Origin of the sequence: Sphingobium sp. D43FB, from assembly GCF_002312805.1 — a bacterium.
In the GTDB taxonomy this organism is placed as follows: Bacteria; Pseudomonadota; Alphaproteobacteria; order Sphingomonadales; family Sphingomonadaceae; genus Sphingobium.
The window spans coordinates 1-112403 of record NZ_NMUA01000005.1 but is presented as its reverse complement, the minus strand read 5'-3'; the positions used below and the strand labels follow the sequence as shown (position 1 = coordinate 112403).

At 65.1% G+C, this 112403-nt stretch carries 109 protein-coding genes and 4 tRNA genes (1 of these 113 running past the window's edge); 59 read left to right on the top strand and 54 right to left on the bottom strand.

Annotation, left to right across the window (positions count from 1 at the left end):
- The 6 genes from SxD43FB_RS06415 to SxD43FB_RS06390 all read right to left on the bottom strand — a co-directional run.
- Window positions 1-637 carry the 5' portion of a DUF2163 domain-containing protein gene (locus SxD43FB_RS06415; RefSeq protein ID WP_096061470.1) on the bottom strand. The gene continues 179 nt to the left of window position 1, outside the view, so only the first 637 of its 816 coding nucleotides appear in the window; the start codon lies at window positions 635-637; its stop codon lies beyond the left edge, outside the window.
- Window positions 634-2964 (bottom strand): DUF2460 domain-containing protein, encoded by a 2331-nt coding sequence (locus tag SxD43FB_RS06410; RefSeq protein ID WP_096061469.1) that lies wholly within the window; start codon window positions 2962-2964, stop codon window positions 634-636. The genes SxD43FB_RS06415 and SxD43FB_RS06410 overlap by 4 nt, the downstream gene beginning before the upstream one ends.
- Complete coding sequence (locus tag SxD43FB_RS06405) at window positions 2964-3518, bottom strand: tail tape measure protein (protein WP_096061543.1); 555 nt, start codon at window positions 3516-3518, stop codon at window positions 2964-2966. The genes SxD43FB_RS06410 and SxD43FB_RS06405 overlap by 1 nt, the downstream gene beginning before the upstream one ends.
- Before the next feature lie 233 nt (window positions 3519-3751).
- On the bottom strand, window positions 3752-3949 hold the full coding sequence (locus SxD43FB_RS06400) for a phage tail assembly chaperone (protein WP_096061468.1): 198 nt from the start codon (window positions 3947-3949) through the stop codon (window positions 3752-3754).
- Window positions 3946-4257 (bottom strand): gene transfer agent family protein, encoded by a 312-nt coding sequence (locus tag SxD43FB_RS06395; protein ID WP_096061467.1) that lies wholly within the window; start codon window positions 4255-4257, stop codon window positions 3946-3948. Before SxD43FB_RS06395 ends, SxD43FB_RS06400 begins: the two co-directional genes overlap by 4 nt.
- On the bottom strand, window positions 4254-4661 hold the full coding sequence (locus SxD43FB_RS06390; RefSeq protein ID WP_096061466.1) for a phage tail protein: 408 nt from the start codon (window positions 4659-4661) through the stop codon (window positions 4254-4256). Before SxD43FB_RS06390 ends, SxD43FB_RS06395 begins: the two co-directional genes overlap by 4 nt.
- A 54-nt stretch (window positions 4662-4715) precedes the next feature.
- Between SxD43FB_RS06390 and SxD43FB_RS06385 the strand changes: the two genes are divergently transcribed.
- Window positions 4716-5039, top strand: coding sequence for a hypothetical protein (locus tag SxD43FB_RS06385; RefSeq protein WP_096061465.1), 324 nt, complete (start codon window positions 4716-4718; stop codon window positions 5037-5039).
- A 99-nt stretch (window positions 5040-5138) separates the two neighbouring features.
- Here the strand turns inward: SxD43FB_RS06385 and SxD43FB_RS06380 are convergent, their stop codons facing one another.
- The 14 genes from SxD43FB_RS06380 to SxD43FB_RS06320 form a co-directional block, all read right to left on the bottom strand.
- Window positions 5139-5546: a DUF3168 domain-containing protein gene (locus tag SxD43FB_RS06380; RefSeq protein ID WP_096061464.1), complete on the bottom strand. Its 408-nt coding sequence runs from the start codon at window positions 5544-5546 to the stop codon at window positions 5139-5141.
- Window positions 5543-5734: a hypothetical protein gene (locus tag SxD43FB_RS06375; RefSeq protein WP_176482686.1), complete on the bottom strand. Its 192-nt coding sequence runs from the start codon at window positions 5732-5734 to the stop codon at window positions 5543-5545. Before SxD43FB_RS06375 ends, SxD43FB_RS06380 begins: the two co-directional genes overlap by 4 nt.
- Window positions 5731-6267, bottom strand: coding sequence for a head-tail connector protein (locus SxD43FB_RS06370; RefSeq protein WP_096061462.1), 537 nt, complete (start codon window positions 6265-6267; stop codon window positions 5731-5733). Before SxD43FB_RS06370 ends, SxD43FB_RS06375 begins: the two co-directional genes overlap by 4 nt.
- A complete protein-coding gene (locus tag SxD43FB_RS06365) occupies window positions 6267-6539 on the bottom strand; it encodes a hypothetical protein (RefSeq protein WP_096061461.1) in 273 nt (90 codons plus the stop codon). Before SxD43FB_RS06365 ends, SxD43FB_RS06370 begins: the two co-directional genes overlap by 1 nt.
- On the bottom strand, window positions 6536-6706 hold the full coding sequence (locus SxD43FB_RS25140; RefSeq protein ID WP_176482685.1) for a hypothetical protein: 171 nt from the start codon (window positions 6704-6706) through the stop codon (window positions 6536-6538). The genes SxD43FB_RS06365 and SxD43FB_RS25140 overlap by 4 nt, the downstream gene beginning before the upstream one ends.
- Window positions 6693-8075 carry a tail fiber domain-containing protein gene (locus tag SxD43FB_RS06360; RefSeq protein WP_096061460.1) on the bottom strand — a complete coding sequence of 461 codons (1383 nt, stop codon included), beginning with the start codon at window positions 8073-8075 and terminating at the stop codon, window positions 6693-6695. Before SxD43FB_RS06360 ends, SxD43FB_RS25140 begins: the two co-directional genes overlap by 14 nt.
- Before the next feature lie 82 nt (window positions 8076-8157).
- The gene (locus SxD43FB_RS06355) at window positions 8158-9276 is read right to left on the bottom strand and encodes a phage major capsid protein (RefSeq protein WP_096061459.1); all 1119 of its coding nucleotides are present in this window, start codon (window positions 9274-9276) and stop codon (window positions 8158-8160) included.
- Between the two features lie 387 nt (window positions 9277-9663).
- Window positions 9664-10161 carry a hypothetical protein gene (locus tag SxD43FB_RS06350; protein WP_096061458.1) on the bottom strand — a complete coding sequence of 166 codons (498 nt, stop codon included), beginning with the start codon at window positions 10159-10161 and terminating at the stop codon, window positions 9664-9666.
- 206 nt (window positions 10162-10367) lie between these two features.
- Window positions 10368-10778: an HK97 family phage prohead protease gene (locus SxD43FB_RS06345; RefSeq protein WP_096061457.1), complete on the bottom strand. Its 411-nt coding sequence runs from the start codon at window positions 10776-10778 to the stop codon at window positions 10368-10370.
- Window positions 10779-10915: 137 nt separating this feature from the next.
- Window positions 10916-11236 (bottom strand): DUF6127 family protein, encoded by a 321-nt coding sequence (locus SxD43FB_RS06340; RefSeq protein WP_096061456.1) that lies wholly within the window; start codon window positions 11234-11236, stop codon window positions 10916-10918.
- Window positions 11237-11335: 99 nt separating this feature from the next.
- Entirely contained in the window at window positions 11336-12460 is a 1125-nt protein-coding gene (locus SxD43FB_RS06335; RefSeq protein WP_096061542.1) for a phage portal protein, read from the bottom strand.
- A gap of 441 nt (window positions 12461-12901) precedes the next feature.
- Window positions 12902-13240 (bottom strand): hypothetical protein, encoded by a 339-nt coding sequence (locus tag SxD43FB_RS06330; protein WP_069064983.1) that lies wholly within the window; start codon window positions 13238-13240, stop codon window positions 12902-12904.
- 68 nt (window positions 13241-13308) lie between these two features.
- Window positions 13309-14631: a terminase family protein gene (locus tag SxD43FB_RS06325; protein ID WP_096061455.1), complete on the bottom strand. Its 1323-nt coding sequence runs from the start codon at window positions 14629-14631 to the stop codon at window positions 13309-13311.
- A 33-nt stretch (window positions 14632-14664) separates the two neighbouring features.
- The gene (locus SxD43FB_RS06320; RefSeq protein ID WP_096061454.1) at window positions 14665-15972 is read right to left on the bottom strand and encodes a M28 family peptidase; all 1308 of its coding nucleotides are present in this window, start codon (window positions 15970-15972) and stop codon (window positions 14665-14667) included.
- 123 nt (window positions 15973-16095) lie between these two features.
- On the opposite strand from SxD43FB_RS06320, the gene SxD43FB_RS06315 reads away from it, so the two are divergent.
- From SxD43FB_RS06315 to SxD43FB_RS06305, 3 genes are all read left to right on the top strand, one after another.
- Entirely contained in the window at window positions 16096-16497 is a 402-nt protein-coding gene (locus SxD43FB_RS06315) for an endonuclease domain-containing protein (protein WP_096061453.1), read from the top strand.
- Between the two features lie 203 nt (window positions 16498-16700).
- Window positions 16701-17303: a hypothetical protein gene (locus SxD43FB_RS06310; RefSeq protein ID WP_255245618.1), complete on the top strand. Its 603-nt coding sequence runs from the start codon at window positions 16701-16703 to the stop codon at window positions 17301-17303.
- Between the two features lie 165 nt (window positions 17304-17468).
- Window positions 17469-17714, top strand: a complete 246-nt coding sequence (locus SxD43FB_RS06305) for a DUF465 domain-containing protein (protein ID WP_069064989.1) — start codon at window positions 17469-17471, stop codon at window positions 17712-17714.
- Between the two features lie 22 nt (window positions 17715-17736).
- Here the strand turns inward: SxD43FB_RS06305 and SxD43FB_RS06300 are convergent, their stop codons facing one another.
- The 3 genes from SxD43FB_RS06300 to SxD43FB_RS06290 all read right to left on the bottom strand — a co-directional run bounded on the left by SxD43FB_RS06300 (window position 17737) and on the right by SxD43FB_RS06290 (window position 19732).
- Window positions 17737-18267 carry a hypothetical protein gene (locus SxD43FB_RS06300; RefSeq protein ID WP_096061451.1) on the bottom strand — a complete coding sequence of 177 codons (531 nt, stop codon included), beginning with the start codon at window positions 18265-18267 and terminating at the stop codon, window positions 17737-17739.
- 139 nt (window positions 18268-18406) lie between these two features.
- The gene (locus tag SxD43FB_RS06295; protein WP_096061450.1) at window positions 18407-19054 is read right to left on the bottom strand and encodes a glutathione S-transferase family protein; all 648 of its coding nucleotides are present in this window, start codon (window positions 19052-19054) and stop codon (window positions 18407-18409) included.
- Window positions 19055-19120: 66 nt separating this feature from the next.
- Window positions 19121-19732 (bottom strand): DJ-1/PfpI family protein, encoded by a 612-nt coding sequence (locus SxD43FB_RS06290; RefSeq protein ID WP_096061449.1) that lies wholly within the window; start codon window positions 19730-19732, stop codon window positions 19121-19123.
- 248 nt (window positions 19733-19980) lie between these two features.
- Here SxD43FB_RS06290 and SxD43FB_RS06285 point away from each other — a divergent pair, with 248 nt between their 5' ends.
- Window positions 19981-20187 (top strand): ParD-like family protein, encoded by a 207-nt coding sequence (locus SxD43FB_RS06285; RefSeq protein ID WP_096061448.1) that lies wholly within the window; start codon window positions 19981-19983, stop codon window positions 20185-20187.
- A gap of 1 nt (window position 20188) precedes the next feature.
- Window positions 20189-20968 carry a type I methionyl aminopeptidase gene (map, locus tag SxD43FB_RS06280; protein WP_096061447.1) on the top strand — a complete coding sequence of 260 codons (780 nt, stop codon included), beginning with the start codon at window positions 20189-20191 and terminating at the stop codon, window positions 20966-20968.
- A gap of 123 nt (window positions 20969-21091) precedes the next feature.
- Here the strand turns inward: map and SxD43FB_RS24655 are convergent, their stop codons facing one another.
- Together SxD43FB_RS24655 and SxD43FB_RS06275 are read right to left on the bottom strand one after the other, a co-directional pair.
- Window positions 21092-21940, bottom strand: a complete 849-nt coding sequence (locus SxD43FB_RS24655) for a DUF5677 domain-containing protein (RefSeq protein ID WP_141249465.1) — start codon at window positions 21938-21940, stop codon at window positions 21092-21094.
- Window positions 21941-22001: 61 nt separating this feature from the next.
- Window positions 22002-22754 (bottom strand): hypothetical protein, encoded by a 753-nt coding sequence (locus SxD43FB_RS06275; protein WP_171899201.1) that lies wholly within the window; start codon window positions 22752-22754, stop codon window positions 22002-22004.
- Between the two features lie 389 nt (window positions 22755-23143).
- Here SxD43FB_RS06275 and SxD43FB_RS06270 point away from each other — a divergent pair, with 389 nt between their 5' ends.
- From SxD43FB_RS06270 to metK, 3 genes are read left to right on the top strand one after another with little or no spacing between them, the layout of a single operon-like run.
- On the top strand, window positions 23144-23779 hold the full coding sequence (locus tag SxD43FB_RS06270; RefSeq protein WP_096061446.1) for a YqaA family protein: 636 nt from the start codon (window positions 23144-23146) through the stop codon (window positions 23777-23779).
- A gap of 8 nt (window positions 23780-23787) precedes the next feature.
- Window positions 23788-25380 carry an apolipoprotein N-acyltransferase gene (gene lnt, locus SxD43FB_RS06265; protein ID WP_096061445.1) on the top strand — a complete coding sequence of 531 codons (1593 nt, stop codon included), beginning with the start codon at window positions 23788-23790 and terminating at the stop codon, window positions 25378-25380.
- Between the two features lie 57 nt (window positions 25381-25437).
- Entirely contained in the window at window positions 25438-26634 is a 1197-nt protein-coding gene (gene metK, locus SxD43FB_RS06260; protein WP_096061444.1) for a methionine adenosyltransferase, read from the top strand.
- Between the two features lie 399 nt (window positions 26635-27033).
- Here metK and SxD43FB_RS06255 read toward each other — a convergent pair whose 3' ends face one another.
- Window positions 27034-29043 (bottom strand): GGDEF domain-containing phosphodiesterase, encoded by a 2010-nt coding sequence (locus SxD43FB_RS06255; protein ID WP_096061443.1) that lies wholly within the window; start codon window positions 29041-29043, stop codon window positions 27034-27036.
- A gap of 119 nt (window positions 29044-29162) precedes the next feature.
- Here SxD43FB_RS06255 and moaA point away from each other — a divergent pair, with 119 nt between their 5' ends.
- From moaA to SxD43FB_RS06240, 3 genes are all read left to right on the top strand, one after another.
- Window positions 29163-30176, top strand: a complete 1014-nt coding sequence (gene moaA / locus SxD43FB_RS06250; protein WP_096061442.1) for a GTP 3',8-cyclase MoaA — start codon at window positions 29163-29165, stop codon at window positions 30174-30176.
- A complete protein-coding gene (locus tag SxD43FB_RS06245; RefSeq protein WP_069064998.1) occupies window positions 30173-30949 on the top strand; it encodes an NAD kinase in 777 nt (258 codons plus the stop codon). Before moaA ends, SxD43FB_RS06245 begins: the two co-directional genes overlap by 4 nt.
- 90 nt (window positions 30950-31039) lie before the next feature.
- Window positions 31040-31114: transfer RNA gene (locus tag SxD43FB_RS06240), tRNA-Asn, on the top strand.
- A gap of 21 nt (window positions 31115-31135) precedes the next feature.
- On the opposite strand, the gene SxD43FB_RS06235 is transcribed toward SxD43FB_RS06240, so the two are convergent.
- Complete coding sequence (locus SxD43FB_RS06235) at window positions 31136-32059, bottom strand: LysR family transcriptional regulator (protein ID WP_096061441.1); 924 nt, start codon at window positions 32057-32059, stop codon at window positions 31136-31138.
- 117 nt (window positions 32060-32176) lie between these two features.
- On the opposite strand from SxD43FB_RS06235, the gene SxD43FB_RS06230 reads away from it, so the two are divergent.
- Genes SxD43FB_RS06230 through SxD43FB_RS06200 form a run of 7 tightly spaced genes read left to right on the top strand, consistent with a single transcriptional unit; the run spans window position 32177 to window position 40006 of the window.
- Window positions 32177-34492: a TonB-dependent receptor gene (locus SxD43FB_RS06230; protein ID WP_096061440.1), complete on the top strand. Its 2316-nt coding sequence runs from the start codon at window positions 32177-32179 to the stop codon at window positions 34490-34492.
- Entirely contained in the window at window positions 34492-35463 is a 972-nt protein-coding gene (locus SxD43FB_RS06225) for an MBL fold metallo-hydrolase (RefSeq protein WP_096061439.1), read from the top strand. The genes SxD43FB_RS06230 and SxD43FB_RS06225 overlap by 1 nt, the downstream gene beginning before the upstream one ends.
- Window positions 35464-35473: 10 nt before the next feature.
- On the top strand, window positions 35474-36589 hold the full coding sequence (locus tag SxD43FB_RS06220) for an FAD-dependent oxidoreductase (protein ID WP_096061438.1): 1116 nt from the start codon (window positions 35474-35476) through the stop codon (window positions 36587-36589).
- A 22-nt stretch (window positions 36590-36611) separates the two neighbouring features.
- Window positions 36612-37787: an MFS transporter gene (locus tag SxD43FB_RS06215; RefSeq protein WP_096061437.1), complete on the top strand. Its 1176-nt coding sequence runs from the start codon at window positions 36612-36614 to the stop codon at window positions 37785-37787.
- Window positions 37784-38353: a cupin domain-containing protein gene (locus SxD43FB_RS06210; protein WP_096061436.1), complete on the top strand. Its 570-nt coding sequence runs from the start codon at window positions 37784-37786 to the stop codon at window positions 38351-38353. The genes SxD43FB_RS06215 and SxD43FB_RS06210 overlap by 4 nt, the downstream gene beginning before the upstream one ends.
- Window positions 38353-39246, top strand: a complete 894-nt coding sequence (locus tag SxD43FB_RS06205; protein WP_096061435.1) for an NAD-dependent epimerase/dehydratase family protein — start codon at window positions 38353-38355, stop codon at window positions 39244-39246. The genes SxD43FB_RS06210 and SxD43FB_RS06205 overlap by 1 nt, the downstream gene beginning before the upstream one ends.
- Window positions 39233-40006 (top strand): SDR family oxidoreductase, encoded by a 774-nt coding sequence (locus SxD43FB_RS06200; protein WP_096061434.1) that lies wholly within the window; start codon window positions 39233-39235, stop codon window positions 40004-40006. The genes SxD43FB_RS06205 and SxD43FB_RS06200 overlap by 14 nt, the downstream gene beginning before the upstream one ends.
- 21 nt (window positions 40007-40027) lie before the next feature.
- Here the strand turns inward: SxD43FB_RS06200 and SxD43FB_RS06195 are convergent, their stop codons facing one another.
- From SxD43FB_RS06195 to SxD43FB_RS06185, 3 genes are all read right to left on the bottom strand, one after another.
- Entirely contained in the window at window positions 40028-41284 is a 1257-nt protein-coding gene (locus SxD43FB_RS06195; RefSeq protein WP_096061433.1) for a Xaa-Pro peptidase family protein, read from the bottom strand.
- Window positions 41271-41897: a glutathione S-transferase gene (locus tag SxD43FB_RS06190; RefSeq protein ID WP_096061432.1), complete on the bottom strand. Its 627-nt coding sequence runs from the start codon at window positions 41895-41897 to the stop codon at window positions 41271-41273. The genes SxD43FB_RS06195 and SxD43FB_RS06190 overlap by 14 nt, the downstream gene beginning before the upstream one ends.
- 166 nt (window positions 41898-42063) lie before the next feature.
- Window positions 42064-44178 (bottom strand): malate synthase G, encoded by a 2115-nt coding sequence (locus SxD43FB_RS06185; RefSeq protein WP_176482684.1) that lies wholly within the window; start codon window positions 44176-44178, stop codon window positions 42064-42066.
- A gap of 196 nt (window positions 44179-44374) precedes the next feature.
- On the opposite strand from SxD43FB_RS06185, the gene SxD43FB_RS06180 reads away from it, so the two are divergent.
- The 3 genes from SxD43FB_RS06180 to SxD43FB_RS06170 all read left to right on the top strand — a co-directional run bounded on the left by SxD43FB_RS06180 (window position 44375) and on the right by SxD43FB_RS06170 (window position 48430).
- On the top strand, window positions 44375-45298 hold the full coding sequence (locus SxD43FB_RS06180; RefSeq protein WP_096061430.1) for a LysR family transcriptional regulator: 924 nt from the start codon (window positions 44375-44377) through the stop codon (window positions 45296-45298).
- Window positions 45299-45308: 10 nt separating this feature from the next.
- Window positions 45309-47576 carry an NADP-dependent malic enzyme gene (locus SxD43FB_RS06175; RefSeq protein WP_037477539.1) on the top strand — a complete coding sequence of 756 codons (2268 nt, stop codon included), beginning with the start codon at window positions 45309-45311 and terminating at the stop codon, window positions 47574-47576.
- Between the two features lie 164 nt (window positions 47577-47740).
- Window positions 47741-48430: a L,D-transpeptidase family protein gene (locus tag SxD43FB_RS06170; protein WP_096061429.1), complete on the top strand. Its 690-nt coding sequence runs from the start codon at window positions 47741-47743 to the stop codon at window positions 48428-48430.
- Between the two features lie 159 nt (window positions 48431-48589).
- Here the strand turns inward: SxD43FB_RS06170 and thiE are convergent, their stop codons facing one another.
- Together thiE and SxD43FB_RS06160 are read right to left on the bottom strand one after the other, a co-directional pair.
- Window positions 48590-49297, bottom strand: coding sequence for a thiamine phosphate synthase (gene thiE / locus SxD43FB_RS06165; RefSeq protein WP_096061428.1), 708 nt, complete (start codon window positions 49295-49297; stop codon window positions 48590-48592).
- Between the two features lie 77 nt (window positions 49298-49374).
- On the bottom strand, window positions 49375-50280 hold the full coding sequence (locus tag SxD43FB_RS06160; protein WP_096061427.1) for a fructose bisphosphate aldolase: 906 nt from the start codon (window positions 50278-50280) through the stop codon (window positions 49375-49377).
- A gap of 303 nt (window positions 50281-50583) precedes the next feature.
- Here SxD43FB_RS06160 and SxD43FB_RS06155 point away from each other — a divergent pair, with 303 nt between their 5' ends.
- Window positions 50584-51027, top strand: coding sequence for a TlpA disulfide reductase family protein (locus tag SxD43FB_RS06155; protein WP_255245617.1), 444 nt, complete (start codon window positions 50584-50586; stop codon window positions 51025-51027).
- A gap of 43 nt (window positions 51028-51070) precedes the next feature.
- Here the strand turns inward: SxD43FB_RS06155 and SxD43FB_RS06150 are convergent, their stop codons facing one another.
- From SxD43FB_RS06150 to tkt, 3 genes are all read right to left on the bottom strand, one after another.
- A complete protein-coding gene (locus SxD43FB_RS06150; protein WP_096061541.1) occupies window positions 51071-52273 on the bottom strand; it encodes a phosphoglycerate kinase in 1203 nt (400 codons plus the stop codon).
- Between the two features lie 137 nt (window positions 52274-52410).
- A complete protein-coding gene (gap, locus tag SxD43FB_RS06145; RefSeq protein ID WP_096061425.1) occupies window positions 52411-53421 on the bottom strand; it encodes a type I glyceraldehyde-3-phosphate dehydrogenase in 1011 nt (336 codons plus the stop codon).
- Between the two features lie 33 nt (window positions 53422-53454).
- On the bottom strand, window positions 53455-55422 hold the full coding sequence (gene tkt, locus SxD43FB_RS06140; protein WP_096061424.1) for a transketolase: 1968 nt from the start codon (window positions 55420-55422) through the stop codon (window positions 53455-53457).
- Between the two features lie 180 nt (window positions 55423-55602).
- On the opposite strand from tkt, the gene SxD43FB_RS06135 reads away from it, so the two are divergent.
- The 4 genes from SxD43FB_RS06135 (at window position 55603) to SxD43FB_RS06120 (ending at window position 57164) form a co-directional block, all read left to right on the top strand.
- A complete protein-coding gene (locus SxD43FB_RS06135; protein WP_237236431.1) occupies window positions 55603-55806 on the top strand; it encodes a hypothetical protein in 204 nt (67 codons plus the stop codon).
- Window positions 55799-56134, top strand: coding sequence for a cell division protein ZapA (locus tag SxD43FB_RS06130; RefSeq protein WP_096061423.1), 336 nt, complete (start codon window positions 55799-55801; stop codon window positions 56132-56134). Before SxD43FB_RS06135 ends, SxD43FB_RS06130 begins: the two co-directional genes overlap by 8 nt.
- Before the next feature lie 203 nt (window positions 56135-56337).
- Window positions 56338-56925: a 5-formyltetrahydrofolate cyclo-ligase gene (locus SxD43FB_RS06125; protein ID WP_096061540.1), complete on the top strand. Its 588-nt coding sequence runs from the start codon at window positions 56338-56340 to the stop codon at window positions 56923-56925.
- Window positions 56922-57164 (top strand): DUF2842 domain-containing protein, encoded by a 243-nt coding sequence (locus SxD43FB_RS06120; RefSeq protein ID WP_037473918.1) that lies wholly within the window; start codon window positions 56922-56924, stop codon window positions 57162-57164. The genes SxD43FB_RS06125 and SxD43FB_RS06120 overlap by 4 nt, the downstream gene beginning before the upstream one ends.
- A 55-nt stretch (window positions 57165-57219) precedes the next feature.
- Here SxD43FB_RS06120 and SxD43FB_RS06115 read toward each other — a convergent pair.
- From SxD43FB_RS06115 to SxD43FB_RS06105, 3 genes are all read right to left on the bottom strand, one after another.
- Window positions 57220-57296 (bottom strand) — tRNA-Asp (locus tag SxD43FB_RS06115).
- Between the two features lie 80 nt (window positions 57297-57376).
- Window positions 57377-57453, bottom strand: a tRNA-Asp gene (locus SxD43FB_RS06110).
- Window positions 57454-57495: 42 nt separating this feature from the next.
- A complete protein-coding gene (locus SxD43FB_RS06105) occupies window positions 57496-58650 on the bottom strand; it encodes an AI-2E family transporter (protein WP_069064744.1) in 1155 nt (384 codons plus the stop codon).
- A gap of 164 nt (window positions 58651-58814) precedes the next feature.
- Between SxD43FB_RS06105 and SxD43FB_RS06100 the strand changes: the two genes are divergently transcribed.
- Both SxD43FB_RS06100 and SxD43FB_RS06095 read left to right on the top strand, forming a co-directional pair.
- Window positions 58815-59288, top strand: coding sequence for a hypothetical protein (locus SxD43FB_RS06100; protein ID WP_096061539.1), 474 nt, complete (start codon window positions 58815-58817; stop codon window positions 59286-59288).
- 82 nt (window positions 59289-59370) lie between these two features.
- Window positions 59371-60114 carry a class I SAM-dependent methyltransferase gene (locus SxD43FB_RS06095; protein WP_176482683.1) on the top strand — a complete coding sequence of 248 codons (744 nt, stop codon included), beginning with the start codon at window positions 59371-59373 and terminating at the stop codon, window positions 60112-60114.
- Window positions 60115-60130: 16 nt separating this feature from the next.
- Here the strand turns inward: SxD43FB_RS06095 and SxD43FB_RS06090 are convergent, their stop codons facing one another.
- The 4 genes from SxD43FB_RS06090 to thyA all read right to left on the bottom strand — a co-directional run bounded on the left by SxD43FB_RS06090 (window position 60131) and on the right by thyA (window position 65082).
- Window positions 60131-61486 (bottom strand): dihydrolipoamide acetyltransferase family protein, encoded by a 1356-nt coding sequence (locus SxD43FB_RS06090; RefSeq protein WP_096061421.1) that lies wholly within the window; start codon window positions 61484-61486, stop codon window positions 60131-60133.
- Between the two features lie 100 nt (window positions 61487-61586).
- A complete protein-coding gene (locus tag SxD43FB_RS06085; protein WP_096061538.1) occupies window positions 61587-62591 on the bottom strand; it encodes an alpha-ketoacid dehydrogenase subunit beta in 1005 nt (334 codons plus the stop codon).
- Between the two features lie 138 nt (window positions 62592-62729).
- The gene (locus tag SxD43FB_RS06080; RefSeq protein ID WP_096061420.1) at window positions 62730-64028 is read right to left on the bottom strand and encodes a 3-methyl-2-oxobutanoate dehydrogenase (2-methylpropanoyl-transferring) subunit alpha; all 1299 of its coding nucleotides are present in this window, start codon (window positions 64026-64028) and stop codon (window positions 62730-62732) included.
- A gap of 121 nt (window positions 64029-64149) precedes the next feature.
- Entirely contained in the window at window positions 64150-65082 is a 933-nt protein-coding gene (gene thyA, locus SxD43FB_RS06075; RefSeq protein WP_096061537.1) for a thymidylate synthase, read from the bottom strand.
- Window positions 65083-65250: 168 nt separating this feature from the next.
- On the opposite strand from thyA, the gene SxD43FB_RS06070 reads away from it, so the two are divergent.
- From SxD43FB_RS06070 to SxD43FB_RS06030, 9 genes are all read left to right on the top strand, one after another.
- Window positions 65251-65327: transfer RNA gene (locus tag SxD43FB_RS06070), tRNA-Pro, on the top strand.
- A 290-nt stretch (window positions 65328-65617) separates the two neighbouring features.
- A complete protein-coding gene (locus SxD43FB_RS06065; protein WP_096061419.1) occupies window positions 65618-67252 on the top strand; it encodes a TldD/PmbA family protein in 1635 nt (544 codons plus the stop codon).
- A 21-nt stretch (window positions 67253-67273) separates the two neighbouring features.
- Window positions 67274-68608: a TldD/PmbA family protein gene (locus SxD43FB_RS06060; protein WP_096061418.1), complete on the top strand. Its 1335-nt coding sequence runs from the start codon at window positions 67274-67276 to the stop codon at window positions 68606-68608.
- A 162-nt stretch (window positions 68609-68770) separates the two neighbouring features.
- Window positions 68771-69466 (top strand): DUF4159 domain-containing protein, encoded by a 696-nt coding sequence (locus SxD43FB_RS06055; RefSeq protein WP_037472263.1) that lies wholly within the window; start codon window positions 68771-68773, stop codon window positions 69464-69466.
- A gap of 131 nt (window positions 69467-69597) precedes the next feature.
- On the top strand, window positions 69598-70587 hold the full coding sequence (locus SxD43FB_RS06050; protein WP_096061417.1) for a MoxR family ATPase: 990 nt from the start codon (window positions 69598-69600) through the stop codon (window positions 70585-70587).
- A gap of 9 nt (window positions 70588-70596) precedes the next feature.
- Window positions 70597-71472 carry a DUF58 domain-containing protein gene (locus tag SxD43FB_RS06045; protein ID WP_096061416.1) on the top strand — a complete coding sequence of 292 codons (876 nt, stop codon included), beginning with the start codon at window positions 70597-70599 and terminating at the stop codon, window positions 71470-71472.
- A 2-nt stretch (window positions 71473-71474) separates the two neighbouring features.
- On the top strand, window positions 71475-72614 hold the full coding sequence (locus SxD43FB_RS06040; RefSeq protein WP_096061415.1) for a BatA domain-containing protein: 1140 nt from the start codon (window positions 71475-71477) through the stop codon (window positions 72612-72614).
- The gene (locus tag SxD43FB_RS06035) at window positions 72611-74737 is read left to right on the top strand and encodes a DUF4175 domain-containing protein (protein WP_096061414.1); all 2127 of its coding nucleotides are present in this window, start codon (window positions 72611-72613) and stop codon (window positions 74735-74737) included. Before SxD43FB_RS06040 ends, SxD43FB_RS06035 begins: the two co-directional genes overlap by 4 nt.
- Window positions 74734-76488 (top strand): hypothetical protein, encoded by a 1755-nt coding sequence (locus SxD43FB_RS06030; protein ID WP_096061413.1) that lies wholly within the window; start codon window positions 74734-74736, stop codon window positions 76486-76488. Before SxD43FB_RS06035 ends, SxD43FB_RS06030 begins: the two co-directional genes overlap by 4 nt.
- Here the strand turns inward: SxD43FB_RS06030 and SxD43FB_RS06025 are convergent.
- Entirely contained in the window at window positions 76473-76925 is a 453-nt protein-coding gene (locus SxD43FB_RS06025; protein WP_037478656.1) for a hypothetical protein, read from the bottom strand. The genes SxD43FB_RS06030 and SxD43FB_RS06025 overlap by 16 nt on opposite strands.
- A gap of 151 nt (window positions 76926-77076) precedes the next feature.
- On the opposite strand from SxD43FB_RS06025, the gene SxD43FB_RS06020 reads away from it, so the two are divergent.
- From SxD43FB_RS06020 to SxD43FB_RS06005, 4 genes are all read left to right on the top strand, one after another.
- A complete protein-coding gene (locus tag SxD43FB_RS06020) occupies window positions 77077-77748 on the top strand; it encodes a spermidine synthase (RefSeq protein ID WP_096061412.1) in 672 nt (223 codons plus the stop codon).
- A 70-nt stretch (window positions 77749-77818) separates the two neighbouring features.
- Window positions 77819-79447, top strand: a complete 1629-nt coding sequence (locus SxD43FB_RS06015) for an alpha-D-glucose phosphate-specific phosphoglucomutase (protein WP_096061411.1) — start codon at window positions 77819-77821, stop codon at window positions 79445-79447.
- Between the two features lie 36 nt (window positions 79448-79483).
- Window positions 79484-80167 (top strand): DUF2490 domain-containing protein, encoded by a 684-nt coding sequence (locus tag SxD43FB_RS06010; protein ID WP_096061410.1) that lies wholly within the window; start codon window positions 79484-79486, stop codon window positions 80165-80167.
- Between the two features lie 67 nt (window positions 80168-80234).
- A complete protein-coding gene (locus SxD43FB_RS06005) occupies window positions 80235-80978 on the top strand; it encodes a 2OG-Fe dioxygenase family protein (RefSeq protein WP_096061409.1) in 744 nt (247 codons plus the stop codon).
- On the opposite strand, the gene SxD43FB_RS06000 is transcribed toward SxD43FB_RS06005, so the two are convergent.
- From SxD43FB_RS06000 to SxD43FB_RS05990, 3 genes are all read right to left on the bottom strand, one after another.
- Window positions 80973-81776, bottom strand: coding sequence for a TIM barrel protein (locus tag SxD43FB_RS06000; protein ID WP_096061408.1), 804 nt, complete (start codon window positions 81774-81776; stop codon window positions 80973-80975). The two genes, SxD43FB_RS06005 and SxD43FB_RS06000, sit on opposite strands and share 6 nt — an antisense overlap.
- The gene (locus tag SxD43FB_RS05995) at window positions 81773-82576 is read right to left on the bottom strand and encodes an SDR family oxidoreductase (RefSeq protein ID WP_096061536.1); all 804 of its coding nucleotides are present in this window, start codon (window positions 82574-82576) and stop codon (window positions 81773-81775) included. Before SxD43FB_RS05995 ends, SxD43FB_RS06000 begins: the two co-directional genes overlap by 4 nt.
- A 74-nt stretch (window positions 82577-82650) precedes the next feature.
- Entirely contained in the window at window positions 82651-83355 is a 705-nt protein-coding gene (locus SxD43FB_RS05990; RefSeq protein ID WP_176482682.1) for a TetR family transcriptional regulator, read from the bottom strand.
- A gap of 104 nt (window positions 83356-83459) precedes the next feature.
- On the opposite strand from SxD43FB_RS05990, the gene SxD43FB_RS05985 reads away from it, so the two are divergent.
- The 3 genes from SxD43FB_RS05985 to SxD43FB_RS05975 are packed head-to-tail and all read left to right on the top strand — an operon-like array spanning window position 83460 to window position 86300.
- Window positions 83460-84773 (top strand): aromatic ring-hydroxylating dioxygenase subunit alpha, encoded by a 1314-nt coding sequence (locus SxD43FB_RS05985; protein WP_096061406.1) that lies wholly within the window; start codon window positions 83460-83462, stop codon window positions 84771-84773.
- Window positions 84766-85290 carry a nuclear transport factor 2 family protein gene (locus SxD43FB_RS05980; protein WP_096061405.1) on the top strand — a complete coding sequence of 175 codons (525 nt, stop codon included), beginning with the start codon at window positions 84766-84768 and terminating at the stop codon, window positions 85288-85290. Before SxD43FB_RS05985 ends, SxD43FB_RS05980 begins: the two co-directional genes overlap by 8 nt.
- Window positions 85287-86300, top strand: a complete 1014-nt coding sequence (locus SxD43FB_RS05975) for an NADP-dependent oxidoreductase (RefSeq protein ID WP_096061404.1) — start codon at window positions 85287-85289, stop codon at window positions 86298-86300. Before SxD43FB_RS05980 ends, SxD43FB_RS05975 begins: the two co-directional genes overlap by 4 nt.
- A gap of 22 nt (window positions 86301-86322) precedes the next feature.
- Here the strand turns inward: SxD43FB_RS05975 and SxD43FB_RS05970 are convergent, their stop codons facing one another.
- Window positions 86323-87660, bottom strand: coding sequence for an aromatic ring-hydroxylating dioxygenase subunit alpha (locus tag SxD43FB_RS05970; RefSeq protein ID WP_096061403.1), 1338 nt, complete (start codon window positions 87658-87660; stop codon window positions 86323-86325).
- 164 nt (window positions 87661-87824) lie between these two features.
- Here SxD43FB_RS05970 and SxD43FB_RS05965 point away from each other — a divergent pair, with 164 nt between their 5' ends.
- A complete protein-coding gene (locus tag SxD43FB_RS05965) occupies window positions 87825-88295 on the top strand; it encodes a nuclear transport factor 2 family protein (RefSeq protein ID WP_096061402.1) in 471 nt (156 codons plus the stop codon).
- Window positions 88296-88299: 4 nt separating this feature from the next.
- Here SxD43FB_RS05965 and putA read toward each other — a convergent pair whose 3' ends face one another.
- Window positions 88300-91899, bottom strand: coding sequence for a trifunctional transcriptional regulator/proline dehydrogenase/L-glutamate gamma-semialdehyde dehydrogenase (gene putA / locus SxD43FB_RS05960; RefSeq protein ID WP_096061401.1), 3600 nt, complete (start codon window positions 91897-91899; stop codon window positions 88300-88302).
- A 99-nt stretch (window positions 91900-91998) separates the two neighbouring features.
- On the opposite strand from putA, the gene SxD43FB_RS05955 reads away from it, so the two are divergent.
- Complete coding sequence (locus tag SxD43FB_RS05955; protein WP_037478016.1) at window positions 91999-92478, top strand: Lrp/AsnC family transcriptional regulator; 480 nt, start codon at window positions 91999-92001, stop codon at window positions 92476-92478.
- 10 nt (window positions 92479-92488) lie between these two features.
- Here the strand turns inward: SxD43FB_RS05955 and SxD43FB_RS05950 are convergent, their stop codons facing one another.
- The 4 genes from SxD43FB_RS05950 to SxD43FB_RS05935 all read right to left on the bottom strand — a co-directional run bounded on the left by SxD43FB_RS05950 (window position 92489) and on the right by SxD43FB_RS05935 (window position 98775).
- Complete coding sequence (locus SxD43FB_RS05950; protein WP_096061400.1) at window positions 92489-93760, bottom strand: SGNH/GDSL hydrolase family protein; 1272 nt, start codon at window positions 93758-93760, stop codon at window positions 92489-92491.
- On the bottom strand, window positions 93757-95040 hold the full coding sequence (locus tag SxD43FB_RS05945; protein WP_096061399.1) for an MFS transporter: 1284 nt from the start codon (window positions 95038-95040) through the stop codon (window positions 93757-93759). The genes SxD43FB_RS05950 and SxD43FB_RS05945 overlap by 4 nt, the downstream gene beginning before the upstream one ends.
- A gap of 133 nt (window positions 95041-95173) precedes the next feature.
- Entirely contained in the window at window positions 95174-96385 is a 1212-nt protein-coding gene (manD, locus tag SxD43FB_RS05940; RefSeq protein WP_096061398.1) for a D-mannonate dehydratase ManD, read from the bottom strand.
- 14 nt (window positions 96386-96399) lie between these two features.
- A complete protein-coding gene (locus SxD43FB_RS05935; protein WP_096061397.1) occupies window positions 96400-98775 on the bottom strand; it encodes a glycoside hydrolase family 3 N-terminal domain-containing protein in 2376 nt (791 codons plus the stop codon).
- Between the two features lie 199 nt (window positions 98776-98974).
- Here SxD43FB_RS05935 and SxD43FB_RS05930 point away from each other — a divergent pair, with 199 nt between their 5' ends.
- Both SxD43FB_RS05930 and SxD43FB_RS05925 read left to right on the top strand, forming a co-directional pair.
- A complete protein-coding gene (locus SxD43FB_RS05930) occupies window positions 98975-101119 on the top strand; it encodes an alpha-glucuronidase family glycosyl hydrolase (protein WP_096061396.1) in 2145 nt (714 codons plus the stop codon).
- A 76-nt stretch (window positions 101120-101195) separates the two neighbouring features.
- Window positions 101196-102266, top strand: a complete 1071-nt coding sequence (locus SxD43FB_RS05925) for a LacI family DNA-binding transcriptional regulator (RefSeq protein WP_069066580.1) — start codon at window positions 101196-101198, stop codon at window positions 102264-102266.
- Between the two features lie 52 nt (window positions 102267-102318).
- Here the strand turns inward: SxD43FB_RS05925 and purB are convergent, their stop codons facing one another.
- The gene (gene purB, locus SxD43FB_RS05920) at window positions 102319-103635 is read right to left on the bottom strand and encodes an adenylosuccinate lyase (protein WP_096061395.1); all 1317 of its coding nucleotides are present in this window, start codon (window positions 103633-103635) and stop codon (window positions 102319-102321) included.
- A gap of 276 nt (window positions 103636-103911) precedes the next feature.
- Here purB and SxD43FB_RS05915 point away from each other — a divergent pair, with 276 nt between their 5' ends.
- On the top strand, window positions 103912-104358 hold the full coding sequence (locus SxD43FB_RS05915; RefSeq protein ID WP_096061394.1) for a calcium-binding protein: 447 nt from the start codon (window positions 103912-103914) through the stop codon (window positions 104356-104358).
- A 105-nt stretch (window positions 104359-104463) separates the two neighbouring features.
- Here SxD43FB_RS05915 and SxD43FB_RS05910 read toward each other — a convergent pair whose 3' ends face one another.
- On the bottom strand, window positions 104464-104667 hold the full coding sequence (locus tag SxD43FB_RS05910; protein WP_096061393.1) for a hypothetical protein: 204 nt from the start codon (window positions 104665-104667) through the stop codon (window positions 104464-104466).
- 208 nt (window positions 104668-104875) lie between these two features.
- Between SxD43FB_RS05910 and SxD43FB_RS05905 the strand changes: the two genes are divergently transcribed.
- The 9 genes from SxD43FB_RS05905 (at window position 104876) to SxD43FB_RS05870 (ending at window position 111827) form a co-directional block, all read left to right on the top strand.
- Window positions 104876-106021: a fumarylacetoacetate hydrolase family protein gene (locus SxD43FB_RS05905; RefSeq protein ID WP_096061535.1), complete on the top strand. Its 1146-nt coding sequence runs from the start codon at window positions 104876-104878 to the stop codon at window positions 106019-106021.
- Window positions 106018-106776: an SDR family oxidoreductase gene (locus SxD43FB_RS05900; protein ID WP_096061392.1), complete on the top strand. Its 759-nt coding sequence runs from the start codon at window positions 106018-106020 to the stop codon at window positions 106774-106776. The genes SxD43FB_RS05905 and SxD43FB_RS05900 overlap by 4 nt, the downstream gene beginning before the upstream one ends.
- Window position 106777: 1 nt before the next feature.
- On the top strand, window positions 106778-107653 hold the full coding sequence (locus tag SxD43FB_RS05895; protein WP_096061391.1) for an SMP-30/gluconolactonase/LRE family protein: 876 nt from the start codon (window positions 106778-106780) through the stop codon (window positions 107651-107653).
- Window positions 107654-107671: 18 nt separating this feature from the next.
- Window positions 107672-109084 carry a sugar porter family MFS transporter gene (locus tag SxD43FB_RS05890; protein ID WP_096061390.1) on the top strand — a complete coding sequence of 471 codons (1413 nt, stop codon included), beginning with the start codon at window positions 107672-107674 and terminating at the stop codon, window positions 109082-109084.
- A 17-nt stretch (window positions 109085-109101) separates the two neighbouring features.
- A complete protein-coding gene (locus SxD43FB_RS05885) occupies window positions 109102-109710 on the top strand; it encodes an aldose 1-epimerase (protein WP_255245610.1) in 609 nt (202 codons plus the stop codon).
- Window positions 109711-109724: 14 nt separating this feature from the next.
- Complete coding sequence (locus tag SxD43FB_RS25820; protein WP_255245609.1) at window positions 109725-109973, top strand: hypothetical protein; 249 nt, start codon at window positions 109725-109727, stop codon at window positions 109971-109973.
- A gap of 33 nt (window positions 109974-110006) precedes the next feature.
- On the top strand, window positions 110007-110393 hold the full coding sequence (locus SxD43FB_RS05880; RefSeq protein ID WP_096061389.1) for a LapA family protein: 387 nt from the start codon (window positions 110007-110009) through the stop codon (window positions 110391-110393).
- Window positions 110390-111064 (top strand): orotidine-5'-phosphate decarboxylase, encoded by a 675-nt coding sequence (pyrF, locus tag SxD43FB_RS05875; RefSeq protein WP_069066573.1) that lies wholly within the window; start codon window positions 110390-110392, stop codon window positions 111062-111064. Before SxD43FB_RS05880 ends, pyrF begins: the two co-directional genes overlap by 4 nt.
- A 457-nt stretch (window positions 111065-111521) precedes the next feature.
- Window positions 111522-111827, top strand: a complete 306-nt coding sequence (locus SxD43FB_RS05870) for a barstar family protein (RefSeq protein WP_096061388.1) — start codon at window positions 111522-111524, stop codon at window positions 111825-111827.
- Window positions 111828-112403 lie beyond the last annotated feature (576 nt).

The following is a 112403-nucleotide window of genomic DNA, read 5'->3' as shown; positions in this document are numbered from 1 at the left end:
CCGCGGCATCATTATCCGCCACCCCCTGCGTCAGTCCCGCATTGGCCCCGCCCAGCCAGCGCAGCGTGCCAAAAGCATAGCCCCCCGCCGTCAGCCCGCCGATCGCCACCACTGCATCCGCGACGCCCGTAACCGTCACCACCCGTCGCCGCCCGGCCATATCCACCCGGCACGCCCGATCACCCAGCCGCGCGCGGCAATCGGGCGCGGTCGATGGCACCACCGCCGCGCCCAGCACCGCCGCCGCACCCACCAGCTCGGCGGTAAAGGCCGCCCCTCTGCGCGCCACCGCACCCATCTCGCCCGACGCCAGCAACAGCCACAGCGCCCCCGGTTCTTCCCATTGCGTCAGCCGCAATTCCAGCGCCGCCCCGTCCCAGCGTCCCGCCATCAGGTCCGCCTCGCTGATCGCCTCGCTCGTCAACGCCCCGCCGACATCGCTATCCTCGCCATCCAGCCCGATGCCGCTGCGGATCGCCGATGGCGTCATCCCCGGCGCGGCGCGGTACAGCAGCCCGCCGATCATCAGATCGCGATCATGGCTGGTCAGCCCGATCGTCACCCCGTCCCGCCGTTCGATCCGCCAGCAAAAGGCCAGGGTGCCAAGCGGCTGGCCCAAACTCTCGGCCGCGCTCATTCGCGTATCTCCACCAGCGGCACCGACGGCGCTTCCCCGGCGGCAAATGTCGCGCGGTTGATGTCGATCCGGTCCTCGGCAAAGCGCACCGGCACGTCGAAGCGGAACCCGGCGGTCAGCAGCACGCCGTCCGCTGGCGCTTCCTCGAACGCGATCACCCCCAACCCGGCATGGCTCCATCCGCTGCTCATCTCGACCCCATCGGCCGCCACCCGGATCGTCCCCGCTACCGGCCGGGTAATGATCCGTCCCTGCGCCTCCGCGCCGACGCCATAATGACGCATCAGTTGGAAGCTGGTCCGCACCCCGTCGCCCATCCCCAGCCTCTGATCCAGCGGCCCCGGCACGCTGCCCGGCAACCCGCTGCGATCATCATAGGGATCGGCAAAGCGGAACCCCCGCGCCGCCCCTCGCCGCGCGCGAAAGAACCCAATCAGCGTGGCAATATCCGCCTCGCTCCGCACCCCCGGCCCCGCATCGAAGGACAGCCGCGCATCGGCCCAATCGCTGCTGCGCCGCTCATGCCCCGACGGGCTTTCCACGATCTGCGTCGAAAAGGCGGGCGACACGCTCGCCTCCCGCCCTATTCCCAAGGGAAAGACCACATCGTCAAAGGCTTGCATCGCATCCTCCCCATCCCGCCTGAAAAGCGTAAGACCATCGCGGCAGACCTGCGGCAGCGCCCAGAGGAAGGTCGCCGCGCTCCCCCGCGCGACCGACGCCTGCGCCGCCGCCACGATCTCCCGCCATTGCCCCGCCTGCTCCGGCAACAGCACGAAGCCCGACAGATAATGTTGCTCGTCCACCGGATAGCCCAACCGCGCCGTCGCCAGCGCCACCCCCTGCGCCGTCCGCGCGGGCCGCCCCTCCGTCACCCAGTCATAATCTTCCAACTGCAGCACATCGAAGGCAGGCGCTGCCCAGCCCACCGGCATGTTCGCCCGCTTGGCCTCCGGCGCCTGCGGGTCGAGGATCGTCGGCAGATAGGCCAGCAAATGCGTGACTGCCTCCGGCACCGCCGCCTTCACCGCCGCGCACAGCGCCGCCGTCGACGCCGCCAGCAGCGCACCCGCCTGATCCAGCAGCGCGCATTGGGCCGCGTCCAATTCCCCGCGCACATCGGGGATCGCCACCGGGCTCCCGCCAAAGGCCGCCCGCGCCGCCGCATCATAGAGGCATATGCGCCCATCGGCGGGCATCACCCACCACCAGGGTTCACCGACCTGAAACCGGATCGGCAATTCCGCCGCCAACCCTATGGAAACAAAGGCCAGCGCCACCGCTTGCAGATAAGCCATCGCCCCGCCATGCGCAGGCGACAGCAAGGTCGACGGCGGCACCCATCCGGTCAGCGCCGGGTCGCCATTGCCCGCCCGCTGCTTCCAGTCGTTCCAGCAATGCGCGTCGAACAATTCATAGGAGAGCGACCAGATCACATCGAAGCCCAGCCGCTTCGCCTGCGCCGCAAAGTCCCGGTGCCACGCCGCGCAGGGCGCATTCAGCGCGCCCCCGCTCAGGCTGACATATAGCCCGTCGCCCACGCGTTCGAGCCGGAAATAATGGCTCATGCCCACATAATGGTTGATTGCCCCACGATAGCCCAGCGCATGGATCGCCTCGACCACCCGCTGCGGCGTCTGGTTGAAACAATCATCATAGCCCGTCGCGATTCCGAGTCCATGTTCGGGCAACATCACATCGCCCACGACAAGCACCGATCCCGCGCCATCGCACCGCATCCCGGTCAGCTCGGCCCAACCCTCCTGCGCCCCGGCAAAGGGCGTCGCGCCCGCATCATAAGCGGACGGCACCAGCGAGATGAACATCCGGTCAATGTCGCCTGCCCAAACCGGATCACTCTCGTCAGGCAACAGATAACCACCCTCCAAGGCCGCAAAATTCAGCAGTATCTCCGCATCTTCCGGCCCGCCGCTCGCATAATTCCACAAGCGCACATACCAGGCCCGCGCCACCCCGCTTGCGTCCCGTCCCTCGATCGTCAGCGTCGGCCCATGCGTCTCGTCCAGCCTGCGCACGCCCCCGCTGCGCCACCGAAACCGCAACACGCAGTCGCGAAAATCCCGTGCCGTCTCATAGGCCAACAGCGGATGGCTCCACCCGTCCACCGCGTCCCAGATCAACCCCGCCAGATCGCCCGACCCATAGAAAACCGCATCCACCCGCACAGCGTCCGGCGCGGTCGTGACGACGCTCGCCATCATCGGGCGCGGAAAATTGACGGTCCAATGCGTCGGCGCGAACCGCTTGAAAAAGCGCGTCTCCTGCCCCCGCCGCGCGTCCGCCAGCCAATAGTCCAGTCCCGCCATCAGCCCAGCGCCCCCTTCACCGCCCGCGCCACCTGCCGCGCACTGCGCGCCAGCAAGCGCGGCTCGCTCTCGCCGCCGCGGCCATTAACCGCGATGCTCACCCGCACGTCACGCGCACCGCCGCCGCCCGCGACCACCTGCCCACTGCTCGTCGGCACGAACATCTCCGGCCCGCGCTCGCCGACCATATAGGCCCGCCCCGGCGCGACCGGCCCGCCCGTCGCCCGCCCCGGCAGTCCCAGCGCCGCCGTCAGCAGCGACGCGCCGAGGCTCACCAGCCCGCCGCCGCTGCTCCCCCCGCCGCCGACCGCGCCGCGCACCGCGCCCGCCGCAATCTCGTCCAGCACCGACAGCGCGATCCGCCGCAAATCCTCGAACCCGAACTTGCCGGTCCTTACCGCCCGCATCAGCCCCTGCTCGATCCGCCGCCCGGCCCGCTCGGCCCCCTCGCCCAACGGCCCCTCCAACCCCGCCCGCATCGCCTCGACATCGCGGCTCAACCCCTGCCTATCCGCCCGAACCCGCACCACCAGCGTCTCGATTTCCTCGTCCACCAGCGCCTCCCGATAAAAGAAAACCTTCTCCCCGGCGGGGAGAAGGATACGAAGCCTTGCCAGCGTGCTGGCTAGGCGCAGTTGGAAGAGGGGGCTCGACGCCCGATCCATAGAACCACGTCATTCCCGCGCAGGCGGGAACCCATCTCCCACCCCATCACCACGAACAGAGGCGGAGAGATGGATTCCCGCCTACGCGGGAATGACGATCCGATTTGTGGCGGCGAGATGCCTCAATCCGGCATCACCCCCATCAACCGCGCCAACTCACTCCCATCCACCCCCTCACCACCCTCATCCTCCCCCAACGCCGCGCCCAGCACCGTCGCCAGCTCCGCCGGCGTCGCGCGCCAAAACTCCTCCGGCCGCCAGCCAAGCAACCACCCGGCCACCCCCGCCAACCGCCGCGCGCCCTCGGCAAAGCGCCTCATTTGCCCGCCAATATCTGCTGCAACAGCGTCTTGAGCACCGGCGTCAACCGCGCCAGCCCAACGACAAGCATCGCCTCGCCCAGAGCCTCCCGGTCCATCCGCTCGCGATCGACCAGGCAATGCCAGAACAAGGCCGCCATATCGCCCAGCGACAATTTCCCGTCCGCCGCCCGCTCGACCAGGTCGAACAACGGCCCCAGTTCGGCTTCCGCCGCCACCAGCGCCCCGAAACTCGGCCGCAACGCCAGCACGTCGCCGCCAATCTCCAACGCCGCCTCGCCCCTTTCCGGGTTCACAACCCCGCTCATTCCGACACCACCGCGCCGGAGCTTTCCAGGCTCAGCGCATAATTGCGCTCGCCATTATAGTCCCCGGCATAGTCGAGCCGCGTCACCAGAAAGCGCCCGCGCATCCGCTCGCCGCTCTCGAAACTCAGCTCATAGTGGTCGATCGTGCCTGACAGCGCATGGTTGCGGATCCGCACTTCCGCCGCCGATCCTGTGAACAGCCCGGCCGCCGACACGCTGACCGATCGCACCCCTGCCCCCGACAATAATTCGCGCCAGCCGCCCGAATCCTTGGACGTAATGTTCACCGCCTCGCCATTTACGGACAATTGCGTAGTCCGCATCCCCGCGACGGTCGCATATGTTGCGGGGATGTTGCCGTCCCCCACTTTCAACAGAAACGCACTTCCTTTTTCGACGCCCATGGCGCATCCTTTCATCAGTCAAAGCGTGCAAAACGCAGGTTCAGGAGAGTCCCGATGTTTCTGATTATGTCGCTGGTCACGATGCTGGCCGCCGCCCCTTCGGCCGACGCGGTCGGCGCAGGCCGCAAAGCCTATTCCCAATGCCTGTCCGCCCAGATCAAACCCGGCCTCGACAAGAAATTGCCGCTCGGCGACTTCCAGTCGGAGATGAAGAAGAGCTGCGCCGACAAGGAAGCCGTCTTCCGCGCCGCGATCGTCGCCACCGACAAGGCCGACGGCATGTCGGAAAAGGCGGCACAAGCCGACGCCGACGACCAGATCGCCGAATATGTCGACAAGATCACCGCCGAATATGAAGACTATAACCGCCCCAGTTGACCACCCCCCTCTCTCCCCAGCGGGGAGAGATACGAAGGCTTGGCAGCTTGCTGCCTAGCCGCAGTTGAGAGGGGGCTCGACGCCAGCCACAAGCGACGCCTAGCCCCCCTCCCAAACCGCCCTTAGCCGATAGTCGATCACCGCCTGCCACCCGCTCGGCGGCTTGCCTCCACTCCGCATCATCCGCGACCGCACCAGCCGCGCCGTAACGATCCGCCACCCCTCGCGCGCCTGCACCGCGCCGATCGCCGGATCGATCCGCCCGATCATCGCCGCCAGCCGCCCCGGCGTCTCGCCCGCATCCTGCAAGCCGATGGTCAGCCGCACTTCGCGCCCCTTGACCTGCTTGCCGCCCCAGTCGGTGCCGATACAGTCGCCGACATGCCCATAGGGCGCACTCGCCCGCACCGGCTCGCCATCATAAAGCGCGTTCAGCCCCGCCATCAGCGCGCCATCCGCCCGCAACGCCGCGATCACCGCACTCCGCACCGCCAGTTCCGCGCTCATGACCCCGTCCTCCCCGCCTCGCGCAGCGCCAGGTCGCGCCACCAGCGCGCCCGCAAACCCCGCCCCGACACCCGCACCGCCTCACCGTCGATCACCACATCAACGCCCGCCTCGACCAGCGCCGCCGCAATCGCCCCCCGCCTGCGCGCCGCCCGCGCCTCGACGCGCCGCATCAACGCCGCCCTCATGCCAGCCGCATCCGCCGGAACGGCCGCCACAGCGCGCTCACCACCGCGGGCGGCGCACTGCCCTCATTGCCGCGCGCCATGAAATGTTCCGCCGCCAGCCGCACGATCCCCTGCCGCAAGGCTTCGGGCAGGCCGTTCATCTCCGCCGCCATGCCCGCGCGATAGCGCCCCGCCAGCCGCCGCCGCTCGTCCGCCCGCGTCGATCGCACCCAGCCATCGCCCGCCGCATCGATGTCGATCGCATAGGCATCGACCGGCAGCGCCTGCGCCACCCCGTCGCCGTCCACCGCCTCGACCGCCTCGATCGCCAGCACCGGCCGCGCGCCGAGCCGCTGCCAGCCCTGGCGCGCCGCCACCATCTCACGCGCGCCGCGCACGATCAGCCACTGGCCGACAAATTGCTCGCACAGCGCCGCCGCGCTGCGCAGCAACCCCGCCAACACCGCATCCTCGTTATCCGTCTCGATCCGCAAATAGGCCTTGAGTTCATCCAGCGACGCCGCCAGCGCCCCGCTCTCCTCCTGCGCCAGCATCAGCGTTCCTCCACCCTGACCGTCACCGACCGCTCATCCACCTGCCCGTCGGACAAAGTGACGCGGTTGGTCAGCCGATAGACGTGCCCCACCGCCCCGCCGCTCACCCGCACGCTGGTCCGCCCCGGCTCGAACGCCGCATCTTCCACCGTCAGCGCCCCCGCCGGGCTGACGGTCCACACACTCGCAATCACGCTCTGCCCCGCCAGATAGGCGGACCAGTCGATGACATGGTCGATCCGCGCCTGCGGATCTTTGGCAATCAGGCTCATCGGATCATCCTCCCCCGTAACGCTTCCGGTCGGTCAGGTGCAGGCCGCGCCGCGACCCGCATGTCCTGCCCCGGCCGCACCCCGCCGCGCCACGCGCCGCCCCAGGGCGCATCGCCACCGCGCAGGTCGCCGATCGCGCCCGCGCCCAGCGGCTCACCCTGCAACATCCTGCGCCTCCAGCAGCGCCAGCCGCGCCTCGATCCGCTCGATCCGCCGCCGCTGCCACGCCGCCTCCAGCGCCAGGCACTCGTCATAGCGCAGCCCCCAGCGGTCGCCCTCGTCCCAGACATCATGACACAGCAGCCCCAGCCGCACCGCCGCACCCGCGCCCAATCGCGCGTCGATCGCGTCGCGCACCTGCTGCGCCACCAGCCCGATATGCCAGCGCGCGCCCGCGCCTTTCGCCGCGACCGCATCGGCAAAGCGAAACTGCCGCCAGTTGACTGCGCCCCAGGCGTCAAGCAGATCGTCCCCGACCGCCGCCACGTCACATTTCATCCGCGCGTCGGACGTATTGATCGCCCCGCTCGCGGCATAGACCACCGACCAGCGCGCCGCCGCGCTCCCCAGCGCAAAGCCATTGTCATTGGACGGTGCGAGTGATCCGAAAGCGGTCAGCGCCTGATGCTCCAGCCGCAACGCCTCCTGCATCGCCGCCGACCCATTGCGCCCGACATGGAAACTCATCCGCGACGCTAAATTGGTCGGCCCCGGCGCAGCAGCGGTCAGCGTCGTGCGGATGCGCGACAGTTCGGCGAACGTCCCGCCGATCATCCCCCAGACATTATAGTCGCCGATCACGTCATTGGTGAGGACATCGCTGCGCGCCGCGAACGTGCCATTGGCGCGATAGAGCCGATTATTGGCCAGCGATCCGAACGACAGCACGCGAAAGCTCGCCTGCCCGCCATCCATGAAGATCGACATCGCCTGCGTCAGCACCGACACCTTGCCGATCGCCCCTTCCAGCGCATAATCCTCGCCGGATTGCGTATTGATATGCAGTTCCGCCCCGCGCATCCGCTGGATGCCACTGACGCCCAGCGCGCCCACATGCCCGCGCACAGCCGCGCCGTCCGCCTGCCCTAGCAAGGCCCGCCCGAACGCCGTCCCGCTCACCGCCGCAATGGCATCCAATTCCCCGCTCGCCGCCTGCCGCCCCGCCAGCGCCTCGCCAAGGCCCGTAATATCGCCAATCCCATGGCCATGGAGGTTCACCGCCTCCAACCAGGCCGCATGCACGGTCAGCGCCACGGACTTCTCGCCCACCGCAAAATCCACCGCCGCCCCGCCCGCCGAAGACGCCACCGGCGTCCGCACCAGCCGCCCCGCACCATCCAGCGTCCCGGTCCCCGCTTCCCATTGCGCAGGATCGACCAGGCTCATGATCACATAGGGAAAGCCCACCCCCCCCCCCACCGCCGCATCAAAACTCCGAAACCCCGCCATCGCCCCACCCAGCAGCAACGGCCCCATGCCCCCATCATGGCAAACCTCCCGCACCAGATCCGCCAGCATCCCATCACTGATCCCCATCCCACCCCCCAGAAAAAAGACCAAAAAAAGCCCCTCCCCTTCAGGGGAGGGGTTGGGGTGGGGGCGTGCCCCACCTCCCGTCTTACGAAGCCGCAAACCGCATCAATTTGATCGCCTCGCTATTCGCCACACCCCCGCCGATCCGCCTGACCGCATAGAAATGCACGAACGGCTTGTTGCTGAACGGATCGCGCAGGATGCTCGTCTCGTTGCGCTCGGCCACGACATAGCCCGCCTGGAAATTGCCAAAGGCGATCGACAGGCTGTTGGCCGCGATGTCGGGCATATCCTCCGCCTCGACCACCGGATAGCCGAGCAGCGTCGCGGGCTGCCCCGCACTCAACCCCGGTTGCCAGATGAACGCCCCGTCGCTCGTCTTCATCTTGCGAATGACCGCCAGCGTCGCCGAGTTCATCACGAAACACGCCCCCTGCCGATAGGGCGCGCGCAAACTCTGCACCAGGTCGATCAGCTTGTTCTGCGGGTCCGAGGCCGGGAAAGCCCCCGCCGCCCCCGACACCACATATTGCAGCGATCCGAACGCGCGCACCGCGTCCGCCTCGTTGGTGGTGGTATAGGTCAGGAACCCCTTGGGCTTGTTCGTCCCGTTGCCGGTCACGAAGGCCGCCCCTTCCGCCACCGCAAATTCCCGCGCAATCTCGCTCGCCAGCCAGCCCTCGACATCGAACTGCGCATCGTCCAGCATCGCTTGGCTTGCCGCCGGATTGGCGAACAATTCCCCCGACGGCGGCACGATCTCGTTGAAGACCGGCGTCCCCGTCTCGGCCCGCGCGCCCGTCTCGCTCGCCCAGCCCGACACGATGCCGCCTGCACTCACCAGCTTGCGATAGCCCGCCGTCCCCGTCCGCACGACATTGGCGATCGCGCGGATCGGCGACAGCGATTTGAGCGTCGTACCGATCAGCTGATCAATCTCGCGCGGCACCGCATAGCCCCCCGCCGCACCGGTCGCACCGGAAAAGCTCTTCAGCTCCACCCCGGCTTCCAGCCCCTGCCGCACATAGCGATCGACAAAAGCGCTCCGCGCCGGATCGCCAAAACTTCCTGGCGCCCCGCCCTTCACCCCATCGAGCGCCGGCCGCTGCATCGCCACCCGCAAAGCCCCCAAATCCGCCTCCAAAGCCGCAATCCGCTCCCCCTGCACCGCCGCATCAAAGCTGCTCTCCAAAGCATCCGTCATGTCATTCTCCCGCTAGAAAACACAAAAAAGGGCGGCCCCGGATGGGACCGCCCTGAAATTCTCGAAAACCTTCTCCCCAGCGGGGAGAAGGATACAAAGCCTTACCGGCTATGCCGGTTAGGCGCAGTTGGAAGAGGGGGAACACACCCTCATATGGAACAATAAAATGCTAGGTGAACAGCAAAGCGCCCCTGTGCAAGATCGACGCCCGACACCCTTCAATCAAACGGATCAGGCAAAATGCCTCTATCCCGTAAACGCGCCATCCTTCACCTCCTGGTGCCTCCGCCGCCTCGACAACATCGTCGCATTCAGCGTCAATCCCATCAGGCAGGCCAATCCAATCCGCCAGCAACAAACATTCTTCCAGAAGATGAACGGAAGAACCTACCATTCCCCCAATCCGTCCCGTGGTGGATTGGCCGTGTCGAAAACGACTTCGTTCATCGGCCTGGGCAGATAAAATCCCTCGGAATCGGAATGCATAATTAAATGTGCGAACGGGAGAGGTGCCTTCAACTTCTTCCTGAACAATCTGCCAAAAAATCCCGCTTTGGGCTTGTCCAGTTCAGAACTGTGTTCGGCGTAAAATTTCAGCAAAAGCGGATCATCGGCAAAATCTTCATAAGTGCATGGCGGTGGTAACTGGCCCTTCAACGCATGGTAGGCCGCCAGTCGGCGTACAGCGTGAAGTCCCGCATAACCCCACATCTGCGCCTCGTAGGTATCATGCTCGGCAATATCGGTGGGTTCCTCATGAAGAGACTCGCCCGATTCGGCGAGAACCGCATTAAGATCGGAAATTTGATCCAACCCAAATGCGAAGCCATCCTTATCTTCGCGTAACGCTTGCGATAGCCACCCCACATTCAAGGCAAGAGCCATGTCGTTCTCCCGTTACATGGCCAGTGGACGTGCAGGCCAGTCTCCATTTTATAGCGGAGCAACGAGCAATCGCAACGCGCATGTCCTCCCGGCAGAAGGATGGGATAGGGAGCATTGGCCGCAGAAAGATATCCGCTAGATAGGAATGACGAGTTCTCTTCTTCTCCGCGTCTCTGCGTCTCCGCGCGAACCAAATGAGGCCCCCTTCACTCCACCCTAATCACCCGCGCCCCCTCCTGCATCGGATGGCTCACCAAACTCACCTCCACCAGATCCAGCGCCAGCAATTCGCGCGGCCCCAAACCGGCTCCGCCGCCTCGCGCCGCCTTCACCCGATATCCGAACGACAGCCCATCGACCGCGCCCGCCCGCAGCGCCGCCGCCGCCTCGCGCCCGGCCGCCGTGCGCACCGACACCCGCCCGATCACGCGCAACCCGCGCGCATCCTCCGCCAGCCGCTCGACCGTCCCGATCACGCAGCCCGGCCCATGCTGCCACAGCAACGGCACGCCCGCCGCCAAAGCGCCACCGAACGCCCCCGCCCGCACCACATCGCCGCCCCGATCCACCCGATCGAAAATCGCCGCATAGCCCGCAAAGCGCACGTCCTGATCCATATAATCTCCGTTCGTCCTGAGTAGCCCCTGAGCGAAGTCGAAGGGGCATATCGAAGGATCGTAGCGCCCATGCTTCGATACGAGGCTTCGACACGCTCAGCCTCTACTCAGCACGAACGGGGCGTGGTGCTGGATCTTCACGCCCTAACCAACCCCAACAAGCCCATCTTCACCGCCATCCCCAGCAACAGCAGCGCCAGCCCGATCCGCACAACCCAGCCGATCACCGCCCCGCGCGCCGCCTTTTTCGCGTCGCGCCAGGCGCGCAGCAGCTCGCGCAATTCGCGCACATCGCCCTCGGCCCGCCGGTCGGCCAGCCCCAACCGCTCCAGCGCCCGCCCCGCGCCCAGTTCGCTCGCCTCCTCCACCAGCGCGCGGATCATCACCATGTCCACCGCGCCGGGCACCCCCTGCGCCTGCGCCACCAACCGCGCCAGCATCTCGCCATCCTGTGTCATCTTATCCTCCAATCCCCTCGCCCCATCGGGGAGAGGGATACGAAGCCTTGGCGGCGCAGCCGCCTAGGCGCAGTTGGGAGAGGGGGCTCGACGCCCGCCTCAAATCCCCAACATCGCCCGCTTCTCATCCCCGCTCAAAAAATCCGCCGCCGCCACCCGGTCCCACAGCGCCGCGCGCTCATCCGACAGCGCCGCCACGCCATCCAGATCCGCCTCGATCCGCAGCCCCGGCCACCATCCGGCTAGCCCCTGCCCCAACCCCGCACCGATCTTCGCCACCAGCGGCAAGATCGTCTGCCGCCACAGCGCCTTGTTCGCCTCGCGATAATTGGCATAACTATTGTCGCCGGGCAGCCCCATCAGCATCGGCGGCACGCCGAAGGCCAGCGCGATCTCCCGCGCCGCCGCCGCCTTCAACCCCACAAAATCCATCTCGGCAGGCGTCAGGCTCATCGCCTGCCAGCGGAGGCCCCCCTCCAGCAGCATCGGCCGCCCGGCATTGGCCGCGCCCGCAAAGGCGACCTCCATCTCGCGCTTGACCCGTTCGAACTGGTCGGGCGACAGCACCGACCCATCGCCCGGCTCATAGACCATCGCCCCGCTCGGCCGCGCCGCATTGTCGAGCAGCGCCTTGTTCCAGACGCTGGCCGCATTGTGGATCGCCACCGGCCCCGCCGCCGCGCCGACGCAACCCAGCCCATAATGGTCGTCAAGCGGATGCAGCGCCTTCAAATGCAACACGCTCGGCCGCCCCGCGCCATCGTCGGGCGACAGCCGCGTCACGCTCTCCCCCACCCGATACAAATAGGCCGCAGGCCACCCCCGCGCATCCGCCTCCACCGACACCCGTTCAGGCCGCAGCGCGAACAGCTCGGCGGGCATCCCATCCGCCCCCACCATGACCTGCACATAGGCATTGCCATGCAACAACAAATGACAAGCCAGCGTCTCCACCAACCCCTGCCCCGCCGACGCGCGGCCCACCAACGCCAACACCCGCGCCGCGTCCTCAACCCCGCCAACCTTCAGCGGACAGGCCCCCGCCCCCTCGGACACCAGCCGCATCGCCCGCTGCGCCACCGCATTGCCCATCACGCCGCTACGCACCTGCGCCTCATAGCTGGCAGGCCACTCCCCCAAAGCCACCGCCCCGGTCCCCCAGGCGCGCGCCAACACCGGCCGCGCATCCGCAGATGCCGCCGCCTTCATCCCAAAGAATTTCATGGATTTGTCCCCGCCCATAAAAAAATCCTCTCCCCAGCGGGGGAGAGGATAGCGAAGGTGAGCGGCGAAGCCGCCTACCGTAGCTTGGAGAGGGGGCTAAATGCCCCCATCATCTGAAACGCAAAAATCCTCCCCTGTAAGGGGAGGGGGACCGGCGAAGCCGGTGGAGGGGTGTCACCCTATCGAGACGGCAACGCCCCTCCGTCGGGGCTACGCCCTGCCACCTCCCCTTCCATGGCAGGGCAGGGCTATCGTAAATGGAGCGCACGCCATTTTCTTCGTCATGCTGAACTTGTTTCAGCATCCATCGTGCCCCAAAAACGGCGGCTCGTGGTGATAGATGGACCCTGAAACAAGTTCAGGGTGACGACTTTGGATAGGTTGGGTGTCATATGCGATTGCCCTGCCTTACAGGGGAAAACCGCATCAGCCGCACCACCCTCACCTATTCCGCGCCAACACCCGGTCACAGGTCGAGTTCGTCCCCTCGCTCTTGCCGATCACGCGCCCGGCCAGCGCACCCGCGCCCGCGCCCAGCAGCGTCTCGCCAACCCCGCCGCCCGCCAGCAACCCGACGCCAGCCCCACCGGCCGCGCCAATCACCGTGCCCTTGTCGCGGCCCTTCTTGCCCTGCAACAGGCAATAGCGCACATCGTCGCGATCCCGCGGCGCAGCCCGCGCCACCCGCGCCCGCTCCTTGCTGCTCAACGACGCCGCCAGCACCGGCGATGCCACCAACGTCACGCCCACCAGGGCACCCAAAATCTTGACCGTCTTCATGCGCGTCACTCCGTAAATCCTTGATATGATGCCGCCGAAACGATCGGATGCCACGCCAAGTTCCGCGTCTACAACCCCCGCACCTGCGCCACCCCCTGCCGCCCCAGCATCAACTCGCTCAGCGCCCACACCAGCGCATCCGCCCGGTCCGGCGATCGCCCCGGCCCCTCATAGCCGCCGCCCAGCACCAACCCGCACATCTCATCCTCCAGCGCCGGGAAAGCCCCGCGATGCGCCACCCGCCCGGCTTCGTACAAAGCCGCCACCGGCTCGGCCCGCGCCACCTTCCCCCGGCTCGCATGGACCAGCCGCACCGGCAGCGCCTCTTCCGCCGCACGCAGCACGCTGGTCACCATCGCGCCGCCATTATTCGCCTCGGCCACCACCTTGTCCGCGCCATGCACCAGCGCCGCCGCCGCAACCGCGCGCGCCCATATTTCGGGCGAACAGCCCTCGACACTGGCATCCGCGATCACATAGCCGCGCCCGTCCCGGCCGAGGCCCACCACCACGATCCCGCACGCATCGCCATGCGCCGACGCAGGCGGATCGACCGCCACCACCACCCGCGTCAACAGCGCCGCGTCGCCCGCGCCGCCCGGCACATGCGCCACCCGGCACCGCTCGATCAGGTCACGGCTCCACAAAGCCCCCGCCACCTCCTCGATCAATTCGCCGTCCAGTTCCTGCCGCCCCAGCCGCGTGCCGCCATAGCTGCGCGTCATCGCCGCGATAAAGCCATCGGCCAGATTGGCTTTATTCTCCACCGTCCGCCCGCGCGTCACGACCACATCGCCATCCGTCACCAACCGCCGCACCAGCGCCACCGGCCGTGGCGTCGTCGTCGCCATCACCCGCGGCGCGCTACCCAGCCGCATCGTCATCATCAGATTATCCCAGGCGCTTTCCGCAAAGGGCCATTTGGCGATCTCGTCGGCCCAGCCGTGGCTGAACTGCGGCCCGCGCAAGCTCTCCGGCTCTGCCGCCCCGAACAGGGTCGCCACCGCGCCATTGGGCCATAGCAGCTTGCGCAGCGCGGGCGCAAAGACCGGGCGACACCACCAGGGTGCAATCGCCAGCAGCCCAGACGCGCCTTCCACCATCACCCGCCGCGCCTCGCCCAGCGTCGCACCAACCAGCGCAATCCGCGCGCCCGGATCGCCCTCGGCAATCCCCCGCACCCATTCCGCCCCGGCCCGCGTCTTGCCAAAGCCGCGCCCCGCCATCATCAGCCAGATGCGCCAATCGCCCGGCGGTGCCACCTGCCCCGGCCGCGCCACAGCGCCCCAGTCATGCGCCAGTGCCTCGCTCGCCACCGGCCCCAGCGACCGCAACAGCCGGTCGCGCTCGCCCGGCCGCTCGGCCAGCCATTCGATATGCGAACTCTGCATCGCCCTCCCCTTATCGGGACGGCGACACCGCCCCTATTTGCGCGGCGCCATGCCCCCGAACGTCACGATGCTCGCCGCGCCATCCTTGCCGATCGCCGCCACACCGATGAAATGATCGTCGACCACCACATCCTTCAGCACCGTCTCGGTCGCCCCGGTCACGACCCGGCTGTCCGCCCAGTCCTGCGCATCGGCCCGCCGCCAAAACACCTTGTACGCGCTCGCCCCCGGCACCGCGTCCCAGAACACCCGCGTATCCATCGACAGCGCACCATCGAGCGACACGACCGCAGGCGCGGCCGGCGCACGCGCCAGCGTCCGCAACGCCGCGACATTGAGCGCCGTCACCTTCGCCAGATAGGGAAAGTCCATCCCCTTGACGGTATCGCCATAGTCGCGGCCCGCTTCGACGCGCAGATCCTGATGCTGCCGATCATAATTTTCGATCCCCACCGAAAAGCGCACGGCGGGATAGCCCGCCTCCAGCAGCGGCGTATGATCGCCACCCCGCCCGAACCGATCGGGCCGCCGCACCGCGAACACGTCCAGCCCGATCTGCGGATTGGCCTCGGCAATGTCATCGATCGCCTTGGCCAGCGCCCGCGACGGTCCATCATCCTCGCCGCCGATCCCGCGCCGCGTCATCCCCGCCTTGGCGTCCTCGGCCGACCGTATCCCTTCGGAAAACACCCGCACCCGGTCGGCGACGATGCGGCCATTCTGCCCGGTCGTGTTGCCGACAATATCGTTGTTCAACATCGCCCGCACCTGCCAGCCGCGCGCCTTGGCGGTGTTGGCCAGCAGCTTGCCACCCAGCAAGCCCTGCTCCTCACCCGACAGCAGCGCATAGACGATCGTCCCATCGAACTTCTCTGCGGCCAGCACCCGCGCCGCCTCGATCACCAACGCGCTGCCCGACCCATTATCATTCGCGCCCGGCGCATCGCTGGTAAAGTCCATCACATCGCTGACCCGGCTGTCGATATGCGCCGCGATGATCACCACCTGGTTCGGGTCACCCGTCCCGGTCTGGATCGCCAGCACATCCACCACATCCGCGCCATCAGGCACCCGCGGCCCGGTAAAGCGCTCCGACACGCTCTCGACCTTCAAACACCCGCCGCACGTCTTGGATATCCGCGCAAACTCCGCCGCCGCCCAAGCCCGCGCCGCCCCAATCCCCCGCTTGGGATTGCTAGCCGACGAAAGCGTATGCCGCGTGCCAAAGCTCACCAGTTTCTCAACGGTAGCCTTCAACCGCGCCGGATCAGGCGCCTGGGTCTGGGCGATGGCAGGAGTGGAAAGCGCCGAAGCAGCAACGAGCAAGGACAGGATTTTCATGAAAGCCACCCTATCGCCTGCTACACGCCTGTAAAGCCATCTTACCCCTTGATCTAAAGCCCTCTCCCGCTCTTCGCGGGAGAGGGTTGGGTGAGGGTCTTTCTTACTATATAACCGAATCCAATGCATCCGGTCCGTCGCCAGATAAGCCCCCATGCGAGCCGCCTTCGCCGCGACATGACCGACGTCGAGCGCGCGGTCTGGGCCGCCTTGCGCAACCGTCAACTCGAAGGTTTCAAATTTCGCCGACAAGCGACCGTTGGGCCATTTGTCGTGGATTTTCTATGCGTCGAAGCCGCGCTGATAATCGAACTCGACGGCGGTCAGCATAGCGAAGAGGCTGATCGCGCCCGCACCGAATTTCTCGAAGCGCGCGGACTGAGCGTCATGTGCTTCTGGAACAGCGACGTAGTGGACAATTTCGACGGCGTGATCGAGGCTATTCGTATGGCTCTTTTGCAGAAGAAGACCCTCACCCAACCCTCTCCCGCAGGCGGGAGAGGGCTAGAATTACCCTCCGCATAGCCCTCGACAACCACCCCGCACACCGGATTCCCCACCTCCCCCCATTTCCCGCTTGACGATCCGCCCTGCCGCATCACAACTGCGCGTCCGGCTCCCACGAGCCGGACCATTTGGGGGGATCATCAATGAACATCGTTACAGGCGCCGTCACCGGCGTCATTGCCTGCCTGTGCGCGACCACCGCCATGGCGCAGGTCACCACCATGCCTGCCGCGCCCGTCGCCACCATCATCGCCTCGCCCGGCGGCAATGTCCTGCGCGCCGGTACGCAGATCGCGCTGCGCACTGCCGAACCGCTCACGACCGAAGGCAAATTGCTGCGGATCGGCCAGCGCGTTCAGCTCGAAGTCGCCGAAGCCGTGCTGCTCAACAACCAGGTCATCATTCCCGCGGGCAGTCCCGCCGTCGGCGAAATCACCGAGGTCCGCAACAAGGGCATGTGGGGCAAATCGGGCCGCATCAACGCGCGAGTCCTCTACGTCCGCGCCAACGGCACCCAGATCCGCCTGACCGGCCAGTTCGATGACAAGGGCAAGACCGGCACCGCCGGCGTCGTCGCCGCCATCGCCTTCATCCCGATCGCGGGCTTCGTCACCACCGGCACCAGCGCCAAAATCCCGCTCGGCGCGCCCGTCACCGGCTTTCTCGACGAAGACATCAGCGTAGCCTTCGCCCCGACCCAGCCGACCACCATCGCCGTGCCCGCGCCGCAGCCGGTCCAAGCCGCCCCCGCGGCCCCGGCAACCCCGCCCAAGCCAACAACCGCCGCCCTGGTCGACCCATCGCTGGAAATAAAGCCCCGCTAATAACCTTCTTCCCTTTAAGCCCTCTCCCGCCCTTCGCGGGAGAGGGTTGGGTGAGGGTCTTCCTTCCTTCTTTCTTCTGAAAGCCCACCCCCGGACAACTACCTAACGACCACCCCGCCGCCCCGGCCCATAATCGCGCCAACCATCCCCATCAGGAGACGACGCATGAGCGAACATGGCCAGGATCTGCACAGCCTCTTCCCGCAAGCCACCGATCGGCTGCACGACCTCAAACTCAACGACGCGCATTTCCGCACGCTCGCCGATCGCTATCACGCCCTGCTCGGCGAAATCACGCCGATCGAGGATGGCACCGCCCCCGCGTCGGACGAACGGCTGGAGGATCTCAAGAAACAGCGCCTCGCTCTGCTCGACCAGATCGGCACGCTGATCGCCGCCGAACCCGCCTGACACCGCATGGCGGCGGCCCCCCTCACGTCCCCGTCGCCGCCCGCTTGCGCGCAATCTCGTCCATCGCGCGGCGCAATCGCGCCACCGCGTCGGGGCTGTCGGGCCGCTGCACCCCTGCCGCCGCGCGATAGGCCGCCACCTTGTCGCGATGCCGGATCAGCAGTTGCAGCGCCAGCTTCAGGTCGCGCCCACGCTTGACCTTGCGGCTCTTCACCGCGCCCTCGCCGTCCAGCACGATCTCCTCGCTCTCGCTGCCGAACAGCACTTCGCGCATCAGCATCGCCTCGATCTCGGCATAGCCGATGTCGATCGCCCGGTCCCAGTCGGCGGCAAAGCGCGCGTCGCGCTGCCGCCGTTCATAGGCGCCCGCGCGCCGCACGCCCGCCACCCGCGCCGCCTCGCTGACGTTGCAGGTCGTGGACAACACCTCCAGAAACTCCCTTTCCTGCGCCCTGGTCCAGCTATCCTTGCGCGGCTTGCGCTGTTGCGCGCGCGTGCCATCCGCGACAGCCTGCCGCCCCGGCCGCAATTCCGTCCCTGCCTCATCGCCCATGCCGCCCCCGCAACGCAAAAAGGGCCGACCCGCCCGGATCAGCCCTTGGTTAGCCGCGTCATCCGCGACTCACATTTTTCCACTATGCCGATATGTGCCAGAACAGCGTGACGATGTCAAGCATAATGTTCCAGATAGGTTATTTCTCCACCATCGCCGCGATCATCGGCGCTTCCAGTTCCATCGCCGCCGCCACGCTCGGCCGCGCCTTGACTTGGCTCAGCCACGCCGCCACCTTGGGCCAACGCGCCGCATCCAGCGCGTCCGACACATAGCCGATATTGATCAACGGACAGCCCGCCGCCAGGTCCGCCAGCGTGAAGCGATCGTCCACCAACCAACCACTTTCCGGCAACACACCCTCCAGATAGTCATAGAGTCCCGGCAGCTCCTCGGCCTCCGCCTTGTCCGCCGCCACTAGGTCCGGCTCGCGCTTCAACCGTCTGGCCACCGCCCGGTTGAAGAAGATCTTGGCCCCCACCGGCTGCGCCACCGTGTCGCCAAATTCCTCATACCATATGGTCCGCGCCCGCGCCTTGGGTTCGGCCGGGATCATCTCCGTGCCGGGGCGCAACGCATCCATATAGGTTATGATCGCGGTCGAATCACACAGCAGAAAGTCGCCATCCTCCAGCGCCGGTATCTTGCCGAAGGGCGACCCGTTCAGATAGCCTTCGCCCCCGCGCCCGAAGCCCGCCGCCTGCACCTCGACCTCGATGCCCTTCTCGGCGGCAAAGACGATCACCTTGCGCACGAAGGGCGATGGCCGCGACCCGTGGATAATCATGCAAACGGCTCCTTTGGTTCGACTCACTGGGCCGAACCATGACAGATCAGTAGCAGATCGCAACCCTCATGCCGCTTGGGAAACGTCCGCCACAAACGGCGCGATCACCGCCATCACCCGCGCCACAGTCTCCGCCTTCTCGCCCACCGGCGCGACATAGTCGATCACGCTGCGCACCGCCTCGACGCCCGCGCCGCGCGCGATCACCCAGGCCGCCAGATAATGCGCCGCCATGCACCCGCCCGCGCTCGCCACATTGCCGCGCGCCACGAACGGCGCCTCCAGCACGCGCAGCCCCGCCGCGATCGCCATCGGCTGGCTCGTCCTGTCGGTGCAGACCGGCATGTCACCGACCAGCCCCAGCGCGCCCAGGATCAGCGCGCCCGAACATTGCGACCCGATCAATTGCCGCGCCGGGTCCAGCCGGATGCGCGCCATCAACGCCGCATCATTCGCCACCTCCAACCGCCGCGCCCCGCTGCCGACCAGCACCACATCCGCCTCCGCCGCCCATTCCAGCGGCTGCTGCGTGCGTACCTCGACCCCGTTCATCGACGTGACTATGGCGTCCGGCGCACAAATCTCCGCCCGCCACCCCTTGACCCGGTTCAGCAACGCCAGCGCCACGAAACTGTCCAGCTCATTGAACCCATCAAACGTCAAAACCGCAACCCGCATCAGATCCTCCTGTCGATCCGCTGCCCCTACCCCATCCCCAAACGCCCCGCCCGATCCGATCCCCAGACATTGGCCCGCAAAACCTTCTCCCCCACGGGGAGAAGGATACGAAGCCTCAGCGGCGCAGCCGCCTAGGCGAAGTTGGAAGAGGGGGCTCCACGCCAGCCGCCAGACACCCGCCCCCACCTTGACCCCCAACCATATGAACCATATACGATCCATATACGCTTCATATAGCAGGACACCCCATGGGCATCGTAAAAATCGCCGAAGACCTCCACGAACAAGCCCGCCGCGCCAGCGTGCCGATGTGCCGCTCCATCAATGCGCAGGCGGAATATTGGATGAAAATCGGCATGTTGGCCGAAGCCAACCCGACCCTTTCCTTCAATGACATCGTCCGCCAGCAATATGCCGCCGCCCATGTCGAACTGGCGCAACGGGCCGCCGCCTGAGATGGTCAAAACCCCCGACGAACTGGCGCTGATGCGGCAATCGGGTCAGCTGCTTGCTGCGGTCTTCACCATGCTCGACCGCCAGCCGCTCGCGGGCCTGTCGACCATGGCCGTCAACGATCTGGTCGACCGCTATATCACCCTGGACCTCGCCGCCCGCCCGGCGAGCAAGGGCCAATATGGCTTCCAATATGTGCTGAACTGCTCGATCAACCATGTCGTCTGTCATGGCGTGCCCGATGCCGACACGATCATCCGCGACGGCGACATCATCAATCTCGACATCACGCTGGAAAAAAACGGCTTCATCGCGGATTCCAGCAAAACCTACCTCGTCGGCGACGTCGCCCCCGCCGCCCGCCGCCTCGTCCGCGTGACGCAGGAAGCGCTCTGGCAGGGCATCGCCCAGGTCCGCCCCGGCGCGCATCTGGGCGATATCGGCTTTGCGATCGAGCGCCATGCCAAACGCAACGGCTATAGCGTCGTGCGCGACTATTGCGGCCACGGCATCGGCCGCGAAATGCACGAAGAGCCGCAAGTCCTCCATTTCGGCCGCCCCGGCACGGGCCTGTCCTTGCGGGAAGGCATGGTCTTCACCATCGAACCGATGCTCAACCAGGGCAGCCGCAAAGTCTCGACCCAGGATGATGGCTGGACCGTCACCACCAACGACGGCAAACTCTCCGCCCAATTCGAACACACCGTCGCCGTAACCCGCACCGGCGTCGAAGTCCTAACCCTCCGCCCCGACGAAGTGCCGCTATCGGCGCGCCGGGTGTAAGCCAAACCCCATCCACACCCCCAAACCTTCTCCCCCACGGGGAGAAGGATACGCAGCCTCGGCGGCGCAGCCGCCTAGGCGAAGTTGGATGAGGGGGCTCGACGGCCGCCGCCCGTCCTTTTATTATGACGCTTTAAAGCTATGTATTAGCTTTATTGTATCTTCGCCGACAGACTGTATTGTTTTTATAGCGCCATCTGGATGGAGCGCCATCATCTGGTCCGTGCAAGCAGCAAGAATGGACGTAGAAAATAAAATAGCAGCAGAGATAGCTGCCCTATCATATGGGTTTTCAGCGCCGTTGCCACGATTATGCTCTTGCATCCTGAATACTGAAACTGGTCCCGTATGAACAAATGAACTCAAATACCTATAGTATCCTCTGAATTTTTTCTTATCTTGTCCTATTCTATCAAGAATATCATCTTGAATATATGGATTCTTATCCCCTCTCATTATCTCCGATTTTCGCTTATCGCTGAGAGATCGGAAAATATTATTCAGGTCTAACTCCTGCTTTATTTCAATCTGCCTTTGCAAAAATTCGGCCTCTTTGGGATCACCTCCGGTTTCCTCCATCAAGCGAAATCTCGCCTTATTATCCATTAACCGAAATACTCGTATCCTATAATACCACTCTTCATCTTCTTCTGTTTCAATGCACAACCAAACGAAAAATAGCCATAACTCTGCGTTGCTTCTGGCGATCCCTGCAACCGAAGAGAAATCCCAGTGAGATTTTTTGCTTCGTACCGGACATATTTCTTTCAGCGTTATCGAAGAAATCACAAGTTTTGTGAATAAAACAGATGACCAGTACTGCCTTCCTGTGTCTGGCTTTTCCTCACTTATATTATAGGAAAGTATAGCGGCTACCTTGATGACTTCAGATAGACCAGATCTATATTTTAAATATTCTGATCGAGAAACTATCTCGCCATCTCCATCCGATGACGCTTCTATCGATGACATGCTATGCCCCTTTGCTATCTAGCAACTATAGCCCTCGCACCTCCGCCGGGGAACGCCCAACTCACCCCCCAACCCTTACCCCCGACCGGGTATAATCGATCCGTATCCGCACCCAACTCCCCACCTGCGGCTTGCCATTCACGCGCGGGGGGCGGACCAGGAATTGCCAGGCGGCCAGCCGCACCGCGCGCGCATAGCCCGACCCCATCGGCGATTCGCCCAATATCTGGCAGTTTTCCACATGATAATGGTCGACCGTCTTGCACGCGACCAGGCCCCAGCCTTCGGGCGGCGCATTGGCGGGGATATAGGTGGACAATTCGCTATTGGTCGGCCGCCGATACCATTCGGCGTTGAACAATTGCACCCCGCCCGGCCCCTCGCCCGGCCCGGCGACCGCCGAACTATCCCCCTGTCCCGCCGCCGCGCCCTGCGCCGCCTTGGGCATATTGCCGATATCCGCCGCCGCCATCTGGTCGCGGCTCATCGTCAGGAAGGGGAAGGGCGCGGGCGGTTCCTCGACCGGCTGCTCCGTCGGCCGGGGCGGGCGCACCACCGCCTCGGCCTGTTTGGGCGGGCTGGCCTCGTCCTGCTCGCGCTTCTCCGCCTTGGGCGCGCGTTTCTGCTCCTGCTCGGTCTTGGTCCCCGTTTCGACATCGAACGTCACCGGCAGCCGGTCCTCGACTTTTTTCGGCTCGAACGAGGGCGACAAAGTGAACAGCCCCAGCAGCAAGATGGCGTTCAGCACCAGCGCAAACGCGATGCCGCCCGCGCGCTGCCGCAGCCTGGCCCAGGGAATGGAAGAAAATGTCAAACGCGCGAACCGAACCGAACAGGGGAGAAGGGGTCTTGCCCAGACGGTGCCGCCCCGTCAACGCCGTCGCGGCGATTCACGATGGCCGGTGTCCTTGCGTACATAGGGGTCGGCGCTTGAGTCCGCCTCCGCTTAACACACCACCCTCTCCCCCCGTTCGCCCTGAGCCTGTCGAAGGGCACTCTTTCTTTGAGGAGAAGTGGAGGGCTTCGACAAGCTCAGCCCGAACGGACGCGGGGTTTGCTCCCCCCGCAAAGCGTACATTGTCCCCCCCCAAAGCGTACAACCTCCCCCCACCCCAAAACCCCGCCACCACTGTCCGCCTCGCTGACCGTTTCACCCCGCCAAAATCGCTGGCGACCCGCTCCGATCTCGGCTAGGTCGCCGCCATGCTCAACAGGCTCTATCAATGGACGCTGGCCAAGGCCGCCCATGCCCACGCCGAACGCTGGCTGTTCGTCATTTCCTTCCTGGAATCGAGCTTCTTCCCCATCCCGCCGCATCCCCTGCTCGGCCTGATGTGCCTCGCCCGCCCCGAACGGGCGATCCGCTTCGGCCTCATCTGCACCATCGCCTCGGTGCTGGGCGGGATGCTGGGCTATGCGATCGGCTTCTTCCTCTACGAGACGGTCGGGCAGCAATTGCTGAGCGCGCTCGGCCTCGCCGACAAATTCCCTGTCGCCGCCTGCTATCTGCGCGAATATGGCGCGGAGATCATCCTGATCAAAGGCGCGACGCCGATCCCGTTCAAGCTGATCACCATCACCGCCGGTTTCGTCGGCCTGCCGCTCTTCACCTTCTTCTGGGCCAGCGTCGTCAGCCGCGCCTTCCAGTTCATGCTGGTCGGCTTCCTGTTCTGGAAATTCGGACGGCCGATCAAAGCCTTCATCGAAAAATATCTCGGCTGGCTCTCCGCCCTGTTCCTGGTGCTGATCGTCGGCGGCTTCATCGCCGCCTCGATGCTGACCGGCGGCGGCGGCAAGGGCGACAGCTGCAGCCAGGCCACCATGGCGACAATCGGCTGACTGCCCCCATGCGCGCCCTGCTCGACCGCCACCCAAGAAAAGCCGCGCTGCTGGCGGGCCTCGCCTCCGCCACCGGCTTTGCCCCCCTGTCGCTCTGGCCGGTCACGCTGCTCGCCCTCGCGCTGCTGATCCACCTGACCCGGAGCGCCCCCGACCGTCGCTGCGCCTTCACCTATGGCTGGCTGTTCGGCGTCGGCCAGTTCACCCTCGCCCTCCACTGGATCGCCCACGCCTTCACCTTTCAGGACGCCATGCCCCATTGGCTTGGCTATGGCGGCGTCATCCTCCTCTCCCTCTACCTCGCCCTCTTCCCCGCACTGGCGACGTTAGGGGCGTGGTGGCTACAACGAAAACTCCCCTCCCTTCAAAGGGAGGGGTCGGGGGTGGTTGCCGCGCCCAGCGCGGCCAGCGACCTCACCTTCCCCCTCCTCCTCGCCGCCCTGTGGATCGCCACCGAATATCTCCGCGCCACCCTCTTCACCGGCTTCGCCTGGAACCCGATCGGCATCATCCTGCTGCCCAGCGGCGCGGCCATCGCCGCGACCCTCGTCGGCACCTATGGCCTCGGCGCATTGGTCATCCTCGCCAGCGCCGCCCTACTGCTCATCGCCCGGCGTCAGGTCGCGGCCCCCGCCGCCCTCCTCACCCCGCTCCTCCTCGCCGCCCTATGGGGCTGGCTCTCCCCCGCGCCCGCCACCCCGCTCGGCGCACCGCGCATCCGCGTCGTCCAGCCCAATATCGGCCAGGACGAGAAATATTCGGTCGAGCGCGAATTTGCCAATTTCCGCAAGCTGACCGCCCTCACCGGCCCACCACGTCCTGCCCCGCGCCTCATCTTCTGGCCCGAAGCCGCCATCCCCGCCTATCTCGACATGGAACCCGACTGGCGCGCCCGCCTCGCCGCCCTGCTCGGCCCCGGCGACCTGCTGCTGACCGGCGCGGACAAAGTCTATTTCAAGCCGGTCGAGCAGGACGGCATCCTCGTCAACAAGCTGGCGGGTGCAAACAACAGCGTCTGGATCGTCACGCCCCAGGCCACGATCGCCGCCCGCTACAGCAAGGCGCATCTCGTCCCCTTCGGCGAATATCTGCCGCTGCGCTCGGTCCTCGAACCGATCGGCCTCTCGCGCCTCGTCCCCGGCGATGCCGACTTCTGGCCCGGCCCCGGCCCGCAAAGCCTGACGCTCCCCGCCACCACCGGCCGCCCCGCCCTCAGCATGGGCGTGCAAATCTGCTACGAGATCGTCTTCTCCGGCCAGGTGGTCGATCGCGCCAACCGCCCCGCCTTCCTCTTCAACCCCTCCAACGACGCCTGGTTCGGCCCCTGGGGTCCGGTCCAGCATCTCGCCCAAGCCCGCCTCCGCGCGCTGGAAGAAGGCCTCCCGATCATCCGCTCGACCCCCACCGGCGTCTCGGCGATCATCGACGCTCGTGGCCGCGTCGCCCACGCGCTCGGCCTCAACCGCGCCGGTTTCCTCGACTCCGGCCTGCCGCCGCCGCTCCCGCCCACGCTCTTCGCCCGCGTCGGCAACTGGGCACCCTTCGCCCTCATGCTGGCGCTCTTTGCCCTCGCCATTGCCATCCGCCCCAGCAAAAGCTAATAGCCACATAAACTATTCTTTATGTCGTTTACCGCCCCAGCATTCTATGGGAGTCCCATGCGCAATCAATTTCTCTTCACCTCGGAATCCGTGTCCGAAGGCCATCCCGACAAGGTCGCCGACCAGATTTCCGACGCCATCGTCGATCTCTTCCTGTCGAAAGACCCCGAAGCCCGCATCGCCTGCGAAACCCTGACCACGACCCAGCTTGTCGTCCTCGCCGGCGAAATCCGCTGCAAGGGCGTCTATGAAAATGGCGCATGGGCACCGGGCGCGCAGGAAGAGATCGAAGCGACCGTCCGCGCGACCGTCAAGCGCATTGGGTACGAGCAGGACGGCTTCCATTGGGAAACCTTCCGCTTCGAAAACAACCTCCACGGCCAGTCCGCCCATATCGCCCAGGGCGTCGATGAAAGCGGCAACAAGGATGAAGGTGCAGGCGATCAGGGCATCATGTTCGGCTATGCGTCGGACGAAACCCCCGACCTCATGCCCGCCACCCTCTATTACAGCCACAAGATCCTCGAACGCCTCGCCCATGATCGCCACAACAAGGTGGTCGATTTTCTGGAGCCGGACGCCAAGAGCCAGGTGACGCTCGAATATATCGACGAGAAGCCGGTCCGCGCCACCGCGCTGGTCGTGTCGACCCAACATGCCCAGGGCATGGACAATGACGACAGCCGCGCCAAGCTGCGCGCCTATGTCAAGGGCGTGATGACCGAAATACTGCCCGAAGGCTGGATGCCCGACGACGCCAGCATCTATGTCAACCCGACCGGCCTGTTCGAAATCGGCGGCCCCGACGGCGACGCTGGCCTCACTGGCCGCAAGATCATCGTCGACACCTATGGCGGCGCATCGCCCCATGGCGGCGGCGCCTTTTCGGGCAAAGACCCCACGAAGGTCGATCGCTCGGCGGCCTATATCACCCGCTATCTCGCGAAGAACATCGTCGCCGCCGGCCTCGCCCGCCGCTGCACGATCCAGCTCAGCTACGCCATCGGCGTCGCCGAACCGCTCTCGCTCTATGTCGATCTGCACGGCACCGGCACCGTCGAAGCCGCCGCGATCGAAGCTGTGCTGCCAACCCTGGTGCGCCTGACCCCCAAGGGCATCCGCACGCATTTGGGCCTCAACAAGCCGATCTACCAGAAGACCGCCGCCTACGGCCATTTCGGCCGCACCCCCGAAGGCGACTTCTTCCCCTGGGAAAAGACCGACCTGGTCGACGCCCTGAAGGCTGCGCTCTAACCTTTAAAGTCATCCTAGATACTCCGTTCGTGCTGAGTAGGGACTGAGCTTGTCGAAGGCCCGTATCGAAGCATCTGGCGCAGCGCCCGATCCTTCGATACGCCATTTCGACTTCGCTCAATGCCTGTCCTGAGCGCCTGCCTTGGCAGGCAGTCGAAGGGGCTACTCAGCACGAACGGATTGGGGATTATAGCCGGGCTCTAAGCAACCGGCCACCAACGGCAAAAAGGGCGCGGGACCAACCCCCGCGCCCTTTTTCACGTCCTATCAAAACGCAAGGCGGATGCCCTATACACGCCGTTCCCCGACGAAGGTTGGGGTCCAGTCCCACGCTCTGAACTGGACCCCGACCTTCGTCGGGGAACACCACCTCCAGTTGGCGATCATCGCCCGCTGGTGTCAGCTCAAAAACAAACTCACCAGATCGGCCGACGAAATCCCCGCCGACCGCAAAAAGCCCTGATAATAATCGCACCCCTCGCGCGCCAGCAGGTCTAGCTGCTGCTCGGTCTCCACCCCTTCGGCGATGACCTTCAGCCCCAGCGACTTGGCCATATGGATGACCCCGCGCACGATGATCCGGTCGCGCGCGGTGCCTGCAATATCCTGCGCCAGCCCGCTGTCGATCTTGAGATAATCGAGCGGCAGGTTCTTGAGATAAGCAAGGCTCGAATAGCCCGTCCCGAAGTCGTCGATCGCCACCGCCAGCCCCTCGGCCCGCAACGCCCGCAACAGCGCCGACGCCGCGCCGATATCCTCGATCAGCCCGCTCTCGGTAATCTCGACCGTCAGCCGCGATCGCGGAAAACCGCTGCCATCCACCATGCGCAGCAATTCGCTCATGAAACTCGGTTGAGCAATATCCGCCGCCGTCACATTGATCGACAGCCGCAGCGCCGACAGCGCCCGTGGCCAGGCCGCCGCCTGCCGCAGCGCCTCCGCCTGGATATGCGCCGACAGCGGCAGCATATAGTCGGATCGCTCGGCGGTCGCGAACAGGATGCCCGCACCCAGCGGCCCATAATGGGGGTGGTTCCACCGCGCCAACGCCTCCACGCCGCTGATCTGCGCCGAATGGACCGGATATTGCGGCTGGAACACGATGCCGATTTCGCCTCGGTCCAGCGCCAGCCGCAGGTCGGTCTCCAGTCGGTCGGCATCGACCTGACGGCTCTGCTTGTCGGCCGACAATATGCGAATACCCTCGCCGCCCGCCTGCCGCGCATCGGCCAGCGCCGTCCCCGCCCGGCGCAGCATCAGCGTCGCATCATCGTCGCTGCGCGCCTGGGCGATGCCGCACCGCGCGATCAGGCGAATGAGATGATCGCCCGCGCTGAACGGCCGCCCGATCGCCCCGATCAACTGCCGCGCCAGGAAGGTCGCCCGATCGCCACCCGCCGCTTCGCCGGTCAGCCCGACCAGAAATTCCGTCCCCGCAATCCGCGCCACCATCGCGCCGGGCGCGACATCGTCGACCAACCGCTCGATCCGCCGCGCGATCCGCCCCAGCAACGCATCGCCCACCACCTGGCCATAGGCGGCATTCATCCGCTCGAACTGGCTGATCGACAGCAGCAGCACGGTCGTCGGCAAACCCTGCCGCTGCTCCAGCCAGGCCAGCGCCGCCTGCCGCGATCGCACCCCGGTCAGATAATCGCGCGACGCACTCTCGCGCTCATGCCCCTCCGACAGCCATTCGACATCGGCCGCGACCAGCCCCTCCTCGACCCGCAGATGATGGACCAGCCGATCGCCCGGCCGACCCGGCAGCCCATGCGCCAGCGCATCGGGCGTCCCGCTGCGCAACATCGCCCGCACCGCCGCCAGCACCGCCCGCCGCTCCCCGCGCGGCAGTCGCCGCACCAGAGAAGCAGGCGTCACCAACGCGTCCCCCAGCCCCAGATGCGCCATCAGCCCGGCGCTCAGCCGCAGCCGCCCGTCGCGCTCCAATTGCCAGTAAAGCGCATCGCCCCGGCGGATACGCTGCGCCCGCTGGCTATGCTTGGCACCGCCGCCCAGCCGTTCGACCAGCCGATGCGCCGATGCCAGCACCGCGCGCAATCCCGCATCGCCAAAGGGGGCCAGCAGGAAATGCGTCGCCCCTGCCTCCATCAGCGCGGGCACCCGCGCCTCGTCGCTCCCGTCGATCAACACGATCAACGCGCCGCCGCCCGCCTCCATCGCCGGGACCAAAGGGGCCATCAACCGCGCGGCATCGCCCCCCTGGCGCATATCGACCAGTGCCACCTGCGCCTCGCTGCGCAAAAAGCGCTGCGGCGCATCGCCCGGCCGCCGCGCGCCGATCGCGCGCCAACCCGCCAGCCGCGCCGCATGGCACAGCCCGTCGCGGTCGCCCGGTGACAGGATGAACAGGCTGCGCTGGCCGTCTGCGGCACTTTCTCCGCTCACTATATTCGTCCCCCGGCGCCGCGCATCGAAACGGCTTAACAGCAATGCGTTACCGACCTCTTGCCCCCGCTGCAACCGGGGCGCTTGCGCCGCTCCTGCCCATCGCCTACCTATCCCCCATGCTTCCGGCCCCTCCCCCGCGCACGCCGCTGACCGACGGCCTTGGTCGCCGGATTAGCTATCTGCGCATTTCGGTGACGGATCGCTGCGATCTGCGCTGCCGCTATTGCATGGCGGAAAAGATGCAGTTCCTCCCCAAGAATCAGGTGCTGACCCTCGAAGAAATCGCGCTGCTCGCCGACCTGTTCATCGCGCGCGGCATCACCCGCATCCGCCTGACCGGGGGCGAACCACTGGTCCGCCGCGACATTGGCGAACTGGTGCGGCGGATCGGGCGGCATCTGGGCAATGGGTTGGACGAACTCACCCTCACCACCAACGGCACCCGCCTCGCCGATCATGCCGCGACGCTGGTCGATGCCGGCGTCCGCCGCATCAATGTCAGCCTCGACAGCCGCGACCCCGCGCGCTTTGCCCATGTGACGCGCGGCGGCGACATCGCCACCGTCCTGCACGGCATCACGACGGCCCGCGACGCAGGCCTCGCGATCAAGATCAACATGGTCGCGCTCAAGGGCGTCAACGAGGATGAAATCTTGCCCATGCTGCACTGGTGCGATGCGGAGGGGCTGGACCTCACCCTCATCGAAACCATGCCGCTGGGTGACACTGGCGAAGACCGCACCGACCATTATCTCCCGCTGACGCAGGTCGCCGCTATGATCGACGCCGCGCACCCGCTGACGCCCGTGTCCGACCGCACCGGCGGCCCGGCCCGCTATCATCGCGTCGATGGCCTGCGTGCCCGGCTTGGCCTCATCACCCCGCTCACCCAGAATTTCTGCGCCGACTGCAACCGCATCCGCATGACTTGCGAAGGCAAGATCTTCATGTGCCTGGGGCATGAGGATCATGTGGATTTCAAGGCCGCGCTGCGCGACGGTGGCCTCGACGCGGTCGAACCGCTGATCGACCGCGCGCTCCGCCTGAAGCCCGCCCGCCACGATTTCCGCATCGGCGCAGGCGAAACCGGCCCCGCCACCCGTCGCCACATGAGCGTCACCGGCGGATGATCGACGAACCCCGGCGCGCCCTCGTCGCGTCCCCTACCCAGGCCGCCAGAGCCGCCGAGGAGCGGCTCCGCGCCGCCTATGACTTCGTGCCCATCGAGCAGGCCGACATGGTCATCGCGCTAGGCGGCGACGGCTATATGCTGCAAACCCTCCACGCCATGCTGGAGGCGCGGCGGATCGTCCCCGTCTTCGGCATGAACCTGGGGACCGTCGGCTTCCTGATGAACGAATGGCGGCTCGAACGGCTCGACCAGCGGCTGGAAAAGGCCAAGAGCTTCAAGGTCCACCCGCTACGCATGGTCGTCGACACGGTCGACGGCGAACAATTTTCCATCCCCGCCATCAACGAAGTCTCGCTGCTGCGCGAAACCCGCCAGACCGCCAAGCTGGAGGTGCAGGTCAATGGCCGCGCCGTCCTGCCCGAACTGGTGTGCGACGGCGTGCTGGTCGCCACCCCGGCCGGGTCCACCGCCTACAACCTCTCCGCCCATGGCCCCATCCTGCCGCTGGGGTCGGGCCTCGTCGCGCTGACCCCGATCAGCCCCTTCCGCCCTCGCCGCTGGCGCGGCGCGATCCTGCCCGAAAACACCGTCATCCGCTTCACCGTACTTGACCCGGTCAAGCGCCCGGTCAGCGCCGTCGCCGACCAGCGCGAAGTGCGCGACGTCGCCCAGGTCGAGGTCCGCATCGACCGCGCAACCCCGCTCACCCTGCTGTTCGACCCCGAACATACGCTCGACGACCGCATCGCCGCCGAGCAATTCATCGCCTGATCGCAAGCCAAAAAAATCATCAGATTAACGCTTGCCATTCCGCAAAACCCGCTGCTATAGGCGCGCTCTGCCCGGTGAGAGCCGGGCTGCTCCCTGATAGCTCAGCGGTAGAGCATTCGACTGTTAATCGAATGGCCGTAGGTTCGAATCCTACTCAGGGAGCCAACATCCTTCTCTTACGAAGGATCAGCCAGCGTCAGCCACCCGGCCATTTTCACCCCCCGACGTCGCAATCAATCGCGCCCGCAACCAGGACAGACCCCGGTCCGCCGCCCGCGCGCTGTGAAACTGCATCATCTCGCGCATCGACGGCAACGGGAATGGCGGCTCGCACACGATCAGCGATAATTGCGGGGCCAATTCGCGCGCCAACCGCTCATGCATCAACGCCAGCCGCGTCGTGCCGGGCAGCATCCAGGGCACTTGGGTAAAGGCGGCGCAGATGATCTCGATCCGCCGCTGCCGCCCCTGATCGCGCAGCACATCGTCGATAAACGTCCCGTCCCGCGACACGCTCACCACAATATGCCCGCTATTGTAAAAGGTGTCGGCATCCAGCGGCTGGTGCAGCACCGGGTTGTTGGCGCACCCCACCACCACATGCCGCTCTTCGAACACCAGTTCGCGCGGATGTATGGGACTGAGATATTTTTCCGGCGAGATGATCAGGTCGATGTCGCCATCGTCCAGCCGTTCCAAAATGTCCGATCGCGGCAGCGTGATCTCGATCTGCACCCCCGGCGCTTCGGCCTGCAAAGACCGCAGCGCCGGGCCGAGCAGCACCGTCGTGATATAGTCCGACGCAACGATCCGAAACCGCCGCCGCGACTGCGCCGGATCGAAATGCATTCCGCTCGCCAAGATACCGCGCAGATTCAGCACCGCCGCCGCGACATGGGGCGCGAGCGACAGCGCGCCCGGCGTCGGCACCATCCGCTTGCCATGCTGCACCAATATATCGTCGGAAAAAGCCTCACGCAGCCGCTTCAACGCCGCGCTCATCGCCGATTGCGTCAGGTTCAGCCGCTCGGCCGCCCGCGTCACGCCCCGCTCCTGAATCAGCACGTCGAAGGCGATCAGCAAGTTCAGATCAAATTGGTCGAGCCGCATCCATCAATCCTATTTGTGGAACTGCATTGAAACAAATCGTTATGATAATTTTACCGAACTTGCCACAGGTCAATGCGAAGGCGCTGCCCGATACGACGCGCCGCATGGGAGGATATCATGAAAACATTGCTTCTGGCTGGAACCGCCGCCATCCTGACGTTCGGCATCGCACAGAGCGCCTCGGCCCAACAGGCCGATGTCGCCGTGCAGGACAGCGCCGAACCCGCTAATGACGGCCTCGCCGACATCGTCGTCACTGCCCAGCGCCGCACGGAATCGTTGCAGCGCGCCGCGCTCGCCGTATCGGCCGTGACCGGTGACGATCTCGCCAAGTCGGGCATCACCGAAACCGCCAATCTCGGCAAGCTGGTTCCCTCGCTGGTCGTCCAGCCGACCGGCGGCACCACCAGCTTCTTCCTGCGCGGCGTCGGCACCAGTTCGCAGAACAGCTTTTCCGAAAACGCCATCGCCTTCAATTTCAACGGCGTCTATGTCGGCCGCCCGACGGCCCCTGCCGGCGTGTTCTATGATCTGGAGCGGGTCGAAGTGGTCAAGGGGCCGCAGGGCACGCTTTATGGCCGCAACGCAACCGGCGGCGCCATCAATGTGCTGCCGAAGAAGCCTGAACTCGGCAAATTCGGAGCCGAAGGCCTGTTCGAATATGGCAATTACGACAGCAAGAAGGGCTTTCTGGCGCTCAACGTGCCGATCGGCGACACCGTCGCCCTGCGCGTCGCTGGCCAGATCGTCGATCGCGACGGCTATATCTCGGACGGCTATGATGACGACAAGGGCGAAGCGGTCCGCGCTTCGCTGCTGATCGAACCGTCCGATATGTGGTCGATGACACTGGTCGCCGACTATTATCGCCAGCATGGCAAGGGGGCCGGTGCCGTCCTGCTGCCCAGCGCCGCCTTCGCCGTGCCGGACCTCAATGACCGCGTCAGCGTATCGGACCCGCGCGCCCAGGCCGCCATTGCAGGCTATGCCGCCACCATCTTCGCGCCGCCCTTCTGCGGTGGCTTTGGCGGCTTCGTGCGCAGCGGCTGCGTGGCGCAAGCAGGCTCCGACGGTTTCCTCGACAATAAATTCTACGGCCTCAGCGCCACGATCGTCGGCGACATGGGCTTCGGCACGCTGACCGTCATTCCCGCCTACCGTAAGTCGGACGTGAAGTTCCGCACCTATCTGCCGGGTTTTGCTGGCGATTTCACCGATCTCGCCGAACAAGCCTCGCTCGAAGTCCGCTTGTCGTCGAAGGAAGATCAGCGGCTGCGCTATGTCTTGGGTGCCTTCTACTTCGGCGAAAACCAGGAAACCGAAAATTTCTTCCGCCAGGGCAATATCTCGACCACCCGCTTCACGCCTCGGCTCGACACCGAAAGCGTCGCCGCCTTCGGTCAGCTGACCTTCGACGTGACCGACGCCTTGCGCCTGGTCGCTGGCGGTCGCTACACTCGCGAAGACAAGCGGCAGTTGACCTCGACGGCTGCGGGCGGCCTGCCCGGCCCGATCAACCCGCCGCTCAGCGCACCCTTCACCGGCGACCTGAATTTCGAGAAATTCACTTGGAAGGCCGGCGTGGAGTTTGACGCAGGCCCGGCCTCGCTCGTCTACGCCAATGTCGCGACCGGCTTCAAATCGGGCGGTTTCTTCGTCGCCCAGCCGCCAAACAACACCTTCGCACCTGAAACGCTGACCGCCTATACGGTCGGGGCCAAGAACCGCTTTTTCGACAATAAGCTGCAGTTGAACTTCGAAGCCTTCTACTGGGACTATAAGGATCAGCAGATCACCTTCGTCGGCGGCGTTCCCACCGGCAACGGCCTGTTTGCGCAGGGTTCGACCACCGTCAATGCGGGCAAGTCGAAGATTTACGGTGCTGAATTCGAAGCCCGCTTCGCCCCCAGCCGCAACGACCTGTTCAACCTGAACGTCCAGTTCCTCAAGGGCAAATATGACGAGCTGGTCACCGCCAACTTCTCGCCCACCGGCGCGCCGGTGACGACGGGTTGCACCACGCTGGGCAGCCGCCTCGCCAATCCCGGCGTCAACGGTGCGCGCTTCTACGACATCGATTGTTCGGGCAAGCCCACCGCCAATGCGCCAAAATGGGCGATCAATGTCGGCTATGAGCGGACCTTCCCCCTGTCGGACGAACTGTCGCTGGTTGCGGGCGCGCGCGCCAACATCGAATCCAGCCGCTACATGAACACCAACTATCGCGAGGAAGAAAAGCAGGACGGCTTCGTGATGGCGGATGCCTTCCTGACGCTCGACAGCCGCGGTGGCTGGAACATCACCGGCTTCATCAACAACATCACTGACAAGGAAGTGCTGGCCCGTGCCGGCACCCGGCCGATCCTCGACTTCCCGGTCGGCACCCTGCGTCCGCCGCGCACCTATGGCGTCCGCCTTGGGTTCGACTTCTGATGCGCGCGCGTCTCTCCCGGCTGGCCCTTGCGGCACTGATGGCGACCTCTCCCGCCTTCGCGCAGCCTGGGCCTGCCGGGGGAGACGCCTTCGTGACGCTCGGCACGATGGGCGGCCCGGTCCCCAGCCGGGACCGGTCGCAGCCCGCCAATGCGCTGACGCATGACGGACGCGTCTATCTGGTCGATGCGGGCGACGGCACGGTGCAGCAACTGGCGCGGGCAGGCATCCTCCTGCCTGCGGTCAAGGCCGTGTTCCTCAGCCACCTCCATGTCGATCACACCGGCGGCCTGTCGGCGATACTCGGCCTGCGCAACCAGACCAATATCACCGAACCCCTCACCGTCTACGGCCCGCCCGGCACGCGCGAACTGGTCGCGGGCATGGTCGCCTCGATGCAGCCCGCCGCCCGCGTCGGCTACGGCATTCCCGGCAAGCCCTGGACGCCCCCTGCCCAGACCGTGGACGTGATCGAACTCACCGATGGCGAGAGTATCAAGGTCGACGCCATGACCGTCACCGCCGCGCAAAACAGCCATTATGACTTCGCCCCCGGCAGCATCGAGGATCGCAACTACAAGTCGCTCTCGCTGCGCTTCGACCTGCCCGGCCGGTCGATCGTCTATACCGGCGACACCGGCCCCAGCGCGGCGGTCGAAAAACTAGCCAAGGGCGCGGACCTCCTTGTCAGCGAGATGATCGACATGGACGGCACGCTGGCCAATGTCGCGCGCAATTCGCCGAACATGCCAGCCCCCGCCAAGCAGCAACTCGAACAGCATCTCTCCACCCATCATCTGACCCCCGATGCGGTTGGACGGCTCGCCGCTGGCGCAGGCGTCAAGTCGCTGGTGGTCACCCATTTCGCCGCAGGCACGCCCGATCCCGCGCGTACCCGCAGCTATGTCACCCAGATCCGCACGCATTTTCGCGGGCCGATCGCCATCGCCAATGATCTCGACCGCTTCTGAAAGGCACTTCATGCAAGCCTGTAATATCCTCGTCATCGGTGGCGGCATCGGTGGCCTGACCGCCGCCATTGCCCTGCGCGCGCGCGGCTTTGCTGTCACGGTGATCGAACGCGATCCCGACTGGTCGGTCTATGGCGTTGGCATTATCCAGCAATCGAACGTCATCCGCGCCATGTCGCAACTTGGCCTCATCGACGAATATGTCTCCGCAGGCGTCGGCTTCGACGCGGTCGAAATCTACACCCCCACTGGCGTCCGCGTCGCGCGCGTCCCCACCCCCCGGCTGGTCGATGGCTATCCCGCCAATATGGGCATCGGCCGCCCCGCTCTGCACAAGATGCTGGGCGACCGCACGATCGCCAGCGGCGCGCATGTGCTGCTCGGCGTCACCGCGACCGAATGGAACGACGATGGCGAAGGGGTCGACGTCCGCTTCTCGAACGGCTCATCCGAACGCTATGACCTGGTGATCGGCGCCGACGGCGTCTATTCGCAGACCCGCGCCATGCTCTTCCCCGACGCCCCGCGCCCCGAATTTACCGGTCAGGCAGTCTGGCGCTACAATCTGCCACGCCCGGCCGATCTCGACGCGCTGCACGTCTATAACGGTCCCACCGGCGTCGGGCTGGTGCCGATCTCCAACGACCTCATGTATATCTATGTGACCACCCCTGAACCCGGCAACCCGCGCTACCCGCGCGAGGGGCAGGCGGCACTGATGCGCTCGAAGATGAGCGGCTGCGCGCCCTTCATTCAGCAACTGGCCGAACAGATCGTCGATGATGCAGGCGTCGTCTATCGCCCGCTCGAAGCGATGATGATCGACGGTCCCTGGCACAAGGGCCGGATCGCGCTGCTGGGCGATGCCGTCCACGCCACCACGCCGCATCTCGGCCAAGGCGCGGGCATGGCGATCGAGGACAGCCTGGTGCTGGCCGAAGAACTCGCCACCCATGACGATCTCGAAGCGGCCTTGAGCGCCTATCATGACCGTCGCCTCGACCGCTGCGCCTATATCGTCCGTTCCAGCATCGCCATCTGCATGGGCCAGATTGGCAAAGGCCCGCCGGTCGACAATGCCAAGGCGACCCAGGAAATGTTCGACGTCGTCGCGCAGCCGATCTGACCTCGAAGCAGGAGCAAGGGCGATGCGACACGCGACAACCCGCCATGGGGTGATCCTCATGCTGGCGGCGGTGATGCCGACCATGGCGATCATCGCGCTGGTCCCCGTCCTGCCCTTGCTGCTGCGCGAATTTGCCGACGTGCCGGGCGCGGCCGTGCTGGTGCCGATGGCGCTGACTGTGCCCGCCCTGTGCGTGGCATTATTCTCGCCGCTCGCGGGTTGGCTGTCCGACCGACTGGGGCGCAAGCGCCTGCTGATCGGCGCGCTGCTGGGCTATGCGGGCTTTGGCCTGCTCCCGCTCCTGCTCGACAGCCTCTATGCCATCTTCGCCGTGCGCGTTGCGCTGGGATTGGCCGAAGCGGTGATCATGACCGTCGCCACTGCCATGGTCGGCGATTATTTCGAAGGCGAACGGCGCGAACGCTGGGTGTCGATCCAGATCGCAACCGCCAGCGTCAGCGCCATCGCGCTGATCGCCATGGGTGGCGCGTTGGGCGAACTCTTCGGCTCGCGTGGGCCATTCTGGATGTATCTGCTGGCGCTGCCAGTGGCGGCTGCCGCTGCCCTCATCCTGTTCGAACCGCATAAGGTCGCCAAGGCACGGTCTGGACTGCCCGACCCATCGGTGCTGCGGAGTATCGGTGGCCTTGTCGCCATAACCTTCGGCATCGGCCTGCTCTTCTACACGATCGTCGTGCAACTCGGCCCGGTGATCGAGGCGACCGGCGTGACGTCGCCCGCGCTGATCGGCGTGGCCGGGGCCGCCGCCAATGTCGGTGTCATGCTCGGCTCGCTGCTGTTCGGTCGGGTCAAGGCGCGGCCAGCCCCGCATCTGCTCGCCTGGGGCCTGCCGCTCGTTGCGCTGGGTTATGTCGGCGTCGCCCTCTCCACGGATTTCGCCCTGACGGTCGCATCCGCCGTCGTCATCTGCATCGGCAACGGGCTGATGCTGCCGACCATGCTGGCCTGGGTATTGCGCCGACTGCCGCCCGCCACGCGAGGGCGCGGCACGGGCGTCTGGACCGGCGCCTTCTTCCTGGCGCAATTCGTTGCGCCGATCGTGGCGACAGCCTTGTCCAGCCTGCTCGGCGGGATGGCAGGCACCTTCCTCTTCTTCAGCGCAGCCGCAGCGATCGGTGCAGGCGTCGCCCTGCTGCGCTACGGACAAGCACAGCCAAACCTTCAAGGAGTAAGATGATGACAAACCCCGTCCGCCGCGTCGTGACCGGCCATAATGCCCAAGGCCTTGCCATCATCCAGGAAGATGGCGCTGCGCCGCGCGTCCAGCAGGTCGGCGGCCCGGCCGGTCCGATGTTTCACGAAATCTGGAATACGCAGTCGACCCCTGCGCCGATCGACGCCGCATCGGGCGAACCGGCCGAAGACGGCATCAAGCTCGCCCCGCCCAAGGGCGGCACCCGCATCCGCGTGCTCGACATCCCGCCCGAAGGCGACACGATCCGCACCATGTCGCCCGAAGAGGCCCGCGCCCATTTCGCCGAAGTGGGTGCCAGCGACGCCTCCGCCCATAGCGGCGAAACCACCCGCCACGCGCTGATGCACCGCACCGAAACCATCGATTATGGCATCGTGCTGGAGGGCGAACTGGTCTTGATCATGGACGAAGGCGAAACCACCGTCCGCGCCGGCGACATCGTCATTCAGCGCGGCACCAACCATGGCTGGTCCAACCGCTCGGACAGCAATTGCCGCATCGCCTTCATCCTGATCGACGGCACGTTCGAGCCTGAACTGCAGCGGTAATGCGGATCGCCATCACCGGGGCGGCCGGGTTTGTCGGCCAAGCGGTCGTCCGCCAACTGCGCCAGAGCCGCCCTGATGTGGATCTGCTGCTGACGGATCGGGCCTTCACCGGCCCGTCCGCCTATCCCACGCTCGTCGGTGACCTGACCGACCCGGCGATCGTCCGCGCGCTATGCGGCCCGGAAACCGACATCCTGCTGCACCTCGCCGCCCTTCCCGGCGGCGCAGCGGAACGCGATCCGCAAGCATCGCGGGCGATCAATCTGGACGTGCCGCTGGCCCTTGTCGAAGCGATGGCGGGCCGCCGCCTGATCCTCGCCGGATCGATCGCGGTGTTCGGTGGCACATTGCCGACACAGGTTGACGACAGCACCCCGCCAGCCCCGGCCAGCGTCTATGGCGCACACAAATATATGGTCGAAATTGCCTTTGCCGACGCCGTCCGGCGCGGCGCGATCCAGGGCATGGCCCTGCGCCTGCCCGGCATCGTCGCCCGCCCGGCGGCGGCGGGCGGCTTTGGCTCGGCCTTCCTCAGCGACATCTTCCACGCGGCAAAGGCTGGCACCTCCTATGCCATCCCCGTAGCACCAGACGCCACCAGTTGGCTCCTGTCCGCCCGCGCCTGCGCGGCTAATCTGGTCACCGCCGTACTGGACGATGCGACCGCGCAAGAGGCCGTCACCCTCCCCGCCCTTCACGTCAGGATCGGCGATCTGGTCGATACGCTCGGCCGCTTCGGGGATGTGCAGCGATTGACCTTCGAAGAGGACGCCGTCACCCGCCGCACCTTCGGCAGCTACCCACAACTAACGACCCGCCGCGCCGATGATCTCGGCTTTCGCCACGACGGCAGCTTGACCCAATTGGTGGAGACCGTGCTTGCAGACCTCTGATCCGCTTGGCGCCTTCCGACTGGAGGGCAAGACAGCGCTCATCACCGGCCCGACGCGCGGCATCGGCCTCGCCATCGCCCACCTGTTCGCGGGCGCAGGGGCCAGGCTGGTGCTGGCCGATATCGACGCCCCGGCCTGCGACGCGCTCGCGGCGACTCTGGGCGGCCTGTCCCTGCCCACCGATGTCAGCGACGCCGCCGCCCTCACCCGCCTGGCGGACCAGGCCGAAGCCCAGACCGGTGGCATCGATATCTTGGTTTGCAATGCAGGCATCGCCGGAACGCCAGCGCCGATGCATGCCATGACGGAGTCCGACCGCGACACGCTCTATGCGGTCAACCTCCTCCACCCGCTCCGCCTCACCAGCCTCATCGCGCCGCATATGGCCGCGCGCCGACGCGGCAGCATCGTCCTGCTGTCCAGCATTGCGGGCCTGCGTGGCAACGCCATGCTCGGCCATTATGGCATGACCAAAGCGGCGCTGGCGCAGCTCGCGCGTAATCTGGCGGTCGAATGGGGACCATCGGGCGTCCGCGCCAACGCCATCGCACCGGGCCTTATCGAAACCGAATGGGCGGGCGCGATCCTCTCCAGCCCCGACCGCGCCGAACGCCGCCTCGGCCTCACCCCGCTCCGCCGCGCTGGCTCCCCCGACGAAATCGCCGCGACTGCGCTCTATCTGGCCAGTGACGCAGGCGGTTTCACCACCGGCCAGACGATCGTGGTCGATGGCGGCACGCTGATTTCCGACGGCAGCTAAGGACCAACGCCTGCGGATATGTCAGCCGATCGGCGCTTCGATCGACACTGGCGGCTTGGAAAACCACGCCGGACCCTGCGCCGTCATGTGGAAACAATCCTCCATCCGCACGCCCATGGTGCCGGGCAGATACAGGCCCGGTTCGTTGGAGAAGCACATGCCGACGTCCAGCTTGGTGGTTTCGCCATGGACCAGGTTGACCGGCTCATGCCCCTCCATGCCGATGCCATGGCCCGTGCGGTGGGACAGGCCGGGGAGCGCATAGCCGGGGCCATAGCCACGGCTCTCATAATGCGCCCGCACGGCGTCATCGACCGCCCCTGCGGGCGTGCCGAGTTTGGCGGCGGCGAAGGCGATCGCCTGCCCCTGCGCCACGTCGTTCCAGACGCTGCGCTGTTGCGTGCTGGGCGCAGCGCCATAAACGAAGGTCCGGCTGATGTCGGACTGATAGTCCGCCACGGTACAGCCGCAATCCATCAGCACGACCTCGCCAGCCCGCACCGCCTGCGGCTTGCCGGAGCCATGCGGATAGGCGGCTGCTTCGCCGAGCAACACGAGATTGAACTCGGTCCTGCCGCCCAACGCGGTGGTCGCGGCAGTCATTAGCGCGCCAATATCCGCCGGGGTCATGCCTGCCTTCACCTGGGGGTAGGTCCAGCGATAGGCGGCCATGGTGACGTCGGCGGCGGTCTGCATCAGCGCGATTTCAGTGGGCGTCTTGCGCATCCGCAGCGCGCGGGTGACTGGGTCGGTGGTCAGCCGCGCCTGCGGCAGCGCCGCCTTGAGGCCATCGACCGCGAAATAGCGCACCGTTTCCTCGATGCCGATCCGCCCCTTCGCCAACCCCTTTTCCGTAAGGAAGGCAGCGACCAGCGCATGCGGACTTTCATGCTCCTGCCACACCCGTACCTCCGCCGGGATGCCAAGCGATTCGTCGATTGAGGGCTTTTCGAAAAAGGGGCAGAGGATGAGCGGCGCGCCCGACGCCGGGATGACCAGCGCGGTCAGCCGTTCGCTGCGCCACCAGCGCACGCCACTATAGTAAATGAGGCTCGCCCCCGGTTCGATCAGCAGCGCGTCGATGCCCTGAGCCTGCATCATCGCCTGCGCACGGGATAGGCGGTCAGCGCGTTCGGCCCGGCCGATCGGCGTGATGCCTTGGGTCAGGGACGTCAGCGCTTCGGCCGCCCGCTCCTGGGCGAACAGGCGCGGGGTGACGGCGGCGGCGATGCCAGCGGCGGCATAGCCGAGCAGGCTGCGCCGGTCAGGCGTAAGCATAGGGGCCACCGGCCTGCAACGCGGCCTGATAGGCGGGACGGGCGTGCATCTCGCTCAGCCAGCGCAGGATATGGGGGCGGCTGTCGTTGAGGCCACCGCGCGAGCAGGCGGCTTCCAGCGGAAAACTCATCATCATGTCCGCGGCGGTGAAGCTGTTGCCCGCGAAATAGGGGCGGCTCCCTAATTCGCTTTCGATCCAGTCGAGATGATCGTCGAGCATGCCCTGCACCGTCGGCCGCGCCGGGCGACCGAGCAGGCCGAGCTTGCCGATGATGAGCAGCGCCAGCAATGGTGGCATCAGCGATCCTTCGGCATAATGGAGGAACTGGCGATAGCGGATCGCCCCCGCCACATCGGCGGGCGGGCCGAAGCCATTGGCGGCGCGCGCGACCAGATAGTCCATGATCGCGCCTGTCTCGATCAGGCGGTGGCCATCCACTTCCACCACCGGCGACCGGCCGAGCGGATGAATGGCGCGCAGCGACGCGGGCGCGCGCATGGTCTTGCGATCGCGTTCGTAGCGGCGCACCTCATAAGCCTCGCCCAATTCCTCCAGCATCCACAGGATGCGTTGCGAGCGACTGTTATTGAGGTGGTGGACGATGATGGTCATGACGGCTCCGATGCTGCGTGGCGATCAGCGCTAACGCAGCATCGGGGCGTTGCCAAGTTCAAGCAAAGCCATGTCATTCCCGCGCAGGCGGGAATCCATCTCCGGCCCCATCCTCAGGCGCGAGGTTGGAAGATGGATCCCCGCCTTCGCGGGATGACGAACAATTTTATGCGACCTCCAACTCTTCCGCCGCCTTCTGCTTCGCGCGATAGGCGTGCAACAGCGGCTCGGTATAGCCATTGGGCTGGGCAACGCCCTCGAACACCAGCGCACGGGCGGCCTGGAACGCCAGGCTCTCCCCCTCGCGCCCACTCATGGGCTGGTACAACGGATCGCCCGCATTCTGCGCATCGACCTTGGCCGCCATGCACCGGAGCGCGGCATCGACCTGCTCGCCGGTGCAGACCCCATGCAGCAGCCAATTGGCCATATGCTGCGAAGAAATGCGCAGCGTCGCGCGGTCCTCCATCAGGCCGATGTCGTGAATGTCAGGCACCTTGGAACAGCCGACCCCCTGGTCGATCCAGCGGACGACATAGCCCAATATGCCCTGCGCATTATTGTCCAGCTCCTGCGCGATCTCCTCTTCCGACCAGTTGCGCCCGGCGGCGACCGGGATGGTCAGCAGCTTGTCGAGCGACGCGATGCCCTCCGCCGCGCGCTCCGCCTGCCGCGCGAACACGTCGAAGCGGTGATAATGGGTCGCGTGCAGCGTCGCGGCGGTGGGCGATGGCACCCAGGCGGTGTTGGCCCCGCTCTTGGGATGGCCGATCTTCTGTTCCAGCATGTCGGCCATGCGATCAGGCGCGGCCCACATGCCCTTGCCGATCTGCGCGCGACCCGACAGGCCGCAGGCGAGGCCGATCTGGACGTTGCGATCCTCATAGGCGGTGATCCAGTCGCTGCTCTTCATCTCGCCCTTACGGATCATCGGCCCGGCCTGCATCGACGTATGCATCTCGTCGCCGGTGCGGTCGAGGAAGCCGGTGTTGATGAAGACGATGCGGTCGCGCACGGCATGGATGCAGGCGGCGAGATTGGCCGAGGTGCGGCGCTCCTCATCCATGACGCCGACCTTGAGCGTGTGGCGCGCCATGCCGAGCATATCCTCGATCGCGTCGAACAGGCGATTGGTGAAGGCCGCTTCGTCGGCTCCATGCATCTTGGGCTTGACGATATAGACGCTGCCCGCGCGGCTGTTGCCACCTTCGCGGGCCAGATCATGCAACGCGATCAGGCTGGTGACGATCCCGTCGAGTATGCCTTCGGGAGCTTGCGCGCCGTCGGGCAGCAAGATGGCCGGCGTGGTCATCAGATGGCCGACATTGCGGACGAACAACAGGCTGCGGCCAGGCAATGTGAAGCCACTGCCATCGGGCGCCGTATAAGCCCGGTCGGGGTTGAGCGCGCGGGTCATCATCGCGCCGCCCTTTTCGAACGTTTCGGTCAGGTCGCCCTTCATCAGGCCCAGCCAGTTGGCATAGGCCGCAACCTTGTCCGCCGCATCGACCGCCGCGACCGAATCCTCCAGGTCGCAAATGGCGGTCAGCGCGGATTCGAGGATGACGTCGGATATGCCAGCCGGGTCGGTCGCGCCGATGGGATGCGACTTGTCGAAAACGACCTCGATATGCAGGCCATTGTGCCGGAACAGGCGGCCCTTCTCGCTGCGCCCCAGATATTGGCTTGGATCGGCAAGAACGATCTCGTCGCTCGAAAGCTCGGCCCAGCTACCGTTAGCGAGCGGGATGGCGTCATCCAGAAACGCCTTGGCCCAGGCAATGACCTGCGCGCCGCGCGCCGCGTCATAGCCCTTGCCTGCCGCCGTGCCGGGAATGGCGTCGGTGCCGTACAGCGAATCGTACAGACTTCCCCAGCGCGCATTGGCGGCATTGAGCAGGAAGCGGGCGTTGAGGATGGGGACGACCAATTGCGGTCCGGCGAGGCGCGCGACCTCGTCATCGACATTCTCGCTGCCGATGGTGAAGGGCGCGGGTTCGGGAACCAGATAGCCGATCTCGCGCAGGAAGGCTTGATAGGCCTGCGCATCATGCGGCTGGCCTGCCCGCTGCTCATGCCAGTCATCGATCTGCGCCTGCATCGCGTCGCGGGTTTCCAACAGGGCGATATTGTCCGGGGTGAAGCGTGCGAAGATGTCCGCAGTCCCTGCCCAGAAGGCGGCCGGTTCGATCCCGGTGCCGGGCAGTGCCTGATTGTCGATGAAGTCGGCCAGCGATGCCGCGACCTTCAGCCCGGATTTGTCGATCATGCGGTCGGTCATCATTCCACTCCTAAATCCTTTCGTCATCCCCGCGCAGGCGGGGACCCATCTCCCAACATAGCGACGGGGGACAGCGCCGGAGATGGGTTCCCGCCTGCGCGGGAATGACGATGATGTTGAACACTGGAATACCCCATTCCCATTATGTCGTATATTCACTATTATGCAAACATAGTCATTCCCATGGTGAACGAATATGATGGACCCAGACCATGAACTCTTCGTCGCGATCGTCGATGAAGGCGGCCTCGCTGCTGCCGGTCGCCGCCTGCATATCTCGCCCGCCATGATGTCCAAGCGGCTCGCGCGGCTAGAGGAGCGGCTGGGCACGCGCCTCGTTCACCGCACCACGCGGCGGCTCGCCCTGACCCCGGCGGGCGAGCGGCTCCATGCCGATCTGCGCGGGATTTTGGCCGCGCTGGACGAAGCCGAGCGGCGTGTGTCGGGTACGTCGGCGATCGTCGCGGGGCCGCTGCGCATCACCGCGCCCACCTCCTTTGGCCGGATGCATCTCGCCCCCTGGCTGCCGCGCTTCATGGACGCCCATCCCCGCGTCGATCTCGCCATCAACTTGTCGGACGATTTCGCCGACCTGATCGACACGCGCGCCGACCTTGCCATCCGCATCACTGCCGATCCAGGGCCGGGCCTCGCCGCGCGACGGCTAGCGACCAACCGCCGCATCCTGTGCGCCGCTCCCGCCTATCTCGACCGCTATGGCACACCCGCCACCCTCGCCGACCTCAAAAACCATCGCCTGCTCGCCGCCGATGGCCAGATGCCCTGGCGTCTCGTCGGCCCGAACGGCCCGGTGACGGTCGAGGGCCGCAGCCACGTCCGCACCAACAGCAGCGAAGTGGTCCGCGAACTGGCGCTGGCAGGCGGCGGCATCGCCCTGCGCTCGCTCTGGGATATCAGCGACGCGCTGGCGCGCGGCGATGTTCAGCAGATCGTGCCGGACCATGAAGGGTCGGCGGATGTCGGCCTGTTCGCGGTGCAACTGCCACAGCATAACCCGCCCGCCGCCATCACCGCCTTTGTCGATTTTCTTGTCGGACTATATGCCCCAACGCCCCCCTGGGCGCGTTCCACCATTGCCCTTGCGGAACGCAGCCCTTAAGGCCCATCGCATGGACGATAATACCCGCCGCGCCGCCCTCGACTATCACCGCTTTCCCCAGCCGGGGAAGCTGCGGATCGAGCCGACCAAACGCATGGTCAACCAGCGCGATCTCGCGCTGGCCTATTCGCCCGGCGTCGCCGCCCCCTGCATGGAGATCGCCGCCGATCCCGACAAGGCGCTCGATTACACCGCGCGCGGTAATCTGGTCGCGGTCATCTCCAACGGCACCGCCGTCCTTGGCCTGGGCGCGATCGGCGCACTGGCGTCCAAGCCGGTGATGGAGGGCAAGGCGGTCCTCTTCAAGAAATTCGCCGATATCGACGTGTTCGACATCGAACTCGACACCACTGACCCCGAAAAATTCATCGAAGCCGTCGCCCTGATGGAGCCGACCTTCGGCGGCATCAACCTTGAGGATATCAAGGCGCCCGAATGTTTCGCGATCGAGGCGCGGCTGAAGGAACGGATGAATATTCCGGTCTTTCATGACGATCAGCATGGCACCGCCATCGTCGTCGCCGCCGCCGTGCGCAACGCGCTGGTAATCCAGGGCAAGACGCTGGCCGATGCCAAGCTGGTGACGTCGGGCGCGGGCGCGGCGGCGCTCGCCTGCGTCGATCTGCTCGTGTCGATGGGCCTGCCGGTCGACAATGTCACCATGACCGACAAGGATGGCGTCATCCATTCGGGCCGCGAGGGCATGTTGCCCAATATGGCGCGCTATGCCCGCGTCACCAATGCGCGCACCCTGCCCGACGTGCTGCCGGGGGCCAATCTGTTCCTCGGCCTCTCCGCGCCCGGCGTCCTGAAGCCCGAATGGTTGCCGTTGATGGCCCCCAATCCGCTGATCTTCGCGCTCGCCAACCCCGAACCCGAAATCCGCCCGGAGGCCGCGCGCGAAGTCCGCCCGGACGCGATCATCGCCACCGGCCGCTCGGACTATCCTAATCAGGTCAACAACGTCCTGTGCTTCCCCTATATCTTCCGGGGCGCGCTCGATGTTGGCGCGACCCAGATCAACGAAGCGATGAAGGTCGCCGCCGCCGACGCGATCGCCAGCCTCGCCCGCATGCCCGCGCATGACAGCGTGGCGCAGGCCTATGGCGGGCGCAGGCTGGTCTTCGGTCCCGACTATATCATCCCCACCCCCTTCGATCCGCGGCTGATCGGCGAGATCGCGGTCGCCGTGGCGCGCGCGGCGATGGACAGCGGCGTCGCCCGCCGCCCGATCGACCTGGACGACTATCGCCGCCGCCTGACGCGGCAGAATACCCGCTCCGGCCAGCTGATGCTGCCAGTGTTCGAGGCCGCCCGTGGTGGCGCACGCCGCATCGTCTATGGCGAGGGCGAGGATGAGCGCGTGCTGCGCGCCATTCAGGACGCGCTGGATGAAGGCATTGTCCGCCCGACCATCGTCGCGCGCCGCCGCATCCTGAACAAGAAGCTGCCGGACCTCGGCCTGCGCTTCGAACTCGGCCGCGATGTCGAGGTGATCGATCCCGAAACCGATCATGAGATCATGGCGCAACTGGTCGAGGGCTATCGCGCCGTCGCCTCGCGCCGGGGCGTGCCCGCCGCCGAAGTGCTGCGCCATGTCTATCGCCGCCCCAGCGTCACCGCCGCTATGCTGCTGCGCTTGGGCCATGTCGACGCCGCGCTGATCGGCGGCAATTCGGAATATTGGGGCCAGGTCGAACATGCGCTGCGCATCATCGACCGGGTGCCGGGCCGCAACCGCGTCTATGCGCTGTCGGGCCTAATCCTCGACGCAGGCGCGCTGTTCATCACCGACACCCATATGGTGCCCAATCCGACGCCCGAACAGGTTGCGGAAATGACGCTGCTGGCGGCGACCGAGCTGGAACATTTCGGCCTGGTCCCGCGCGTCGCCCTGCTGTCCCACTCCAATTTCGGGGCTTCGCACAGCGACAGCGCCCGCAAGATGCGCGCCGCGCTCAAACTGGTGCGGCAGGCCGCGCCCGATCTGGCGGTCGATGGCGAAATGCATGCCGATGCGGCGCTCAGCCAGGCGCTGCGCGAAAAGCTGATCCCCGATTCGCGCTTTGAAGGCCCGGCCAATCTGCTGGTCATGCCCAATCTGGATGCCGCGAACATCACGCTCACCGCGCTGTCCGCCTCGTCCAGTTCGCCGACCGTCGGGCCGATGCTGATGGGCCTCACCAAGCCCATTCATGTCCTGACCCCCGGCGTCACCTCGCGCGGCATCCTCAACCTCACCGCCATCGCAGCGGCGGAAGTCGCGCGCGAAGGCTGAGCTTAACCTTTTGCCGCTATGACGGACGATGGAGTTCCTCCCCTGCAAGGGGAGGTGGCAGGCGAAGCCTGACGGAGGGGTGTCCCCCCATCGTGACGGCGACACCCCTCCACCACTTCGTGGTCCCCCTCCACTTACAGGGGAGGAATTTGTTTGAGGATGATATGGCAGCTCTGCTCAAAGCATTGGCGAAAAGCGCTGGCCCGAAGCTGGCGATCGGCGCAGGGCTGGCGGGCATTGGCCTGCTTGTGTCCGGCTGGATCGACCGCCCCGCCGCCGAAGAACCCGCCGTGCCTGCCCCAGTAGCGAAAGCGCCATCCCCCACGCCAGCCCCCGCAAAACCCGCCGAACGCCGCAGCGATCAGCCTATGACGATCGATCCGCGCGCGCTGACGGTCAAGCGCGTCCTCAAGATTGACGGCCCGTTCCGCCATGGCGACTATGCCTGGGACGAAAGCGGTGCGCCGACGACCGGCCCCGTCATCATCACCGTGGACCTGCGCGCGCAAACGCTATCTGTGTTCCGCGCAGGCTATGAAATCGGCGCGGCGGTCATCCTCTATGGCGCGACCGACAAGCCTAGCCCCTTGGGTGCCTTCCCGATAATGCAGAAGGACGCCGACCATTATTCCAACCTCTACGACAATGCACCGATGCCCTATATGCTGCGCCTGACCAGCGACGGCGTGGCGATCCATGGCAGCGACGTCCAATGGGGCAAGGCAACCCATGGCTGCATCGGCGTGCCGGTCGCCTTCGCGCAAAAATTGTTCGGCGTGACCAAGTTGGGCGACGTCGTCGTCATCACCAACGGCAAGCGACTCGATGTCAGCAAGGCGCAGGTCGGAGCGTAATACCAAGGTACATTGCCGAGAACCTATAGCTTATTGTTCCCCGGCGAAGGCCGGGGTCCAGTTCTGACCGTGGGACTGGACCCCGGCCTCCGCCGGGGAACACAGCGCATGAGTCAGCCTTATTGCGCGATGGCGTAAGCGCCTCCGCCCTGCCCCGCATCAGCGTGGCGGCGGGGGCTTGCTCGCCAGCACTTCGGCAAAGGCGGCGACGCCCGCCTTCGGGCCTTCGGGATGCTCCCAAACCGCGCTGCTGACCGCCAGGAAATCCGCGCCCGCCATCACCAGCGGCCCCGCATTATCCGCCGTCACGCCGCCGATCGCGACGCAGGGCAGTTCGAACAAGGTCGTCCACCAGCCCAGGATCGAGGGTTCAGCGCGATGCTGCGTTTCCTTGGTCGTGGTCGGAAAGAAGGCGCCGAAGGCGACATAGTCGGCCCCCGCCTCGCCCGCTTCCATCGCCAAGTGACGGCTGTCATGGCAGGTCACGCCGATCTGAACATTGGGGCCAAGCTGCTTGCGCGCATCGCGCGGGTCGCCATCCTCCTGCCCCAGATGCACGCCATCCGCGCCCAACCGCTTGGCGAGGCCAATGCTATCGTTGACGATGAACGCCACCTCATGCTCGGCGCAGATCGCCTGCAGCGGTGGCGCGAGCGCGGCGATGGCGTGATCATCCAGCCCCTTGAGCCGCAGTTGGAACGCAGCAACCTTGCCGCCTTCCAACGCTTGCGCCAGGCGCGGCGCAAAATCCGCGTCGATCGCGGGCGGCGAGATCAGGTAAAGTTGGCAAGCGGGGCGAAAGCCCGTCTGGAACTGATCGGCAAAATGCGGATCGAGCGCCAGTTCTTCATCGGTAAAATCGGTCATGGCCGATGCCCTAACCGATCCCGCCGATCCGGGAAAGGGGGGCCGGGCAGGCGGAAGTCCCGCCCGGCCGATCCGGTTCAGGCCGTAACCGGCGTCTTGGCGACCGATGCGCCGTGGATTTCGTCGATCGCTTCGCCGAGCGCCACGTTGAACTCGTCATCGCTCATCTGGTGGCGCAGGTCGTTGAGCAGCGCACGGCTGAAGCTGGCGATGATGCCGCGATTCTTGGCCAGTTCGACACAGGCTTCGGGACGGGCAAAGCCACCCGACAAAGCGACGACGCGCAGCACGCGGGGATGATCGACCAGCGGATCGAACAGACCGGCCTTGGTCGGCAGCGACAGCTTGAGCATCACCTGCTGGTCGTCCGGCAGCGCGTCGAGCGCCTTGACCAGTTCGTCGAGCAGGATCGCGTCGGCTTCGGCGCGTTCGGGCGACTTGATGTTCACTTCCGGCTCGATGATCGGCATCAGCCCGGCGGCCAAGACTTGCTGCCCGGTTTCGAACTGCTGCTTGACGACGGCGGCAATGCCTTCGCGGTTGGCGAGGTTGACGACCGAACGCTCCTTGGTGCCGAACACGCCCAGCGCCTTGGCGCGGTGCAGCAGCACATCGAGATCGGGGTTCGGCTTCATCAGCTGAACGCCATTGGCTTCGTCCTCCAGCCCCTTGTCGATCTTGATGAAGGGCACCACGCCCTTGTCGATCAGCGCCTGCGGGGTCGGCTTGCCATCGACGGTGCCGTCCATGGTGCGTTCGAACAGGATCGCGCCCAGCACCTTGTCGCCGGTAAACACAGGCGCGGTGATGATGCGGCTGCGCATCGCGTGGATCAGGCCGAACATTTCCTCGTCATTGGCCCAGGCGCCCTCTTCGATGCCATAGCCCTTGAGCGCCTTGGGCGTCGATCCACCGCTCTGGTCGAGCGCGGCGATGAAGCCCTCCCCGTCGGCGATCTTCTGCTTCATGGTCTGATCCAGCATCTGCACATACCTTCTCTTGAAAGCGCGCCTTCGATCTGGCCGCGCGTAAATAGACGATCAGCAGGCGCTCCATCGCCTGCCTGCCGGGTACAGCAATATCATTGAAATCCCCAGTCTTCGCGCTGTTAGCCAGTCCCATGCCGCACCGCAAGAAACAACGCACCGCAACTATGCCGCATTGCGTCCGACAGACACGCCGCTATTGTCGCACGCTTGGGGCAAATGGGGGCGACAATGACGGGATCGTGGCGACTGGCGGCGGCAATGGCCTTTGCGGCGGCATGCCTTTCGTCCGGGGCGACCATGGCGCGGGAGAAAGTGACGGTCGATGCCCCGGCGCCCGATTTCGAACTGACGCTGATCGGCGGAGAAAAGATCGCGCTGGCGGATCTTAAGGGGCAAGTCGTGCTGCTGAATTTCTGGGCGACATGGTGTGTGCCGTGCCGCACCGAATTGCCGACGCTCGACGCTTATTATTCATTGCAGAAAAAGAATGGCCTGCGCGTCTTTGCGGTCACGACGCAGGATTCAGCACCTCTTAGCCAGTTGAAAAAGCTGTTCGCCGCGATGCATATGCCATCGGCCAAGCGGATCAAAGGCCCCTATGGCCCGCTGACCGGGGTGCCGACCAACGTCATCATCGATCGGTCGGGCACTGTGCGCTATGCCAAGGCGGGCGCGCTCGATCTCGATGCACTCAACCGGCTGCTGGTGCCCTTGCTGCGCGAGCCCGTCCCCGCCAGCTAAGCGAGAAAGGAAGGCGCAGCAGTTGCGCCTTCCTCCCCTATGGTCAGGCCATCAACGCCTTGACGCCGGGCAAGTCCTTGCCTTCCATCCATTCCAGGAAGGCGCCGCCCGCGGTCGAAACGAACGTGAAGTCGGCCGCTGCGCCTGCATGGTTGAGCGCGGCGACGGTATCGCCGCCGCCTGCGACCGAGGTCAACTGGCCTTCCTTGGTCAGCGCCGCCGCCGTCCGCGCCAGCGCGACCGTGGCGGTGTCGAACGGCGCAATCTCGAACGCGCCGAGCGGGCCGTTCCACACCAAGGTCCGGCAATTTTTCAGCACATCGGCGAGCGCCTCGACAGCGGCCGGGCCGACGTCGAGGATCATTTCATCCTCAGCGACCTCATGCACATTGCACGTCCGCACCGATGGCGGGTTGGCGGTAAATTCCTTGGCCACCACCACGTCATAGGGCAGATGGATGGTGCAACCGGCCGCTTCCGCCTTGTCGAAAATCGCTTCGGCGGTGTCGGCCAGATCCTTCTCGCACAGCGACTTGCCGACATCGACCCCGCGCGCGTGCAGGAAGGTATTGGCCATACCGCCGCCGATGATCAGATGATCGACCTTGGTCACCAGATGGTTCAGCACATCCAGTTTGGTCGAGACCTTGGCCCCGCCCACGACCGCCGCGACCGGCTTGACCGGGGTGCCCAGCGCGACCTGCAACGCATCCAGTTCGCGCTCCATCGCGCGCCCGGCAAAGGCGGGCAGCTTGTGGGCAATGCCCTCGGTCGAAACATGGGCGCGGTGCGCGGCGGAGAAGGCGTCGTTGACATACATGTCGGCGATCGCCGCCATCGCCTCGGCCAGCGCCGGGTCGTTCTGTTCTTCACCCGCATGGAAGCGGGTATTTTCCAGGATCGCAATGTCGCCGGGACGCATTACCGCAATGCCGTCAACCGCCGCCTGACCGGCGCAATCAGGGATGAACTGGACTTCGCGGCCTAGCACCTGGCTCAGGGGCCGGGTGATCTTCGACAGCGAAAATTCGGGGTTCTTCTGGCCCTTGGGACGGCCGAAATGGGCGAGGATCAGCACCTTCGCGCCGCGATCGGCCAGTTCCAGCACGGTCGGCATCGCCGAGCGCAAGCGGGTATCGTCGCTGACCGACCCTTCGTGCATCGGCACGTTGAGGTCTTCGCGCACCAACACGGCCTTGCCGCTGATGTCGCCCATATCATCGAGTGTCTTGAACGGCTTGGTCATGTTGGCTTCCTGATGCATCCGTCATCCCAGCGAAAGCTGGGATCACTCTTCCTGTATCGCCGAAGAGAAGAAAAGCGGGAACCCGGCGTGCGCCGGGATGACGAAAAGGGGGCAAGTCACCCTGCCCCCTCAGTATCTTACAGGAACTTCGCCACCACGCCGCTGGTGTCGATCATGCGGTTGGAGAAGCCCCATTCATTATCGTACCAGCTGAGCACACGGACCAGCGTGCCGTCGATGACGGCGGTTTCCAGGCTGTCGACGGTCGAGCTGCGCGGATCGCCATTATAGTCGATCGAGACCAGAGGCTCGTCCGAATAGCCCAGCACGCCCTTGAGCGGTCCGGCTTCCGCAGCGGCCTTGAGCAGCGCGTTGACTTCCTCGACACTGGTCGCGCGCTTGGCGTCGAACTTCAAATCAACCACCGACACATTCGGGGTCGGCACGCGGACCGACGAGCCATCCAGCTTGCCCTTCAGCTCCGGCATAACCTCACCCACCGCACGGGCAGCGCCCGTGGTGGTCGGGATCATCGACAGGGCAGCGGCGCGGGCGCGGCGCATATCCTTGTGGATCTGGTCCAGCGTGTTCTGGTCATTGGTGTAGCTGTGGATCGTCGTCATGAAACCGCGCTCGATGCCGATTGCATCGTGCAGCACCTTGGCGAGCGGGGCCAGGCAGTTGGTGGTGCAGCTGGCGTTCGAAATCACGATATCGTCGGCAGTCAGCGCGTCATGGTTGACGCCGAACACGATCGTCTTGTCCACGCCGGTCGCGGGCGCCGAAATGATGACGCGCTTGGCACCAGCGGTCAGATGGGCGCTGGCCTTGCCCTTGTCGGCGAAGATGCCGGTGCATTCCAGCGCGATCTCAACGCCCTGCGCCGCGTGGGGCAGGTTGGCGGGATCGCGTTCGGCGGTGACGGCGATACGCTTGCCGTCGATGACCAGGAAATCGCCATCGACGCTGACGTCACCCTTCCAATTGCCATGGACCGAGTCGCGCTTGAACAGCAGGGCGTTCGCCTTGGCATCGCCCAGATCGTTGATGCTGACCAGTTCCAGGTCATGGTCGGTGCGCGAGAGGATGGCGCGCGCCACCAGGCGGCCGATACGTCCGAAACCGTTAATTGCTACCTTCGTTGCCACTGCACTAGCCTCCCTTAAGGTGTTGATTGTCGATCAGTTGTCGAGCGCGGCCACGATTTGCGGCGCGATCTTCACGGCGGTCAGGCCGAAATGGTCGTAAAGCGCTTCGGCCGGCGCGGACGCCCCGAAGCTGTCGATGCCAAAGCGCAGCCCACCGATGCCGGTATGCCGTTCCCAGCCGAAGGTCGTCCCCGCCTCGATCGACACGCGCAGCACATCATAGGGCAGAACCTCATCCTTGTAGGATTGCGGCTGCGCCTCGAAATGTGCCCAGCTCGGCATCGACACGACATCGGCGCCGATGCCCTGCTCTTCCAGCAGCTTGGCGGTATCGACCGCGATCTCGACTTCCGAACCCGTGGCCATGATCACCACGCGGCGATCGCCGGTCGCGGCGCGCAGGCGATAGGCACCCTTGGCGCACAGATTCTCGCTCTTCTCGGTGCGCAACTGCGGCAGGTTCTGGCGGGTCAGCGCCAGCACCGATGGGCCGGTCGCGTCCTTGAGCGCCAGTTCCCAACATTCCGCCGTCTCGACGATGTCGGCCGGACGATAGACGTCCAGGTTGGGGATCATGCGCAGCGACATGACATGCTCGATCGGCTGGTGGGTCGGGCCATCTTCGCCAAGGCCGATGCTGTCATGGGTCAGCACATGGATGACGCGCTGCTGCTGCAGCGCGGCCAGGCGGATGCCGCCGCGCAGATAGTCGGAAAAGACGAGGAAGGTGCCGCCATAGGGGATGACCCCGCCATGCAGCGCCATGCCGTTCATCGCGCAGGCCATGCCGAATTCGCGAATGCCATAATAGACATAGCGACCCGCATAATCATCCTTGGTCAGCGGGCCGGTCGACTTGGTCTTGGTATTGTTGGAGCCGGTCAGGTCCGCCGAACCACCCAGCGTTTCGGGCAGCAGGTCATTGATCGCGCCTAGCGCCAACTCGCTCGCCTTGCGCGTGGCGACCTTCTGCGGCGCGGCGATTAGGCTGTCGATATAGGCGTCGAGCGAGAAATCGGCGGGCAGGTCGCCGCCCATGCGACGGGCAAATTCGCCGCCCTTCTCGTCACTTGCAAGCCGTGCTTCCCATGCGGTGCGCGCCTCGCCGCCCTTGGCGCCGATCGCCTTCCAGGCAGCGGCAATGTCTTCGGGGATCACGAACGGCTCGGCGGTCCAGCCGAGAAATTCGCGCGCGGCCGCGACTTCGTCCGTGCCCAGCGCGGAACCATGTACGCCCGACGTGCCCGCCTTGTTGGGCGAACCATAGCCGATCTTGGTCGCACAGGCGACGAGCGAGGGACGCGGATCGGCAATCGCTTCGGCCAGCGCGCGGCGCACATCGGCAACGTCATGACCATCGCACGACACGACATGCCAGCCAGTGGCGGCATAGCGCGCGCGCACATCTTCGCTGCTCGACAGATCGACCGCACCGTCGATCGTGATCTTATTATCATCCCACAACACGATCAGGCGGCCAAGGTTGAGGTGGCCCGCAAGGCCGATCGCCTCATGATTGATGCCTTCCATCAGGCAGCCGTCGCCCGCAATCACCCAGGTCCGGTGATCGACCAGATCGTCGCCGAACTGCGCGTTCAGATGGCGTTCGGCAATCGCCATGCCAACGGCGGTGGCAAGGCCGGAGCCAAGCGGACCAGTGGTCGCTTCCACGCCCGCCAGCTCGAAATTCTCAGGATGGCCGGCGCAGGGGCTGTGCAACTGGCGAAAATTGGCGATGTCCTCGATCGTCGGCCGCGCATAGCCGGTCAGGTGCAGCAGGCTGTAGATCAGCATCGAGCCATGGCCAGCCGACAGGACGAACCGGTCGCGGTCGGCCCATTTGGGCTGGGTCGGATCGAATTTCAGATAATCGCTGAACAACACCGTCGCGACATCGGCCATCCCCATCGGCATCCCCGGATGACCGCTATTGGCGGCCTGCACCGCGTCCATGGAAAGCGCGCGAATGGCGTTGGCGAGCGACTTATCAGTGACGGTCATTATGGGCGGGCGTCTTTCCTGAACGAATAGGGCGGATCGTTTGCGGGCGGGCGAACGAGTCGAGATCGCGCTTCCTTTGTCGCGTCAAGCCCCATGCGTCAACCATAGCGGGGCGCAATGCCCGTCGCTTAGGCCCAAAGACCGCTTTTGTAGGCGCGCGAATCGGGCTATGCTTGGGCCATGGCAAGCGAGCGCATGATGCTGGCGATCGGCACGCTGGAGCGGGCGATCGGTCGGCTGGAACAGGATGTGACCCATTTCGTCGCGGCCATCCCGCCCCCTGCGCCGCCGGACGCCCCACAAATCGACCTGCCCGCCGCCCGCGAAGCCCTGCGTTCGCTTGATCAGTTGATCGATGACCTGAAAGCCAAGGCCCATGGCTGAAACCACGCTGCACATTGCCGGGCGGCACTATGACATACGCTGCCGCGATGGCGAGGAAGCGCATCTGGCGCAGCTTGCGGCGATGATCGATGGCAAGGCGCGCGCCGCGCAGCAGGGCATGCCGGGCATGACCGAAGTGCGCAACCTGCTCTTCGCCGCGCTCTTCCTGGCCGACGAAGTGACCGACCTGCGTCGCGAGGTTGCCGGACGGCAGGAGAGACTGGCGCTGGAAACCCAGGATGACGATGCGGCGCAGGCGGTCGAGGCGCTGACGGCGCGGATAGAAAAGCTGCGCGAGAGACTTGCCGCGCCGCACGCGGACGCCTAGATTGGGGATGACGGGTACTGCCTGGTACGAGCTTTAGCGAACATCCCTGAGGCGATAAGCACATCCTAGGGGGCTGTCCCTGGGCGGGTTCCGGCCCGATCTACATGGTCCCCACCTGACGTTGAGGCGTCAGAGGATCTTCCAGCACACGGCCAAGGTGGTCCCGTCACCCCCCTTTCCCGTCCGATTGCGAAAGTAGGATGATGAGCGACGACCCTAACGCCGCCGACAAAGCCGACCTGCGCGTCCTCGCGCGCGATCAGCGGCGCGCCTTCGTCGCCACGCTCGATCCGCTGGCGCATAGGCTGGCGTTCAAGGTGCTGCCTTCCCCGCTCGCCCGGCGTCTGGCTAATGCCCGCACTGTCGCCCTCTATATGGGCCTCGATGACGAAGCCCCGGCGCAGCGGCTGGCCGCGCCCTTGATCGCCATGGGCAAGCGGGTGGCGCTGCCGCGCGTGCTGGACCGGCTGGGGTCGATGGATTTCCTGCCCTGGACGCCCGACGCCCCGCTCATCCCCGGCCCTTTCCGCACCAGCCATCCTGAACCCGGCAATGGTCCCGTGACGCCCGACGCGATCATCGCGCCGCTGGTGGGGTTCGACCGCGCGCTCAACCGGTTGGGCCAGGGCGGCGGCTATTATGATCGCGCCTTCGCCCGCTTTCCCGACGCGCTGCGCATAGGCCTTGCCTGGTCGGCGCAGGAACTGGACGATGTCCCCGCCGACCCGTGGGACTTGCCGCTCGACATCATCCTGACCGAAGCGGAACTGATCGAAGGACCAGACGCATGAGCATCGACCCGCGCCATTATCATCAGCCCAGCTGGCGCAAGCCGGTGGGGATGCTGGCGATCGTCGGCCTGATCACGCTATGGGCGGTGATGGTGGGCAGCCTGTCGGGCCAGATCGGCCTGCTGCCGATGTGGGTGCAGGTGCCCATCTATCTGGCGCTCGGCATCATATGGATCTGGGTGTTGCCGCTCCGGCGGCTGCTCGCCTGGATGGAAACCGGACGCTGGCGTCGCGGATAAAACCGAAGCTATCGAAATGCGCGGTCTGCGCCACTTGCTGCATCCGGCAGGCAAGTGGCGCGAGTGACGGGGCTCGAACCCGCGACCTCCGGCGTGACAGGCCGGCACTCTAACCAACTGAGCTACACCCGCGCAGGGTGACATCTATTTCCACACCAAGTTCGCCAGACGATGCTGATCCGGGAACCTTTCCACCTTCCGGTCAAGGAAAGTGGCGCGAGTGACGGGGCTCGAACCCGCGACCTCCGGCGTGACAGGCCGGCACTCTAACCAACTGAGCTACACCCGCGTTCGGTGTGGAAGCGCCGTCTATGGGCGCGCGCCAAAACTGTCAACCGTCCGTTTCGGCTGTTTTGCCATTCTCGTCATTTTCTTTACGCGGCGCGACCGTCAGCGTCCCCTGCTCGAACAGGAAACCGGCAATATCGGGCGTTCCCGCCGCCTGCACCACGGTCTGGATGATGATCAGCAGCGGCACGCCCAGCAGCGCGCCGGGCGTGCCCCAGACCCAGCCCCAAAAGGCCAGCGACACCAGGATCAGCAGCGGATTCATCGTCAGCCGCCGCCCCAGCACGGTCGGCGTCACCACATTGGCCTCGACCATGTGGAAACCGACCTGCAAGGCCGCAGGCAGCAACGCCACCCAAATATCGTCGAACACCATCAGGCCGCCCAGCCCCAGCAGCACGGCGGCCAGCATTGGCCCGAAATAGGGAATGAAGTTCAGCAACGCGACGATGCCGCCCCACATCCAGGGCGACGGCATCCCGATCAGCCACAGCGATACGGCGACCGCCAACCCCAGCCCCAGGTTAATCGTCGCGATGGTGATGACATAGGCCGACGTCGCATCGACCACATTCTGGATCACCCGCGCGACCGCCAGCGCGCCGTCGAAACTGTCGCGGCTGTTGATGGTGCGGCGGCGTAGGCGCGTCCATCCAGCAAGGAAGAAATAGATGATGAGCAGCGCGAACACCATCTGCACGATGGCGGACGGCGCCGAGGCGGCGGCGAACTGCAACAGCGAGCGCGGCGTATCGATCGCCGCGGTCTGCGCGGCCGCCACCGGCCCCGTCGCCAGCATCCGCACGGTTTCATCGACGAACCGCTGGAGATTGGCATAGAAGTCGATCAGCGGCGCGAGATTGGCCTGAATCTGCGGCAGCCGTTCGGGCAGGATGCGGAACCAGTCGGTCGCCGGCACGATGATCAGCACCAGCGCCGTATTGGCGACCAGCAGAAAGCCGATCAGCGCCAGCAACGCCGCCAGCCCCGATGGCAAACGGCGTCGCTCCATCCATTCGAGCAACGGCACCAGCGCGATCGCGATCACCAGCGCGGCGGTCAGCGGCAGGAAAAACTCCGCCCCCGCCCGCAACGCAAAGGGCAGCGCGATGATCAGGCCAATGCCCGCCGTCAGCGCGATCGACGCCAGCAGCCGGTCGCGCCTGCGGTTGATTTCCTGTTGTTCGCCGACTGTCACTTTTGTCCGATTCGCCAATAGATTCGCCCAGATGTGCGCTGCCCGTCACGGGCCGTCAATTTGCAAAGCGATGCGCGCGCCCACGCCGCAAATTCAGCCTCTTAACCAAATATTGGGCGGCGGGGTCTATGTCCGCCATCGGGGATGCGACAACGGGGTTCGGCATGAAGACAGCCACAGGATCAGCGCTGGCCGCGCTGGCGATCATCATCGGCGCGCAGGTCGCGCAGGCGCAGCCCGCCGTGCGCGTCGATACGCAGATGTTCGTCGAGCGCGTCAGCACCGACGTCAACGGTCGCACCCGGCGCGTGCTGGCCAGCGCCAACCGCGTCGCACCGGGCGACCAGCTGATTGTCATGGTCCATTGGCGCAACCAAGGCGGCGAACCGCTGCGCGACTATGCGCTGGTCCGGCCACTACCCAAGGGCGTTGAACTCGACCCGTCCGACCCCGCCCTGCAAGTCTCCGTAGACGGCGGCGTGCGATGGGGGCGCATGGCGCAACTCTGGCTGCCGACGCCGCTCGGCGGCGTGCGCCGCGCCGTCCCGGCCGATATCACCCATGTCCGCTGGACATTGCCTGACGGTGTCCCGCCGGGCCAGGCCGGACGGCTGAGCTATCGCGCGACGATACGGTGAATGGAACAAGGGTAGCGACAAGCGCGCTTGAGCAGGGCGACGCCACGGTCTAGGGCCGTCGGCTCGACCGGAGACCCCATTGATGTCCAAAGACGCCGAGCGCGCCTATCTCGCCAATCTGGGGGAAGGCGGTGCCGATCATTCGCTGAACAAGCCCTTTTCCGATCCGCAATGCGGCATCCAACTGGCGTCGATCGGCTTCATCATCAGCCTGCTGCCCCCGGCCCCGGCCGCCGTGCTGGACCTGGGCTGCGGCGGCGGCTGGACCAGCCAGTTCCTCGCCCGCGCCGACTATAGCGTGACCGGGCAGGACATTGCGCCCGACATGATCGCACTGGCGCAAGAGAATGCCCGGATCAACGACGTTGGCGACCGCACGACTTTTATATGCAGCGATTTCGAGAATCTCGACCTCGACGGCCAGTTCGATGCCGCGCTCTTCTTCGACGCGCTTCACCATGCCGATGACGAAGCACTGGCGATCCGCAGCGCCTATCGCGCCTTGAAGCCGGGCGGGATGCTGATCACCCATGAACCGGGCGAAGGCCATAGCCAGTCGCCCGAATCGATCGAGGCGATGGCGAAGTTCGGCGTCGCCGAACGTGACATGCCGCCCCACCTCATCATCGCGCGCGGCCGCGAGGCGGGCTTTACCAGTCATCGCGTGCTGCCGATCCCGGCGCTGCTCCACAGCACCTTCTATCAGGAACGCGACTATTCGGGCCGCTGGCTCAGCAAGCGGCGCTGGAAGATGATGCAGCGCGCGGTGCGGATGCTGTTCAGCCCGGATCTGAAACAGGGTGCCATCGTCGTCCTGACGAAATAGGCACCCTGCCCCTTTATCAATCCACGAACAGGAAAGCGGGCGCTTCCAGCAGTTTGCGCACCGCCTGGACGAAGCTCGCCGCGTCGAAGCCATCGACCACGCGATGGTCGCAACTGATCGACAGGTTCATCAGCTTCGCCGCGACGATCTCCTTGCCCCTAAACATGGGTCGTTCGATCACGCGGTTGGGACCGATGATCGCGACTTCGGGCCGGTTGATGACCGGCGTGGTGGCAATGCCACCCAACGGCCCCAACGAGGTCAGCGTCAGCGTGGAGCCGGACAATTCCTCCGACTTCGCCTTGCCGGTGCGCGCAGCGTCCGCAAGGCGGCGGATTTCGGTGGCGAGCTGCCAGACATTGCGATTCTGCGCATCACGGATCACCGGCACCATCAACCCCGCATCGGTTTGCGTCGCGAGGCCGAGATGCACCGCGCCATGGCGCGTGACCACGCCTGCTTCGTCATCATAACGGGCGTTGAGCATCGGAAAATCGGGCAACGCCTTGCACAAAGCGACGATCAGCAGCGGCAGCATGGTCAGCTTAGGCCGATCCCCCCGCCCGTCGTTCAACTGCGCCCGCAAATCTTCCAGCGCGGTCACGTCGATTTCCTCGACATAGGTGAAATGCGGAATATGGCGCTTGGACGCCGCCATATTCTCGGCGATGCGGCGACGCATGCCGATAACCTTGATCTGCTCGTCCGGCCGCGTGGCGGACCGCCCAGCCGGGCGATAGCCCTGCCCCTCGCCATAGAGCAGGAACGCATCGAGATCGGCATGACGAACATGCTCGCCGCTCGCCTTCACCTGCGCCAGGTCGATCCCCAAATCCTTCGCGCGGGCACGCACGGCGGGGGAGGCGAGGATGGGCGAGGCGTGCGACTCCGCCGAACTTAAAGGTCCGTTCGGGCTGAGCTTGTCGAAGCCCTGCCCTTCTTCCTTGGCGATTGGCGCGGAAGAAAAGGTCGGCCCCCTTCGACTGCCCGCCTGCGGCAGGCGCTCAGGACAGGCTTCGTCAGGCTCAGGGCGAACGGATTGAGAGGGTGTCGGGTCGATGACCGCTTCACCCGGAACCTCCGCCTCAATCGCCTCGACCGAAGGCGGCGGCGGCGCAGCCACGTCGTCGCCCTCCACCTCGATCTCCACCAGCATCGCGCCGATGGGAATCTGGTCGCCCGGCTCGCCCGCCAGGCGGACGACGATGCCCGCGACCGGACTTTCCATCTCGACCGTCGCCTTGTCGGTCATCATGTCGGCGATCGGCTGGTCTTCCTCGACCCGATCCCCGACCGCGACATGCCAGCCGACAATCTCGGCTTCCGAAATGCCTTCGCCGATATCCGGCAGCTTGAATGTAAAAAGGGCCATAAAAAGCTCCGTTCGTGTCGAGCAAAGTCGAGACACTTGACTTGAAACTGCGCTTCCGTTCCTCGACTTCGCTCGAAACGAACGGAAGCTGGGTGAAGGCTTAGTCCTTCATGATCTTGGCAATGGCTTCGCGGATACGCACCGGGCCAGGGAAATAGGCCCATTCCAGACTGTGCGGATAGGGCGTGTCGAAGCCGGTGACGCGCTCGATCGGCGCTTCGAGATGATAGAAGCAGCGCTCCTGCACCTGGGCCAGCAATTCGGCGCCAAAGCCGCTGGTCCGCGTCGCCTCATGGACGATCAGGCAGCGGCCCGTCTTCTTCACCGACGCCTCGATGGTGTCGATGTCGAGCGGGATCAGGCTGCGCAGATCGACAATATCTGCGTCGATCCCCATCGCCTTGACCGTATCTTCGACGACATGGACCATCGTGCCATAGCAGAGGATGGTCAGAGCCTCGCCCGGCCGCACGATGCGCGCGGTGCCCAGCGGAATGCGATAATAGCCGGTCGGCACCTGTGCATCGGGGTGCCCGGCCCAGCTTTTGGCCGGTGTGTCATAATGGCCATCGAACGGGCCGTTATAGATGCGCTTGGGCTCGAAGAAGAGCGTCGGATCATTATCCTCGATCGCCGCGATCAACAGCCCCTTGGCGTCATAGGGGGTGGACGGGATCACCGTCTTGATCCCCGAACAATGGGTGAAGATGCCTTCGGGGCTTTGGCTATGCGTCTGCCCGCCAAAGATGCCGCCGCCGAACGGCGACCGCACCGTCATCGGCGCGGTGAACTCCCCCGCCGACCGATAGCGCAACCGCGCCGCTTCCGACACCAACTGGTCGAGCGCGGGATAGATATAGTCGGCAAACTGGATCTCCGGCACCGGCCGCAGGCCATAAGCCCCCATGCCCACCGCCACGCCGATGATCCCGCATTCGGTGATCGGCGTGTCGAACACGCGGTTCTTGCCATATTTATCCTGCAAGCCCGCGGTCGCGCGAAACACCCCGCCGAAAAAGCCGACATCCTCGCCCATCACCACAACGGTCGGGTCGCGCTCCATCATCACGTCCATGGCGCTGTTGATCGCCTGGATCATGGTCATTTGTTGCATATCAGTCATGGGATATCCCCAATGCCGTCATCCCAGCGAACGCTGGGATCTCACTGCCTTCCGGCGCGACGATGAAGAAAAGGGAGATCCCAGCCTTCGCTGGGATGACGGTTGTGTCGATAGTCCCCATCACAACCCCGCCGCCTTCCACTCATCCAGCATCTGTTGCTGCTGTTCCTTCAAATGCCGGGGCATTTCCTCGAACACGTCCTCGAACATCGATTCCATCGGATGATGGTGCAGGCCGTGGCCAAGAATGCCGTTCTTCTCCGCCTCCCGCGCGGCGTCGCGGACATATTCGGCCAATTCCTTGTCCATCGCGGCGTGACGCTCTTCGTCCCAGATGCCAAGGCCGATGCAATGCTGCTTCAACCGCGCGATCGGGTCGCCCAGCGGCCACAGGCTGCTTTCCTCGGCGGAGCGATAGGCGGTCGGATCGTCCGACGTGCTATGCCCTTCGACGCGATAGGTGAAATGCTCGATCAGCGTCGGCCCGGCATTGGCCCGCGCCCGGTCGGCGGCCCAGCGCGTCGCGGCATAGACCGCCAGCACGTCATTCCCATCGACCCGCAAGCCGGCAATCCCATAGCCGATCGCCCGCGCAGCGAAGGTCGTCGATTCCGCTCCCGCAAAACCTGAAAAACTGCTGATAGCCCATTGATTGTTCACGACATTCAGAATCACCGGCGCGCGATAGACGCTGGCGAAGGTGCAGGCCGAATGGAAATCGCCCTCCGCCGTCGATCCCTCGCCGCACCAGGTCGCCGCAATGCGCGTGTCGCCCCGCGCCGCGCTCGCCATCGCCCAACCGACCGCCTGCGGATATTGGGTGGTCAGATTGCCGGAAATGGAAAAGAAGCCCGCCTCCCGCGCCGAATACATGATCGGCAACTGGCGGCCGTTCAGCCGATCGCCCTTGTTGGAATAAATCTGGTTCATCATGTCGATGATGGGCCAGTCCCGCGCGATCAATATGCCCTGCTGGCGATAGCTTGGAAAACACATGTCGTCGCGCGACAGCGCCAGGGCCGCGCCGATCGACACCGCCTCCTCGCCAGTCGACTTCATATAGAAGCTGGTCTTGCCCTGCCGCTGGGCACGGAACATCCGTGCGTCGAAGGCGCGGGTCAGTGCCATCGCGCGCAACATCCGCAGCAGCGTTTCGGGCGGCAGCTTGGGGTTCCACGCCCCCACGGCCGCACCCTCTTCGTCCAACACACGCACCAGGCCATAGGCCATGTCGCGCATGGTCGCGGGCTGGGCCGCCTCGTCCGGGCGGGGCGCGGCGTCGGCAGCGGGAATGTCGAAATGGGTGAAGTCGGCGCTCTCGCCCGGCCGGGCTGGCGGCTCTGGCACATGCAGGCGCAGCGGGGGCAGGTTGCGCCCCGGTTCGCCTTGCGCGGCTCCGATATCATGCGGATCGGTCATCCTGCCTCCTATGCTGCGTTGCAATAATATTGCTTGGATTGGATATTAAATTACAACGCCGAGAAAGGCAAGCCTCCCTTACCCAATTTTTCTCAAACCTATGTCCGCCTCGCTGTCCGCTTCACACGGCGACGGGCGCGGAAATATGGGATTGCGGCGCATAATCGACCACCTCGAAATCCTCGATGGCATAATCGAAAATGGATGAAGGCCGGCTTTTGATCCGCAGTTTTGGCGCACCCGCCGGAATGCGACTCATCTGTTCCTCCACCAGCGCGGCATGGTTGAGGTAGAGATGCACATCGCCCCCCTGCCAGACCACCTCGCCCGGCTCCAAGTCACATTGCTGCGCCAACATCCGGGTGATCATCGACAGGCCGAATATGTTGAAGGCAAAGCCCAGGCCAAGGTCGCAACTCCGCTGGAACAACAGGCCATTGAGCTTCCCGTTCGACACCTGGAACTGATAGGTCATGTGGCAGGGCGGCAGCGCCATCTGCGCGACTTCGGCGACATTCCAGCCGGTGAACAGCAAGCGCCGCGATCCCGGCGTCGCCCGGATCGCATCGACCAGCGCGGCAATCTGATTATGCCCCTTCTCCGCCCGGCGATACAGCCCCTCGCCCGCCGGTTCGTAGCGCGGCCAGTTCACCCATTGCGCGCCGTAGACCGGCCCCAGATCGCCCCACTCCAGCGCAAAGCCTTCATCCGCGATGATCCGCGCCTCGAACGTATCCCGATCGATCGTCTCGCCTGTCGCCTTGCGATAGGCGTCGAGCGGCCAGTCGGTCCAGATATGCACCCCCTGCCGCACCAGTTCGCGGATATTGGTGTCGCCGGTCAGGAACCACAGCATCTCGCGCGCCGCGGCCTTCCAATAGACCCGCTTGGTGGTCAGCAGCGGCACCGCATCGTCGGCCAGAGAGAAGCGCATTGTCGCGCCCAGGATCGACCGGGTGCCGACCCCGGTACGGTCGATCCGCTCGTCGCCATGCCGCCAGATATGCCGCATCAGGTCGAGATATTGCTGCTCATAATGGGGCGTATCGGGCAAAGCGCTGGTCCTGTCGGAATCGAATCTGTGATCCACAGGCTTTAGCGCATCGGGGCATCGCTCCGCCCCGTAAAAAAAGCGTCGCTCGCCGCTTGCCAGCCCGAAAACCCGTCTCTATAGGCTGCGGCCTGCCTTACGGGGTCGCTTCACGGCGGCGTCGGCATCGGTCGGGGAATAGCTCAGCCTGGTAGAGCACTGTCTTCGGGAGGCAGGGGCCGGAGGTTCGAATCCTCTTTCCCCGACCACATTTCTAAACAGCTTCGAACAGATCAACCCCTTGCGGGGGAACGCCTTTCCGCGCGCGTCTTTCGTTTCGCGCACCCGCGCGACTGGAGCGCTTGCATCCCTCTGGCCAGCCGCTTTCGACAGATGTCATATGTCGAAAGCGGCGACCCCCATGTTGTTCGAATGTAAAAGATATTTGACCCGCCGCGTCCACACGGCGATGATCCCCCGCATCGGACGGCCGACCGGCCGCTTCCCAATCACTATCCGACCCGCATCATGCGGGCGTTCCGCAGGTGGGAGACGAACCTTGCACAGACGTGATTTTCTGGCTTTTGGGGCCATGGGTGTCGGGGGGATTATCCTCCCATCGATGTTCGGCAAGGTCATTGCCGCCGAAGAATTGAACAGCGCGATCGACGTCGCCGTCAAGAAGGCGCTGGCCGACGCCGCGATGAACGCCGCCAAGAGCGCGGGCGCATCCTATTGCGACGTGCGCGTCGGCCGCTACCTGCGCCAGTTCGTCATCACCCGCGAACGCAATGTCGAAAATGTCGTCAACACCGAATCGAGCGGCGTTGGCATCCGCGTTCTGGCCGACGGCGCCTGGGGCTTTGCCGCCACCAATGCGATGACCACCGATGCCGTGGCCAAGGCCGCGCAGCAGGCCGTCGCCATCGCCAAGGCGAACGCACCGACCCAGACCGCGCCGGTCCAGCTCGCCCCGGTCAAGGGCGTCGGCGAAGTATCCTGGCGCACGCCGATCGCCAAGAACAGCATGACCGTGCCGATCAAGGACAAGGTCGACCTGCTGATGGGCGTCAACGCCGCTGCCATGGATGCAGGCGCGGACTTCATCAGTTCCATCCTGTTCCTGGTGAACGAGCAGAAATATTTTGCCAGCACCGATGGCAGCTATATCGACCAGGATGTCCATCGCATCTGGGCTCCGATGGAGGTCACCGCCGTCGACAAGAAGACCGGCAAGTTCCGCGTCCGCGACGGTCTGTCCGCGCCCATGGGCCTGGGCTTTGAATATCTCGACGGTCGCGCGGCAGACAAGACCGTCGGTCCCAATGGTATCATCAGCTACGGCATGTCCTACGACATGAAGGAAGACGCGATCGCCGCGACCAAACAAGCGCGCGAGAAGCTGACCGCCAAATCGGTCAAGCCTGGCAAATATGATCTGGTGCTCGACCCCAATCATCTGGGCCTCACCATTCATGAAACGGTGGGCCATCCGCTCGAACTGGATCGCGTGCTTGGCTATGAAGCCAATTATGCCGGCACCAGCTTCGCGACGATGGACAAGCTCAAGGCCAATTTCCAATATGGCAGCGACAAGGTCAACATCGTCGCCGACAAGACGCAGCCAGGCAGCCTGGGCGCGGTCGCCTATGACGATGAAGGCGTGAAGACCAAAAAGTGGGATCTGATCCGCAACGGCAAGCTGGTCGGCTATCAGGCCACCCGCGATCAGGCGCATATCGAGGGCAAGAGCGAAAGCGACGGCTGCTCCTATGCCGATAGCTGGTCCAACGTGCAGTTCCAGCGCATGGCCAACATCTCGCTGGAACCCGGCAAGGACAAGATGAGCGTCGCCGACATGATCAGCAATGTCGAAGATGGCATCTACATATTGGGCCGCGGTTCCTTCTCGATCGATCAGCAGCGCTACAACGCCCAGTTCGGCGGCACGCTCTTCTACGAGATCAAGAACGGCAAGATCACGCAGCCTCTGGAGGATGTCGCCTATCAGATCAGAACGCCCGAATTCTGGGCCGCCTGCTCGGCGATCTGCGATTCCAGCGACTATCGCATGTTCGGCTCCTTCTTCGACGGCAAGGGACAGCCTTCGCAGGTTTCCGCCGTGTCGCACGGGTCATCGACCACCCGCTTCGACGGCATCAACGTCATCAACACCGCGCGTTCGCTCGGCTGATCGCTCAGGGGAGTTAGTATAATGGGCATCTTTACCGAAGCACAGGCGAAGGACATTCTGACCAAAGTGGTCGCCATGTCGAAAGCCGACGAATGCACCGCGCAACTGACCGGCCAGATTCAGGGCAATGTGCGCTTTGCGCTCAACAATGTCTCGACCGCCGGCCTGACCGACGACACCGACCTTCAGGTCCAGGTCGCCTATGGCAAGCGGGTCGGCATCGCCACGATCAACCAGTTTGACGACGCCTCGCTCGAACGAGTCGTGCGCCGCGCCGAAGAATTAGCCAAGCTCGCCCCGGAAAACCCGGAATTCATGCCTGCCGTGGACAAGCAGGTCTATAAGACCAGCCCGACCTTCAGCGAAGCAACCGCTGCAATCACCCCCGTCTATCGGGCCAAGGTCGCCGCCGCCTCGATCACGGCGTGCAAGGCGCAGAATCTGATCGCCGCCGGTTTCCTGGAGGATGGCCAGAGCTTCGTCGCTTTCGCCAACAGCAAGGGCAATTTCGGCTATCAGCGTTCGACCGTGCTGGATTATACCTGCACCGTCCGCACGCAGGATGGCCGGGGATCGGGCTGGGTCGGCACCGATACGCAGGACGCCACCCGCTTCAAGGTCGAGGATGATATCCAGATCGCGATGCGCAAGGCATCGGCCTCGTCTGAAGCCAGGGCGCTGGAACCGGGCAAATATACCGTCATTCTGGAACCGATGGCCGCCGCCGGGCTGATCGGCTTCATGTTCAACTTCTTTGGCGCGCGCGAAGCCGATGAAGGCCGCAGCTTCCTGTCCAAGGCAGGCGGCGGCAACAAGATCGGCCAGCAGGTGTTCGGGCCGCAGGTCAATTTCTACACCGACCCCTGGGATCCGGTCGCACCAAGCCTGCCCTGGGACGAAGAGGGCGTGCCGCGCAAGCGCATGGACCTGGTCAAGGACGGCAAGGTCGTCGCGCTGGATTACAGCCGCTATTGGGCGCAGAAACAGGGGAAAGCACCTGTCGGCCAGATGGGCAATATCCTGATGACGGGCGGCACCAAGTCGACCGCCGAACTGGTGCGCTCAACCCAGCGCGGCGTGCTCGTCACCCGCACCTGGTATATTCGCATGGTCGATCCGCAGACGGTGTTGCTGACCGGCCTGACCCGCGATGGCACCTTCTATATCGAAAACGGGCAGATCAAATATCCGATCAAGAATTTCCGGTTCAACGAAAGCCCGGTGATCATGCTCAACAATGTCGAAGAACTCGGCAAACCCGTCCGCGTGCCGCCCGACGAAGTATCGATGAACATCATGGTCCCGCCGATGAAACTGCGCGACTTCACCTTCACTTCGCTCTCGGACGCGGTGTAATATTGGCGCTGACGGTTACCAGATGGACGATCCTCCCCCGGCGGGGGAGGTGGCAGCACGAAGTGCTGACGGAGGGGTGTCACCCTATCGATAGCGTGACACCCCTCCGTCTGGCTACGCCAGACACCTCCCCTTCCAGGGAGGATCGGTAATGTTCGGCACATGACCCGCAGCGATTTCCTCCGGCTGATGGCAGGTGGCCTGGCCAGCGCCTTGCTGGCCCGTCCGCTCGCGGCAGCCGGAGGCTATGATTTCTGGTTCACCCGCCTGCGCTATGATTCAGGCGACTGGGATGTCGATCAGCGGATGCCGTCCAACGTCATCACCTCGCTGATCGACTATACGACCTTGCGGGTCGATCCGAAGGAGCATGTCCTCGCCCTGTCGGACCCCAAGATGCTGACCGCGCCCTTCTGTTATCTCGCCGGGCACAAACTGGTCGAGTTCTCACCCGCCGAGCGGCGCAATTTCGAACGCTATGTCCGCAATGGTGGCTTCGTTCTGGTGGACGATTGCAATCACGACATTGACGGCCTGTTCGCCCGCTCGTTCGAAGCGCAGATGGCCAGGATTTTCGGGGCCAAGGCGATGAAGACGCTGCCCAAAAACCATGGCCTCTATCGCAGCTTCTTCACCTTCGACGGGCCACCCAATACCGGCCTCGAACTCAATGGCTGGGGCGACGATCTGGTCCATGATTATCTCAAGGGGATAGAGGTAAATGGCCGACTGGGCGTTCTCTACAGCAACAAGGATTATGGCTGCGAATGGGACTATGACTGGCGCAACAAACGCTTCCTGGCCGAAGACAACACCAAATTTGCGGTCAATATCGTAATGTATGCGCTGTCGGTTTGATCCTCGTTCTGCCCTTTGCCTTCGTCATTCCCGCGCAGGCGGGAACCCATCTCCCACCAGCGCGCCAAGAGATAGCGCCGGAGATGGATCCCCGCCTGCGCGGGGATGACGGCCTTTAAGTTAGGAAGCCAATGACCGACCTCACCGAAGCCGAAATCCAGACGCGCCTGGCCGCGCTCACCCAATTGCGCGCGGCGATCGGTCAGGCGATCGTGGGCCAGGCCGATGTGGTCGAACAATTGCTGATCGGCCTGCTCGCTGGTGGCCATTGCCTGCTCGAAGGCGTGCCGGGCCTTGGCAAGACCCTGCTCGTCCGCTCGCTCGGCGAAGCGTTGAAGCTCGACTTTCGCCGCGTCCAGTTCACCCCCGACCTGATGCCCAGCGACATTTTGGGCACCGAATTGCTGGAGGAGGACCATGGCACCGGCCATCGCAGCTTCCGTTTCCAGCCCGGCCCGGTCTTCACCAACCTGCTGCTCGCCGACGAACTCAACCGCACCCCGCCCAAGACGCAGGCGGCGCTGCTGGAGGCGATGCAGGAAAAGACGGTGAGCTATGCCGGCGTCACGCACCGCTTGCCCGCCCCCTTCTTCGTGCTGGCGACGCAGAACCCGCTGGAGCAGGCCGGCACCTACCCCCTGCCCGAAGCCCAGCTCGACCGCTTCCTGCTGCATATCCGCGTCGATTATCCCAGCGAAGCGGAGGAGCGCGCGATCCTGGCGCAAACCACCGGGTCCAAGCCCGGCACCGTCCCCGCCGTGATGGCGGGCGAGGAAGTGCTGGCGCTGCAGAAGCTGGTACGCGACGTGCATTTCGGCGACGAGCTGCTCGACTGGGTGACGCGGATCATCCGCGCCAGCCGCCCCGGCGACGGCGCGCCCGATGACATCGCCCGCTATGTCAAATGGGGCGCCGGGCCGCGCGCGGGCCAGTCGCTGATCCTGGCCGCCAAGGCGCGCGCGCTGTTGCAGGGCCGCCTCGCCGCCACTCGCGACGATATTGTCGCGCTGGCCGCGCCGGTGATGCGCCATCGCTTGCTGCTGTCCTTCGCGGCCGAGGCCGAGGGGCGCAGCGCCGACGATGTCATCGCCTCGCTGCTGCGCGCCGTGCCGCTCGCCTGATCGCGCACCATGGCCGACCTGATCCCCGCCGATGTCCGCCGCAGGCTGAAAGGCCTGCGCCTCGTCACGCGGCGCGCGGTCGGGCAGCATGGCATCGGCCTACACCAAAGCCACAGTCGCGGCGCGGGTTTGGAATTCGCCCAATATCGCGCCTATGAACCGGGCGACGAACTGCGCCAGATCGACTGGAAACTCTACGCCCGGTCGGACAAATTCTTCGTGCGGGAAGCCGAGCGCGAAAGCCCGGTCGCGGTCTGGATAGTGATCGACGCCAGCGCCTCGATGGGCCAGGCCGATGCGGGCCGCCCCGACTATAGCCGCTTCGACGCCGCCAAGGCGATGGCGGCCTCGATCGGCGAACTGGCGATGCAGCAGGGCGACCGGTTCGGGCTGATGGCCCTGGGCGATGCAGGCCTGACCCTACTCCCCCCCGCCACGGGCCTGCGCCAGCGCGACCGGCTGCTGCTCGACCTGCTGGCGCTGCGCACCGCCACCGGCTTCCCGCCCGAAGAGCAGCTTGCTCCCGTGTGGGAGCGAATCGGCGCGCATGATCTGGTCATCTTGCTCAGCGATTGTTTCGACGAAGGCGCGGTCGCGCTGGTCGAGAAACTGGCCGCCGCCGGGCGCGAGACTTTGGTGGTCGAGATGCTGACGCTCGCCGAACGCGATTTCCCCTTCAGCGGCGGCTATCGCTTTCGCGATCCCGAAACCGGCGAGGAACTGCTCGCCGATGGCGTCGCCCTGCGCGCCGAATTTCTGGCCCGCTTCGGCGAAGCGCGCGCTGCGCTCCATGCCCGGCTGGACGCGGCGGGCGTGGTCCATGTCGCGCATATGCTGGACGAGCCGGTCGATCTGCCGCTGCGCCGCTTGTTCGCGGCGGTCTGACCATGGGTGTCGGCCTGCTCTTTCCCGCCGCACTGACGGCGTTGCTGGCCCTGCTGGTGCCGCTCGCCATCCATATCGCGCGCAAGAGCGAACAATTGCCGACCGACTTCGCCGCACTGCGCTGGCTGCGGTCGAAACCACGGCCCCGGTCGCGCCTGCGCTTCGACGAATGGCCGCTGCTGCTGCTCCGGCTCCTGCTGCTGGCGCTGGTCGCGCTATGGCTGGCGCAGCCGGTCCTGTCGGGTGCAGGCGACGATACGCCCTATGTCGCGGTCGTGCCCGGCGCGCGGATGGATCGCGCGCAATTGGCCGATGCGCGAGTCCATTGGCTCGCCCCCGGCTTTCCGCCGATCGAGGAGGCCGCACCCACCGGCCCCCTGCCGCTCGCCAGCCTTATCCGCCAGCTCGACGCCGATCTCCCCGCCGCAACGCCGCTCACCATCCTCACGCCGCAGGTCATAGACGGCGCGGACGCCGCCCGCCTGCACCTGTCGCGCAAGGTCGACTGGCGCATCGGACCCGGCACCATGCCCTCGCCTACCACCACAGCACCCCCGACACCGACCGTCGCGATCCGCTTCGATGCCGCACATCGCCCCGCCCTGCGCTACCTGCGCGCCGCCGCGATGAGCTGGCAGCCAACCGAACGCCCCATCGACAGCGCCCCGCTCGACAGCCCCTTGCCCGACCGCCAGCATGTGCTGATCTGGCTCGCAGGCGGCACCCTGCCCGACAGCGTCGCAGACTGGATCACCCAAGGCGGCACGGCCTTGATCGCCAGCGACGCCACCCCGCCAAACGGCACCCCCGCGCCGCACTGGCGCGATGCGCTCGGCATACCGCTGGTCGAGGGCGCACCGCTGGGCGCGGGCGGCTGGCTCCGCTTCACCCGGCCGCTACGCCCCGCCGACATGCCGGTCTTGCTGGATGGCGATTTCCCCGCGCAATTGCGCCATCTGCTCGCGCCTGCTCTCTCGCCGCCCACGCGCGTCGCCGCTGCCGACTATGCGCCGCTCCCCGGCGGACGCGCCTATGACCAGCAACCCGAACCGCTCCGCCCCTGGCTGGCGCTGCTCATCGCGCTGCTGCTGATCGCCGAACGCTGGTTCGCCACCCGCCGCAGCCGTGGCATATCGCCATGAGCGCCACCGCCCTCACCCGTCCATGGACGGCCCCCGCCCGCAAACGCGCGTTCCTGAACGCCATCGCCATCGGCGTGCCGCTGGCACTCGGCGCGGCTGCCGTGACGTGGCGGCTGGCGGGGGTCGGCGCGGCGATCGCAACCCTCACGGTCGGCCTGGCCCTATCGCTGCTCATCGCGCTGCGGCTGGCGGCCCGGTTCGACCAGGACTGGTTGATCCGCACACTCGACGCCCGCCGCCCCGACATGGAAGACAGCGCCGCGCTGCTCTTCGCGGACAACGCCACGCTCGGCCCGCTCCAACGGCTGCAACAGGCGCGCCTGACCGCCCGGATCGACGCCGACACGCCCGACCGCCTGGCCCCCGAGTGGCAGCGACGCAGCATCGCCCTGACCGCGATCGCTGCCCTGATCATCGTCGCGCTCGCGCTGCTTTGGCCGCGTCCCGGCCAAGGCCCGCCCACCCTCGCCCCCGCCAGCGAAGGCGTCGCGGCAGCGCCCGGCATCCCCCGCCTCGTCGCACAAAATCTCCGCATCCTCCCGCCCGCTTACACCGGCCTGCCCGTGCGCGACTCCCAGTCGCTAGACGCCCGCGTGCCGCACGGATCGCGGCTCGAATGGACCTTGCGCTTCGATCCGCAAGCCAGCGTCCCGCGCCTCCTGATGCTGGGCAGCCAGCCACTCGCGCTGCGCCGCGACGGCGAAGACTGGATCGCCAGCCGCACGGCCGACGCCGCCTTCCTCTACCGCGTCGATCCCGCCGCCGGGCGCGGCCCGACCCCGCCGCTCCATCGCATCGACGCCATCGCCGACGCCGTGCCGCAGGTGAAAGCCATCAGCCCGAAGGCCAGCCTGACCCTGGTGACGCGCGGACAGCGCAGCTGGTCCCCTACCTTCACCGCGACCGACGATTATGGCGTCGCCGCCAGCGCCCGGCTGCGCATCACGCTGGCCATCGGCGAGGGCGAAAATGTGACCTTCACCGAGCGCGAAATTGCCGTCACTGGCAGCGGCCCGGCGCGCGACCGCCGCTTCACGCCGCGCCTCGATTTCGGAACGCTGGGCTTTGGTCCCGGCAGCGACATGGTCGTGCAACTCATCGTGCGCGACAATCGCAGCCCTGCCCCGCAGGAAGCGCGCAGCCCCAGCCTCATCCTGCGCTGGCCATCGGCACAGCAGCCCGAAGGCAGCGGGCTGGAGGGCATGGTCAACACCGTCCTGCCCGCCTATTTCCGCAGCCAGCGACAGGTCATCATCGACGCCGAAGCGCTGCTCAAACAAAAGTCCCGCCTCAGCGCCGACCGCTATCTCGCCCGTTCTGCCAGCATCGGCACCGACCAGCAGATTTTACGCGGCCGCTACAGCCAGTTTTTGGGCGGCGAGGAATCGGCCCAGCCGCAACTCCCCACCGCCGACGCCGACGCCGAAACCCATCATGACGGCGACGGCCATGACCATGGTCCCCCGCGCCAACCCGCGCCGGGCTTTGGCGTCGCCGAAGATGTGCTGGCCGACTATGGCCATCCCCATGACGATAGCGCCGCCTCCAGCCTCGATCCCGAAACCCGCGCCATCCTCAAAAACGCCGTCGATGAAATGTGGCAATCCGAAGTGCATCTGCGGCAAGGGCATCCCGATCTCGCCCTCCCCTTCGCCTATCGCGCGCTCCGCTTCATCAAGGAGGTGCAGCAGGCGACCCGCATCTTCCTGTCGCGCGTCGGGCCGGAACTCCCGCCGATCGACCCCAGCCGCCGCATGACCGGCAAGCGCGAAGGCGCGGCCAGCCGCACGCTGGCGGTTGCGCCCGTCGAGCGCGGCGATGGCCCCGCCGCCGCCGCCTGGCGCGCACTGGGCGACGGGCCGGGCGCGATCCGGGGACCGATCGCGCTCGATGCGCTGGACCGCTGGGTGCGCAGCGAAGCCGCCCGCCTGCCCGACCCGCTGGCCCTGTCGGGCGCGCTCGACGCCGTGCGGCGCGACCCTGACTGCACGCCCTGCCGAGCGAAACTGCGCGGACTGTTATGGACGGCGATGGAACGCCCGTCCGCTCGCCCGGCCCGCCGCGTGGCCCCCAACGCCAATGGCACGCGCTATCTTCGCGCGATCGAAGGGGCTGCCCCATGACCATCGAACGGATCGTCGCCGCCCTTTTGATCCTCACCGTGCTGATGGCCTCGCTGCGCCTGGTCCTGTGGCAGCGGTCCAGTCCGTCCGCACCCTGGCGACTGGCGGCCTTGCTCCTGCTTCAACCGCTCTGCGCAGGCCTCCTATTCCTGACGCTATTCCCACCGCCGACCCCGACGACGGGCGACACGCTGCGCATCGCGACCGCCGGAACGCCGCGCTTGGCTGCCGCAGCACCGGGCGCCCCGCTCATCATCCTCCCTGAAGCCGGCGACATCAGCGGCGACGAAAACGCCCCCGACCTCGCCACCGCGCTGCGCCGCCATCCCGCCGTCGGCACCATCACCGTGCTGGGCGAAGGCCTGCCCCCTCGCGATCTGGAGGCAGCGCGCGCCGTCGCGGTCCGCTTCCCCCCGCCCCCGCCCCGCCCCGGCATCAGCCATATCGCCCCGCCCCGCAGCGTCGCGGCGGGCGAAGCGTTCCGCGTGGGTGGCCAGCTAACCGCCCTGCCCCGCGCGACCATCGACCTGCTAGACCCCGCCGGGCGCGTGACCGACAGCGCCACGCCCGATGCGGACGGCTATTTCACCCTGACCGGCACCGCCCGCGCCGCCGGAACCACCGCCTTTACCCTGCGCGTGCGGGATGGACAGCGCGTGGTCGAGCAAGCCGCCGTCCCGCTGCTGGTAACCGATAGCCTCGCCCCGCGACTGTTGATCCTGGCGGCCGCACCGGGGCCAGAGGTCAAATATCTGCGCCGCTGGGCCACCGACGCAGGCTTCACGGTCACGACGCAAATGAGCGCGGGCGGCGGCATCGCACTCGGCGATCCCGCCATCGCCATCAACGGCGCAACGCTGCGGCGGTTCGACCTCGCCATCGTCGATGATCGCAGCTGGGCGGCACAGCGCGGCGTCCTGATCGGCGCAGCGCGCGAAGGACTGGGCCTGATACTGCGCCCCAGCGGTCCGATCGACGGCGCGACCCGTGCGCAATGGCGCGCGCTGGGCTTCGGCATTGGCAGCGGCGATCTCGCTCCCATTGCCCTGCCCAAAGTCGCTGCGCCCGCACTGAGCAGCACCCGTCTTGGCATCGGCAGCACGGATGCGCCGGTCGATATCGCCACGCCTGACGATCTGCTGCCCGATGTCAGCCGCCTGCCCCTCGCCCCCGCTGCGCAGGCACCCACATTGTTGCAGGACGCCAGTGACGCCCCCCTCGCCCAATGGCGCGCGATCGGCACTGGACGCATCGCCCTGTTCGCGGGCGTGGACAGCTATGCGCTGACCCTGACCGGCCATCGCGCGCTGCATAATGATTGGTGGAACGCCTTGCTGCGCACCGTCATCCGCCCGGCATCCGGCGTGCAACAGTCTGGCCTGATCGGCTGGGCGAACGCGCGCCTGACCCTGTGCGGCCTATCCGCCCCGACGCCGGTCGAGCGCCCCGATGGGCGGCGGTCCACCCTATTGCCAGTACAGGGATGCGCGGCCTTCTGGCCCGATAGCGCAGGCTGGCATCGGACCGGCACCGGCAAGTCCTTCTATATCTATCCCGCCAAAGCCCTGCCCGCGATGCGCGCCGCGCGCGATCGGGCCGCCATGCTCGCGCTGCGCCCGCCAACCGCAACCGACCGGGCGGGCGACAGCGCACCCGGCCCGTCCTGGCCCTTCGCCCTCGCCTGGCTGATCGCCAGCGCCTTGCTCTGGCTATTGGAACGCGCGCGTCGCGGTCGTCAGTCGGCCATGTAGAAATCGCGCAACGCCCGCGCATCATGCAGGGCGTTGTGCGGCACCCGGCTGTTGGCCGCCGCGCTGAACCCCGCTGCGTTGATCAGTTCGAGCCGCAGCCCGAAATCCACCCCCGCCATCTGCCCTGGCCCCGTCACCAGCAGCGCACAGAAATGCGCCAGATCCTCTGGCCAATCGGCGATGATGACGGGATCGCTATCCCCTTCCAGATAGGCCGCGACATGGTCGGCCGCCTCCACCCGGTTCAATTCCAGATCGATGCCCGGCGGCACATGGCGCAGATAGGGGACGACATGCTGCGCCACCCAGGGTTCGACATCGTCGGGCAGCGGCAGCGAGACGTAAAATTCCTCATCATCCGCATGTTCGGGCACCAGCGCGACGCTGATCAGCACGCCGCCAAAGCCGTTAAATTCGGTGTCGAGAAAATAGCGCATGAAAAGAAGAACTGCCTTGTCCGTGTCCGATAGGACAGGGCCGATAGCATCGCCGCCGCCCACATGCCATGCCGTGCGACGCGCCGTAGCATTTGCGCGACGCACGCCAAGCTGCCATGCGCGCCACAACGCCATCACCAAAGGATCGATCATGACGCCGCGCGAATTTCTGGGGTCTGCCGCCGTGCCTGGGGGGCAGGAACTGATGCTGTACCGGCGTGGCAGCGATTTCATGATCGTGCTCGACCGCAATGAATTGATGAGCAGTCGGATGAGCGGCTCCGAAAAGGCGCTGGCGCTGATGACGATCGAGCGGCTGGCGGGGCGCAAGGCCCCCCATCTGCTGATCGGCGGCTATGGCATGGGCTTCACCTTGCGCGCGGCGCTCGGCGTATTGGGGCAGGATGCGCGCATCACGCTCGCGGAACTGGTGCCCGAAATCATCGACTGGGCGCGCGGGCCGATGGCGGAATTGGCCGACGGCTGCCTTGATGACCCGCGCGTCGATCTGCGGATGGGCGATGTCGTCCCCGTCATCGCCGCGGGACGCGCCTGTTATGACGCCATCCTGCTCGACGTCGATAATGGCCCGGACGGCCTGACCGCCGCCGCCAACGACCGGCTCTACAGCGCGACGGGACTGGCGGCGGCGCGGGCGGCGCTTACGCCGGGCGGCATCCTCGCGGTCTGGTCGGCAGGGTCGGACGATGCCTTCACCCGCCGCCTGTCCAGCGCCGGATTTGCGGTCGATGAAGTCGCCGTGCGCGCGCGCGACAATGGCAAGGGGCCACGCCATGTCATCTGGTTTGCACAAAAGCGTTGAACATGCTGGATTGAAAAGGTCCGTCCAGCCGGGCCATAGAGACAAGAACCGACACTAAAGGGATGCCCGCGTGATCCAGACCGTTTCGACCCAGCCCTTCACGGACCAGAAGCCCGGCACGTCGGGCCTGCGCAAGAAGGTACGCATCTTCGCGCAGCCCCATTATGCCGAAAATTTCGTCCAGTCGGTGTTCGACAGCCTCGACGGATTTGCGGGGCAGACCTTGGTCGTCGGCGGCGACGGGCGCTACCTCAACCGCGAAGTCATCCAGATCGTGCTGAAGATGGCGGCGGCCAATGGCTTTGGCCGGGTGCTGGTGGGCCAGGGCGGCATATTGTCCACGCCCGCCGCCTCGCACCTCATCCGCGCATCGGGCGCCTTTGGCGGTCTCGTCCTGTCGGCCAGCCACAATCCCGGCGGCCCGGACGAAGATTTCGGCATCAAATATAATATCGGCAATGGCGGCCCGGCGCCTGAAAAAGTGACCGACGCGATCATCGAGCGCACCCTGTCGATAGAAAGCTACAAGATCTTCGACGCCCCCGACATTGATCTCGACACGATCGGCACGGCCACGTTGGGCGGCATGACTGTCGATGTGGTCGATCCCGTCGCCGCCTATGCCGACCTGATGGAAAGCCTGTTCGATTTCGCCGCGATCCGCGCGAAGATTGCGGACGGATTCACCCTCGCCTTCGATTCGATGAGCGCGGTGACTGGTCCCTATGCGGTCGAGATTTTCGAAAAGCGGCTCGGCGCGCCGCAGGGCACGGTGATGAACGGCACGCCCCTGCCGGACTTTGGCCATCATCATCCCGACCCGAACCTCGTCCATGCCAAGCAATTGTACGACCGCATGATGGCCCCGGACGCGCCCGATTTCGGCGCAGCGTCCGACGGCGATGGCGACCGCAACCTCATCATCGGGCGGCATTGCTATGTCACGCCCTCCGACTCGCTCGCGGTGCTGGCGGCTAACGCCCATCTCGCGCCCGGCTATGCGGCGGGCCTCAAGGGCATCGCCCGCTCCATGCCCACCAGTGGCGCGGCCGACCGCGTGGCAGAAAAGCTGGGCGTGCCGCTCTATGAGACGCCCACCGGCTGGAAATTCTTCGGCAACCTGCTCGACGCGGGCATGGCGACCATCTGCGGCGAGGAAAGCGCGGGCACTGGCTCTGACCATGTGCGCGAAAAGGACGGCATTTGGGCGGTGCTGCTATGGCTCAACATCCTGGCCGTGCGCGGCGAAAGCGTCGCTGCGATCATGGCCGATCATTGGGCGACCTATGGACGCAATTATTATGCCCGCCACGATTATGAAGCCATCGCCAAGGACAAGGCCGACGCGCTAATGGCGGCGCTGCGCGCCTCGCTCGACAGCCTGCCCGGCACCACCAACAGCGGCGGCACGATCAAGAGCGCCGACGATTTCGCCTATACCGATCCCACCGATCAGTCGGTCAGCCGCAACCAAGGCGTCCGCATCCTGTTCACCGACGGATCGCGCGTCGTATTCCGCCTGTCGGGCACCGGCACCGAAGGCGCGACCCTGCGCGTCTATCTCGAACGCTATGTCGGCACCGATGGCGACCTTGGCATGGCAACGGGCGACGCCCTCGCCCCGCTGATCGCCGCTGCGCAGGAAGTCGCCGACATTGCAGGCTATACCGGCATGGACCAACCCAGCGTCATTACCTGACGCTGACCCAGCGCCAATTCTAATAAAGGAGCGCCGATGCGCCGCCTACCCCTCATCCTGTCCGCGCTATTCATCGCCGCGGCGACACCCGCTCACGCCCAGACCAGCCAGGACGAACAACTCTGGCTCAACCTGACAGCGATGGGATCGGTAAAGGGCGACCTCGTCTATCTCGCCGAAATCCAGCCACGCGTCGGCGATGGCGTCTCGCGGGTCAATCAGGCGATCTTTCGCGGCGCGCTGGGCTGGAAATTGTCCCCCACCGTCACCGTCTATCAGGGCTATGCCCATATCGTCTCGCCGGTCGAAAACGGCGCGGATGTGAACGAGGATCGCAGCTTCCAGCAACTCAACTGGACGCTTGGCAAGCCCTGGGGCGGCGAACTCATGTCGCGCACCCGGCTGGAACAGCGCTGGCGATCGGACGGCGACGATATGGGCTGGCGGGTGCGCGAAATGCTCCGCTACGAAAAGCCGCTGCGGCCGGGCAGTGATGCGGTCAACGCGCTGGTCTATGCCGAAGGGTTCGTCGCACTCAACGACACCGACTGGGGCGTGAAAGGCGGCTTCGATCAGGCGCGCGGCTTCGTCGGGGTGGAATTGGGCCTGCCCGGCGCCTCCACGGCGGAGGTCGGCTATCTGGCGCAAGTGGTCGATCAGCGCGGTGGGCGCACCGCCGTCAATCACGTCGCCTCGCTGACGCTCTTCTTCCGCCATTGACGCGCACGATCCGGCTGGGGGCAAATGGCCCTGTCGTTCGTTCACGAGGGGCACTATGGCCCCTTGCATGACAGATAACCCGCCCCTGCCCGATAGCGCCCTTGGCGACAGCATGACCGCCATCGGCTATGCCCGGCTGGAGGGGCACGACACGATCGCGCAGCTGCATGCCAATGCCGCCGATTGGCACGCCTTCGCCGCCAGTTGGAACGATCTCGGCCCCGATCTCTACATGGCCGATGGCGGCCGCTATCGCCGCCGTCGCCACGCCGTCTTCCTGTGCGACCATGGCGCGTTCGCGCGGATGCCGCACCAGCCCCATTATCAAAGCCGCGACTATAATCGGCTCAACGGCGACGTGCAGCGCTGGTTCGACCCAGTCGAGCAGGCGGTCATCGACAATCCGGTCTGCCAGGCGATCTTCGCCTTGTGCGCGGCGCAGTTCGACCCAGCGGCCCAGGGTCGCTGGCATGTCGAAATGCACCAGTTCCGTATCGAGGCGAAGCCCGACGAAGTCGGCCGCCCGACCCCCGAAGGGCTGCACCGCGACGGCGTCGATCATGTCTTCGTCATGCTGGTCGAACGCAACAATGTGCGCGAAGGCGTCACCCGCATCGGCGCGCCCGACGGCACGCCGCTGGGCGAATTCATGCTGGCCCAGCCGGGCGACGCCATGCTGATCGACGATCGCCGCATCCTGCATGGCGTAACCGAAATCCACCCGCACGACCCCGCCCGCCCCGCCTGGCGCGACGCGTTGGTGGTGACCTTCGCCGCCCTTAGCGCAGAGAAAAGCGCGTCGCCCTCATAGGCCACGCCCCTCAACCCAAGCCCGCGTCGTCGCCAGCATCCGCGCCGCCCGTTCGTTGAGGTCCGGCCACCCCTCCCGCAGTGCGGTCGACCGTTCCTCGACCGCCACGGGCAATCCCTGCGGCATCGCCTCCAGCAGCGCCCCTATCGGCAATCCCCCCGCGCCCAGCGCCACGCGCCCGTCGATCGCCTCGGTCAGGATCGCCGCCGCCTCGGCCGGGTCCGCGCCGGGGTCGGGCGCGTCGCATAATTGGACATAGCTCAGCCACGCAGGCGGCACCGCCGCGACTTCCGCCAGCGTCCCGCCCGACCGCCGCCAATGCAGCGCGTCGATCAACAGGCCCATCGCCGGATGATCGATCGCGCGCAGTATCGCGCTCGCCTGCCCGATCGTCTTGACCTCGGTAAAAATGCCGAATTCCAAATTGATGCGGAGCGCATCCCCCGCCCGTTCGGCCAGCATCGCCAGCTTGTCGCGCGTCGCCCCATCGTCGGGATCGCTGCTGACGCACAACACATTCCGCGCGCCCAGTTCCATCCCCACATCGACCAGCCGCAGATGATCGGGATCGGGCGGCCCCGGCTTGATCCACACCACTTCGATGTCGATCAGCGGCAGGCCCGTGTCGCGCAGCGCCGCCTTCACCTGCCGCGTCGTCGCATCCGTCCAGTCCGCCGCCTCGAACCACATGCCGCCATAATCGAAACCGGCCCGTGCCGCTGCCTCCACCAATTGCAGCGGCGTCGCGTCGGGCATGATCCCCGACGCCATGCAGAGCGGTGGCAGCGGGCGCGTCACGCCCCGGCGGCAGCCATCGCGGCGGCGACCGACGCCTCAATATCCGCCTTGGTCGGATTGGCGCGCAGCGTCAGCCCGCCATTCACCTGCAAATTCTGCCCGGTCATGAAACAGGCGTCGCTGGCCAGGAACAGGCACGCCTCGGCCACATCGTCCGACGTGCCATAGCGGCCCAGCGGATAGCCCTTGCGAAACGCATCCATCAACCCTGGCACCGCCGCCGCATCCGCTGTCATCGGCGTTTCAGTGATGCCGGGCGACACGCTGTTGGCGCGAATGCCCATGCTCCCAAATTCATTGGCGACGGTGCGGACCAGATGGTCGGTCCCAGCCTTGGTCGCCATATAGGCCGCATGGTCGTGGAACATGATCGTCGCGGTCGCCGAACTGATCTGGATGATCGACCCGCCGCCGCGCCGCTCCATCGCCGGGATCAGCGCCTGGAAAAACTGGAACGGCCCGCGCAGTTGCAGCGCATACATGGCGTCCAGATCGTCCTGCGTCGTCTCCAGAAACGGCTTGAGCAATCCCCAGCCGGTCGCGTTGATCGCAATATCAACCCCGCCCAGTGCCGCTTCGGCGTCGGACACCGCCGTCTTTATGCTCTGCTGATCGGTCATGTCGCAGGCGACGGCGACCCCGCCAATCTCGTCGGCAAAGGCGGACAGCGCGTCGGCCTTGCGCCCCGCCACCGCGACCCGCGCCCCTTCGGCGGTCAGGCGGCGGGCGATGACCTGCGCCATATTATCCTTGCCAGCCGCACCGACGATCAGCGCCAATTTGCCGTTCAACCTGCCCATCATCTCTTCCTTCGCGCATCTATTTTATGCGCCAAGGTAACGGGCCGGGACGATGCGCCAAACTCGGCTTTATGCTAGGCCTCCCGCACCAGTCCGGTGAAGCCCGCGCCGACGAAATCGACCATCCGCTCGACCATCGCGTCCAGATCGCTGGAGCTGAACCGCCCGCCCGACTGGCGATCCAACATGCCGCTTTCGGCCAATATATGCGTGATCATCGCCTGGAAGAAAAAGAAACCCCACTGCACATCGCCCTCGTCCATCTCCGGGTGCAGCGCGCGCAATGCCTCGACATAGGCGGCGATCACATCGTCGAAATGCTGGCGAAACGGCGATATGAACGCTTCCTGCTGCGGCATGTTCGCCACCAGCGCCATCAGGCGGATATAATTTTTCCACCCCGTCCCGCCGCGCATCGATCGGTCGACGATCGGCGTGATGAAGGCGCGGATGATCGCGCGGCGAAGGGTCGCCTGGTCGCCCGCAACCTGCCGCGCCTGCACCAGCGCGTCCGCCATGCCCGCCACATGCGCGTCGGCGCGCCGGTCGATCACCGCGCCGAACAAATCTTCCTTCGACCCGAAATGATAATGGGTCAGCGCCACCTGCACCCCGGCCTGCGTCGCAATGTCGCGCAACGACACGCCATGATAGCCCCGGATCGAAAAGAGCGACTCAGCCGCATCCAATATCCTGGCCGCCGTATCGGGTGCCCGCCGCCGATCGAGTTTCGGCACCGCCGCCCCCTCCGGCCCACCTGTCGTTTCCGCTAGTTTCAACGCTTTCCTGCCCATCGGACAGCTATGGCGAAGATATTGACAGGCAGCAACCGATCGGGGTAAATTTAGTCGATCGTTCAACTAAAAAATAGCGAGAGGGTATCATGACCATCGAGTCTTTCCTGGGCCGCGCGATTGCCGCCTATGATCCGCCCGTGCGCGGTGACCGCATCACGGGCGAACGCTATCATGAAAAACGCTGGGCAGACGCTGAATGGGCGCATGTCTGGACCAAGGCCTGGCATATCGGCGGCATGGCCGCCGACCTTGAAGAGGCAGGCGACTTCCTGACCCATAATATCGGCCGGGAATCGGTGGTCATGCTCTGCCAGGAGGATGGATCGGTCAAAGCCTTCTACAATGCCTGCAAGCATCGCGGTTATCGCCTCGCCTGGACCGAAGTCGGCGGTTCCCCCTTCCTCACCTGCGGCTATCATGGCTGGAAATATGCGCCCGACGGCACGCTCGCCCATGTCCAAGACCCCGATGATTTTCCCGGCGGCTCACCCTGCGGCAAGGTGAAGCTGGAGGAAATTCCCTGCACCGTCTGGGGCGGCTTCGTCTGGTTCACCATGGATCGCGATGCCGCGCCGCTCAAGACATGGCTGGGCGCAGCGGGCGAACAGCTCGAACAATGGCAGATGGGCAAGATGACGCGCGTGCTGGCGCTCAGTTCCGACGTGCCGTGCAACTGGAAGATCATCCGCGACAATTTCAACGAAAGCTATCACCTCCCTAATCTCCACCCGCAAATCGCCGGGTCGATCGATGACGCGCTCGAAGGCACCATCTTCGAGATGAACCCCGAAGGCCATAATTGCATGATCATGCGCGGCCTCAAGCCATCGGGCCGCTATCCCACCTCCGACATCCTCGAAATGCCGCTCGCCCAGGCGCTCGAATATTGGGAGTTGGACCCCAAGGATTATGAAGGCCGCGCCAGCCAGGCGCGCGACGCCATCCTCGCGCAAAAGCGCAAGCTGGGCGCGGAAAAGGGCTATGCCCATTATGCGACCATGGGCGACAGCGAGATTGTGGATTATCACCACTATACGCTCTTCCCCAACATCACCTTCACCATGTGGCCGGACGGATTCCAGCTATTGCGGTCCGAACCGCACCCGACCGACCCGGAACGCTGCATCTTCGACCATTGGTTCATGGCGCATGAAATGCCCGGCAGCGATGTTGTGATGGGACCGATGGGGCCAACCCCCTTCGAACATGTCGAGCGCGAAAAGATCGAGTTCGGCACCAGGTCGCTGGGCGATGTCGCTGATCAGGATATGAGCGTCGCGATCGGCCAGCAACTCGGGCTCCATTCGCGCGGCTTTACCGGCGGCATCCTGCCCAATCAGGAAAAGCGGGTGCAGATGTTCCATGAAAAGCTGAACGACGTCTGCGGCATCCATGACTGATCCCGCGCTGATCGACGCCCTCGTCGCGAAGCAGCAGATTGCCGACCTGACCGCCGCTTATTGCCGGGGCGTCGATCGTGCCGATGCGGCGTTGCTGGGTTCGCTCTTTCATGCCGACAGCCATGTCGAAAGCGGCCCCTTCAACGGCAGCGGCCAGGATTTTGCCCGCGAAATCTGCGCCATCGTCCGCACCGTTTTCACCCAGACCAGCCACGCCAATGCGCATCAATGGGTGGAGGTCGATGGCGACAGCGCGAAGGGCGAAACCTATGTCACCGCGCTCGCCACTCCGCGCGGGCAGGAGGGCGACCCCATCCATATGCTGACCGGCGGCCGCTATCTCGACCGCTTCGTCCGCACCAACGGCACATGGCAGTTTATCGAACGGCGCTTCGTGTGCGACTGGGTCGTCCGCCAGCCCGCCGGTGGCGGCGAAGACCTTTATGCCGGTTTCCTGCGCGGCGCACAGGGACCGACCGATCCCGTTCATAGCCTCTGGGGAAACACCGCATCATGACCGCCTCCGTCAATCGCCGTTTCCTCCTCGTCTCCCGCCCCGATGGCTCGCCGCGCGAAAGCGACTTCCGGTTGGAGGACAGTCCCGTCCCCACGCCCGGCCCCGGCGAAATCCTCATCCGCAACCAATATGCCTCGCTCGACCCCGCCATCCGCGGCTGGCTCGACGATGCGCCAAGCTATCTGCCGCCCATCGCGATCGGCGATCCGGTGCGCGCCTCCACCATCGGCACGGTCGAGGCGAGCGGCGTCGATCGCTTCAAGCCGGGCGATTGGGTCATGGGGCTGAACGCGATCGAGGCATATAGCCTCGTCACCCCCAATGACTTCATGCACCCGATCGACGTGTCGGCGGCCCCGTCTGTCACCAGCTATCTGTCCGCCATGGGCGCGGTCGGCCTCACCGCATGGTTCGGTGTCAGCGACGCGATGCAGCCCCGTCCCGGCCAGACCGTGCTGGTCAGCGGCGCGGCGGGCGCGGTCGGCTCGATGGTAGGGCAACTCGCCAAATTGCGCGGCGCGCGGGTCGTCGGCATTGCCGGGGGCGCGACCAAATGCGCGCGATTGACCGACCGCTATGACTTCGACGCGGCGATCGACTATCGCGGCAAGGACGAAGCAGCGCTCGCCGACGCCATCGCCACGGCCTGCCCGGACGGCATCGATCATGTCTTCGAAAATGTCGGCGGCGTCTGCCTCGACGCGGCCTTGCGCCACATCAACCAGGACGCACAAATCCTTTTGTGCGGCCTCATCTCCGAATATAATGGCGCGCCCCACGGCGCGCGCAACATCTGGCAGCTGATCGTCAAGACCGCCACCATGCGCGGCTTCCTCATCGCCCGCTATGCCGACCGCTTCCCCGAAGGCAGCCAGGCCATCGCCGCGCTGATCGGCGAGGGCAAGCTGGTGTTCGACGAACATATCGAACAGGGCATAGACAACGCCTACCCCGCCTTCATGCGCCTCTTCGACGGCACCAACGACGGCAAGATGATCCTGAAACTATAACCGAATGGACATGGGACGGCGCCTAGCGCCGTCCCGCCAGATAGTCGTTCAACACCTCATGGAAATAGCGAACCCGCGTTTCCTGCGCGCTGAGGTAAGCGTCGCCATAGCCGCGCGAATGCATTCCCCGCTGCATCCCTTCGGCCAGCATCATGTCCTGATAGACGATCTGCCCCTCAATCTCCGGCACGCCCCGGCCATTGTCGAAATCACGCCAAAGCATGTCCGCTTCGCTGAACGGTTGTGGTCCCGCCATGATCGATTCCACCTGCGTCTGCCCCGCCACCGGAAAGGCCATGCACCATAGATCGAAGGTGCATTTGCCCGGATCATCAGCATGGGGTTCGGTGCGGAAGAACAGGATATTGTCGGGCAGGAAGGAAATGGTGACATTGGGGAAGATCACCGTATGCGGACTGTCCGTGATCTGCTCATCGTCCATATGTTCATAATGGAGATAGCCCCGCTCGCGCCATAGCCGCCGCTTGGCCGCCTTGAGGTCCAGCCACCCCTGCATCGCCTTGGTCTCATAGTCCGGGTAGCTGTCCGGGTCGATGTCCCACTGGCGCAGGATATGGTCGAACGGATGCGGCACGCCGTCGGGCAGCCGGTCGCTGAGCGAGGGCCGCATCGGCTGGACCGTGCGCCCATGGCCTGCTGGATACATTTCATGCCGGGCGGTATCGACATCCTGGTCGATCCATGGCGGCACCTGCGGATGAGCGGTGCGGGTGTGATAGCTTTCGGAGAAATTGTCGGTCGCGAACTTCCAATTGGTGTTGAGGTTGATCTTCATCCAGAACACCCGGACGCCCGTGTCCATCGGGTAATTTTTGTAAAGCTCCGGCATCGGCGCGAGATAGTCGAGCAAGTCGGGCGCGGTATCGTCCATCGTGTACCAGACGAACCCGCCCCAAGTGGCGCAGCGCAGTTCCTTGAGCTTCAACTTGCCGCAGGGGTTGCCTTGCGGAAAATCATGTGGGTCCTGCGCATATTGGAGCATGCCGTCCTTGCCCCATTTCCAGCCATGATAGGGACAGGTGAGCGCCTCGGCAAAAGCGCTGCCATCGGTCAGGCGCATGCCGCGATGCCCGCAGGCATTGTAGAAGGCCTTGATGCTTCCGTCGTCCTGTCGAATGCAGATGACGCTTTCATGCCGGAAGTCGTGGACGACATAGTCGCCCGGCTCCTCCAACTCCGCCGTCCGCCCCGCGACATGCCAGATCCGGGTCCACAAATGGTCCCATTCCTGCTGCATAAAATCGCGACTGGTATAGCGATCGCCGCTGATCGGATCGCCGCGCAGCGCGGCGGGATCGCGACCGTCCATGGTCAGCGGATGAATGGCGGGCTGGTCCATGCTGCTCTCTCCTGCTGGCATTCTTGAACCCAAGGGATAGGCGTCATGGCCTGCCCCGTCGCCTTGCACTTCTGTCAGGCGGCGCGGGCTGGCACTTGTCGCAGGTGGGGCGGGACGATGTTCGACCGCATAAGAGCGCGCTATAATCGATGGGAGATGGTCACATGGACGGCGTCGAGACATTGCTGGCGATCGAGGCGATCAAACAGCTCAAGGCCCGCTATTTCCGCTTGATGGACAATAAGGACTGGGCCGGATTGCGCGACGTCTTCTGCGACGACGCCCTGTTCGACGCACGCGCATCGCTCAGCATCGACGGCAAGGGCGACGAAGGCCGGGCGGCGGAGAGCAACGACTGGGTCTATGAAGGCGGCGACACCATCATCACGTTCATCCAGGCCGCGATCGGCACGCAACGCACGGTTCATCATGGCCATGGCCATGAAGTCGAGATCATCGGTCCCGATGACGCGCGCGGCGTGATCGCGATGGAGGACCAGATTTGGGATGCCAGCGGGACCAGCATGACCCTGCACGGGTGCGGCCATTATCATGAAGACTATAAGCGGGTGGATGGCCGCTGGCGCATCCACCGCTCGCGCATTTCCCGGCTGCAGGTGACGATCGGAGGCTGAGCCTTTAGCCGATCATCATCAGGCTGGCATTGCCCCCTGCCGCCGTCGTGTTGACCGAGGTGGAGACTTCCTCCAGCAACCAGTCGAGACAATAGCCATCCGCCGTTTCGGCATGGACCGGCACGATCCGGCCGGGTAGGTCAGCGGCGGCCTGGACCGCAGCGGCGACGCGCTCGGCGTCTCCCTCGACCAGGATAGCGGCAATGGGCGCATTGGCCTCTGCCGTGAAGCGCGCAGCCACCTCCGGCGGCAGGCTTGGCGGGACCGTCATGCCCTGCACCGTCGCGCTGTTGCCGGTGGCAAGGATCGCGGCCATCTGCCGGAACAGTCCGGCACGGGTAGCAGGGCGCAGCAGCATCGCCCCGCGCGGATGGAGGGTGTAGAGATTGCGCTCGCCGACCGGCCCCGGCAGCGTCATTTCGACACCCAGCGCCGACGCATCGCCTGCCCGGCGCGCTTCGCTAGCGGCCTCGCCATAGCCCTGCGCATCAAGCCAGTCGGCAAAGGCGTGGAGCGGCGTTTGCAACCGGCTGACCCGCGTTGCCAGAACCGACGACGTGGTGACTAGCCGCCCCAGATAAAGCGGTCCGCCAGCCTTCGGCCCAGTGCCGGACAGACCACAGCCGCCAAAGGGCTGAACCCCGACGATCGCGCCGATGACATTGCGATTGATATAGATATTGCCGACCTTCACCCGGCGCGTCACCCGCGCGACCGTTTCATCCAGACGGGTATGCAGCCCGAAGGTCAGGCCATAGCCGGTGGCGTTGATCGCACCGACAAGCGCGTCCAATCCATCACGACGAAAGCGCAGGACATGCAGGACCGGGCCGAAGACTTCGCGATCCAGATCCGTCAGGCTGTCGATCTCGATGATGGTCGGCGCAACGAAGGTGCCGTGCGCGGCTTCGGGCGGCAGCGGGCGTTGATCCACCGCCCGTCCCATCGCCCGCATCGCGTCGATATGGGCGTTGATGCCCGCTTGGGCTTCGGCCGTGATGACCGGGCCGATATCGACCTTGAGCGCATCAGTGCGGCCAAGGCTGAGTTCGGCGAGCGCGCCCTTGAGCATCGTCAATGTGCGATCGGCGACATCCTCCTGCAGGCACAGGACGCGCAGCGCCGAGCAGCGCTGGCCCGCGCTATCGAAGGCCGAGGCGATGACGTCGGCGACGACCTGTTCCGCGAGCGCCGATGAATCCACGATCATGGCATTTTGCCCGCCGGTTTCGGCGATCAATGGGATCGGTCTGCCCTGCGGCGACAGGCGGGTGGCAAGCTGGCGCTGGATCAGGCGGGCGACATCGGTCGATCCGGTGAACATCACGGCCGCGGTTTGCGGCGCGGCGACGAGCGCGGCGCCGATGGCGCCATCGCCCGGCAAAAGCTGGAGCGCGTCGGTCGGCACCCCTGCGGCGTGGAGCAGGCGGACGGCCTCGGCGGCGATGAGCGGCGTTTCTTCGGCAGGCTTGGCCAGCACGGCATTGCCCGCGACTAGCGCGGCGGCGACTTGGCCGGTGAAGATCGCCAGCGGGAAGTTCCACGGGCTGATGCAGGTGACTACGCCGAGCGCCTGCTGCTGCGGGCCGAAGGTGGTGCGGGCCTGCTGCGCATAATAGCGTAGAAAGTCGATCGCCTCCCGCACTTCGGCGATGGCGTTGGGGATGGACTTGCCCGCTTCGCGGACGATGAGGCCGAGCAGGATCGGCATCCGCGCCTGCATCGCGTCGGCCGTGCGATCGAGCGCGATGGCGCGATCAGCAACCGGCGTGTTGCGCCAGAGCGATGCGGCCGCCCGGATCGCTGCGGCGCGGGCATCGTCCACCGTTGCTTCGACCACGGTGCCGACGATATCGCGATGATCGGCCGGGTTGCGGACGGGCTGCCCCTCGCCCGCCCCGCCTTCCGGTGCGGCGGTCCAGTCCAGCGTCGCGCTATGCTGGAGCGCTTGCGTCAGGCTCGCCAAGGCCTTTTCATCGCTGAGGTCGATGCCATCTGAGTTGCGGCGGTCGGGGAAGATAGCGGCAGGCAGCGCGATCTGGTCGTGACGGGCGCCGGGGTTGGGCATGGCGCGGACGGTATCGACGGGGTCGGCGATCATCTCGTCCACCGACACGGCCGGGTCGGCGATGCGGTTGACGAAACTGCTGTTCGCGCCATTTTCGAGCAGGCGGCGGACGAGATAGGCGAGCAAGGTCTCATGCGTGCCGACCGGCGCATAGATGCGGCAGGGGCGATCCAGCTTACCCGCGCCGACCACCTGTTCGTAGAGCGGCTCGCCCATGCCGTGAAGGCACTGAAACTCATAGGTGCCGATGCTGAAATCCGGCCCGGCCATCGCATGGATGGTGGCGAGCGTCTGGGCATTATGGGTGGCGAATTGCGGGAAGACCGCGTCCTTGGCGGCGAGCAGTTTTTGCGCGCAGGCGATATAGGCAATGTCGGTGTGCAGCTTGCGGGTGTAGACCGGAAAATCGGCGAGGCCATCGACCTGCGCGCGCTTGATCTCCGCATCCCAATAGGCGCCCTTGACCAGCCGGACCATGATGCGGCGATCGGCGCGACGGGCAAGGTCGATGATCCAGTCGATGACGAAGGGGCAACGCTTGCCATAGGCCTGAACCACGAAGCCAAGCCCGTTCCAGCCGGACAGAGCCGGATGCAGCGCCAGGCTTTCCAGCAAGTCGAGCGACAGGTCGAGCCGGTCGGCCTCCTCCGCGTCGATGTTGAAGCCGATATTATAGCTTTTGGCGAGCGCGGCGAGTTGCTGCACGCGCGGCAGAAGCTCGGCCATGACGCGGTCGGCTTGCGCGCGGGCATAGCGCGGATGGAGCGCGGACAGCTTGATCGAGATGCCGGGACCGGCATAGACGCCGCGCTTGGCCGACGCCTTGCCGATGGCGTGGATCGCCTGTTCATAATCGGCATAATAGCGGGCGGCGTCGTCCGCCGTCGTCGCTGCTTCGCCCAGCATGTCATAGCTATAGGCGAACCCCTTGGCCTCCATCACCTTGGCGCGCTTGAGCGCTTCCTTGATGGTTTCGCCGGTGACGAATTGTTCGCCCATCATCCGCATGGCAAGATCGACGCCGCGTCGGATGACCGGCTCGCCCGCGCGTGCGACGAGGCGCGTCAGCGCTGCGCCAAGGCCGCGATCATCGACGCTGCCGACCAGCTTGCCGGTGACCACCAGCCCCCAGGTGGCGGCGTTGACGAACAGCGACTTGTCGGTGCCCAGATGCGATCCCCAATCACCATCGGCGATCTTGTCGCGGATCAGCGCGTCGCGGGTCGCGGCGTCGGGGATGCGGAGCAGCGCTTCGGCGAGGCACATCAGCGCGACGCCCTCCTGGCTGGACAGCGCATATTCCTGCACCAGACCTTCGACGCCGCTGCCCTTGTGATTGGCGCGCAGGGCCGTGACGAGCCTATGGGCCGTTTCCTGCGCCGCCGCGCGGGTCGCATCGGGCAGCGTCGCCGCTTCGATCAGCGGGGCCAGCGCCTCGGCTTCATCGCGGCGATAGGCGTCGGTGATCGCCTGCCGCAACGGAGATTGGGCGCGGATGGCAGGAGCGAAGGCGGCAAAGGGGGGCTGGACGGTCATACCCTACATCATATCGCATATGGTAGCGTCGATCTGCCTTATCAGGTCTGTTTGTGCGGCGGATGTGACTTATTCATGCCTCTATGTTAGGCAGCAATGATGGATAAAGCCGCCTCAACAGTCGATCTGGACGAATTCGACCGCAAGATCATCGCCGCTCTGGTGGAAGACGGCCGTATGACGGTGACCGATCTGGCGGCGCTGGTCGGCCTGTCCAAGACGCCATGCCAGGTGCGGCTGAAACGGTTGATCGAAACCGGCGTGATCCACGGGTTCCGCGCGATCGTCGATCCGGCCAAGCTGGGAATGGACCATGTCGCCTTTGCCGAGGTCAAGCTGAGCGATACGCGCGAAGCGGCGCTGCATGAGTTCAACATGGCGGTGCGGCGGATCGCCGAAGTCGAGGAATGCCATATGATCGCGAGCAGCTTCGACTATCTGCTCAAAGTAAGGACGGCGGATATTCGGCGCTATCGCATGGTGATGGGGGAGAAGATTTCCGCCCTGCCCCATGTCGCCAGCACCTCCACCTTCGTTGCGATGGAGACGGTGCTGGATGCCGGGGGACGGCGGAAATAGCGTCTGCCGGTCAGTCGAACAGGTCCAGCGCGATCGCGTCGCCCATCGCCCGATAGCCGCGGGGCGACGGGTGGAGCGCATCGCCACTGTCATAGGCGGGGGCCAAGCGATCGGGCCGTGCGGGGTCGCGGGTTGTGGCATCGAAATCGATCACCGCGTCGAAATTGCCCGGCTGTCTGATCCAGGCGTTGACGGCCTGGCGGTCGGCTTCGTTCTGGGCGTCGGCGTGATAATAATCATTGCCGACGAAGGGCATGACGGTCGCGCCGATCACCTTGATCCCTTTGGCACGGGCGCGGGCGATAATCTGGCGATAGGCGCCGATGATGCGGGCGACATGGGCCTGATGCGCGGCGGTGCTGACAGGGGCTTCGCGGGTGAGCGTGCCGAGATCGTTGATCCCTTCCAGCAGGATCAGATGCGTGACGCCGGGCTGCGCCAGCACGTCGCGGTCGAGCCGGGCGAGTGCGTTGGGACCAAGGCCATCGTCGAGCAGCCGATTGCCGCCGATCCCCTGATTGACGACCGCGATGTGGCGGCGTTTGGGGTCGGCCTGCAAGCGTTCGGCCAGCCGGTCGGTCCAGCGATCATTGCCGTTGGTAGTGCTGTTCTTGCCGTCGGTAATCGAGTCGCCCAGCGCGACGATCAGTCGTGCGGGGGCGCAGCGCTCGACTTCGAGCGCGGCGAGGTTGAACCAATGGTCGAAGGTGGCGGCTCCGGCGAATTGCGGGTCGGACAGATGATCGCCGGGCAGATGCCAGGAGGTGGCGCGCGAGCCGGGATGCGATGTCTGTTCGGGGTCGGCGGCGGCGTAGCGGATCGAGACGGCGATCGTGTCGAGCGCTTTGGCCGACAGCGGGACCGGGTCGGAGAGATAGTCCGCGCCGGGCGGGATGATAACGTCGGGCTGGCCATCGAAGCGGAGGGCTATCCGGCTTGCGGGATCAATGGTGGGCGCGGCGGAACTGGTGGCGCGGGCGATGCTGACGCCCAATATGGGGAGCGGCCGGGTGCCGGCGAGGTTCGACAGGCGGACACGGACGCGATCGCCACTGACCGAGGGACGGACGATCTGGCGCAGGGTCTGGTTCGCCAGCGTGCCGGGCGGGAGCGCGGCGTCGCCGGTGGGGCGGAATTGGGACGAGGCCCAGCCAGCGACCCAGGCCGGGGTGCAGCTTTGCGCATGGGCAGAGCCGATGGCCAAGGCCGTGGCGATGCAGGCCAAGCGGACAGCGACCCGTACACTGGTTGACGCTTTTTGCAGGAGGAGGAGCCGGGTCATGGTTCAGCCCCAATGGCGGCGCTATCGACGGCCTGATAGCGCGGGATGATGAGGTGGATGGTGGCGAGCGCGACGAGATAGGCGCAGGAGGCGACGGCGAAGATGGGACCGTAGCTGCCGACGGTTTCGAGGATGACGCCGGCGAACTTGGCCATCATCATGCCGCCGATCGCACCGGCCAGGCCACCGAGGCCGACGACCGACCCGGCCATCCAGCGGGGGAAGACGTCGCCCGGCAAAGCGTACAGGTTGGCGGAGAAGCCCTGATGCCCGGCGCAGGCAAGCCCAATTAGAGCAACTGCAACCCACATATTGGGCGCGTGCGTGGCAAAGGCGATGGGGACTGCGCAGAGCGCGGCGAGCAGCATCGCCGTCTTGCGCCCGCGATTGATGCTCCAGCCGCTGCCGATGAAGCGCGACGACGCCCAGCCGCCCGCGACCGACCCGACATCGGCCAGCAGATAGACGGCGATCAGCGGCGGGCCGAAGTCGAGCATCTTGACGCCATATTGTTTGTTGAAGAAATCGGGCAGCCAGAAGAGGAAGGTCCACCAGACCGGATCGATCAGGAAGCGCCCGGCCATATAGGCCCAGGTCTGGCGCAGGCGGAACAGCGTCGCCCATTTGACCGGGCGTTGCGGTTCGACGGGATCGGTTTCGATCCAGGCCAGTTCTTCGGCGGTGAGGCTCTTCTTCTCGCGCGGGCTGCGGTAGAAGCTGAGCCAGGCGACGAGCCATATGACCGTCAGCAGCCCGGTGAGGATGAAGGCCCAGCGCCAGCCCAATGTGACGGCGATGATCGGGACGATCAGCGGGGTCAGGATCGCGCCGACATTGGACCCGGCGTTGAAGATGCCGATCGCGAAGGCGCGTTCCTTCTTGGGGAACCATTCATTGGTCGCGGCGATGGCGGCGGGGAACGTCCCCGCCTCGCCGATCGCGAGCGGGATGCGCGCGAGCAACATGCCCGCGGTCGAGGTGAAGAAGATGTGCGCGACATGGCCGATGGTCCATAGCGACACGGCCAGCGTATAGCCGGCCCGCGCGCCGATCTTGTCGATCAGGCGGCCGAAAAAGACGTAGGAAATGCCATAGCCCGCCTGAAACCAGATGGCGAGATCGGCATAGCCGCTCTCGCTCCAGTCATAGCGCGCTTGCAGGTCTGGCTTGAGCGTCGGCAGGACGAGGCGGTCGACATAGCTCAGCACCACGGCGAAGAAGAGGAGCGCGCAGACGATCCAGCGGACTTTGCCGGAGGGTTTGGGGATCGCTATATTCATCGACTCGTTCACCCGCCAGTTCCGCCAACATCCGTTCGCCCTGAGCCTGTCGAAGGGCGCGCGCGTGCTTCGACAAGCTCAGCACGAACGGATGTGGGTGCCGTGAAAAACAACATGTGAATGGATAAACCTATCACCAATTGAACATCGTGCCGTCTTCCAGCCGGTTTACCGGCAGGAAGGCGCGGCTATAGTCATATTTGGCGGCCAGTTCTTCGTCGATGTCGACGCCCAGGCCCGGCGCTTCGCCGGGATGCATCGCGCCGTCGGCGAAGCTGTAGGCGTGGGGGAAGACGGCGTCGGTTTCGGGCGTGTGGCGCATATATTCCTGTACGCCGAAATTGGGGACGCTCAGATCAAAGTGCAGCGCGGCGGCCATGCAGACCGGCGACAGATCGGTCGCGCCGTGGCAGCCGGTGCGGACCTGATAGAGATCGGCGAGGTTGGCGATCTTGCGCAGATGGCTGATGCCGCCGGCGTGGACCACGGTGGCGCGGATATAGTCGATCAGCTGGTTTTCGATCAGTTCGCGGCAATCGTGGATGGAATTGAAGATTTCGCCCACGGCCAGCGGCGTGGTGGTGTGCTGGCGGATCAGTTTGAACGCTTCCTGATTTTCAGCGGGCGTCGCATCTTCGAGCCAGAAGGGACGATAAGGTTCGAGATCCTTGCCCAGTCGTCCGGCTTCGACCGGGGTCAGGCGATGATGGATGTCGTGCAGCAGGTGGACGTCCCAGCCCAACGCTTCGCGCGCGGCTTTGAACAGTTCGGGCACGACGCGCATATATTTGGAGGTGTTCCAGACATTTTCGGTCGGAAGGTCTGCATCGGCGGGTTCGTAGAAATATTTGTCCTTGCTGACGCCATAGGTCGATGCCATGCCGGGCACGCCGCACTGGATGCGGATCGCCTTATAGCCCTGCCGCTGATAATCGAGCGCGACCGCTACCGTATCCTCGATCGTGGTGCCGTTGGCATGGCCATAGACCATCACACTGTCGCGGCTGGCTCCGCCGAGCAATTGATAGACCGGCAGGCCCGCCAGCTTGCCCTTGATATCCCAGAGCGCGGTATCGACGGCGGCGATGGCCGACATGGTGACCGGGCCGCGCCGCCAATAGGCGCCCTTGTAGAGATATTGCCAGATATCCTCGATCCGGTGCGCATCCCTGCCGATCAGGCAGGGGATGACATGGTCCTGCAAATAGCTGGCCACCGCCAGTTCGCGGCCGTTGAGCGTCGCATCGCCAAGGCCATAGACACCGTCTTCGGTGATGATCTTCAAGGTGACGAAATTGCGGCCGGGGCAGGTGACGATGACCCTGGCATCAAGGATTTTAGGCATGTGCGTGGTCCTGTTCAGAGGATTTCGAGCGTGACGGTCTGGAGATTTTCGCTGTCCGGCCCGACCATGATGTCGAACAGGCCGGGTTCGACCACTTCGTCCATGTCGAGATTCCACAGCGCGAAAGCATCCGGCCCGAGCGGCAGGCGAACGGTCCGGCTCTCACCGGGCGCGAGGGTGATGCGTTCGAAGCCTTTGAGTTGCTTGATCGGACGAGTGACGCTGGCGACCTGATCATGGACGTAGAGTTGGACGACTTCGTCCCCGGCCCTGTCGCCCACATTGCGGACATCGACCTCAACCGTCACCTGCCCTCCTATGCCGATGCGCGGCGCGGACAGGCGTGGTTTGCCAAATTCAAAGCGAGTGTAGCTGAGGCCAAAGCCGAACGGAAAGAGCGGCGTGTTTTCGGCGAACAGATAGCCCCGGCTGGCCGACGGCTTGCGGTTGTAGAAGATCGGGATCTGGCCCTCATCCCGTGCGACGCTGACCGGCAGTTTGGCACCGGGATTGACGTCGCCGAAGAGAATGTCGGCCATGGCCGTGCCGCCCTCCTGCCCCGGATACCAGCATTCGAGCAGCGCGTTCGCGCCTTCGACGACCGTGGGATAGCTGGGCGGGCGGCCGTTGATGGCGCAGACGATGACGGGCTTGCCGGTCGCCTTCATCGCCAGGAACAACGCATTCTGCTCGCCCAGCAGATCAAGGCTGGTGCGGTCGCCGAGATGGTTTTTGGCAAAGCCTTCGCGGCTGGTCTGTTCGGTGTCGCCGATCGCGAGGATGATGACATCGGCGCTGTTGGCGACCTCGACCGCCTGGGCGATCAAGGCGCGGTTCTTGGCGGGATCGGCGAGCAGCACCTCGTCGGCCGAGCGATCCTCGCTCTGGGTGATGAAGACGCCCTGGGCATGGACCACCTGCGCCTTGCCCATGAGCTTGGCCTCTATGCCTTCGAGCAGCGACACTTCCTGGCGCGGGATAGAGGAATAGCCGCCAAGGCGCGCGACGGCGGCATTGGGACCGATGACGGCGACGCGCTTGTGTGTGCCCGCCGTCAGCGGCAGCGTGCCGTCATTTTTGAGCAGCGCGATCGACTTGTGTGCGGCTTTCAAGGCCAGCGCGCGCGCTTCGGCATTGCCGGTCAGCGCTTCAAAGTCCTTACGCGGCCAGGGATTCTCGAACAGGCCAGCGCGGAATTTGAGCGTCAACATGCGGCGCACGGCCATATCGACCGCTTCGACCGGCACCTTGCCAGCGCGCACCTGGCTCACCAGCGTCCGATAGGTCAGGCCATCGGGCAATTCGCAATCCACCCCGGCGCGCAGCGCGGCGCGCGCCGATGCTTCGGGGTCGGATTGGACATGGTGGATGGTGTCGAGTTCGTGGACCGCGCCATAATCGCTGACCACCGCGCCGTCGAAATGCCATTCGCCGCGCAGGATGTCGCCGAGCAGCCACTTGCTTTGGTGGCTGGGGACGCCATCAATCTCATTATAGCTGGGCATGACGGCGGCGATGCCAGTGCGGCGGACGACTTCGCGGAAGGGCGGAAAGAAATTCTCGCGCAATTCGCGTTCGGAGATCGACGCCGGCGCGATGTTCTGGCCGCTTTGGGGCTGGCCATGGCCGGTCATATGTTTGAGCGTCGCCATCACCTTGTCCGGGCCGAGCTGCTTGCTTTCGCCCTGCAGGCCCAGCACGGCGGCGACGCCCATTTCGCCGCACAGATAAGGGTCTTCGCCAAAGGTTTCCTCAATGCGGCCCCAGCGCGGATCGCGGGCGATATCGACCACCGGGGACAGAGCGAGATGCACGCCGCGCGCGCGGACTTCGCGGGCGGTGACGGATTGGATGTCGTGCATCAACTGGCGGTCGAAACTGCCCGCCAGGCCGATCGCCATCGGGAAGCTGGTGGCCTCGGTCGCCATATAGCCATGCAGCGATTCCTCATGGAACAGCACGGGGATGCCGAGTCGGGTTTCCTCGATTGCCCATTTCTGGATCGCGGTGATGAAGGCCACAGTGTCCGCCGGGGTGCGCCAGCGCGCGCCGACGCCGCCTGCCTGTTGCGACCCATCAGGCGCGCCGCGCTTGTCGGACGGGCGGGTGATCTGGCCAAAGCTCGCCGGATAGGCTTTGCTCGCTTTGGCGGGGGAGAAGGTCAGGCCATCCATGATGTCGGCCTTGGTCGCCCAGAGCGCGATGATCTGACCGACTTTTTCCTCCAGCGTCATGCGGCCGAGCAGGTCGCGCACGCGCAGGTCGATCGGCGCGGTTGCGTCCTTGTAGAGCGGGCCGCCCTTTTTGGCGGCCATGGCCGGAGTCGCCGACAGGAGCGAGCTGGACGCGAGCAGGCCGAGCGCCTGGCGACGGGCAAAGGCCATGGTCATCGCGCCGTCAGGACGATGGAAATCGTCGCCCGTTTCGCTATTGTGCGGGGATGGGTCATGATGCGCCTCTCCAATTTTACCGAGCTGTCACGTTTCTGCTTGCCGGATTATCGCTGATAGCGTTACCATTGGTAAGACAAGTCGCGATTGTCAATGCCCGATAACGGGCTGGCGACGCCGACGCGATGGAGAGGAAGACATGATCGCGCGCCTGATTTGCTGGATGATGGCTATGGCCATGACGGTCCTGACGCCGGTGGCTATGGCCGAGGATGGCTATGATCTCTGGTTGCGCTATGCGCGGGTGGACGGGGCGGCGGCCGCGCGGATTGCGGCCCATGCTAGCGTGATCACCGCGCCCGGCGACAGCGCGACGATGCAGATCATCAGGGACGAATTGCAGCGCGGCGTCACCGGTATGACCGGTACGGCCCCGATGATAGCGGATAGCATGCGGCCGGGTGCACTGTGGCTGGCGACGCCGGAGACGGCCCCTGCCCTGCCGCTCCCGTTGGAGGGGCTGGGCCAGGAGGGCTATGCGATCCGGTCGATCCGGGTGGAGGGACAGCCGGTCACGCTGATCGCGGCGAATAGCGAGATGGGGCTGCTGCATGGCGCGTTCCATTGGCTGCGGCTGGCGCAATCGGGCACGGCGCTGGATGCGATCGATATACGCAGCGCGCCGCGCATCGGGCTTCGGCTGCTCAACCATTGGGACAATCTGGATGGTACGGTGGAGCGCGGCTATGCGGGATCGTCAATCTGGGACTGGTGGCGGCTGCCCGACTGGAAAGGGCCGCGTTATAGCGACTATGCCCGCGCCAATGCGTCGATCGGCATCAACGGCACCGTGCTCAACAATGTGAATGCCAAATCGGACAGCCTGACCGCGCCCTATATCGCCAAGGCGGCGGCGCTGGCCGATGTGTTCCGGCCCTATGGGATCAAGGTCTATCTGTCGGTCAAATGGACCGCGCCGATGGAGTTGGATGGGCTCAAGACCGCCGATCCGCTCGATCCGGCCGTGGCTGCCTGGTGGAAGGCCAAGGCCGACGAGATTTACGCGGCGATCCCCGATTTCGGTGGCTTCCTGGTCAAGGCCAATAGCGAGGGGCAGCCGGGCCCGCAGGATTATAAGCGCTCCCATGCCGACGGCGCGAACATGCTGGCCGCAGCGGTCAAGCCGCATGGCGGGATCGTGATGTGGCGCGCCTTTGTCTACGCCCATGACAATCCCGACGATCGCGCCAAGCAGGCCTATGCCGACTTCAAGCCGCTCGACGGGCAGTTCGCCGACAATGTCATCGTGCAGGTCAAGAATGGCGCGATCGATTTTCAGCCGCGCGAGCCGTTTCATCCGCTGTTCGGGGCGATGCCCAGGACGCCGTTGATGATGGAGTTCCAGATCACCAAGGAATATTTGGGGCAATCGACGCATCTGACCTATTTGGGGCCGTTGTTCGAGGAGACGCTGAAAAGCGATACCTTTGCCAAGGGCAAGGGATCGACGGTTGCCAAGGTGATCGACGGGTCGCTGGACGGGCACAGGCTGACCGGGATTGCGGGCGTCGCCAATATCGGCACGGATCGCGACTGGAGCGGGTCGATCTTCAACCAGGCGGACTGGTATGCGTTCGGGCGGATGGCCTGGAACCCGGACCTGACCGCCGATGCGGTGGCGCGCGAATGGGCGGCGCTGACCTTCACGCCGGACAAGGCGGTGGTCGAGCCGATGGTCGCGATGATGATGGGATCGCGCGAGGCGGCGGTGGACTATATGACGCCGCTGGGCCTTGCCCATGTCATGAACACGGGTCATCATTATGGCCCTGCCCCCTGGGTATCGGACCTCGCGCGGCCCGAATGGAACCCGGTCTATTATCATAAGGCGGATGCGAGCGGCATCGGCTTTGACCGGACCAAGAGTGGCAGCAACGCCATCACCCAATATGCGCCGGCGCTGGCCAAGCGGTTCGCCGATCCACGCACGACGCCGGAGCGGGACTTGCTGTGGTTCCATCATCTGCCCTGGGACTATCGCTTGGCATCGGGCGAAATGCTGTGGGATGGGATGGTCCATCGCTATGACCGGGGCGTTGCCTATGTTGCGGGGATGCGCGCGACGTGGGAGGGGCTGCGCCCCTTGATCGATGCGGAGCGTTTTGCGCAGACGCAGACCTTCCTTTCCATCCAGCAAAAGGAGGCGCAATGGTGGCGCGACGCGAGCATCGCCTATTTCCAGTCGATCGCCAAGCTGCCCCTGCCTGCCGGTGCTGCGCCGCCGCCGGAGAGGCTGGAGGCCTATAAAATGCGCAAATTCCCCTATGCGCCCGGCAATCCGTGATTTTTTGCTTTAATCCGGCGGGGTGTTGTCGCTACCACTCCGGCAACCTCCCGTCCGGCCTTGAAAGCACCCCGCATTGACCGATACCCGATCCTCCCGCCGTCAGCGCAATGCCCCAACGATCAACGATGTGGCGCGCCACGCCGGGGTGTCGCCCATGACGGTGTCGCGCGTCATCAATGGCGAGCAGGTGGTGCGCCCGGCGACCAAGGCGAAGGTCGATGCCGCCATCATCGCGCTCAACTATGCGCCAAGCGCCGCCGCGCGCAGTCTGGCGGGGGGCGATGAACTGCGGATCGGCCTGCTCTACAGCAACCCGTCCTCCTCTTATCTGAGCGAATTTCTGGTCGGCAGCCTGGATCAGGCCAGCCGCAGCGGTGTCGACCTGGTCGTCGAGAAATGGGACGAGCAGACGTCGGTGAAGGCGGTGGTCGATCATCTGCTGCGCGGGCGGATCAACGGCGTCATCCTGCCGCCGCCGCTATGCGATCTGGAGGAAATGGTGGCCGCGTTGAAGGCCGCCGATATTCCCGCCGTCGCAGTGGCGACCGGCCGGGCACCCGGCGACCTCGCCGCGGTCAGCATCGACGATTTTCAGGCCGCCTATGAAATGACGCGCCACCTGATCACGCTCGGCCATTCGCGCATCGGCTTCGTCAAGGGCAACCCCAACCAGACCGCCAGCGGCAAGCGGTTCGAGGGCTATCTCGCGGCGCTGAGCGAAGCGAACCTGCCGGTGTTGGATGAACTGATCGCGCAGGGCTATTTCACCTATCGCTCCGGGCTGGACGCGGCCGAACAGATATTGTCGCTGCTCGATCCACCCACCGCCATCTTTGCCAGCAATGACGATATGGCGGCGGCCACCGTGGCGATCGCGCATCGCAGCGGGCTGGACGTGCCGGGCGACCTGACGGTGTGCGGGTTCGATGACACGTCGCTTGCCACCACCATCTGGCCCGAACTGACCACCATCCGCCAGCCGATCAGCGCCATGTCGCGCGCGGCGGTCGAGGTGTTGGTGCGGTTGCTGAAAGGACGGCGCGGAGCCGAGATGGCGTCCGAGCATCTGGTGCTGGCGCATAAGCTGGTGCGGCGGCAGTCGGATGCAGCACCCCGGATGCGGCCCAGGTTGGGCGTGCGATAACGGCCTGAATTTCCTGTTCCCCGGCGGAGGCCGGGGAACAGAGTTTATAGATTTACGCCTCGCCGAAGACGCGGTGGAAGATCGTGTCGACTTGCTTGAAGTGATAATCGAGGTTGAATTTTTCCTCGATCTGTTCGGGTGGCAGCGCGGCGGTGACGTCGGTGTCGGCTTTGAGCAATTCCAGCAGTGAGAGCTGGCCGTCCGATTCCCACACTTTCATCGCGTTGCGCTGGACATAGCGATAGCTGTCTTCGCGGCTGACACCGGCTTGCGTGAGCGCGAGCAGCACCCGCTGCGAGTGGACGAGGCCGCCCATCTTGTCGAGATTCTTCATCATCCGCTCAGGATAGACGAGTAGCTTGTCGATCACCCCGGTCAGGCGACCCAGCGCGAAGTCGAGCGTGATGGTCGCATCGGGGCCGAAGAAGCGCTCGACCGACGAATGGCTAATATCGCGTTCGTGCCAGAGGGCGACATTTTCGAGCGCGGGCACGACGGCGGCGCGCACGACGCGGGCAAGGCCGGTGAGGTTTTCGGTCAGCACCGGGTTGCGCTTGTGCGGCATGGCCGACGAACCCTTTTGCCCCGGCGAGAAATATTCCTCCGCCTCCAACACTTCGGTCCGCTGCAGATGGCGGACTTCGACGGCGAGCCGTTCGATCGAGCTGGCAATGACGCCGAGCGTCGCGAAGAACATGGCGTGGCGGTCGCGCGGGATGACCTGGGTCGAGACGGGTTCGATCGCGAGGCCGAGCTTGTCCGCGACATGTTCTTCGACGGCGGGATCGATATTGGCGAAGGTGCCGACAGCGCCCGAAATAGCGCAGGTGGCGACTTCCGCGCGGGCGGCGATCAGGCGTGCCTTGCAGCGGGAAAATTCGGCATAGGCTTCGGCCATTTTGAGGCCGAAGGTGACCGGTTCGGCATGGATGCCGTGGCTGCGGCCGATGGTCGGGGTCAGCTTATGTTCGAAGGCGCGACGCTTGATGACGGCGAGCAGCTGGTCGATGTCCTCGATCAGCAGGTCCGAAGCGCGGGCGAGCTGGACCGCGAGGCAGGTGTCGAGGACGTCGCTCGACGTCATCCCCTGATGCATGAAGCGGGCTTCGTCGCCCACCTGTTCGGCGACCCAGGTGAGGAAGGCGATGACGTCATGCTTGGTGACCGCCTCGATCGCGTCGATTGCGGCGACATCGATCACGGGGTTGGTGGCCCACCAGTCCCACAAGGCCTTGGCCGCCGAAGGCGGCACGACGCCTAGTTCGCCCAGCTTCTCCGTCGCATGCGCCTCGATCTCGAACCAGATCTTGAACCGGGCTTCCGGCTCCCAGAGGGCGGTCATTGCGGGGCGGGAATAGCGAGGGACCATGAGCGAATCCTGCAACTGGAGGAGATAAGATGCCGCGCCGCCTAGCAGCGTCGGCAGCGCGGGGCAAATCGGGCGGCGTGGTGTGGACGGCAGGGACGCACGAGAAGGCCGCACAGACAAACAAGATGAATTGACGGCATTTGCAAGACGAATGGGTCAAGATGAACGAATATTCAGGAACAATCCGACGGTTTCAACCCTTCTTATTACACTATTCATGCAGCATGGAAGTCAAACACAGGCTGCACATAATGGGTCGTAAAATAGGAGATTGTCATGATCCGCACGCTTTTGTTTACCACGGCTTTGGCCGTTGCCGCGCCCGCCATGGCGCAACAGACGATGACGCCGGATACTGCCACGCAACAGGCGGCACCCGCAGCGCCGGTGCAACCGGACGCGGCGACGCCGCAGGCCGGGACGCCCGATGCAACCACACCGCAGGCCGCGACGCCCGCCAACCCCGGCAATGCGGTCGCGACCATCGTGGATACGGAGTTTCCGGCCTATGACGCCGATAGCGATGGCGAGTTGAGCCAAGCCGAGTTTTCGCGCTGGATGGTGGCGTTGAAGGCGCAGGAGACCAAGGCGACTGGGCAGACACTGCCGGAAGCCGAAGTCACGGCCTGGGCCAATGGTGCCTTTGTGACTGCGGACACGGATAAGAATGCGACGATCAGCAAGCCCGAACTCGTCACCTACCTAAGTGGTGGTGCGGCCTAACAGGCGCTATAATCCCCGAACTGTCACGAGGGACGGGACATCATCTAGTCGGGTCGCACCGACGGCGGCATGGAGCGAAGGCCATGCCGCCTTTTTTTGGGCCGCTCAGGGCCGCTTTCGCGTGTAGAGCAATGCCGCGACGATCGCGGCCGAGCCGATGCCGACCGCAGCGCCGGTCCAGGCCGACTTGCTCATCGAGCGGCGGACGGCGGCCACCATATCCAATGTCGTGGGTTCCTCGTCCGGCTGTGCCGCCGCCGGGGAAATGTCGGCGCCATTCTGGGGCGCGCTCTTGTCTGCGTTATCCATAGTCGGACAGATATGGCAAAGTCCGGCACGCAGGGGAAGATGGCAGATGCGTTTCCCGCCAAGCCCCGATGATTTTTCGCTGCGCGCTGTAACGGCGCACGCCAGCGTGACGGGGTTAGCCGAAGAATCGCGATGCCCCCTCTTGACTTCATCCCCGGATTTATGTTGGTAGCGCTATCAATCAAGAGTAGTTGTTTAGGAGTTGATGATGCCGGGGGACCATGTCTTGCTCGACGCCCTGCCCGCCGATTGGCGCACGGGCCGCTTTCTCGGTCGCGTGTTGACGGCCGCTGGCCCCAGCCCCATCATGGTCGATCAAGGCATCGCCTATGACATGAGCCGGGTTGCGCCGACCGCGGCGCAACTGGTCGAGATGTTTCCGGTGGACGCCCAAAGCGGCGAAGCCCTGGGGTCGCTCGACACGCTGACCCTGCCCCTGCTCAGCCCCGTCGACCTGCAATGCGTCAAGGCGGCGGGCGTGACCTTTGCCCTGTCGGCGATCGAGCGGGTGATCGAGGAGCGAGCGCGCGGCGATGCTGGTGCCGCTGCCGCCATTCGCGGCCGGCTGGAAGAGCGGGTCGGCGGGTCGATCCGCGCTGTGGTGCCCGGTTCGCCTGAAGCCGCCGCGCTCAAGACCGCGCTGATCGAGGACGAGCTATGGTCGCAATATCTGGAGGTCGCGATCGGCCCGGATGCGGAAGTCTTTACCAAGGCACCAGTGCTGGCGACCGTGGGTGCGGGCGCGCAGATCGGCATCCGATCCGATTCCACCTGGAACAATCCCGAACCCGAAATCGTGCTGATCGGCAATTCTGGCGGGAGCGCTATCGGCGCGACGCTGGGCAACGACGTCAATCTGCGCGATTTCGAAGGGCGATCAGCGCTGCTGCTCGGCAAGGCAAAGGATAATAATGCGTCCTGCGCGCTGGGGCCGCTCATTCGCCTGTTCGACGAAGACTTCACCATCGACGATGTGCGCAATGCCGAAGTCGCGCTGACCATCGACGGGCCGGAAGGCTATCGCCTGGAAGGCAGCAGCAGCATGAACCAGATCAGCCGCGATCCGTTGGACCTGATGCGCCAGACCATGTCGGAGCATCAATATCCCGATGGCTTTGCGCTGTTCCTGGGCACGTTGTTCGCGCCGGTGCAGGACCGGGACGAGCCCGGTCGCGGCTTTACCCATAAGGTCGGCGATATCGTCGCCATCTCCACCCCGCGCCTCGGCAAGCTGGTGAACGAAGTCGTGACGTCGAAGGACGCGGCGCCATGGACCTATGGCCTGACCGCGTTGATGATGAACTTGGCCGAACGCGGCCTGCTGAACGCCGCCAAAGAGAAAGCCGACGCATGAAACGCGCATCCTACCCCAGCCTGGCGGGCAAACGGGTGTTCATCAGCGGCGGCGGCAGCGGGATTGGCGAGGGACTGGTCGAAGGCTTTGTCGCGCAGGGCGCGCATGTCGCCTTTTGTGACATTGCGGTGGCCGAGAGCGAAGCGCTGGTAGCGCGCCTCAGCGATGCGGCCTTCACGCCGATTTTCCACGCGATCGACCTGTGCGACATCGATGCCGTGCAGGCGATGATGGCGCAGGTCGAGGCGGAGCTGGGCGGCATCGACATCTTGATCAACAATGCCGCCAATGATGATCGCCACACGATCGAGGAGGTCACGCCAACCTATTGGGACGAGCGGATGGCGGTGAATTTGCGCCATTTGTTCTTCGCCGCACAGGCAGCCGTTCCGGCGATGAAGCGCGCGGGCGGTGGTGTGATCCTGAATTTCGGGTCGATCAGCTGGCACCTCGCTCTGCCCGAACTGGTGCTGTACCAGACCGCCAAGGCAGCGATCGAGGGGCTGACCCGCAGCCTGGCCCGCGACCTTGGCCGCGACAATATCCGCGTCAACACCATCATTCCGGGCAATGTCAAAACGCCGCGCCAGATGAAATGGTATACGCCCGAAGGCGAAGCCGAAATCGTCGCCGCGCAATGTCTGGACGGGCGGATCATGCCGGTCGATGTCGCCGCGCTGGCGATGTTCCTGGCGTCGGACGATGCCCGCTATTGCACCGGCCATGATTATTTCATCGATGCCGGTTGGCGCTGACATGAGCAGCGCGACGCCCCAGAGTGTGTTGAGCGTCGGCGCGATATTGGGCGAAGGCCCGATCTGGGTCGCACGCGACGCGGCGCTGTGGTTCGTGGATATCAAGGGCCATTGCATCCATCGCTATGACCCTGCGCTCAATGTCGCGCGCAGTTGGACCGCGCCGGGACAGGTCGGATGGATCGTGCCGACCGATGACGGCCTGTTCGCGGTCGGGCTGCAGTCGGGCATCCACCGTTTCGATCCGGCGAGCGCCAGCTTCCGCTTGCTGCACGCGCCCGAAGCGCAGGTGCCCGGCAACCGGCTGAACGATGCGACGGTCGCGCCGGACGGCGCGCTGTGGTTCGGGTCGATGGACGATGGAGAGGCGGAAGATAGCGGTCACATTTATCGGCTGCATCGGGGCCTGTGCGCCAATGCCGGCCTGCCGCCAGTGTCGATCACCAACGGCCCTGCGCTCTCGCCCGACGGGCGGACGCTCTATCATACCGATACGTTGGGCCGCCATATCTGGCGCACCGCGCTGAGCGCCGACGGGGCGATCGGCGAGACACACCTGTTCACGACGATCGAGGATGGCGCGGGCTATCCCGATGGGCCGACGGTGGATGCCGAAGGATGCCTGTGGACTGGCCTCTTCGGCGGCTGGGCCGTGCGGCGCTATGATCCGGCGGGCGCGCTGATGCGCGAAATCCGCTTTCCCGTCGCCAACATCACCAAGATCGCGTTCGGCGGGGATGACCTGTCGATTGCCTATGCGACGACCGCGCGCAAGGGACTGGACATGACAGCGTTGACAGAGCAGCCCCTTGCGGGTGATCTGTTCGCCTTCGACCCCGGCGTCGCAGGATTGCCGGGCCATGTCGCAACGATATAAGATTTGGGAGAATGACGGATGAATGAGGGGAGCGCCGAGAAGGTCAACATGGCCTTCATCGCAGCGATCGTCGCGGTGGCGACGATCGGAGGGTTCATGTTCGGCTATGATTCGGGTGTCATCAACGGCACGCAAAAGGGGCTGGAAAGCGCCTTTGACCTGGGCAAGCTGGGCATCGGCATCAATGTCGGCGCGATTCTGGTCGGGTCGTCGGTAGGCGCGTTCATGGCCGGGCGCATGGCCGACCTGATCGGGCGGCGCGGCGTCATGATGCTGGCGGCGGTGCTGTTCCTGGTCAGCGCCCTGCTGGCGGGTGCGGCGAGTTCCTCGGCCCTCTTCATCTTCGCGCGCATCATCGGCGGGCTTGGCGTCGGCGCGGCGAGCGTCATTTCGCCGGTCTATATTTCCGAAGTCACGCCAGCGGCGGTGCGCGGGCGTCTGTCCAGCATCCAGCAGGTGATGATCATTTCCGGCCTGACCGGCGCGTTCATCGCCAATTTCGTGCTGGCACGCTATGCGGGCGGATCGACCGCGCCCTTGTGGCTCGATTTTCCGGCGTGGCGCTGGATGTTCTGGTTGCAGGCGATTCCTGCCGCCATCTACCTCGTCGCGTTGCTCTTCATCCCTGAAAGCCCCCGTTATCTGGTCGCGCGCGGCCGGGATGCGGACGCCGAAGTGGTGCTGACCCGGCTGTTCGGTCCACTCGAAGCCGCGCGCAAGGTCGCGGAAATCCGCGCCAGCCTGGCCGCCGATCATCATCGGCCCAAATTGTCCGACCTCATTGAAAAGACCAGCGGCAAGATCCGTCCGATCGTGTGGACCGGCATTGGTCTGGCAGTGTTTCAGCAGTTGGTCGGCATCAACGTCGTCTTCTATTATGGCGCAACGCTGTGGGAAGCGGTGGGCTTTTCCGAAGATAATGCGCTGCAGATCAACATCCTGTCGGGCGTGCTGTCGATCGGCGCGTGCCTCGGCGCGATCGCGCTGGTGGACAAGATCGGCCGCAAGCCGTTGCTGCTGATCGGATCGGCCGGCATGGCGGTAACGCTGTCGGTCGTGGCCTATGCTTTCTCGACAGCCGTCACCGGCGCGGATGGCGCGGTGTCGCTGCCCGGCCATAACGGGTTGATGGCGCTGATCGCGGCAAACCTCTATGTGATCTTCTTCAACCTCAGCTGGGGTCCGATCATGTGGGTGATGCTGGGCGAGATGTTCCCGAACCAGATTCGCGGATCGGGCCTGGCCGTCGCTGGCTTTGCCCAGTGGATCGCCAATGCGGCGATTTCGGTCAGCTTCCCCTCGCTGGCCGTCTCGCCGGGGCTGGTGTGGACCTATATGGGCTATGCGCTGTTCGCGGCGATCTCCTTCTTCTTCGTGCGCAAGATGGTGTATGAGACCAAGGGTCGCGAGCTAGAGGATATGGTCGGCTGAGCAACGAGACGATCCTGTTGCGGGCGGGAGGGCTGGAGACAGCACTCTCGCCCGCTGTCGGTGGGGCGCTGCGCTGGCTGGCGCTTGATGGCGTCGACCTGTTGCGGCGCGCGCCGGAGGGGAGCGACGATCCGCTCGCCATGGCAAGCTTTCCGCTGGTGCCCTATGCCAATCGCATTGCCGATGGGCGCTTTCATTTTGGCGGGCAGGAGTATCACCTGCCGCTCAATTTCGGCGATCATCCGCACAGCCTCCACGGCCATGGCTGGCAAAGCGGCTGGGCAGTGACGCACCAGAGCGATGATGCCGCGCAGTTGACGTTGGTACATCGCCCGGATGCGCGCTGGCCATGGGCGTTCACGGCACGGCAGCATGTCGCGCTCAGCGCGGATGCGATCGTCCTGACGCTGGCGCTGACCAACGACGCCGAGGGCGATGCCCCCGTTGGTCTTGGTTTCCACCCCTATTTCCGCGCCGATGCCGACACGCGGTTGCAGTTCGCGGCGCAAAGCCTGTGGCTGTCCACCCCCGACATGTTGCCGGAGCGGTCGGTGCCCGCCGATGGGCTTGGCGACTGGTCCCACTTGGCGGCCGTGCAAGGCGAGAGCCTGATCGACAATGTCTAGGCGGTTGGGACGGGATGGCGATCGTGGAGCGCGGCGACGGGCTGCGCCTGACGCTGACGGCGAGCGGGGCGGACTGGCTGCATGTCTATCGCCCGCCCGGCTCCGATGCCTTTTGCCTGGAGCCAGTCAGCCATATGCCCGATGCCCTGAACCGGGCCGACGGCATGGCGATAGTGGTGCCGGGCGCGACGCACAGCCTGTCGATGCGGATCGAAATCGGCAAAAGCGATCAGGTGCTTCCGAAATCCGCCGGGATCGCCTAAGCTGCATCGCAACAGCAGCATGAGGTAAAGCCGATGCAATTTTTGCGGACCGCCTTCTGGGTCGTCATCGCCGTCGCCCTGGCCTTTTTCTGCATGGCGAATTATGTCCCCGTGACGGTGCGCCTGTGGGGCGATTTGGTGATGGAAACCAAGCTGCCGGTCCTGTTGATCGGCGCGTTCCTGCTGGGGGCGCTGCCCTTCTGGATCATGGCGCGGGCGACCCGCTGGCGCTTGAAGCGGCGGCTGGACAGCACCGAACGCGCGCTGGCGGCGGTCACCACGCCGCCCACAGCACCGGCAGCGCCGGTCGCTTCCATGCCGGTCGCCCACTCGCCTATGTCCTCGACGCCGCCCATGGCCGACGCGACGGACCTGGCCACGCCCCCGCCCTCCCCTCTTTCCCCCGCAGGACCAGCATGAGCAGCCCCATCTATGTCGCCATCGACACGCCCGATCTTGCCAAGGCGCAGCATCTGGCCGGGCAGGTGCGCCATCATGTCGGCGGGCTGAAACTGGGCCTCGAATTTTTCTGCGCCCATGGCCATCATGGCGTGCATGAAATGATGAAGTTCGACCTGCCGATTTTCCTCGACCTCAAGCTGCATGACATTCCCAATACGGTGGCGAAGGCGGTGCAGGCGCTGCACCTGCTGGAGCCGGCGATCCTGACCGTCCATGCGGCGGGTGGCCGTGCGATGCTGGAGGATGCCAAGGCCGCGGCGGGGGTGAATACGAAGGTGGTGGCGGTGACCGTGCTGACCAGCCTGGACGATGGCGACCTGCTCGACATCGGTGTCGGCGGGAAGGCCGAGGATCAGGTGCGGCGGCTCGCCGACCTGGCGCAGAGCGCCGGGCTGGACGGCATCGTCTGTTCGGGCGAGGAAGTCGCGATGGCCAAGAAGGCCTGGCATGACGGCTTTTTCGTGGTGCCGGGCGTGCGGCCCGCTGGCGGCGCCATGGGCGACCAGAAACGCGCCGTGACCCCGCGTCAGGCGCTGGACCGGGGTGCGTCGATATTGGTGGTGGGGCGGCCGATCAGCCTGGCGGAAAATCCCGACATGGCGGCGCGTGAGATCGAAGCGACGCTGTAAGGGGCGAAGTTCACACCGTCGTTGGGTGATTGCGGGCAATTGTAACGGTGAAGTTGCTGCGAGGATGCGGTGACGTAAGGCTGAGGTCATATGTGGGTCATCGTGGCGCGACACGGATGCGCCATGTGTGCGGCGGTTGTCCGGACGGGATGCTTGGGCGGTGGTGGCGCATGGGGGGAGAGCGGGCTGGTCCATCGGTCAGGATAGATCAGAAGATTTCCTACATTGGAAGGGTTGGATGGGGGTGTGCTGGCTGGACCGTCGCGCAGGCACAGTTCTGGTGCCTCCCGCTTGCGAGAGGGGGCAGGATGCGGCGGGTTGATGGGGAGGGTCGTTACGGGAGGTGTTTGGTACTTCTGGGAACGACCAGTTATTGCCGCTCCGATTGTAGACTGCCTTGCCTGAAACCCGCCGTTCGTTCAGCTTGCAACGGATAACGGGATTTGGAGCCGCAGTCGTGAACGTGGTTGAACTTAACGCGCAGCGCTGGGAAACCCGCGACGATTTCTATGACGCTCTGTTATCGAAGTTGGGTGCTCCTGACTGGCACGGAAGGAGCATCGCCGCTCTGATCGACAGCATGATCGTTGGAGACATAAACGAGGTGAAGCTGCCCACCCGCGTTATCGTGACTGGACTTGATCGGGCCGGTGGGACGGCGTTTGATGAAATGGTCTCCGCATTCGCCGCGCTCGCTCGCTACGGCGCGTTGTTCCAAGTCATCTCAGGCCAAGCATCGCTTGAGATCGTCGAGAAAGTCTAGCCTTCTATCGGTCTGCGACCGACGATTTCTAGACTTAGCTGATGCGATCACGTTCGCTTGATTGCGGACATTAATCAGACTGGTAAGCTAGGCAAATGAGACAGGGATATGACGGACATTCTAACGGAACCCAGCTAGGTTGCTTTGTAGCGGTGATCGCCACCCCGGTTATATTCTTTTTTCTGTTTACGAATTTTATGCCTGATTTTGTCATTCCCGAAGGCAGCTTTTTGCTTGCGGTTGTGCTGCCTACATTCGGGGCTGGAACGACGATTTACCTCTGCGTTCGCACTATCGTTCGTTGCATTCGAAGAGATTGATTTTGATCATCAATCTAGTCAGCTTATCGCCCTCCAAGCCTTAAAAGTTGACTGTCGCCTTCCCACCCCTTGTCGTCATGCCGGGCTTGACTCGGCATCCATTGGCTCGACGGTTTGGCGTCATTGAGGGGGTGAGGCTCATGGACCCCTGTGAGTTCACAAACGAAGTGCAACACCTCACACAGGTGCTGCCATGTCGAAATACAGCCAGTTATCGATTGAGGAGCGATGTTCGATTGCCCGGCTTCGCGAAGCC

Excerpts from the sequence above, each read along its gene's own strand:
- SxD43FB_RS05880 (WP_096061389.1), top strand. The coding sequence starts at position 110,007 with ATGCAATTTTTGCGGACCGCCTTCTGGGTCGTCATCGCCGTCGCCCTG.
- SxD43FB_RS06215 (WP_096061437.1), top strand. The coding sequence starts at position 36,612 with ATGCGACACGCGACAACCCGCCATGGGGTGATCCTCATGCTGGCGGCG.
- tkt (WP_096061424.1), bottom strand. The coding sequence starts at position 55,422 with ATGACCGTCACTGATAAGTCGCTCGCCAACGCCATTCGCGCGCTTTCC.
- SxD43FB_RS06085 (WP_096061538.1), bottom strand. The coding sequence starts at position 62,591 with ATGACCATGATCCAGGCGATCAACAGCGCCATGGACGTGATGATGGAG.
- SxD43FB_RS06370 (WP_096061462.1), bottom strand. The coding sequence starts at position 6,267 with ATGCTGGCGCAGGAGGAGAGCGGGGCGCTGGCGGCGTCGCTGGATGAA.
- SxD43FB_RS06090 (WP_096061421.1), bottom strand. The coding sequence starts at position 61,486 with ATGGCCCTTTTTACATTCAAGCTGCCGGATATCGGCGAAGGCATTTCG.
- SxD43FB_RS06190 (WP_096061432.1), bottom strand. The coding sequence starts at position 41,897 with ATGACCATCATCGTCCACCACCTCAATAACAGTCGCTCGCAACGCATC.
- SxD43FB_RS06180 (WP_096061430.1), top strand. The coding sequence starts at position 44,375 with ATGATGGACCCAGACCATGAACTCTTCGTCGCGATCGTCGATGAAGGC.
- SxD43FB_RS05905 (WP_096061535.1), top strand. The coding sequence starts at position 104,876 with ATGCCGGGGGACCATGTCTTGCTCGACGCCCTGCCCGCCGATTGGCGC.
- SxD43FB_RS06410 (WP_096061469.1), bottom strand. The coding sequence starts at position 2,964 with ATGGCGGGACTGGACTATTGGCTGGCGGACGCGCGGCGGGGGCAGGAG.
- SxD43FB_RS24655 (WP_141249465.1), bottom strand. The coding sequence starts at position 21,940 with ATGTCATCGATAGAAGCGTCATCGGATGGAGATGGCGAGATAGTTTCT.
- SxD43FB_RS06060 (WP_096061418.1), top strand. The coding sequence starts at position 67,274 with ATGGGCATCTTTACCGAAGCACAGGCGAAGGACATTCTGACCAAAGTG.
- moaA (WP_096061442.1), top strand. The coding sequence starts at position 29,163 with ATGCTTCCGGCCCCTCCCCCGCGCACGCCGCTGACCGACGGCCTTGGT.
- SxD43FB_RS06340 (WP_096061456.1), bottom strand. The coding sequence starts at position 11,236 with ATGACACAGGATGGCGAGATGCTGGCGCGGTTGGTGGCGCAGGCGCAG.
- SxD43FB_RS25820 (WP_255245609.1), top strand. The coding sequence starts at position 109,725 with ATGGCGATCGTGGAGCGCGGCGACGGGCTGCGCCTGACGCTGACGGCG.
- SxD43FB_RS06320 (WP_096061454.1), bottom strand. The coding sequence starts at position 15,972 with ATGAAAATCCTGTCCTTGCTCGTTGCTGCTTCGGCGCTTTCCACTCCT.
- SxD43FB_RS06035 (WP_096061414.1), top strand. The coding sequence starts at position 72,611 with ATGAGCGCCACCGCCCTCACCCGTCCATGGACGGCCCCCGCCCGCAAA.
- SxD43FB_RS06055 (WP_037472263.1), top strand. The coding sequence starts at position 68,771 with ATGACCCGCAGCGATTTCCTCCGGCTGATGGCAGGTGGCCTGGCCAGC.
- SxD43FB_RS06330 (WP_069064983.1), bottom strand. The coding sequence starts at position 13,240 with ATGAAGACGGTCAAGATTTTGGGTGCCCTGGTGGGCGTGACGTTGGTG.
- lnt (WP_096061445.1), top strand. The coding sequence starts at position 23,788 with ATGCGCGCCCTGCTCGACCGCCACCCAAGAAAAGCCGCGCTGCTGGCG.
- SxD43FB_RS05955 (WP_037478016.1), top strand. The coding sequence starts at position 91,999 with ATGGATAAAGCCGCCTCAACAGTCGATCTGGACGAATTCGACCGCAAG.
- SxD43FB_RS06185 (WP_176482684.1), bottom strand. The coding sequence starts at position 44,178 with ATGACCGACCGCATGATCGACAAATCCGGGCTGAAGGTCGCGGCATCG.
- SxD43FB_RS05910 (WP_096061393.1), bottom strand. The coding sequence starts at position 104,667 with ATGGATAACGCAGACAAGAGCGCGCCCCAGAATGGCGCCGACATTTCC.
- SxD43FB_RS06150 (WP_096061541.1), bottom strand. The coding sequence starts at position 52,273 with ATGACCAAGCCGTTCAAGACACTCGATGATATGGGCGACATCAGCGGC.
- SxD43FB_RS05995 (WP_096061536.1), bottom strand. The coding sequence starts at position 82,576 with ATGGGCAGGTTGAACGGCAAATTGGCGCTGATCGTCGGTGCGGCTGGC.
- SxD43FB_RS06365 (WP_096061461.1), bottom strand. The coding sequence starts at position 6,539 with ATGAGCCTGATTGCCAAAGATCCGCAGGCGCGGATCGACCATGTCATC.
- map (WP_096061447.1), top strand. The coding sequence starts at position 20,189 with ATGGTCAAAACCCCCGACGAACTGGCGCTGATGCGGCAATCGGGTCAG.
- SxD43FB_RS05930 (WP_096061396.1), top strand. The coding sequence starts at position 98,975 with ATGATCGCGCGCCTGATTTGCTGGATGATGGCTATGGCCATGACGGTC.
- SxD43FB_RS06310 (WP_255245618.1), top strand. The coding sequence starts at position 16,701 with ATGCCTGCCGCGCCCGTCGCCACCATCATCGCCTCGCCCGGCGGCAAT.
- SxD43FB_RS05915 (WP_096061394.1), top strand. The coding sequence starts at position 103,912 with ATGATCCGCACGCTTTTGTTTACCACGGCTTTGGCCGTTGCCGCGCCC.
- SxD43FB_RS06195 (WP_096061433.1), bottom strand. The coding sequence starts at position 41,284 with ATGCTTACGCCTGACCGGCGCAGCCTGCTCGGCTATGCCGCCGCTGGC.
- SxD43FB_RS05980 (WP_096061405.1), top strand. The coding sequence starts at position 84,766 with ATGACTGATCCCGCGCTGATCGACGCCCTCGTCGCGAAGCAGCAGATT.
- SxD43FB_RS06005 (WP_096061409.1), top strand. The coding sequence starts at position 80,235 with ATGACAGATAACCCGCCCCTGCCCGATAGCGCCCTTGGCGACAGCATG.
- SxD43FB_RS06160 (WP_096061427.1), bottom strand. The coding sequence starts at position 50,280 with ATGCTGGATCAGACCATGAAGCAGAAGATCGCCGACGGGGAGGGCTTC.
- SxD43FB_RS06025 (WP_037478656.1), bottom strand. The coding sequence starts at position 76,925 with ATGCGCTATTTTCTCGACACCGAATTTAACGGCTTTGGCGGCGTGCTG.
- SxD43FB_RS06300 (WP_096061451.1), bottom strand. The coding sequence starts at position 18,267 with ATGGGCGATGAGGCAGGGACGGAATTGCGGCCGGGGCGGCAGGCTGTC.
- SxD43FB_RS06125 (WP_096061540.1), top strand. The coding sequence starts at position 56,338 with ATGAGCGACGACCCTAACGCCGCCGACAAAGCCGACCTGCGCGTCCTC.
- SxD43FB_RS06230 (WP_096061440.1), top strand. The coding sequence starts at position 32,177 with ATGAAAACATTGCTTCTGGCTGGAACCGCCGCCATCCTGACGTTCGGC.
- SxD43FB_RS06095 (WP_176482683.1), top strand. The coding sequence starts at position 59,371 with ATGTCCAAAGACGCCGAGCGCGCCTATCTCGCCAATCTGGGGGAAGGC.
- SxD43FB_RS05970 (WP_096061403.1), bottom strand. The coding sequence starts at position 87,660 with ATGGACCAGCCCGCCATTCATCCGCTGACCATGGACGGTCGCGATCCC.
- SxD43FB_RS06045 (WP_096061416.1), top strand. The coding sequence starts at position 70,597 with ATGGCCGACCTGATCCCCGCCGATGTCCGCCGCAGGCTGAAAGGCCTG.
- SxD43FB_RS06360 (WP_096061460.1), bottom strand. The coding sequence starts at position 8,075 with ATGGGGATCAGTGATGGGATGCTGGCGGATCTGGTGCGGGAGGTTTGC.
- SxD43FB_RS06155 (WP_255245617.1), top strand. The coding sequence starts at position 50,584 with ATGGCGCGGGAGAAAGTGACGGTCGATGCCCCGGCGCCCGATTTCGAA.
- SxD43FB_RS06010 (WP_096061410.1), top strand. The coding sequence starts at position 79,484 with ATGCGCCGCCTACCCCTCATCCTGTCCGCGCTATTCATCGCCGCGGCG.
- SxD43FB_RS06205 (WP_096061435.1), top strand. The coding sequence starts at position 38,353 with ATGCGGATCGCCATCACCGGGGCGGCCGGGTTTGTCGGCCAAGCGGTC.
- SxD43FB_RS06235 (WP_096061441.1), bottom strand. The coding sequence starts at position 32,059 with ATGCGGCTCGACCAATTTGATCTGAACTTGCTGATCGCCTTCGACGTG.
- SxD43FB_RS06245 (WP_069064998.1), top strand. The coding sequence starts at position 30,173 with ATGATCGACGAACCCCGGCGCGCCCTCGTCGCGTCCCCTACCCAGGCC.
- SxD43FB_RS06220 (WP_096061438.1), top strand. The coding sequence starts at position 35,474 with ATGCAAGCCTGTAATATCCTCGTCATCGGTGGCGGCATCGGTGGCCTG.
- SxD43FB_RS06380 (WP_096061464.1), bottom strand. The coding sequence starts at position 5,546 with ATGAGCGCGGAACTGGCGGTGCGGAGTGCGGTGATCGCGGCGTTGCGG.
- SxD43FB_RS06030 (WP_096061413.1), top strand. The coding sequence starts at position 74,734 with ATGACCATCGAACGGATCGTCGCCGCCCTTTTGATCCTCACCGTGCTG.
- SxD43FB_RS06350 (WP_096061458.1), bottom strand. The coding sequence starts at position 10,161 with ATGGCTCTTGCCTTGAATGTGGGGTGGCTATCGCAAGCGTTACGCGAA.
- SxD43FB_RS06225 (WP_096061439.1), top strand. The coding sequence starts at position 34,492 with ATGCGCGCGCGTCTCTCCCGGCTGGCCCTTGCGGCACTGATGGCGACC.
- SxD43FB_RS06120 (WP_037473918.1), top strand. The coding sequence starts at position 56,922 with ATGAGCATCGACCCGCGCCATTATCATCAGCCCAGCTGGCGCAAGCCG.
- SxD43FB_RS06400 (WP_096061468.1), bottom strand. The coding sequence starts at position 3,949 with ATGAGGCGCTTTGCCGAGGGCGCGCGGCGGTTGGCGGGGGTGGCCGGG.
- thiE (WP_096061428.1), bottom strand. The coding sequence starts at position 49,297 with ATGACCGATTTTACCGATGAAGAACTGGCGCTCGATCCGCATTTTGCC.
- SxD43FB_RS06390 (WP_096061466.1), bottom strand. The coding sequence starts at position 4,661 with ATGGGCGTCGAAAAAGGAAGTGCGTTTCTGTTGAAAGTGGGGGACGGC.
- SxD43FB_RS06210 (WP_096061436.1), top strand. The coding sequence starts at position 37,784 with ATGATGACAAACCCCGTCCGCCGCGTCGTGACCGGCCATAATGCCCAA.
- SxD43FB_RS06170 (WP_096061429.1), top strand. The coding sequence starts at position 47,741 with ATGGCAGCTCTGCTCAAAGCATTGGCGAAAAGCGCTGGCCCGAAGCTG.
- SxD43FB_RS06100 (WP_096061539.1), top strand. The coding sequence starts at position 58,815 with ATGAAGACAGCCACAGGATCAGCGCTGGCCGCGCTGGCGATCATCATC.
- SxD43FB_RS05950 (WP_096061400.1), bottom strand. The coding sequence starts at position 93,760 with ATGACCCGGCTCCTCCTCCTGCAAAAAGCGTCAACCAGTGTACGGGTC.
- SxD43FB_RS06375 (WP_176482686.1), bottom strand. The coding sequence starts at position 5,734 with ATGAGGGCGGCGTTGATGCGGCGCGTCGAGGCGCGGGCGGCGCGCAGG.
- SxD43FB_RS05975 (WP_096061404.1), top strand. The coding sequence starts at position 85,287 with ATGACCGCCTCCGTCAATCGCCGTTTCCTCCTCGTCTCCCGCCCCGAT.
- manD (WP_096061398.1), bottom strand. The coding sequence starts at position 96,385 with ATGCCTAAAATCCTTGATGCCAGGGTCATCGTCACCTGCCCCGGCCGC.
- SxD43FB_RS06305 (WP_069064989.1), top strand. The coding sequence starts at position 17,469 with ATGAGCGAACATGGCCAGGATCTGCACAGCCTCTTCCCGCAAGCCACC.
- SxD43FB_RS06175 (WP_037477539.1), top strand. The coding sequence starts at position 45,309 with ATGGACGATAATACCCGCCGCGCCGCCCTCGACTATCACCGCTTTCCC.
- SxD43FB_RS06130 (WP_096061423.1), top strand. The coding sequence starts at position 55,799 with ATGGCTGAAACCACGCTGCACATTGCCGGGCGGCACTATGACATACGC.
- SxD43FB_RS06270 (WP_096061446.1), top strand. The coding sequence starts at position 23,144 with ATGCTCAACAGGCTCTATCAATGGACGCTGGCCAAGGCCGCCCATGCC.
- SxD43FB_RS06395 (WP_096061467.1), bottom strand. The coding sequence starts at position 4,257 with ATGAGCGGGGTTGTGAACCCGGAAAGGGGCGAGGCGGCGTTGGAGATT.
- SxD43FB_RS05935 (WP_096061397.1), bottom strand. The coding sequence starts at position 98,775 with ATGACCATGGCCTTTGCCCGTCGCCAGGCGCTCGGCCTGCTCGCGTCC.
- SxD43FB_RS06080 (WP_096061420.1), bottom strand. The coding sequence starts at position 64,028 with ATGACCGATCCGCATGATATCGGAGCCGCGCAAGGCGAACCGGGGCGC.
- SxD43FB_RS06355 (WP_096061459.1), bottom strand. The coding sequence starts at position 9,276 with ATGACGGATGCTTTGGAGAGCAGCTTTGATGCGGCGGTGCAGGGGGAG.
- SxD43FB_RS06290 (WP_096061449.1), bottom strand. The coding sequence starts at position 19,732 with ATGCGGGTTGCGGTTTTGACGTTTGATGGGTTCAATGAGCTGGACAGT.
- SxD43FB_RS05895 (WP_096061391.1), top strand. The coding sequence starts at position 106,778 with ATGAGCAGCGCGACGCCCCAGAGTGTGTTGAGCGTCGGCGCGATATTG.
- SxD43FB_RS06135 (WP_237236431.1), top strand. The coding sequence starts at position 55,603 with ATGGCAAGCGAGCGCATGATGCTGGCGATCGGCACGCTGGAGCGGGCG.
- putA (WP_096061401.1), bottom strand. The coding sequence starts at position 91,899 with ATGACCGTCCAGCCCCCCTTTGCCGCCTTCGCTCCTGCCATCCGCGCC.
- SxD43FB_RS06285 (WP_096061448.1), top strand. The coding sequence starts at position 19,981 with ATGGGCATCGTAAAAATCGCCGAAGACCTCCACGAACAAGCCCGCCGC.
- SxD43FB_RS06325 (WP_096061455.1), bottom strand. The coding sequence starts at position 14,631 with ATGCAGAGTTCGCATATCGAATGGCTGGCCGAGCGGCCGGGCGAGCGC.
- SxD43FB_RS06050 (WP_096061417.1), top strand. The coding sequence starts at position 69,598 with ATGACCGACCTCACCGAAGCCGAAATCCAGACGCGCCTGGCCGCGCTC.
- SxD43FB_RS06345 (WP_096061457.1), bottom strand. The coding sequence starts at position 10,778 with ATGGATCAGGACGTGCGCTTTGCGGGCTATGCGGCGATTTTCGATCGG.
- pyrF (WP_069066573.1), top strand. The coding sequence starts at position 110,390 with ATGAGCAGCCCCATCTATGTCGCCATCGACACGCCCGATCTTGCCAAG.
- metK (WP_096061444.1), top strand. The coding sequence starts at position 25,438 with ATGCGCAATCAATTTCTCTTCACCTCGGAATCCGTGTCCGAAGGCCAT.
- SxD43FB_RS05945 (WP_096061399.1), bottom strand. The coding sequence starts at position 95,040 with ATGAATATAGCGATCCCCAAACCCTCCGGCAAAGTCCGCTGGATCGTC.
- SxD43FB_RS05965 (WP_096061402.1), top strand. The coding sequence starts at position 87,825 with ATGGACGGCGTCGAGACATTGCTGGCGATCGAGGCGATCAAACAGCTC.
- SxD43FB_RS06040 (WP_096061415.1), top strand. The coding sequence starts at position 71,475 with ATGGGTGTCGGCCTGCTCTTTCCCGCCGCACTGACGGCGTTGCTGGCC.
- SxD43FB_RS06295 (WP_096061450.1), bottom strand. The coding sequence starts at position 19,054 with ATGATTATCCACGGGTCGCGGCCATCGCCCTTCGTGCGCAAGGTGATC.
- SxD43FB_RS05890 (WP_096061390.1), top strand. The coding sequence starts at position 107,672 with ATGAATGAGGGGAGCGCCGAGAAGGTCAACATGGCCTTCATCGCAGCG.
- SxD43FB_RS05985 (WP_096061406.1), top strand. The coding sequence starts at position 83,460 with ATGACCATCGAGTCTTTCCTGGGCCGCGCGATTGCCGCCTATGATCCG.
- SxD43FB_RS05900 (WP_096061392.1), top strand. The coding sequence starts at position 106,018 with ATGAAACGCGCATCCTACCCCAGCCTGGCGGGCAAACGGGTGTTCATC.
- SxD43FB_RS25140 (WP_176482685.1), bottom strand. The coding sequence starts at position 6,706 with ATGTTGCAGGGTGAGCCGCTGGGCGCGGGCGCGATCGGCGACCTGCGC.
- SxD43FB_RS06385 (WP_096061465.1), top strand. The coding sequence starts at position 4,716 with ATGTTTCTGATTATGTCGCTGGTCACGATGCTGGCCGCCGCCCCTTCG.
- purB (WP_096061395.1), bottom strand. The coding sequence starts at position 103,635 with ATGGTCCCTCGCTATTCCCGCCCCGCAATGACCGCCCTCTGGGAGCCG.
- SxD43FB_RS06315 (WP_096061453.1), top strand. The coding sequence starts at position 16,096 with ATGCATCCGGTCCGTCGCCAGATAAGCCCCCATGCGAGCCGCCTTCGC.
- SxD43FB_RS06335 (WP_096061542.1), bottom strand. The coding sequence starts at position 12,460 with ATGAAATTCTTTGGGATGAAGGCGGCGGCATCTGCGGATGCGCGGCCG.
- SxD43FB_RS06020 (WP_096061412.1), top strand. The coding sequence starts at position 77,077 with ATGACGCCGCGCGAATTTCTGGGGTCTGCCGCCGTGCCTGGGGGGCAG.